86 protein-coding genes, 4 tRNA genes and 1 pseudogene (1 of these 91 running past the window's edge) are annotated in these 115,343 nt (G+C 34.1%); 40 read left to right on the forward strand and 51 right to left on the reverse strand.

Going from position 1 to position 115,343, the window contains the following annotated elements; translation table 11 throughout:
• Positions 1 to 613: 613 nt before the first annotated feature.
• Both RB619_RS17025 and RB619_RS17030 read right to left on the reverse strand, forming a co-directional pair.
• Positions 614 to 1,630 carry an LLM class flavin-dependent oxidoreductase gene (locus RB619_RS17025; protein WP_308099669.1) on the reverse strand — a complete coding sequence of 339 codons (1,017 nt, stop codon included), beginning with the start codon at positions 1,628 to 1,630 and terminating at the stop codon, positions 614 to 616.
• 98 nt (positions 1,631 to 1,728) lie between these two features.
• A complete protein-coding gene (locus RB619_RS17030) occupies positions 1,729 to 2,937 on the reverse strand; it encodes a polysaccharide deacetylase family protein (protein ID WP_308099671.1) in 1,209 nt (402 codons plus the stop codon).
• 167 nt (positions 2,938 to 3,104) lie between these two features.
• Between RB619_RS17030 and RB619_RS17035 the strand changes: the two genes are divergently transcribed.
• From RB619_RS17035 to RB619_RS17080, 10 genes are all read left to right on the forward strand, one after another.
• On the forward strand, positions 3,105 to 4,451 hold the full coding sequence (locus tag RB619_RS17035) for a sigma-54 dependent transcriptional regulator (protein ID WP_308099673.1): 1,347 nt from the start codon (positions 3,105 to 3,107) through the stop codon (positions 4,449 to 4,451).
• A 270-nt stretch (positions 4,452 to 4,721) separates the two neighbouring features.
• A complete protein-coding gene (locus tag RB619_RS17040; RefSeq protein WP_026730398.1) occupies positions 4,722 to 5,003 on the forward strand; it encodes a hypothetical protein in 282 nt (93 codons plus the stop codon).
• A 180-nt stretch (positions 5,004 to 5,183) separates the two neighbouring features.
• Positions 5,184 to 5,261, forward strand: a complete 78-nt coding sequence (gene kdpF, locus RB619_RS17045) for a K(+)-transporting ATPase subunit F (RefSeq protein WP_081909388.1) — start codon at positions 5,184 to 5,186, stop codon at positions 5,259 to 5,261.
• A 106-nt stretch (positions 5,262 to 5,367) separates the two neighbouring features.
• On the forward strand, positions 5,368 to 7,089 hold the full coding sequence (kdpA, locus tag RB619_RS17050; RefSeq protein WP_308099676.1) for a potassium-transporting ATPase subunit KdpA: 1,722 nt from the start codon (positions 5,368 to 5,370) through the stop codon (positions 7,087 to 7,089).
• A gap of 201 nt (positions 7,090 to 7,290) precedes the next feature.
• Positions 7,291 to 9,348 (forward strand): potassium-transporting ATPase subunit KdpB, encoded by a 2,058-nt coding sequence (gene kdpB / locus RB619_RS17055; RefSeq protein ID WP_308099678.1) that lies wholly within the window; start codon positions 7,291 to 7,293, stop codon positions 9,346 to 9,348.
• A 251-nt stretch (positions 9,349 to 9,599) separates the two neighbouring features.
• On the forward strand, positions 9,600 to 10,151 hold the full coding sequence (locus RB619_RS17060) for a K(+)-transporting ATPase subunit C (RefSeq protein ID WP_308099680.1): 552 nt from the start codon (positions 9,600 to 9,602) through the stop codon (positions 10,149 to 10,151).
• Positions 10,152 to 10,514: 363 nt separating this feature from the next.
• Positions 10,515 to 11,591 (forward strand): porin, encoded by a 1,077-nt coding sequence (locus RB619_RS17065; RefSeq protein WP_308099682.1) that lies wholly within the window; start codon positions 10,515 to 10,517, stop codon positions 11,589 to 11,591.
• 215 nt (positions 11,592 to 11,806) lie between these two features.
• Entirely contained in the window at positions 11,807 to 12,931 is a 1,125-nt protein-coding gene (locus RB619_RS17070; RefSeq protein WP_308099684.1) for a sensor protein KdpD, read from the forward strand.
• A 232-nt stretch (positions 12,932 to 13,163) separates the two neighbouring features.
• A complete protein-coding gene (locus RB619_RS17075; protein WP_308099686.1) occupies positions 13,164 to 14,882 on the forward strand; it encodes an ATP-binding protein in 1,719 nt (572 codons plus the stop codon).
• A 363-nt stretch (positions 14,883 to 15,245) separates the two neighbouring features.
• Positions 15,246 to 16,007, forward strand: coding sequence for a phosphatase PAP2 family protein (locus RB619_RS17080; protein WP_308099688.1), 762 nt, complete (start codon positions 15,246 to 15,248; stop codon positions 16,005 to 16,007).
• An 81-nt stretch (positions 16,008 to 16,088) separates the two neighbouring features.
• Here the strand turns inward: RB619_RS17080 and RB619_RS17085 are convergent, their stop codons facing one another.
• Positions 16,089 to 16,862: a LexA family transcriptional regulator gene (locus RB619_RS17085; protein ID WP_071636747.1), complete on the reverse strand. Its 774-nt coding sequence runs from the start codon at positions 16,860 to 16,862 to the stop codon at positions 16,089 to 16,091.
• Positions 16,863 to 16,951: 89 nt separating this feature from the next.
• On the opposite strand from RB619_RS17085, the gene dinB reads away from it, so the two are divergent.
• The 6 genes and pseudogenes from dinB to RB619_RS17115 all read left to right on the forward strand — a co-directional run bounded on the left by dinB (position 16,952) and on the right by RB619_RS17115 (position 24,543).
• Positions 16,952 to 18,133 (forward strand): DNA polymerase IV, encoded by a 1,182-nt coding sequence (gene dinB / locus RB619_RS17090; RefSeq protein ID WP_308099691.1) that lies wholly within the window; start codon positions 16,952 to 16,954, stop codon positions 18,131 to 18,133.
• A pseudogene (locus RB619_RS17095) lies at positions 18,133 to 21,186 on the forward strand (DNA polymerase III subunit alpha). Before dinB ends, RB619_RS17095 begins: the two are co-directional and overlap by 1 nt.
• A 108-nt stretch (positions 21,187 to 21,294) precedes the next feature.
• Complete coding sequence (locus RB619_RS17100) at positions 21,295 to 22,674, forward strand: exonuclease domain-containing protein (RefSeq protein ID WP_308099693.1); 1,380 nt, start codon at positions 21,295 to 21,297, stop codon at positions 22,672 to 22,674.
• Between the two features lie 23 nt (positions 22,675 to 22,697).
• Entirely contained in the window at positions 22,698 to 23,324 is a 627-nt protein-coding gene (locus tag RB619_RS17105; protein WP_308099695.1) for an alpha-ketoglutarate-dependent dioxygenase AlkB, read from the forward strand.
• 161 nt (positions 23,325 to 23,485) lie between these two features.
• Positions 23,486 to 23,947 (forward strand): DUF1810 domain-containing protein, encoded by a 462-nt coding sequence (locus tag RB619_RS17110; protein WP_308099697.1) that lies wholly within the window; start codon positions 23,486 to 23,488, stop codon positions 23,945 to 23,947.
• Positions 23,948 to 24,132: 185 nt separating this feature from the next.
• Positions 24,133 to 24,543 (forward strand): MFS transporter, encoded by a 411-nt coding sequence (locus RB619_RS17115; protein WP_308099699.1) that lies wholly within the window; start codon positions 24,133 to 24,135, stop codon positions 24,541 to 24,543.
• 89 nt (positions 24,544 to 24,632) lie between these two features.
• Here RB619_RS17115 and RB619_RS17120 read toward each other — a convergent pair whose 3' ends face one another.
• Positions 24,633 to 26,051, reverse strand: coding sequence for an amino acid permease (locus RB619_RS17120; protein ID WP_308099700.1), 1,419 nt, complete (start codon positions 26,049 to 26,051; stop codon positions 24,633 to 24,635).
• A 366-nt stretch (positions 26,052 to 26,417) separates the two neighbouring features.
• Between RB619_RS17120 and RB619_RS17125 the strand changes: the two genes are divergently transcribed.
• The 9 genes from RB619_RS17125 (at position 26,418) to RB619_RS17165 (ending at position 33,990) form a co-directional block, all read left to right on the forward strand.
• Positions 26,418 to 27,584 carry a C10 family peptidase gene (locus tag RB619_RS17125; RefSeq protein WP_308099702.1) on the forward strand — a complete coding sequence of 389 codons (1,167 nt, stop codon included), beginning with the start codon at positions 26,418 to 26,420 and terminating at the stop codon, positions 27,582 to 27,584.
• Between the two features lie 679 nt (positions 27,585 to 28,263).
• The gene (locus RB619_RS17130; RefSeq protein ID WP_308099704.1) at positions 28,264 to 28,662 is read left to right on the forward strand and encodes a DUF5958 family protein; all 399 of its coding nucleotides are present in this window, start codon (positions 28,264 to 28,266) and stop codon (positions 28,660 to 28,662) included.
• 100 nt (positions 28,663 to 28,762) lie between these two features.
• Complete coding sequence (locus RB619_RS17135) at positions 28,763 to 29,200, forward strand: hypothetical protein (protein WP_308099706.1); 438 nt, start codon at positions 28,763 to 28,765, stop codon at positions 29,198 to 29,200.
• 29 nt (positions 29,201 to 29,229) lie between these two features.
• On the forward strand, positions 29,230 to 29,649 hold the full coding sequence (locus RB619_RS17140) for a lipocalin family protein (RefSeq protein WP_308099708.1): 420 nt from the start codon (positions 29,230 to 29,232) through the stop codon (positions 29,647 to 29,649).
• Positions 29,650 to 29,816: 167 nt separating this feature from the next.
• A complete protein-coding gene (locus RB619_RS17145; RefSeq protein WP_308099709.1) occupies positions 29,817 to 30,341 on the forward strand; it encodes a hypothetical protein in 525 nt (174 codons plus the stop codon).
• 230 nt (positions 30,342 to 30,571) lie between these two features.
• On the forward strand, positions 30,572 to 30,910 hold the full coding sequence (locus tag RB619_RS17150) for a hypothetical protein (protein ID WP_308099711.1): 339 nt from the start codon (positions 30,572 to 30,574) through the stop codon (positions 30,908 to 30,910).
• 48 nt (positions 30,911 to 30,958) lie between these two features.
• Entirely contained in the window at positions 30,959 to 31,555 is a 597-nt protein-coding gene (locus tag RB619_RS17155; RefSeq protein ID WP_308099715.1) for a DUF4240 domain-containing protein, read from the forward strand.
• Positions 31,556 to 32,183: 628 nt separating this feature from the next.
• Positions 32,184 to 33,608, forward strand: coding sequence for a HAMP domain-containing sensor histidine kinase (locus tag RB619_RS17160; RefSeq protein WP_308099719.1), 1,425 nt, complete (start codon positions 32,184 to 32,186; stop codon positions 33,606 to 33,608).
• Entirely contained in the window at positions 33,598 to 33,990 is a 393-nt protein-coding gene (locus tag RB619_RS17165) for a response regulator (protein WP_308099721.1), read from the forward strand. The genes RB619_RS17160 and RB619_RS17165 overlap by 11 nt, the downstream gene beginning before the upstream one ends.
• A 2-nt stretch (positions 33,991 to 33,992) precedes the next feature.
• On the opposite strand, the gene RB619_RS17170 is transcribed toward RB619_RS17165, so the two are convergent.
• Positions 33,993 to 35,165 (reverse strand): LysM peptidoglycan-binding domain-containing protein, encoded by a 1,173-nt coding sequence (locus RB619_RS17170; protein ID WP_308099723.1) that lies wholly within the window; start codon positions 35,163 to 35,165, stop codon positions 33,993 to 33,995.
• A gap of 243 nt (positions 35,166 to 35,408) precedes the next feature.
• On the opposite strand from RB619_RS17170, the gene RB619_RS17175 reads away from it, so the two are divergent.
• Positions 35,409 to 36,782 carry a carboxypeptidase-like regulatory domain-containing protein gene (locus RB619_RS17175; RefSeq protein WP_308099725.1) on the forward strand — a complete coding sequence of 458 codons (1,374 nt, stop codon included), beginning with the start codon at positions 35,409 to 35,411 and terminating at the stop codon, positions 36,780 to 36,782.
• 75 nt (positions 36,783 to 36,857) lie between these two features.
• Here RB619_RS17175 and RB619_RS17180 read toward each other — a convergent pair whose 3' ends face one another.
• Positions 36,858 to 39,122 (reverse strand): aconitate hydratase, encoded by a 2,265-nt coding sequence (locus tag RB619_RS17180; protein WP_308099727.1) that lies wholly within the window; start codon positions 39,120 to 39,122, stop codon positions 36,858 to 36,860.
• A gap of 127 nt (positions 39,123 to 39,249) precedes the next feature.
• Positions 39,250 to 42,021, reverse strand: a complete 2,772-nt coding sequence (locus tag RB619_RS17185; RefSeq protein ID WP_308099729.1) for a bifunctional aconitate hydratase 2/2-methylisocitrate dehydratase — start codon at positions 42,019 to 42,021, stop codon at positions 39,250 to 39,252.
• Positions 42,022 to 42,446: 425 nt separating this feature from the next.
• Here RB619_RS17185 and RB619_RS17190 point away from each other — a divergent pair, with 425 nt between their 5' ends.
• Positions 42,447 to 44,939, forward strand: coding sequence for an XrtN system VIT domain-containing protein (locus tag RB619_RS17190; RefSeq protein ID WP_308099731.1), 2,493 nt, complete (start codon positions 42,447 to 42,449; stop codon positions 44,937 to 44,939).
• On the forward strand, positions 44,940 to 46,175 hold the full coding sequence (xrtN, locus tag RB619_RS17195; RefSeq protein ID WP_308099733.1) for an exosortase N: 1,236 nt from the start codon (positions 44,940 to 44,942) through the stop codon (positions 46,173 to 46,175). It begins immediately after the preceding gene.
• Between the two features lie 53 nt (positions 46,176 to 46,228).
• Here xrtN and RB619_RS17200 read toward each other — a convergent pair whose 3' ends face one another.
• A complete protein-coding gene (locus RB619_RS17200) occupies positions 46,229 to 47,182 on the reverse strand; it encodes a MoxR family ATPase (RefSeq protein ID WP_308099735.1) in 954 nt (317 codons plus the stop codon).
• A gap of 77 nt (positions 47,183 to 47,259) precedes the next feature.
• A complete protein-coding gene (locus RB619_RS17205) occupies positions 47,260 to 48,690 on the reverse strand; it encodes a peptidylprolyl isomerase (RefSeq protein WP_308099737.1) in 1,431 nt (476 codons plus the stop codon).
• A gap of 521 nt (positions 48,691 to 49,211) precedes the next feature.
• On the opposite strand from RB619_RS17205, the gene RB619_RS17210 reads away from it, so the two are divergent.
• Both RB619_RS17210 and RB619_RS17215 read left to right on the forward strand, forming a co-directional pair.
• Positions 49,212 to 50,654, forward strand: a complete 1,443-nt coding sequence (locus RB619_RS17210) for an alpha-amylase (protein ID WP_308099739.1) — start codon at positions 49,212 to 49,214, stop codon at positions 50,652 to 50,654.
• A gap of 148 nt (positions 50,655 to 50,802) precedes the next feature.
• The gene (locus RB619_RS17215) at positions 50,803 to 52,395 is read left to right on the forward strand and encodes a peptide chain release factor 3 (protein ID WP_308099741.1); all 1,593 of its coding nucleotides are present in this window, start codon (positions 50,803 to 50,805) and stop codon (positions 52,393 to 52,395) included.
• A 242-nt stretch (positions 52,396 to 52,637) separates the two neighbouring features.
• Here the strand turns inward: RB619_RS17215 and RB619_RS17220 are convergent, their stop codons facing one another.
• The 19 genes from RB619_RS17220 to RB619_RS17310 all read right to left on the reverse strand — a co-directional run bounded on the left by RB619_RS17220 (position 52,638) and on the right by RB619_RS17310 (position 70,174).
• Positions 52,638 to 52,949, reverse strand: coding sequence for a DUF3467 domain-containing protein (locus tag RB619_RS17220; RefSeq protein ID WP_008466913.1), 312 nt, complete (start codon positions 52,947 to 52,949; stop codon positions 52,638 to 52,640).
• An 11-nt stretch (positions 52,950 to 52,960) separates the two neighbouring features.
• Complete coding sequence (gene rpoC / locus RB619_RS17225) at positions 52,961 to 57,268, reverse strand: DNA-directed RNA polymerase subunit beta' (protein WP_308099744.1); 4,308 nt, start codon at positions 57,266 to 57,268, stop codon at positions 52,961 to 52,963.
• Between the two features lie 286 nt (positions 57,269 to 57,554).
• Positions 57,555 to 61,367 (reverse strand): DNA-directed RNA polymerase subunit beta, encoded by a 3,813-nt coding sequence (gene rpoB, locus RB619_RS17230; RefSeq protein WP_179001095.1) that lies wholly within the window; start codon positions 61,365 to 61,367, stop codon positions 57,555 to 57,557.
• 265 nt (positions 61,368 to 61,632) lie between these two features.
• On the reverse strand, positions 61,633 to 62,004 hold the full coding sequence (rplL, locus tag RB619_RS17235; protein WP_026730429.1) for a 50S ribosomal protein L7/L12: 372 nt from the start codon (positions 62,002 to 62,004) through the stop codon (positions 61,633 to 61,635).
• Positions 62,005 to 62,097: 93 nt separating this feature from the next.
• Positions 62,098 to 62,601: a 50S ribosomal protein L10 gene (gene rplJ, locus RB619_RS17240; RefSeq protein ID WP_308099748.1), complete on the reverse strand. Its 504-nt coding sequence runs from the start codon at positions 62,599 to 62,601 to the stop codon at positions 62,098 to 62,100.
• Positions 62,602 to 62,623: 22 nt separating this feature from the next.
• Positions 62,624 to 63,313, reverse strand: coding sequence for a 50S ribosomal protein L1 (gene rplA / locus RB619_RS17245; protein WP_012024013.1), 690 nt, complete (start codon positions 63,311 to 63,313; stop codon positions 62,624 to 62,626).
• A 13-nt stretch (positions 63,314 to 63,326) separates the two neighbouring features.
• Positions 63,327 to 63,764, reverse strand: a complete 438-nt coding sequence (rplK, locus tag RB619_RS17250) for a 50S ribosomal protein L11 (protein WP_008466923.1) — start codon at positions 63,762 to 63,764, stop codon at positions 63,327 to 63,329.
• 66 nt (positions 63,765 to 63,830) lie between these two features.
• The gene (gene nusG / locus RB619_RS17255; protein ID WP_089053852.1) at positions 63,831 to 64,382 is read right to left on the reverse strand and encodes a transcription termination/antitermination protein NusG; all 552 of its coding nucleotides are present in this window, start codon (positions 64,380 to 64,382) and stop codon (positions 63,831 to 63,833) included.
• Positions 64,383 to 64,392: 10 nt separating this feature from the next.
• The gene (secE, locus tag RB619_RS17260) at positions 64,393 to 64,590 is read right to left on the reverse strand and encodes a preprotein translocase subunit SecE (RefSeq protein WP_008466927.1); all 198 of its coding nucleotides are present in this window, start codon (positions 64,588 to 64,590) and stop codon (positions 64,393 to 64,395) included.
• An 18-nt stretch (positions 64,591 to 64,608) separates the two neighbouring features.
• Positions 64,609 to 64,679, reverse strand: a tRNA-Trp gene (locus tag RB619_RS17265).
• Between the two features lie 57 nt (positions 64,680 to 64,736).
• Complete coding sequence (tuf, locus tag RB619_RS17270) at positions 64,737 to 65,924, reverse strand: elongation factor Tu (RefSeq protein ID WP_026730432.1); 1,188 nt, start codon at positions 65,922 to 65,924, stop codon at positions 64,737 to 64,739.
• 55 nt (positions 65,925 to 65,979) lie between these two features.
• Positions 65,980 to 66,051: transfer RNA gene (locus tag RB619_RS17275), tRNA-Thr, on the reverse strand.
• Between the two features lie 91 nt (positions 66,052 to 66,142).
• A tRNA-Tyr gene (locus RB619_RS17280) sits at positions 66,143 to 66,223 on the reverse strand.
• Between the two features lie 61 nt (positions 66,224 to 66,284).
• Positions 66,285 to 66,358, reverse strand: a tRNA-Thr gene (locus RB619_RS17285).
• 90 nt (positions 66,359 to 66,448) lie between these two features.
• A complete protein-coding gene (gene hpf, locus RB619_RS17290; RefSeq protein ID WP_035652108.1) occupies positions 66,449 to 66,751 on the reverse strand; it encodes a ribosome hibernation-promoting factor, HPF/YfiA family in 303 nt (100 codons plus the stop codon).
• Positions 66,752 to 66,786: 35 nt separating this feature from the next.
• Complete coding sequence (locus tag RB619_RS17295; protein WP_308099756.1) at positions 66,787 to 67,680, reverse strand: tyrosine-type recombinase/integrase; 894 nt, start codon at positions 67,678 to 67,680, stop codon at positions 66,787 to 66,789.
• 120 nt (positions 67,681 to 67,800) lie between these two features.
• Entirely contained in the window at positions 67,801 to 67,995 is a 195-nt protein-coding gene (gene rpsU, locus RB619_RS17300) for a 30S ribosomal protein S21 (RefSeq protein ID WP_115889621.1), read from the reverse strand.
• Positions 67,996 to 68,128: 133 nt separating this feature from the next.
• A complete protein-coding gene (locus tag RB619_RS17305) occupies positions 68,129 to 69,271 on the reverse strand; it encodes an acyl-CoA dehydrogenase family protein (RefSeq protein WP_308099761.1) in 1,143 nt (380 codons plus the stop codon).
• Between the two features lie 12 nt (positions 69,272 to 69,283).
• Entirely contained in the window at positions 69,284 to 70,174 is an 891-nt protein-coding gene (locus RB619_RS17310) for a helix-hairpin-helix domain-containing protein (protein ID WP_308099763.1), read from the reverse strand.
• Between the two features lie 258 nt (positions 70,175 to 70,432).
• Between RB619_RS17310 and RB619_RS17315 the strand changes: the two genes are divergently transcribed.
• Complete coding sequence (locus tag RB619_RS17315) at positions 70,433 to 71,899, forward strand: amino acid permease (protein WP_308099765.1); 1,467 nt, start codon at positions 70,433 to 70,435, stop codon at positions 71,897 to 71,899.
• Between the two features lie 51 nt (positions 71,900 to 71,950).
• Here RB619_RS17315 and RB619_RS17320 read toward each other — a convergent pair whose 3' ends face one another.
• The 7 genes from RB619_RS17320 to RB619_RS17350 all read right to left on the reverse strand — a co-directional run bounded on the left by RB619_RS17320 (position 71,951) and on the right by RB619_RS17350 (position 82,459).
• Positions 71,951 to 72,178 carry a PspC family transcriptional regulator gene (locus RB619_RS17320; protein WP_007810860.1) on the reverse strand — a complete coding sequence of 76 codons (228 nt, stop codon included), beginning with the start codon at positions 72,176 to 72,178 and terminating at the stop codon, positions 71,951 to 71,953.
• Between the two features lie 110 nt (positions 72,179 to 72,288).
• Positions 72,289 to 73,560 (reverse strand): DUF2851 family protein, encoded by a 1,272-nt coding sequence (locus RB619_RS17325; protein ID WP_308099776.1) that lies wholly within the window; start codon positions 73,558 to 73,560, stop codon positions 72,289 to 72,291.
• Positions 73,561 to 73,635: 75 nt separating this feature from the next.
• Complete coding sequence (locus RB619_RS17330) at positions 73,636 to 74,118, reverse strand: 3'-5' exonuclease (protein WP_308099778.1); 483 nt, start codon at positions 74,116 to 74,118, stop codon at positions 73,636 to 73,638.
• A gap of 84 nt (positions 74,119 to 74,202) precedes the next feature.
• On the reverse strand, positions 74,203 to 75,564 hold the full coding sequence (locus tag RB619_RS17335; RefSeq protein ID WP_308099780.1) for a pyridoxal-phosphate dependent enzyme: 1,362 nt from the start codon (positions 75,562 to 75,564) through the stop codon (positions 74,203 to 74,205).
• A gap of 47 nt (positions 75,565 to 75,611) precedes the next feature.
• Positions 75,612 to 77,579, reverse strand: coding sequence for a putative porin (locus RB619_RS17340; RefSeq protein ID WP_374119728.1), 1,968 nt, complete (start codon positions 77,577 to 77,579; stop codon positions 75,612 to 75,614).
• A gap of 180 nt (positions 77,580 to 77,759) precedes the next feature.
• Positions 77,760 to 79,325, reverse strand: coding sequence for a RagB/SusD family nutrient uptake outer membrane protein (locus tag RB619_RS17345; protein ID WP_308099784.1), 1,566 nt, complete (start codon positions 79,323 to 79,325; stop codon positions 77,760 to 77,762).
• A gap of 11 nt (positions 79,326 to 79,336) precedes the next feature.
• Positions 79,337 to 82,459: a TonB-dependent receptor gene (locus RB619_RS17350; RefSeq protein ID WP_308099786.1), complete on the reverse strand. Its 3,123-nt coding sequence runs from the start codon at positions 82,457 to 82,459 to the stop codon at positions 79,337 to 79,339.
• Between the two features lie 558 nt (positions 82,460 to 83,017).
• Here RB619_RS17350 and RB619_RS17355 point away from each other — a divergent pair.
• Positions 83,018 to 83,677, forward strand: coding sequence for a ribonuclease HII (locus tag RB619_RS17355; RefSeq protein ID WP_308099791.1), 660 nt, complete (start codon positions 83,018 to 83,020; stop codon positions 83,675 to 83,677).
• A 45-nt stretch (positions 83,678 to 83,722) separates the two neighbouring features.
• Here the strand turns inward: RB619_RS17355 and RB619_RS17360 are convergent, their stop codons facing one another.
• The 6 genes from RB619_RS17360 to RB619_RS17385 form a co-directional block, all read right to left on the reverse strand.
• On the reverse strand, positions 83,723 to 86,098 hold the full coding sequence (locus tag RB619_RS17360) for a TonB-dependent receptor (RefSeq protein WP_308099793.1): 2,376 nt from the start codon (positions 86,096 to 86,098) through the stop codon (positions 83,723 to 83,725).
• 66 nt (positions 86,099 to 86,164) lie between these two features.
• On the reverse strand, positions 86,165 to 86,746 hold the full coding sequence (locus tag RB619_RS17365) for a Crp/Fnr family transcriptional regulator (RefSeq protein WP_308099795.1): 582 nt from the start codon (positions 86,744 to 86,746) through the stop codon (positions 86,165 to 86,167).
• A gap of 125 nt (positions 86,747 to 86,871) precedes the next feature.
• Positions 86,872 to 87,723: a nuclear transport factor 2 family protein gene (locus tag RB619_RS17370; RefSeq protein WP_308099797.1), complete on the reverse strand. Its 852-nt coding sequence runs from the start codon at positions 87,721 to 87,723 to the stop codon at positions 86,872 to 86,874.
• Between the two features lie 176 nt (positions 87,724 to 87,899).
• Positions 87,900 to 88,598 carry a lipoyl(octanoyl) transferase LipB gene (lipB, locus tag RB619_RS17375; RefSeq protein ID WP_308099799.1) on the reverse strand — a complete coding sequence of 233 codons (699 nt, stop codon included), beginning with the start codon at positions 88,596 to 88,598 and terminating at the stop codon, positions 87,900 to 87,902.
• A gap of 5 nt (positions 88,599 to 88,603) precedes the next feature.
• Positions 88,604 to 89,359: a hypothetical protein gene (locus RB619_RS17380; RefSeq protein WP_308099801.1), complete on the reverse strand. Its 756-nt coding sequence runs from the start codon at positions 89,357 to 89,359 to the stop codon at positions 88,604 to 88,606.
• Positions 89,360 to 89,434: 75 nt separating this feature from the next.
• On the reverse strand, positions 89,435 to 90,166 hold the full coding sequence (locus RB619_RS17385; RefSeq protein WP_308099803.1) for a hypothetical protein: 732 nt from the start codon (positions 90,164 to 90,166) through the stop codon (positions 89,435 to 89,437).
• A gap of 461 nt (positions 90,167 to 90,627) precedes the next feature.
• On the opposite strand from RB619_RS17385, the gene lysS reads away from it, so the two are divergent.
• On the forward strand, positions 90,628 to 92,331 hold the full coding sequence (lysS, locus tag RB619_RS17390) for a lysine--tRNA ligase (RefSeq protein WP_308099805.1): 1,704 nt from the start codon (positions 90,628 to 90,630) through the stop codon (positions 92,329 to 92,331).
• A gap of 106 nt (positions 92,332 to 92,437) precedes the next feature.
• Here the strand turns inward: lysS and RB619_RS17395 are convergent, their stop codons facing one another.
• Together RB619_RS17395 and RB619_RS17400 are read right to left on the reverse strand one after the other, a co-directional pair.
• The gene (locus tag RB619_RS17395; protein WP_308099807.1) at positions 92,438 to 93,034 is read right to left on the reverse strand and encodes a hypothetical protein; all 597 of its coding nucleotides are present in this window, start codon (positions 93,032 to 93,034) and stop codon (positions 92,438 to 92,440) included.
• Between the two features lie 65 nt (positions 93,035 to 93,099).
• On the reverse strand, positions 93,100 to 94,122 hold the full coding sequence (locus tag RB619_RS17400; protein WP_308099809.1) for a 2-hydroxyacid dehydrogenase: 1,023 nt from the start codon (positions 94,120 to 94,122) through the stop codon (positions 93,100 to 93,102).
• Positions 94,123 to 94,319: 197 nt separating this feature from the next.
• Between RB619_RS17400 and RB619_RS17405 the strand changes: the two genes are divergently transcribed.
• Positions 94,320 to 94,760 (forward strand): hypothetical protein, encoded by a 441-nt coding sequence (locus RB619_RS17405; RefSeq protein WP_308099811.1) that lies wholly within the window; start codon positions 94,320 to 94,322, stop codon positions 94,758 to 94,760.
• Between the two features lie 162 nt (positions 94,761 to 94,922).
• Here RB619_RS17405 and RB619_RS17410 read toward each other — a convergent pair whose 3' ends face one another.
• The 5 genes from RB619_RS17410 to RB619_RS17430 form a co-directional block, all read right to left on the reverse strand.
• On the reverse strand, positions 94,923 to 97,394 hold the full coding sequence (locus RB619_RS17410; RefSeq protein WP_308099813.1) for a zinc-dependent metalloprotease: 2,472 nt from the start codon (positions 97,392 to 97,394) through the stop codon (positions 94,923 to 94,925).
• 168 nt (positions 97,395 to 97,562) lie between these two features.
• A complete protein-coding gene (gene hemL, locus RB619_RS17415) occupies positions 97,563 to 98,849 on the reverse strand; it encodes a glutamate-1-semialdehyde 2,1-aminomutase (protein ID WP_308099815.1) in 1,287 nt (428 codons plus the stop codon).
• Positions 98,850 to 98,969: 120 nt separating this feature from the next.
• Positions 98,970 to 99,875, reverse strand: coding sequence for a glucosaminidase domain-containing protein (locus RB619_RS17420; protein ID WP_308099820.1), 906 nt, complete (start codon positions 99,873 to 99,875; stop codon positions 98,970 to 98,972).
• Positions 99,868 to 100,776: a pyridoxal-phosphate dependent enzyme gene (locus RB619_RS17425; RefSeq protein WP_308099823.1), complete on the reverse strand. Its 909-nt coding sequence runs from the start codon at positions 100,774 to 100,776 to the stop codon at positions 99,868 to 99,870. The genes RB619_RS17420 and RB619_RS17425 overlap by 8 nt, the downstream gene beginning before the upstream one ends.
• Complete coding sequence (locus RB619_RS17430; protein WP_308099825.1) at positions 100,773 to 101,108, reverse strand: hypothetical protein; 336 nt, start codon at positions 101,106 to 101,108, stop codon at positions 100,773 to 100,775. Before RB619_RS17430 ends, RB619_RS17425 begins: the two co-directional genes overlap by 4 nt.
• Before the next feature lie 116 nt (positions 101,109 to 101,224).
• Between RB619_RS17430 and RB619_RS17435 the strand changes: the two genes are divergently transcribed.
• From RB619_RS17435 to ilvA, 4 genes are all read left to right on the forward strand, one after another.
• On the forward strand, positions 101,225 to 101,410 hold the full coding sequence (locus RB619_RS17435) for a DUF5522 domain-containing protein (RefSeq protein ID WP_071636586.1): 186 nt from the start codon (positions 101,225 to 101,227) through the stop codon (positions 101,408 to 101,410).
• 474 nt (positions 101,411 to 101,884) lie between these two features.
• Complete coding sequence (locus tag RB619_RS17440) at positions 101,885 to 103,861, forward strand: urocanate hydratase (RefSeq protein ID WP_308099828.1); 1,977 nt, start codon at positions 101,885 to 101,887, stop codon at positions 103,859 to 103,861.
• 47 nt (positions 103,862 to 103,908) lie between these two features.
• A complete protein-coding gene (locus RB619_RS17445; protein WP_308099830.1) occupies positions 103,909 to 104,454 on the forward strand; it encodes a DUF4136 domain-containing protein in 546 nt (181 codons plus the stop codon).
• Between the two features lie 332 nt (positions 104,455 to 104,786).
• A complete protein-coding gene (ilvA, locus tag RB619_RS17450; RefSeq protein WP_308099832.1) occupies positions 104,787 to 106,031 on the forward strand; it encodes a threonine ammonia-lyase IlvA in 1,245 nt (414 codons plus the stop codon).
• A 78-nt stretch (positions 106,032 to 106,109) separates the two neighbouring features.
• Here the strand turns inward: ilvA and RB619_RS17455 are convergent, their stop codons facing one another.
• Entirely contained in the window at positions 106,110 to 109,493 is a 3,384-nt protein-coding gene (locus RB619_RS17455; RefSeq protein ID WP_308099834.1) for an Ig-like domain-containing protein, read from the reverse strand.
• Between the two features lie 384 nt (positions 109,494 to 109,877).
• Here RB619_RS17455 and RB619_RS17460 point away from each other — a divergent pair, with 384 nt between their 5' ends.
• The gene (locus tag RB619_RS17460; RefSeq protein WP_308099836.1) at positions 109,878 to 110,288 is read left to right on the forward strand and encodes a group III truncated hemoglobin; all 411 of its coding nucleotides are present in this window, start codon (positions 109,878 to 109,880) and stop codon (positions 110,286 to 110,288) included.
• Between the two features lie 136 nt (positions 110,289 to 110,424).
• The gene (locus tag RB619_RS17465) at positions 110,425 to 112,200 is read left to right on the forward strand and encodes an aromatic amino acid hydroxylase (RefSeq protein ID WP_308099838.1); all 1,776 of its coding nucleotides are present in this window, start codon (positions 110,425 to 110,427) and stop codon (positions 112,198 to 112,200) included.
• 212 nt (positions 112,201 to 112,412) lie between these two features.
• Here the strand turns inward: RB619_RS17465 and RB619_RS17470 are convergent, their stop codons facing one another.
• The gene (locus RB619_RS17470) at positions 112,413 to 113,042 is read right to left on the reverse strand and encodes a DUF4230 domain-containing protein (protein ID WP_308099840.1); all 630 of its coding nucleotides are present in this window, start codon (positions 113,040 to 113,042) and stop codon (positions 112,413 to 112,415) included.
• Between the two features lie 162 nt (positions 113,043 to 113,204).
• Positions 113,205 to 115,343, reverse strand: the 3' portion of a protein-coding gene (locus RB619_RS17475; RefSeq protein ID WP_308099842.1) for a BamA/TamA family outer membrane protein. Its footprint extends 156 nt past the window's final position; the window shows 2,139 of its 2,295 coding nt (coding positions 157–2,295); the start codon falls outside the window, past its right edge; it ends in the stop codon at positions 113,205 to 113,207.

A 115,343-nucleotide genomic window follows, 5' to 3' on the forward strand; every position in this document is an offset into this window, starting at 1 on the left:
CGGGTGCAAAAGTAGCACCTTTATCCAGTTATACAAGCTTTTTTATCCTCTTTTTTTAATCTTTTTTCCATCTTTTTCTTAACTCGCTGATAACCGTTTCTTTACAGGCGCGCTTTTTTTCATCGCAAGTAGGATTTTTCCTTTTATAGACGTGTTTTTACCATTTATCAATCTGTTTTGCCCTTAGATTTTGCAGAGTTTCTAGCCTTCAGCCTTCTTTTCTGCCAAGAAATCAAACTTTGAAATCTGCTTTTCGGCCGTTTTTAGTCCCGCAGAGGCGCAGAGGCGCAAAGTTTTTCCTCTTTTATTCTGTTTTTGTTCCCGAATCGATGTTTCTTTCGCTGAATTTCTTTCTGGAAACCTACACCATAGCCCCGATAGGAGCGGAAATCCTTTTGCTTTTTTCTTTAAAAAGCAAAAGATTGTAGCGCATAGCGGGAATAGCTCCATATAAATAAAAATCTAATATCCTAAATTCAGTTTTCTACTCTTATATATATTATAGTATAGTTTTCTGCATATACATTATATTATGTATAAAAAAAACAAACCCGACAGGTTTTGAAAACCTGTCGGGTTGTATGAATAAAATCTACTCTTATATATATGTATACTATATATGTTTAGCTTCGTTCAAACTATCTATTACTTCTTTTGTGATTTGAATGCTTTTCAATTTTGCTTCATGATCAAAAATAGGACTTGTCGCCATCAATTCATCAATGTTAGCGTAGTTGATAAACTTTTTTAAATCTGTAATCAATTGTTCTTTATTTCCTGTAAATGTTCCGGCGGTCATCTGATTGACATGATAACGTTCTGCTTCATTCATAATGTCATCTAATGAAGAGACTGGCGGTTGCAAACCTTTACGATCATTTCTAATTAAGTTTAAAAACATTTGATACAAACTTGTAGATAATAATTCGGCTTCTTCATTTGTGTTTGCTGCAATTATATTGACACAAGCCATTGTTTTGGGTTCATGTAAATATTCTGAAGGCTGAAAATTTTCGCGATAGAATTCAAATGCCTGAATCATCAGTTTTGGCGCAAAATGTCCAGCGAAAGCATAAGGTAAACCATAAGCTGCTGCTAAAGCCGCACTTTCCATACTAGATCCTAAAATCCAGATTGGAATGTTAAGACCTTCGGCTGGAAATGCGCGCACTTTTCCTGTTGCGTTTTCAGAAGAAAAATATTCTTGGAGTTTACTTACGTTTTGCGGAAAACGTTGTGCCTGCTCAAAAAAGTCTTTTCGAATAGCTTCTGCAGTTGGCTGATCTGTTCCTGGAGCTCTTCCCAAACCTAAATCAATTCGGTTTGGATAAAGCGTTTCTAATGTTCCGAATTGTTCTGCCACTACTAAAGGGGAATGATTTGGAAGCATTATTCCTCCCGAACCTATGCGAATATTCTCGGTCTGACTTGCGACATATCCAATTAAAACTACAGTTGCTGTACTTGCAACATGTGCCATATTATGATGTTCTGCAAGCCAGATTCTTTTGTATCCTAATTTATCCGCTAATTGCGCGATGTCTTTTGTTTTTTTAAATGTTTCTGATGCGTTGCTGTCTTGCGTAATGATTGCAAGCTCTAATATTGAAACTGAAATTGGTTTTTTCATATAAAATAATACTAAGGTGCAAAATTAACTCATTTATATTGATGCACTTTGCTTTCTAATGTTAATTGAATTATAATATTTGTAGCTACAAATGTTTATCACTTCAATTTCAGATGAATCAGTTTATGGCTTGTTTTACCATCATCTTTTACAATTAAATCTTTACCAGATTCTATTTCAAATTTTGAAGAAGTGTCAATCGCTAATGAAATTTCACGATATCTAAATGCTTCAGGAATTTCAGGAATTACAATTTTCACTTCTACATCTTTTCCTTTTTGCTTGTAATCAATTTTTACTCGGTCTCTTAACCAAATATATTCGTAAACTTCCTGCCACGGCGCCATCCAGATTGAATCGTTTCCTTTTACACCATATTTATCTGCAAGCGCTGCCATATAATATTTGAAATCAGGAAAACGCATGCTTAAGTTCCACAAATTTGTATTTCCTGTTCCGTGAGTAAATTCGTTAAACCAAATTGGATTTGGTTGTTTTACAATTGAATCTAAAGTTTTCAAATAACGATCCATTGTTTTAAAACTAATGGTATCTTTTGAACTCTGCACAAAAGTTCTGGCCGTAATCATTTTATCGAGATTCATTTTTGAATCAATTTTAAAAATTGGGCCAACACCATAATAAGACGCTACTGAAAAATGTCCGTTATTAAGTGCCTCTTTTTCATATTCCAAATAATACTTGTCATCACCTTCTCCGCCCGGAACTACAAAATGAGACATTGTAAAACCAAGATTTTGTTTTATTGAAGCTGTATTTCCGGTTACTTCTGTCAAATAATTTGTGCCGTGTTTTGTTGCGTGATGAAAACCATGATTTAAAATATCCCAACCGGCGTTATACATTTCTTTAATTTCGGGCCACGAAAGATGCCCACGGTTTGCTGGCAAATCACGAATTGCACCTCCATTAATTGCCAAAGCCAACTTAAAAGGGATATTATTTCCGAATCCGTCTGAATAAAAAAGTCCACTTGAAGTTGTTCCGTCTCCGCCTTGATCAATTTTCCATTCATTTTTATCTGGATTGCTGATTTTTCCACCCTTCAATAATGGAAATGCAGTTAAATAAGCTGATCGATATCCATCATCGAGCGTAAAACTGTAAGCGAAATGTTTGTTATACTTTAAAGGAGCAACTTTAATTTTGACTTTTTCTTCCGACTTTAATTTAATTTTAAATGAAATTGTCTTTGATTTTGAAGAATCTATTTCGGTTATTTCATTTGAAAAGCAAGTAAAATATCCGAACAATAATATAACGATTAGAAGATGGCGTTTTAACATAAATGAGATGGGTTCAATTTTTGCTTAAAAGTACATTTCTTTTTGAAAAAATTATTTTAAAACCAATCACTCTTTTGAAAATAATTTCTGCTGAATTAAAAAAGTAAAGTGATTTAAAACCTAAATTTGTATATCAAAACACCAATTCGGTTTTAGCTTATCTGCAAATGACACACAAAATTTTAATTATAGACGACGAAGAAAAACTTAGAAGTCTGCTGGCGCGAATTATAAAATCGGAAGGATTTGAAGTTTTTGAAGCCAAAGATTTAAAATCAGGTTTTAAGAAACTGGAACAAACAGAAATTGATGTCGTTTTATGTGATGTAAAACTGCCGGACGGAAATGGTGTTGATTTTCTACAGAACATAAAAGGAAGTTTTCCGTTGACGGAAGTGATCCTGCTAACCGCTTTTGGAAATATTCCAGATGGTGTTCAGGCAATGAAAAATGGCGCTTTCGATTATATTGTAAAAGGCGACGATAATGATAAAATTATCCCGCTTCTTTATAAAGCGGTTGAAAAAGTGCATTTGCAAAAGAAAGTACAACAGCTTGAAAAACGTATCAACGATAAATATTCTTTCAGCACTATAATCGGAAAATCAAAAGGAATTGAACAGGTTATTGATCTTGCTCAAAAAGTGGCAAAAACTGATTCGACTGTTTTACTAACTGGTGAAACCGGAACCGGAAAAGAAGTTTTTGCGCAGGCGATTCATGAAAACAGCAACCGTGTGGGGAAATCTTTTGTGGCCTTGAACTGCAGTACTTTCACAAAAGAAATTTTAGAAAGCGAACTTTTCGGTCATAAACAAGGTGCTTTTACAGGAGCTGTAAAAGATAAAAAGGGTTTTATTGAAGAAGCAAACGGCGGCACTTTATTTCTTGATGAAATTGGTGAAATGCCAATTGATCTTCAAGCGAAATTATTGCGTGTTTTAGAAACTTCCGAATATATTCCCGTTGGTGACACCACTCCAAAAAAATCAAATTTCCGATTAATCGCTGCAACAAATCGTGATTTAAAAACTGAAAGTGATGAACATCGCTTCCGTTCTGATTTGTATTTCCGTTTGAATATCTTCGAAATTAAGCTTCCGTCTTTACGAGAAAGAATCAAAGATATTGCAGTTTTGACAAATCATTTCGTAAAACAGTTTTCTGAAAAAACGAATAAGAAAACATTAAACATCTCAGATGATTTTCTGCAGAAGTTAGAAAATTATTCCTGGCCAGGAAATATCCGCGAACTTAAAAATATCATCGAAAGATCGGTTATTTTAAGTAATGGTGATACTTTAACTTCGGATGTTCTGCCATATGAAATGCAGCATCAGGCTGAAAATAATTCTAAACCAATGTCGGCTTTCTCAATGCAGAGTGTTGAGAAACTGCATATTCATAAAGTTTTGAATTACACAAAAGGTAATAAAGCTGAAACGGCACGATTATTAGAAATTGGAATTGCAACTTTGTATAGAAAGCTAGAAGAATATAATATACAGTCGTAATCCTGCAAGGTTTTCAAAACCTTGTAGGTTTAGATTTTACATAATTTTAAACTTTACACTTAAATAGAATACCTACAAGGTTTTGAAAACCTTGCAGGAAACGTAACAACCATATCATTTCAATAAAAGCTTATCATTTTGATAGGCTTTTTTTATGCCTAATTTTTGGCACATAATTACATTCCTTTTATTGACAGCACTTTAGCTATAACTTGATTTTTTCGGAACATATTTTGGCATAAGGAAGGAGAACATTAAAATTCATTCCAAATGAAAAATCAAGTAACCTCAATCTACAAGCAAGCAGAACGCTTTGCCGAAATCACCAAAAAATCTATTATTTCTGGAAACATCGTTCGTGCAAAAAAATGCCTTGCTCTTGCCGAACGTTTGTTTATTACAGGAAGTATCGAAACTAAAAATGCCATTTCTAATGTGTATGTTTTCTCAGTTTCTTCTTTTATGGAAGTGCGCCACTGCAATATTTCTCATCTATTTCCGCAAACACTTAAAGCGGAATATATAAAGCAGGTTAATGCTTCTGGTGTATAAAAAGTTTAATCGGTTAACTGTTTAATTGTTTAATCGAAAAAATCTGAAATCTATCCCGATAGCTATCGGGACTTAAATCTAAAATAATCTCCTATGATCACTTTTCTTTTACTCGGGCTGGCCGTCGTGCTGTTTGCCATTTGTTTTCTCTCTGTTGAATTTTTTGAAAAAATCTAAATCATGACTGCACTATTTATCATTTCAATCGCCGTTTTCGTGTATTTGGTATATGTATTAATCAAACCTGAAAAATTTTAAATCATGTAAAAAGTGAAATGCTTTAAGTGAAATGTAAACGCAAATTTTATTCATCAACTCATTTTACAAATCACCTCTCACCTTTTCACTAAAAAATATAAAAATTATGAACACAGAATTATTAGGCGTCATTGGTATTTTTATCCTAACCATTGTTTTAGCGATTCCTTTAGGGAAATATATTGCTAAAGTTTATTTAGGAGATAAAACTCTTTTTGACCCGATTTTCAATCCAATTGAAAAATTTATCTTTAAAATCAGCGGTATTAATCCTGCTGAAGAAATGAACTGGAAACAACACTTAAAAGCACTTTTAAGTATTAATATGGTTTGGTTCTTTCTTTGCTTTTTTGTCTTATTGTTTCAGGGATCTTTACCATTAAATCCAGATAATAACCCGTCAATGACACCTGATCTGGCATTTAATACGGCTATTTCATTTATCGTAAACTGCAACTTACAGCATTATTCGGGCGAAAGTGGCGTTTCTTATCTTTCACAAATCGTCTTGATGTTCCTTCAATTTGTTTCTGCTGGTATCGGAATGGCGGCTGCTGCCATGATTTTCACGGCAATGAAAGAAAGAACAACAGAAAAATTAGGTAATTTTTATAATTATTTCATCAAAAGCTGTACTCGTATTTTATTACCGCTTTCAGCAATTGTAGCTGTTGCGCTAGTATTTAGCGGAACTCCAATGACTTTTGAAGGCAAAGATGCTATTACAACGCTTCAAGGTGATCATGTAGAAGTTTCTCGCGGACCCGCTGCAGCCTTTATTGCTATTAAACATATTGGTACAAACGGTGGCGGATTTTTCGGAGCCAATTCAGCGCATCCATTAGAAAATCCAACTTATTTTACGAATGGAGTTGAGCTTTGGGCACAAATGATTATTCCGTTTGCGATGATTTTTGCTCTTGGATTTTACCTCAACAAAAGAAAATTATCAAATATCATATTTGGTGTAATGACTGTTGGATTTTTACTTCTGGTTGTTCCAACAGTTATGAGCGAAATCAACGGAAATCCAGCCATCGAAAAAATGGGTATCGCACAGGCAACCGGAGCGATGGAAGGAAAAGAAGTTCGGTTTGGTCCGGCAATGTCAGGATTCTGGAGTATTGCTACAACAGTAATTTCTACAGGTTCTGTAAACAGTATGCACGATAGCTCGATGCCTATTTCTGGCGCTATGCAATTATTATCTATGATGGTAAATGCCTTTTACGGCGGATGTGGTGTTGGTATTTTGAACTATTATATTTTTATTATTCTAGCTGTATTTATCTCCGGATTAATGGTTGGCCGAACTCCCGAATTTTTAGGGAAGAAAATTGAAGCTCGGGAAGTTAAAATTGCAGCTTTTATCGCCATTCTTCATCCATTATTAATCTTGGCCGGAACTGCTTTAGCTTCTTATTTTGCTGCACATGATACCGCAATGGGTTATTGGTTTAGCGGAAATGCAACAGGCTGGTTAAATAATCCTGGAAATCACGGATTCTCAGAAATGTTGTACGAATACACTTCAAGTGCTGCCAATAACGGTTCTGGTTTTGAAGGTTTAGGAGATAATAATCCGTTCTGGAATATTACCACAGGAATTGTATTACTGTTGAGCCGTTTTATTCCAATCATTGGGCCATTGGCAATTGCAGGTTTACTGGCAGGTAAAAAATACATTCCAGAGAGTGCAGGAACTTTAAAAACAGATACCTCAATTTTCGGAATCATGACTTTTGCGGTTATTGCAATTATCGCCGCTTTATCGTTCTTCCCAGCGTTGGCACTTGGACCTTTAGCGGAATTCTTTACTTTAAAATAATAACTCATTTTTCAATGCTGAAAATATTTTAAACACATAGAAACATAGTTTTTTCTTTACCTCAAAAAGAAAAATCAAAAGAAACTAGTTCCTAACACATAGCTATGTGTATTGATGCAAGTGAAACGCCTTTTCCTCAAAGTTAAAAATCTATGTTTCTATGTGTTTTAAAAAAATCAGTTAAACAAAATAACATAAAAAATGACAACTAATAAATCCACATCATTGTTTGAAAGTAAACAGGTAAAAGAAGCATTCTTGCAGTCTTTTGTCAAGCTGAATCCAAAAATGATGATCAAAAATCCGGTAATGTTTACCGTAGAAATTGGAACAGCCATTATGTTTGCTGTCTGCATTTCAATATTAATGGGTGCAAATGATCAAGGAAGTTTTACTTATAACCTAATTGTGTTCTTGATTTTACTGGCAACGCTTTTATTTGCCAATTTCGCTGAAGCCATTGCCGAAGCAAGAGGAAAAGCACAAGCCGACAGTTTAAGAAAAACAAGAGAAGAAACTCCTGCAAGACAGATTCTGCCAAACGGAGAAATCAAAAATATCAGTTCTTCGGCATTGAAAAAAGACGATATTTTCGTTTGTGAAGCTGGTGATTTAATTGCTGCTGACGGAGAAATTATCGAAGGCCTGGCAACAATCGACGAAAGTGCTATTACCGGAGAAAGTGCTCCTGTAATTCGGGAAGCTGGCGGAGATAAATCATCTGTAACTGGAGGAACAAAAGTATTATCTGATAAAATAAAAGTAAAAGTAACTTCTGAACCAGGCGAAAGCTTTTTAGATAAAATGATTGCTTTGGTTGAAGGTGCGAGCCGTCAGAAAACACCAAACGAAATTGCCTTAACCATTTTATTAGCCGCATTTACTTTAATATTCGTGATTGTGTGCGTTACGCTAAAACCGTTTGCCGACTATGCCAACGCTCCCATCACGATCGCGGCTTTCATTGCTTTGTTTGTATGTTTGATTCCAACTACAATTGGTGGACTACTTTCTGCGATTGGTATTGCGGGAATGGACAGAGCATTACGAGCTAACGTAATTACAAAATCAGGTAAAGCGGTTGAAACTGCTGGAGATATTGATGTTTTGCTTTTGGATAAAACTGGAACCATTACCATTGGAAATAGAAAAGCGACCAATTTTTACCCAACAAAAGGAATTTCTTTTGATGATTTCGTGAAATCGGCTGTTTTGAGTTCGCTTGCAGATGATACTCCGGAAGGAAAAAGTATCTTGGAGTTGAGTGAAATGATCGATGTAAAAAATGAAACGAAAGCAAGTTTCTTAAAGACTACTTCTGATATTTCACATACTATCAAATTTACGGCAGAAACCAGAACTTCTGGAGTCGTATTAAAAGACGGAACTAATATTAGAAAAGGGGCGCAAGATGCTGCAAAAAACATTGCACAACAAGCTGGAAATGTATTTCCAGAAGATACTGCACAACAAGTTATTACTATTTCATCTAACGGAGGAACCCCATTAGTAGTAATCAAAAATAATGAAGTTCAAGGTGTTATCGAACTTCAGGATATCATTAAAACCGGAATGAAAGAACGTTTTGAGCGCTTGCGCAGAATGGGAATCAAAACGGTAATGGTTACGGGTGATAATCCGCTTACCGCTAAATTTATTGCCGAAGCTGCTGGTGTTGATGATTTTATTGCCGAGGCTAAACCTGAGGATAAAATGAATTACATCAGAAAAGAACAGGCTGAAGGAAGATTAGTTGCCATGATGGGTGACGGAACAAATGATGCTCCTGCCCTTGCCCAAGCCAATGTCGGCGTTGCAATGAACAGCGGAACTCAAGCGGCAAAAGAAGCAGGAAACATGGTCGATCTTGACAATGATCCAACGAAATTAATCGAGATTGTGGAAATTGGAAAACAGCTTTTAATGACTCGAGGTACTTTAACTACTTTTTCTATTGCAAATGACGTTGCGAAATATTTTGCTATTGTTCCTGCTCTTTTTATTACTGCGATTCCTGCGCTTCAAGGTTTGAATATTATGCATTTGCATAGTCCTGAAAGTGCGATTTTATCGGCTGTAATTTTCAATGCGATTATCATTCCGATATTGATTCCGCTTGCGCTAAAAGGGGTTGATTATCGTCCAATTGGAGCGAGTGCGATCTTAAAAAGAAATCTTTTGATTTATGGTCTTGGTGGATTGATTGTTCCATTTATCGGAATAAAAGTTATCGATTTGTTAGTAGCACTATTTATGTAAAAAAAAGGTGCTAAGGTTCTGAGATGCTAAGGTGCTAAGTTTTTTTTCTTAGTCCCTCAGAACCTTAGTCCCTTAGAACCTCAAAAAAGGTACTGAGATGCTAAGATTCTAAGAGACTAAGGTTTTTCTCTTAGAATCGTAAAATTCAGGAATCTTTAAAAACTAAATTAAAAACATGACTTCGATTTGCTAAGCTTCTTGAAAAAAAACTTAGAACCTTAGCAACTTAGTCCCTTAGAATCTTCAAAAAAATGAAAAATCTATTTTCTATAATAAAACTTACTGTGGCTACTTTAATCTTGTTCGCAGTTATTTATCCTCTTGCGATTTATGGAATCGCACAAATTGCTCCAAATCAAGGAAAAGGAGAAACGATTTCGGTTAACGGAAAAGTGGTTGGTTACCAAAAAATTGGTCAGAAATTCGATAAGTCAAATTATTTCTGGGGAAGACCTTCGGCGGTTGATTATAATGCTTCGGGAAGTGCCGGAAGCAACAAAGGCCCAAGCAATCCTGATTATTTGGCTTTGGTTCAAAAAAGAATTGATACGCTTTTATTGGTTCATCCGTACTTGAAAAAATCTGATATTCCGTCGGATATGGTTACGGCTTCAGGAAGTGGTTTAGATCCGAATATTTCTCCGCAAGGGGCTTTGATTCAGGTAAAACGAATTGCTAAAGAAAGAAAATTAGACGAATCGAAAGTAAAAGCTTTGGTGGAATCTAAAATTAATACTGCTGTTGTTGGTCCTGAAACTGTGAATGTTTTGGAATTGAATGTGGCTTTGGATCAGCTTCGCTAAGATGCTAAAGTTCTAAGATACTGAGATTCTAAGTTTTTCTATGCGCATTCTTGTCATTTCGACGTAAGGAGAAATCACACTCGTAATTCGACAAAGATTGGCGATTAACTGTGCGGAGTTTCTAGTGTGATTTCTCCTTACGTCGAAATGACAAAACGAGATGCTGAATCAAAAACTTTAAAATTAAATACCTACAAGGTTTTGGAAACCTTGCAGGAAACGAAAACGCCTTTTTACCCCAAATGCCCTAGCCCCGATAGTAGTGGAAATCCTTTTTCTGGCTTTTTTAGCCAGGAAAAGATTGAAACGGATAGCGGGATTAGCTCCTAAAAAATCTACTAATAATAATAGAATACCACAAAAATGAAAAAAATAATACTTACTGCTTTAATCGCTTTTGGTTTTAGCAATTTACACGCACAAGAAGAATCTAAAAGTCCATTGACATTTTCGGGATATGTTGACGCTTATTATAGTTATGATTTCGGAAAACCGGAAAATCATACTCGGCCAAACTTTTTTTACAGTTATAATAAAAGCAACGAGGTGAACCTGAATTTGGGAATGGCAAAAGTGAATTATTCGAAAGAAAATATTCGGGGAAATTTTGCTTTGATGGCGGGAACTTATGCCGAGTATAATATGTCTGCCGAACAAGGTTTGTTGAAAAATGTATACGAAGCGAATGTTGGTTTAAAGATTTCGAAAAACCATAATTTATGGGTTGATGCGGGAATCATGCCTTCGCATATTGGTTTTGAAAGCGCCATTGGAAAAGATTGTCAGACTTTAACTCGAAGTATTCTGGCTGAGAATTCTCCTTATTATGAAACGGGAGTTAAAATTGGTTATACTTCTGAATCTGGAGAATGGTATTTGGCGGGTATGTACTTAAATGGCTGGCAGAGAATTGAAAAAGTAGAAGGGAATCAAACGCCTGCTTTTGGAACTCAGGTTACGTATAAACCATCTGATCGGGTTACTTTGAATTGGAGTACTTATGTTGGAAATGAACAGCCAGATATTGATAAAAAATGGCGTTATTTCAACAACTTTTACGGGCAGTTTAAGGTAACGGAAAAGACAAATATTACAGCTGGTTTTGATATTGGATCACAGCAATCGGCTAAAGGAAGTGATAAATATGATACGTGGTTTTCGCCCGTTTTGATTCTGCAATACAAACCAGTTGACAAGATTCAGCTTGCAGTACGAGGAGAATATTACAGTGATGAAAAAGGTGTAATTATCGCAACGGAAACGCCAAATGGTTTTAAAACTTACGGATTTTCAGCTAACTTTGATTACTTAGTTACTGATAATGTTATGTTTAGAATTGAAGCCAGAAATCTTTCAAGTAAAGATGAAATTTTTACCAAAAACAATATGCCAACGGATACGAATACATTCGTAACAACTGCTTTGGCAATTAGTTTCTAGAATAGTTTTGCCACAGATTACACAGATTACAGGGATTATTGAATGGCTTTGTGTTGATTTATTTGCCACGAATTACACAAATTTTCACGAATTATATTAAATAAAAATTTGTGCAAATTTGTGTAATTCGTGGCTAAAAAAAATAATCCTTCTAATCTGTGTAATCTGTGGCTTTAAAAAAAACTTTGTGACTTAGCGCCTTCGTGGCAAAAATTATGGAAAACGAAAATAATAACGCACAGCACTTTCTCGATTTAATTCAGAAATCACGAAAGGGAAAGTTTAAAATCTACATTGGAATGAGCGCCGGTGTGGGAAAGACTTTTCGTATGCTTCAGGAAGCGCATTCGTTATTGAAAAATGGAATCGATGTGAAAATTGGCTACATCGAAACACATATGCGAAAGGAAACGCATGAACTGTTAGCGGGTTTGCCGATAATTCCGAGACGGACCATTTTTTATAAAGGAAAAGAATTGGAAGAATTGGATGTTCAAGCAATTATCAATCTTCGTCCGGAAGTGGTTATTGTTGATGAATTAGCGCACACAAACGTTGAAGGAAGCAAAAATGAAAAACGCTGGCAGGATGTTTTAGAGATTTTGGAAGCGGGAATTAATGTGATTTCGGCTGTCAATATTCAGCATATTGAGAGTTTAAATGAAGATGTAAAACGAATTACAAATATTGATGTTCAGGAACGAATTCCTGACAATGTTTTGCGATTGGCGGATGAAGTTGTGAATATCGACTTAACATCTGAAGATTTGATTGCGCGTTTGAAGGAAGGAAAAATTTATACTCCGGATAAAATTCAGACGGCTTTAACGAACTTTTTTAAATCGGAACAGATTTTACAGCTTCGGGAATTGGCTTTGAAAGAAGTAGCGAGTCAGGTCGTTCGAAAAGTTGAAAATGAAGTTCCGAATCTTCATGCTTTACGACATGAGAAGCTTTTGGCCTGCATTAGTAGTAATGATAAAACGGCTAAAATTGTGATTAGAAAAACAGCAAGACTCTCCAGTTATTATAACGGATTGTGGTATGTTTTGTATGTGGAAACTCCGCAGGAAAGCAGTAATAAAATTGCCTTGGACAAACAAAGACATTTAATTAATAACTTTAAACTCGCCGTGCAATTAGGCGCAGAAGTTATTAAACTGGAAAACAGTAATATTACAGATGCGATTTTGGCAACTGTTGAAGAAAAACAAATTACAACTGTCTGCATTGGAAAACCGCATTTGAATTTATTTAAAGTAATTTTGTCTACAACAATTTTTAGACGTTTGTTGAATAAACTGTCTTTATCAAACGTTGATCTTGTTATCCTGTCGTAAAAGTTTTTAAACCATATAAGTTATATAAGTTCATTTAAATTCGAGGCGTTGATTTTTTTTAACCGCAAAGACGCTAAGGTCTCGCAAAGCACGCAAAGATTAAAAAAACTTTGCGCCATGCTCTAGCGAACTTTGCGTAAAACTTCGCGTCTTTGCGGTTAAAAAAAAAGAAACTCTAATATTTTCTTATATCACTTATATGGTTCAAAAAAAAAATTAAATGTTTTATAAAATGAGAATTAAAACCAAATTGAATCTGGGAGTTGGATTATTATTTTTAATGATCATTATACTTTCTTTAGTGAGCGGTTATTCTGTTTTTTTGATAAAAGCAGACACGGAGAATATTCTGAAAGCAAATTATAATACGCTGGAATATTCGCGAAATATGATTTTGTCTTTGGATGAAATTAAAGCGAGCCCTGATAGCAAGATTCATGTTTTCAAAGAATATCTTGAAAAACAAACACAAAATGTTACCGAACCGGGAGAAAAAGAAGCAACCGAAAACCTTGAAAAAAGTTTTACGCTTTTAGAACAAAACGGAGCAAACGAAACCATAAAAGCAAAAATCAGACAGGATATTTTTGCTATTATGAAACTGAATCTGGATGCGATAAAACAGAAAAGCGATATTGCCAAACATACCGCCGAAAATGCTAATCTATGGATTGCCATTGTGGGAAGTTTATGCTTTTTGATTGCTTTTAATTTGCTGGTTAATCTTCCGAATAATATTGCCAATCCAATCAAGGAATTAACACTGAGTATTAAGGAAATTGCGAATAAAAATTATTCGGAGCGTGTTCATTTTACGAGTCATAGCGAATTTGGAGATTTGGCCAAATCGTTTAATACGATGGCGCAAAAACTTCAAGAATATAATGATAGTAATTTGTACAAACTCTTCTTCGAAAAGAAACGACTGGAAACTTTAATCAATAATATGAATGATCCTATTATTGGTCTTGATAATGAAGGAATTGTTTTGTTTGCCAATGATGAAGCGTTGAAAATTGTTGGTTTGAAACTGGAAGATGTTATTGGAAAATCGGCTTCTACTCTAGCATTGTCAAATGATTTGATTCGTTCTTTAATTTTAAAAGAAGATTCAGATTCTCCTAAAAAACAGCCTCTTAAAATTTACGCGCACGGAAAAGAAAGTTATTTCGAAAAGGAAATTCTGAATATCACCATAATTCCGACAGGAGAAGAAAAAGAAATCAATATTGGTGATGTTATTATTCTGCGAAATATTACGCTTTTTAAAGAACTGGATTTTGCCAAAACCAATTTTATTGCTACCGTTTCACACGAATTAAAAACACCAATTGCATCTATAAAATTAAGCCTGAAATTGCTTGAAAACGAAAAAACGGGCGAAATGAACGAAGACCAGAAACAATTGGTTGAAAGCATAAAAGATGACAGTCAGCGCTTGTTGAAAATTACAGGGGAATTGCTTAATTTATCTCAATTAGAAACGGGGAATATTCAGCTGAATATCGAAAAAAGCAATCCACATGAAATTGTAAATTATGCTGTTGAAGCTGTAAAAGTTCAGGCGGAACAAAAACAAATCAAACTGGTTATTGATGCCGATGAAAATCTTCAAGACGTAAAAGCCGACAGCGAAAAAACAGGCTGGGTTTTGATTAATTATTTGTCGAATGCGATTCGATATTCTTCTGAAAAAAGTACCATTCATATCAAACTTAAAAAAGAATTAAATCAAATTGTATTTCAGGTGATTGACACAGGAAAAGGAATTGATGCAAGATATAAAGACAAAGTTTTTGATAAATATTTTCAGGTTCCAGGAAGTCAGAAATCTGGAACTGGATTGGGTTTAGCAATAAGCAAAGAATTTATTGAAGCGCAAAACGGGAATGTTGGTGTTGAGAGTAATTTGGGATTGGGTAGCACGTTTTGGTTTTCGCTGAAGGTTTAAAAAAATTGTGAATTGTGAATTGTGAATTGTGAATTATTAAAAGAAAAAATATTAAAAGAGCTTCGGAGAAGCAAGATATTTATAGCTAATTTGATTCACATTGATAATAAGCTCCACCGGAGCGATATATTTCACCCCCGCTGGGGCTTAAAAAACGCGTCTAATAAATTTTCTATAAATATATCGTCCCGCTGGGACTTTATTTACTTAAAATCAGCAATCTGAATAAAATAAAATTTAGCCAATCTTAATTCAACTACCTCATTTAAAAACAACAAATTAATATTCACTTAAGGTTCAATTAAGTCCAAAATACGTACGTCAAACATTCGTTACTATTGCAAAATATAACGAAAACAAACGATGTTTTACAAAACGATTTCCCTTGTATTTCTATTCGGATTATTTTCTGCGAATGCACAGCAAAATGATTCGATCACAAAAATTGACAGTACTTCTCATAATTTAAAATTCAATTATAAGCAATTAATTATTCCATCGGTTTTAATTGGTTATGGCGTAATTGGTTTAGAAAGTGATCAGCTTTTGAGTTTTAATCATCAAATTAAAGATGAAGTTACCGAGGATATTGACGAGAAAGTTACCATTGACGATTTCTCGCAATATGCGCCTGCCGTATCTGTTTATGCACTGAATGCTTTTGGAGTAAAAGGCAAAAATAATATGCGCGATCGTTCTGTAATACTTGTTACATCGTATGCGATTATGGCGACAACTGTTTTAGGATTAAAATCGATTTCACATGTAGAAAGACCTGACGGAAGTTCGAACAACTCCTTCCCTTCTGGACACACCGCAACTGCATTTATGGGAGCCGAATTTTTATACCAAGAATATAAAGACAAATCGATTTGGTACGGAATTGCGGGTTATGCCGTTGCTACTGGAACGGGACTTTTTAGAATCTACAATAATCGTCATTGGCTGACAGATGTCGCTGCGGGAGCAGGAATTGGGATTTTGAGTACCAAAATTGCGTATTGGATTAATCCATATATTACTAAAAAGCTATTCAAATCTTCTTCTGAAAATAAATCAACTTCTATGATAATGCCTTTTTATAATGGACAGCAATATGGGTTGAGTTTTGCCAAAGTTTTTTAGTTTTTTTTTGCCACAAAGGCGCTAAGACACAAAGCTATTCAAAAAAACTTTGTGTCTTAGCGCCTTCGTGGCAAACTCTTTTTATGTATTCGAAGTATTATTCTTAATCTCTCGAACTTCACGTTTCAATTCTAAAAGCAAATCTTTCATTGCTCCAGTTTCCGATATTTCTTGTTTTTTATCCGAACGGCCGATGTTGCATTCGTATTCCCAAATCTCCAAAATATCAGAAGCTTTCACTTCATAATTTGGGTAAAAACTATTATCTGATTCTAAAACCAGAGCGTTCTTTTTGTTTTTATTGAGACGTTTATAAACCATTCCTTCATTTTTGGTAATCAGAATATAGGTTTTTCCATCCATCACCTCTCCCAGTTTTTCTACATAACGACCAATAATAATAGAGCCATCTTCGTGCGGAGGCATTGAATCGCCTTCAACGGGAAATCCGCGATGTTTTCCTGGTCCTAAAAAAGGAAGTGTAATCTGCTGTAAACTTTCAATATATTCTGGATCAGCATATCCGTTAAGATAACCTGCTTTTGCTTTTTGGGAAACAATTTCAATAAAATTTTCTCCAAAACTATCCACTTGAATGGGCAAAATAAGTCGGTTTCCTTCTAGTTTGATCAAATTTTGCACATCAATTTTACGTATATCGACAGATAATATCAAGTCGATACTCATATGAAAATATAATGCAATCTTCTTTAAAATGTCATACGGTGCTTCCGAAGTTCCGTCTTCGTATTTCACGTATCTTCCTCTTGTAATACTTAGGTTTTCAGCTAATTTTTCTTGTGATATTTTATGCTTAACCCTTAGTGCTCTGATGTTGTCTGAAAATAAGGACATAATTAATTTGTTATAATTTGGAACAGCAAATATACAAAAAATTGTTATCACCTGTGCTAATTTTGTTCCATACAAAAACAAAAAGGAAAATGGCACGGGCAATTGTACATATGGATTTGGATACCTTTTTTGTATCCTGCGAGAGACGCACCAACTCTGAACTCAATGATATTCCGCTTATTATAGGTGGCGGAGACCGTGGCGTTGTGGCCTCTTGTTCGTATGAAGCCCGAAAATATGGAGTCCGTTCTGCGATGCCAATTCGTATGGCATTAAAACTTTGCCCAGACGCAAAAGTGATGAAAGGCGACATGGAATTATATTCGCAACTTTCTCATGATGTGACTGAAATTCTTCAGGAAAAAGCGCCTGTTTTAGAAAAAGCAAGTATCGATGAATTTTATATGGACATTACTGGAATGGACAAATTTCACGGAAGTTATAAATGGACAAATGAACTGGCTCAAAAGGTGATTAAAGAAACCGGACTTCCAATTAGTTTTTCATTATCCATCAACAAAACCGTTTCTAAAATTGCAACTGGAGAAGGCAAACCTGTTGGGAATCTTCAAATTCCGGAACAAGAAGTACAAGATTTTTTAAATCCGCTTTCGATTCAGAAAATCCCGATGGTTGGCGCTGTGACTTTTCAGCTTTTGTCCCGAATTGGTGTTCGCAAAATCCAGACTTTGGCCGAAATGCCTGCCGAAGTTTTACAACAGATGATTGGCAAAAATGGTTTGGAACTTTGGAAAAAAGCCCACGGAATTGACCATACTCCTGTTGAACCTTATACCGAAAGAAAATCAATTTCGACCGAAACTACTTTTTCTCAAGATACTATCGATCTTGCCAAACTGAGAAGAATATTATTAGGAATGGTCGAAAAACTGGCTTTTCAACTTCGTGCGGAACAATGGCTGACCTCAACCGTTACAGTCAAAATACGTTACGCCAATTTTGATACCGAAACCAAACAATGTCGAGTAGCTTATACCTCTGCCGATCATATTTTGACGAAAAATGTAATAGAACTTTTTGAGAAAGTGTATCAGCGTCGTATGCGTCTGCGTTTAATTGGCGTTCGCTTCAGCGGACTCGTGCGTGGCACTTATCAAATTGATCTTTTTGAAGACACTCAGGAAATGCTTTCACTTTACGAAGCCATGGACAAAATGAAAAGCCGTTATGGTTTTGATGCCGTAATGCGTTGTGCCGGAGCTCATTTTAAACCAAATACCAAAGACAAAATTTTAAAACGAAAAAAATAATGTATCTCAATTGTCATTCTTATCATTCGTTACGTTACGGCACAATTCCGCTTAAGGAATTGATTGCTGAAGCCGTTTTGCATGATATTAAAGCAATGGCATTGACTGACATTAATACCGTTACCGGAATTTACGATTTCATAAAAGCGTGTCAGGAAAAAGAAATCAAACCTTTAGTCGGAATGGAATTTCGATGCAATCATCAATTCCGATATATTGGTTTGGCACAAAATGCCGAAGGTTTGGCAGAAATGAATGTTTTTCTGACGGAACATAATTTCAGCGGAGAAACTTTGCCTTTAATCGCGCCTGAATTCAAATCGGTTTTTGTGATTTATACTTTGAAAAATGCTCCGAAAGTGCTTCGCCAAAATGAATTTATAGGTATTCGTCCTGAAGAAGTTTCGAGGCTTTTTACATCGGAACATAAAAATAAAATCTTAAAGATGGTTGTGTTACAGCCGGTAACTTTTAGAACCAAAACAGAATACAATCTGCATAAAATTCTTCGGGCAATTGATACTAATATTATTTTATCCAAACTCACAGAAGCTGATCATTGCAAGATTTCAGATTTGATGCAACCTGAAGGATCTCTTTGGCCTTTTTATGAAAAATATCCTGAAATCATAAAAAACACTCAGAAAATCATTGATTCCTGCAGTTTTGAATATGAATTTGGTATTCCAAGAAATAAAAAATTCTATACCGAAAGTCGTCAGGAAGATTTAGAAAAACTAACTGATTTAGCTTGGGAAGGTTTTCAAAATCGTTATGACAAAGGTAATTCGGAAGCAAAAAAACGTGTCGAAAAAGAACTAAAAGTAATTGATGAATTAGAATTCAGCGGTTATTTTTTAATTACCTGGGACATTATTCAATACAGCAACAGTCAGGGTTTTATGCACATTGGACGCGGAAGCGGTGCCAACAGTATCATTGCTTATTGTCTCGGAATTACCGATATCTGCCCTATTGAACTCGATTTGTATTTTGAACGTTTTTTAAACCTCAACCGCAAAACTCCGCCCGATTTTGACATTGACTGGAGCTGGCAGGAACGCAACACAATTCTGGAATATATTTTCGGGAAATACGGTAAAGATCACGTTGCCTTTTGCGGTACAAATGTTGAATTTAAATACCGATCTATCTTCAGAGAAGTTGGAAAAGTTTTTGGTCTTCCGAAAGAAGAACTGGATATGCTGGCCAAAAATCCTATGGCTTTGCATTAAACCAATAAGATTGTAAAACTGGTTCAGCAATACGGAATGTTGCTCGAAAAATACCCCAATCAGCGCAGTATGCACGCCTGCGGAATTCTGATTTCTGAAGAACCAATTACAAACTATACACCTCTTGAAATGCCTCCAAAAGGATTTCCAATCGTATTGTTTGACATGCACATCGCCGAAGAAATTGGTTTCGAGAAATTCGATATTCTAAGTCAGCGTGGTATTGGCCATATTGATGACAGCGTAAAACTAATTGAAAAAAATCGCGGTATAAAAGTTAATATTCGCGATACTTCAATTTCTAAAGACGAAGCCGTTTGCAATTCCTATTTAGCAAAAGGACATACTATTGGCTGTTTTTATATCGAAAGCCCCGCTATGCGCGGTTTACTGCGTCGTTTAAATTGTGACAATTACAAAATTCTTGTCGCCGCGTCGTCTATTATTCGTCCCGGCGTTGCTCAATCCGGAATGATGAAAGAGTACATTTTTCGTCATAACAATCCAACTCAGTTTGAGTATTTTCATGAGGTTTTCAAAGAACATCTTGGCGAAACTTACGGCATTATGGTTTATCAGGAAGATGTAATTAAAATTGCCCAGCATTACGGTGGACTTCCAGCTCCTGACGGCGATATTCTTCGTCGTGCTATGTCAGGAAAAGGAAGATCTCTCGAAGCCTTGCAAAAAGTAAAAGATAATTTCTTTGCGAGCTGTGCTCAAAAAGGGCATCCCGAAACTTTGAGTCAGGAAATTTACCGTCAGATCGAATCTTTTGCGGGCTATTCTTTCTGCAAAGCGCACTCGGCTTCTTATGCAGTTGAGAGTTATCAAAGTTTGTACTTGAAAGTCAATTATCCTGTGGAATTTATGACAGCAGTAATCAACAATCAGGGCGGTTTTTACAGAACCGAAGTGTATGTACACGAAGCAAGAATGTCTGGCGGAACAATTCATAATCCGTGTGTGAATAAAAGCGAATATCAAACCACTTTATATGGTACCGATATTTATCTCGGTTTTATGCACATTCAAAGTCTGGAATCAAAAATCGCTCATTTAATTGAAGAAGACCGAAATAAAAAAGGGGATTTTAATTCTTTGGAAGATTTTATAAACCGAATTCCAGTAGGGATTGAAGGTGTTAAAACTCTGATTTTCATTGGCGCTTTTCGTTTTACGGGAAAAACCAAAAATCAGCTTTTGGTTATTGCGAGTTTGCTTTTAAACAATTTTAAACCTGAAAACAGAAACTTAAAACTTATACAAGAACCCGTTAAAGAATATAAACTTCCAACACTCGAGCGTTCAGTTTTTGAAGATGCTTTTGACGAAATCGAATTGTTGAGTTTTCCTGTTTCCTGTACTGTTTTTGACATTTTACAAACCAAACATCGTGGCGATATAATGGCAAAAGATTTGGTTCAATATCATAAAAAACAAGTCCGAATGCTGGCGTATCTAATTTCCAGAAAACACGTTCCTACCAAAAAAGGAACCATGTATTTTGGAACCTGGATCGATCACGAAGGCACTTATTTTGATACCGCTCATTTTCCGGATAGTTTAGAGAAATATCCGTTTCAGGGCGGAGGTTGCTATTTATTGTTAGGAAATGTCGAAGTCGATTATCATTTTCCGACCATCACAATTATCAAAATGGCAAAAATGCCTTTTATTCCCGATCCGCGTTATATGGATTCAAAAGATCAATACAGAACACAAAATCAAATTAAAGAAGATATAAGCCTTACGCACAGAAAACCTTATCCATCGGAACATGAAATTAATCTGCCGCGACATAGGATGAAATTTTAGTATTCAGTGTTCAGAATTTAGTGTTCAGGTAGACACTGTGACTGAACACTAAATTCTGAACACTGAACACTTAAAAAATAACTAAAGAAGAACTTACGTTATATAAAGATGAAAAATACGGAATATGCCATAGTCGATATCGAAACCACAGGTGGTAACGCCAGTGGCAGTCGCATTACAGAAATCGCCATCATTATTCATGACGGTGAAAATGTAATCGATCGCTTCGAAACGCTTGTTAATCCAGAGAAAGAAATTCCACTTTCTATTTTTGGATTAACGGGGATTAATAACGAAATGGTGGCTAATGCGCCTATTTTTGATGACATTTCGGAGAAAGTTCTCGAAATGCTTACTGATCGTATTTTCGTTGCTCATAATGTCAACTTCGATTATTCTTTTGTACGTCATCAACTGGAACAAGCGGGATTTAAATGGACCGCAAGAAAACTGTGTACCGTTCGCGCTGCACGAAAAATCAAACCGGGATTAGCATCATACAGCTTAGGAAAACTTTGCCATTCGCTAAATATACCTTTAGAAAATCAACATCGCGCTGGTGGAGATGCAGATGCAACTGCAATCTTATTTTCTCAATTACTGGAATGCGACGATGAAGGCGAGATTGCAAAAATGGTTAAAATGACTTCACAAGATCAGCGTTTGCCTCCTAACCTTCCTCCCGAAGATTTTAATAATTTACCCGAAAAACCAGGTGTCTATTATTTTTATAATGAGGTAAAAAAAGTGATTTACGTTGGAAAGGCAATCAACTTAAAAAAACGCGTAGCTTCTCATTTTAGCGGTCATAAAATCAATCCGCAAAGGCAACATTTTTTAAGAGATATTCACGGAATTTCCTTTGAAGTCTGTGCTACCGAATTAATGGCGCTTTTGCTAGAATGTACCGAAATAAAACAGCTTTGGCCGACTTACAACAGAGCATTAAAACGTTTTGAAGAAAGATTCGGTATTTATCAATATGAAGCAAGAAACGGATATAAATATTTAGCAGTTGGAAAACTAAGCAAGTTCCAGACTTGTATTCATGAATTTAATAGTTTATACAACGCCATAAATTTACTCAGAGATTTGTCTGAACAATTTAAAATTGACCAAAGATTCTGCAAATATTCGAGACCCGAAGAAAGAGAACTTCCGCAAAATAATGATATCAAAAATCTCCCAGATGTCTTATTTCATAACGAACAAATCGATAATGCAATTGATTTTTTATTAAATAACAGACCCACTTTTGCGATTATAGACAAAGGAAGATCAAAAGACGAACGAAGCTGTATCTGGATTGAAAATGGTCATTTTTATGGAATGGGATATATTCCTTCAGATATTTCGATTCATGATCCGTTAGAAGTAAAAAATTATGTCACACAATACAAAAGCAATCAATATATGGTGCATTTAATTTTTGCTTTCGCAGAAAAATATCCAGGTAAAGTATTCTTTAACAATCCGTTTCAGAATTAAGCTAAAATCTAGAAAATTAAGTTATGACACTATTTAACGACACCGAATTATTTACCGCAGGTTTGGCAGGAAAAAAAGTATTTGACATTCCTGATTCTGAATTGATTTTGATTGATAATTTCTTCACAAAAGAAGAATCTGATCGTTTTTATGAAAGAATTCTTCGCAAAACCAAATGGAGAGAATATGAAATGGAAATTTATGACAAAACCTATACTGTTCCTAGAATGATTTCTTGGTATGAAGACAAAGATAATCCTGGAGCAGACCTGAAAGGACCTGACTGGACTTATGATTTATTGACTATTCGAGGCCGCGTTGAAAAAGAAACGCAGGTTGAATTTAACAGCCTTCTCTTAAATTTATACCGAAATGGAAGTGACGGCGTAGGCTGGCACAGCGACAAAGAACATAATTCGGGACCAAATCCTATTATTGCTTCGGTGACTTTTGGCGAAACGAGAATGTTCAGACTTCGTCATAAATATAGCAAGGAAATTCCGCAGGTTGAGATTCCGCTGCATCACGGTTCCTTTTTATTAATGGCTGGAACGACTAATAGTTTTTGGCAACATCAAGTTCCGAAAACAGCTCGCGATGTTTTGCCAAGGATCAATCTTACCTTTAGAAGAACCAATCGAAAACTTTGATTTTTATAGAATTGAATGATTAAGAAAACTTTTTTTTGACTAAAAAAACAGTAGGATATTCCTTCTTTAAAAAGTTAAAACCCACACTGTATGAACCTTTTATTAGGCAAACCCTATCTTTTTTACTACTTTTGCAACCTTTTTTAAAATACAATACCATAATGGCTTATTCAAACAATGATTTAGCGCGTTTTTTAGATGCGCAAAATAAACTTTATCTTACCGCTCTTTCTGAAATCAGAAAAGGGAAAAAAGAAACGCACTGGATGTGGTTCATTTTTCCGCAAATAAAAGGTTTGGGCAAAAGTGATACAGCAAATCTTTATGCCATTAACGATTTAAAAGAAGCTTCAGTTTATTTAGAGCATCCTATTTTGGGAAAACACTTAATCGAAATTTCAGAACTTTTATTGACTTTCAAAAGAAAATCAGCTGATGGAATTTTTGGCGATTTAGATGCGCGCAAATTGCGTTCGTCTATGACTCTTTTTTCATTGGTAGAAAATACAAACCCAATATTTCAGGAAATCCTAGAAGCTTTCTTCTCAGGAGAATCTGACCCACTTACTTTGTCCATTATTAATTCAACAATAAAATCATCTGCTGAAGCTGTTGAGATATAAAACAGATTCCAGATTATTTATATCAAAGAGACACTGCTTAATTGCAGTGTCTTTTTTTTATCTTATGAAGAACAAAAAAATCAAAATGGAGGTTAAAATGGTAATTCTTATTTAGCGAAATACTAATTTTCAGACAATTAATTCCTAACTTGCATGTACGAAACACTTTCAAAACCAAACAAATCATGTCTGAAAAAATTAAAGTGCTCCAAATTATCCATCTTGCCATTTGTGCGGGAACAATTATAGCTTATTACATTTTAGGCGACCTTTCGATTGAAAAATTACGCATTCCGGTAATCGATTCTTCTTCCGCAGTATATGTTTTAATTCCTGTTCTAGCGTTTGTTTTTAGCAGTTTTCTATTCAAATCTCAATTGAAACAAATCAATCCAAAATTAAAACTTGAGGAAAAATTCCCTATTTATCAAACAGCTTCGATCCTGCGCTGGGCTGTTCTTGAAGGTGCCGCTTTTTTAATCTTAATTTTAAAACCAGATTTTATATTATTCGGAATTCTAATTTTAATTTATCTGATTTTCCTAAGACCAACGGCAGAAAGAATAGACAATGATTTATCGAATACTAACAATTAAAATAAAAAAAGCGTCTTATAATAAAATAAGACGCTTTTTAATTTATAGACAAAGTATAAAACTTGAAACTTTAAACCTTAAACAAAATTTTATTCCTCTTTTGGTTTTGTTAAATAGTAAACCGGAATACCTGCCAACATTATTAATACCCCCCAACCACAAGTTGAAAATTTCGTAAATAATAATGAAATACAAATTGCAGTTGCAACTATGATATACAACATTGGTAAAAACGGATATCCAAATGCTTTGTAAGGTCTTTCAACATCAGGCATTTTTCTTCTTAAAATAAAAATTCCGTAGATCGTCAAGATGTAAAAAATCAAAACAATAATGATTACAAAATCTAGTAAATCTCCATATTTTCCTGTCAAACATAACGCCGAAGCCCAAATACATTGAGCCCACAAAGCCCATGCTGGAACGCTTGATTCATTTAAAATAGCTGCTTTTTTGAAGAACAAACCATCGTTTGCCATTGTATAATAAACTCTTGCACCAGCCATAATTAGCCCGTTGTTGCAGGCAAAAGTCGAAATCATAATCATAATAGCAATAATTAGAGTTCCAATATCTCCAAAAATATATTGCGAAGCCACAACTGCTACTCTATCCGATTTTGCAGTTGCAATTTCTTGAAGAGGCACAACAGCCAAATACATCAAATTGGTCAAAACATAAATTACCGTTACGATAAAAGTTCCTAGAAACAAACTCAAACCAACATTGCGTTTTGGATTTTTAATTTCACCGGCAATAAAAGTAACGCCATTCCAAGCATCGCTTGAAAACAATGAACCTACCATTGCAGCAGAAATTCCGGTAATCAAAGCCGTTCCGCTAATTGGAAGCCATGAAGTGCTTTCGGCATTATACGTTCGTGTTGTCCATGCATCAGCCCAGTTGGCATCCCAAACCGAAGCTTTTGCAGCAAGCGTTAATCCAAAAACGATTAACCCTAATAATGATAAAATTTTAATTATAGTTAAAACAGTTTGCAGAATTTTTCCGTTTTTAACGCCACGACTGTTAATGTAAGTCAGTAAAATAATCGTGAAAATTGATACTAGCTGTGCTGCATTTAATTTAAACGAACCCAATTCGTAAAGAATATTTTCGTCACTAAATGGCTCATAAATATAAGCTGCAAATTTTGAGAAAGCTACTCCAACGGCCGCAATGGTTCCGGTTTGAATTACTGCAAAAAAACTCCAGCCGTATAAAAAGGCAATTAATTTATTATAAGCTTCTTTGAGGTAAACATATTGTCCTCCTGCTTTTGGAAACATCGCACTTAATTCGCCGTAGCTTACGGCTGCGATAATGGTAATTAATCCAGAAATCAGCCAAATCAGCGTTAGCCAGCCGGCAGATCCAACTTGTCGCGCGATATCGGCACTTACGATAAATATTCCAGATCCAATCATAGAACCAACTACAAGCATGGTTCCGTCTAATAATCCGAGTTCTCTTTTAAAATGTTCATTTTCTTGGTCGTGTTCTTGCATTTTTTTTGGTTTTGGGTTGGTTAAAGATATACTTTTTTCTGATTTTTTAATTGGATTGTTCAATGTTAGATTATTTAACTCTTAAAATAAGATTTAAAATTTCCATACTAAATAAAAATGGCTTGTTACGTTTTCCCGTAATGATATAACATTTTAAGTATATACTTTTACCTTAATAAATTAACAATTAATATTTTACATACTAGCGCATTGAAGAAAGAATAAGTTTACATAATGGAAGAAATTAATTTTTTTGCATACAATAAATATTTTGAGAATTATTAAAGCTATTTTAAATCTAAAAAAAAAATTATGAAAAAAAACCAAAAAACTTTGTTAAAGCTTATTTATATAGTTTTTGCAAGTATGTTATTATTTTTAAATTCCTGTCAAAGCGATAACGAAACTCCAATACAAGCAAAAATAGATTCACATCTAATTTCTCAGGAAAATGCCATTATAGTAGCTGAGAATTTAATGGCAGGCGGTAAAATCTCTTCTAAATTTAGCAAGGGATCAAAAATAAAAAAAGCGAATAATGTATTTGTAATGTTTACCACAAAAAAGGATGCAGCGTTCTACATCATAAATTATGAAAATGGAGGATTTGCAATAATATCCGCAGATGACAGAAATACTCCTGTCTTAGCCTATTCTGAAAATTCAACTTTTGATAACAATCAGGCAAAATATCCTGAAGGCTTAAAAATGTGGTTATCTTTACAAACCGCAAATATTGAGCATATTAAAATTAAAAATGAAGATCAAACTGACATTCATAAGACGGAATGGAGCGTTGCTTCTAAAATTATTACTGCCAATTTAACGGGCAAAATACCACCAGATGATCCAACCTCTTGTCCGAATGGTGTGACTGAAACAGTTGGTCCATTATTAACAACAACTTGGGGACAATGGGGGGGATATAATGATTTAATAGATGAATTCTGCAGTAATAACTCAACCGGAAGAGTGCCCACTGGCTGTGTAGCAACTGCTATGGCACAAGTAATGAAATACTATCAAAGACCCTTGACATATAACTGGGCAAACATGCCTAATACTTATGGAACAATTAATACCGCAGGACTTATGCTTGACATCGGCAACGCTGTTGACATGGATTATGGCTGTGATGGATCAAGTGCAAAGTCTGAAGAGAAAATTGTTCCAGCTTTTATAGATAGTTTCCATTACTCAAATGCAGCAGACGCAGATTACGATTACTCAACTGTAATTGCAAATATTAATGCACGAAAACCTGTAATTTTAACCGGAGGAAGAAAAAAAGATGGAGTCTCTATTAATATGTATACAGATGGACACGCATGGGTTTGTGATGGCTACATGAGGCAAAGTGTCTATTCCTATGACCCAACGCGAGGAGGTTGTAATGGCGCTGTAATTTTACAACTTCATATGAACTGGGGATGGTCTAGCTTATATGATGGTTGGTACGCTTTAAATAATTTTAATCCCGGAAATAGTACTTACAATTATCAACCAAGAATGTATTACAACATAACACCGTAATTCAATCCAAATTATTTTTCTCTAGTAAATTATTCTCAAAATAGAAAAACCACAAATGAAATTTTGTGGTTTTTTTTTATTAAAAAAGTAATCATATTATTTTCGAATCTTTACAATCCTAAACACAACCCTTTAATTGTTTTTTCATCTTATAAGCAAATCAAAAACCTATGAAAAAATTTATCGCCATTTTACTAGTTTCTTTTTTTTATTTCCTATAGTCCTGATGATGACAAAGCAAAAAATTCAGACATTGTTGGAAAATGGAATTGGATGGAAAAAGTATAACCATGATAAAATCAACCCATACAGGAGAAATGGAAAAATGCATTTATCCTCTACTTGCTTGCTTTGCGTTGAAGACTGTGCAGACAAATTCACAAAAATCAAATAAACTTACTTCTTCAACTTCATAAAAAAGCTGCAAATTAACTTGCCCTTTTTTTACGTCAAAATTTGCTTTTACGGTTTTCCGCACTTTTTTACTGATTCAATTATTTACATTTGAAAATCAACTTTAAATTAAATTCATTGAATCAGAAACTAATTTTCAAATTCAAAGAGACCTTCAAATGTTATTTTCGAATAATGAACTAACTTCTGATTAAAAGAAGCGCCTTTTATTTACTCAAGATAGCTTGAGAATTGAGTTTGGAAAACTAAACCAAAAGAAAACCCAGTGAAAAAATTAGAAAAAATAATCAACAAAACTGCACAAGGCAAACTCGAATTTAATGTTGGCTTAGCGCTTTTACTAGAAAGTGATTATAATTTCAAAGCATTATTTACAACTTTGCATAATTACATTATCAATTCTATTCCAGACAAAATTGATTTCAATACCGAAGCTTATCAAAACGCATTAAATACAATTCCTTTAAAACCATCTTATACGCCTGTGGCTCTTTTAAAGACTTTCTCTACTAAAATTGCTTTTCAAAAATTAGCTTTGCTTCCAGAAGAGGAAAACAATAAAACTATAACCGCATTGCTTTGGATTTTTAAGATAACAGACACCGAAAGACGGAATACAGAATGCAAAGATGGCTGTGGGCATTATTGGCATGAAACCGAATAAAAGTTTGAATTAAAAATGCGCAACAAATTTATTTTCAAAATAATACCAATTGCCACGCAACCAATTTAAATTTTATTCATCTTATAAAAAAAGAAAAATTATGAGAAAAATAATTACATTTTTTATTCTTGCTATCAGCTTAATTTCTTGCAGTTCAGAAAGCGATTCGAACTCAGGAAAATCTGGTATTTACGGAAAATGGAATTGGGTTCGTACAGATGGAGGCATTGCTTTTCATTTACATAGTACGCCAGCCTCTACAGGAAATTCTATTCAATTAAGTTTAAATAAAGACAAGACTTTTTCGATAACTAAAAACGGAAAAACAACTGCTAGCGGCAACTATGAAATTACGATGCAGAAATCCATTTTTACGGGAGAAATGGAAAAATTCATTAGTTGTAATATTACCGAGAATCTTCAAGAATCTCTTGATATTACAATAAGAGGCATAATAACAAATTCTGAATCAAATAAACTTGAAATTTCGGAAAATAATCCAGACGGAATTGGAAGTGGTTTTGTTAGAATTAAGTAAAAAAGCATTATTAAATAATAAATTTCACTATGAAAAAATTAATCATTTTATTAGTTTTTGCATTTTTGCAAATAGGTTGTAATAATGATAATGACTCCAAACCACTAGACACTAATATTGTAGGTACTTGGCAACTTGTACATGTTTATTCATCAGATGGAGGATCAAATTCAGGTTGGAATCGCGTAAAAAATGGCTACACCTATACTTTTAAAGACGATGGTTCGTTTACTTCGACACGTTTTAAGGAATGCACATCAGGAACTTATAAATTAGAAGCTTCATTGCTGACATTGACTTTTGGATGTCCCAATTTTGGTACTAAAATGACTCCGAATGGAACATTTATAGAAAACTACAATATTGAAGATGGAAAAATGATCTTATCACCAACCTATTTATCATGTATTGAAGGCTGTGGATATAGATTTATGAAAATTAAAAATTAGAATTTTATAATATTGAGAAAATTAAAGCAGCAAATTAACCTTGCAGCTTTTTTTATTTAAAATTTCAACTTTTACGACTTACCGTAATTTTTTATTCTATCAACTATTTATATTTGAGAACTATAAATATGATTTAACTTTTAAACCTTTTAACCAAACCTGCTCAAATGAAACTATACCAATCATTGATCTTAATTTTTTTGTTTGCATTTACATTCAGCTTAAATTCATGTGGCGCTATTGCAAAAGGACATGCAAAAAATCATTTCACCGAAGAATCTGATGCCATCCCACCAGAATTTGGGAAATTTGACAATCAGGTTCTTTTAATTGTTCTAAAAAAACGTTCTAGCTACGACAAATATTTAAAAAGTGCGGCAAAACGATATTTAGGTAAATATGAATTTATTACAGCAGATCAAATAGAATCTGAAAAATACAACCAAAAAACCATATACCGTTATGTTTTTGATTACGACGAAGGTTCTTCGCGAACAGTGCATTATTCAGGCAATTCTCAATTTCATACGCCACCTTCAAGCAGTACAATAATATTTAAACAATTCTTGGTAAGAGACAGACTAACAAATAAAACCTATAAATCAGGCTATGAAAGTGCTTATTTTGGAAAAGCCATGAAAGCTTATATGGAAAATTTAGAGTTGAAGAGATCATCAACTATGAAAATATAAATTAGATTATAAATCGGTGAAATAAAAAAGTGGCAATTTAAAATCTGCCACTTTTTTTATTGAAAAAACTTTCTTATTTACGTCTTCCCGTAAGTATATAAATTTTCAACTATTTATATTTGGAAAACCAAATTAAATTTCGGCCTTCATTATAACTCTGCCAAAGGATATGATAGCCGTAAAAAGTAGTCCTTTTTTTTTAAAATTCATAACCAACCAAAAACTAACTTATGGAAACCACCCAAATTGAACCAGCGGATGTTTCAAATCATCATTACAGTTACGCAGCAAACTTGCTTGTCAACGAAAACAAATCGGCTTACGAAACCCAAATCAAACTTACAGAACAGGGATTAAGTAGCGAAGTTGCCGCCCTAATTGTGGAAAATTTAGAAATCGAAATACAGGAAGCAAAATATGAAAAGGCCAGAAAAGATATGGTTTATGGGGCACTTTGGTTTTGCGGAGGAACCATTTTAACATTTGCTGATATTGGTTTTATCTTTTGGGGCGCTATTTTATTTGGGGGCATTCAATTTTTCAAAGGAGTAATTAATGTAAATTCTTAAAATGCTTTTTCATTAAAAATGTGAAGTAATAACTAATACCAAAAACTCATGGGAATATTTGATATATTTTTTGGTAATGCAGAAAAAAACCGATGTTCTAAAATTATCAAAAACACAGATTATACAGTTTCAGAAGAACTGATGGAAGAGAATTTATTCTGGAAAATCATTCAAAAAACCAAAGACAGCTCTGGAGGCAATTTTGAAGAACAGCAAGAAGAATTAGCAAATGAACTTAGAAAACTTACAGCAGATGAATTAATTTTATTTGGCAACAGCTTTCGGAATTTGAGAGGACTAGCAAATACGTGGGAACTTTGGGGCGCTATCTACATTATTCATGGAGGTTGCAGCGATGACAGTTTTAGCGACTTTCGCGAATGGGTAATCGCACAGGGAAAAGATTTTTATTATAAAATCCTTCAGAATCCAGAATCGCTTGCAGAAATCGAAACACATTTAATAGAAGAATTTGATTGGGAAGGATTTGGTTATTTGCCAGGCGTAATCTTTGAAGAACTAACTGATCAAAAAATGCCATATCCGTTTCAGGAAAATCATATAACAACTGGAAAAGAGTGGAACGAAGACAGCGACGATTTAAAACAAATGTTTCCAAAACTTTATGCCAAGTATTCGAAATAGCATTTTGCATATCCTTGAAGACATAACCTTTTGAAATACTTTAAATTAAAAATATTTTTAATCTTTCTAAATTTATGAAATAACTTTACTTTTAAAAAACTGCAAGCAAAACTTGCAGTTTTTTTGTTTCACAATACACTCAAAAATCAAAATAAAGCTTTATTTTATTCTTACATTTTATATAAAATCATTTCTAAACAATTTTCTTCAAATAAAGATGTTACACTCCTCGAGAGTTTATCTTTTCAAAACTCCAATCGTTAAACAAAACTTTACTTTAAAAATATATTTATTCCTAAAATGATTATTAAAATCAAACTTCCTTTAATTACAAAAAGTTGATTCTAAAACTTTAACAAAAACACAATAATTTGATTTTCAATTAATTAAATAAAACAAATTCAAAATAACTAGAAAATAAAAACTTCAATGTTAAAGCGAAATATTTTTTCCTTAAATTTGAGAAGAAGGTAAAAATCATGAAATTGTTTATTTTTTATTAACATTTGTTTATCAATTATCACACATACAGAATAAGTTCCCCAAAACTTCACGACGTAGAAAAAAACATTAATCACAAGTTAATCAGACGTTTAAAACCAAATTAGTAACCTACAAAATAAGAAAAATGCAGAAGATTCAGCTTTTAAGAAAAATGCGATTTCCAAATGTCTTTGTTCTTTTGTTAATTGTATTCATTACATGTGCTCTTTTAATTTGCATCAATTTCTTTACAATCAAAATTTTATCTGCCAATAGAGCTTATGTTAATGGCGAATCACATTATTCAAAAGGCCAAAAAGACGCTGCCCGACATCTAATCACTTACCTTTATACTGGAGATCAAAACCAGTGGAAATTATATATTGAAGAATTAAGTGTACCACAAGGCGATGGAATAGCCAGAAAAACACTTTTGAAAGCAGGCGACAACCAAATTGCCCGCCAAGGTTTTCTTATTGGACGAAATCACAAAGACGACTTAGACGATCTTGTTTGGCTTTTTGTTCATTTTAAAGAAGTTTCTTTTTTAGCGAAAGCGATTCATGAATGGGAAGAAGGTGACAAATTAATCTTCAAATTATTTGTAATTGGAACTGAAATCGACGCAAAAATCAAACACAATTCACTAACTGCTATAGAACAGCGTAATTTTCTTGAACAAATAAGCGTTATAAGCGACAAACTCACCGTCAACGAACGTAATTTTTCGAATACACTGGGCGCTGGGACCCGCAAAATAAAAGATTTGCTGATTATCACCAACATTCTTTTCATCCTTATTATTGTCTGCAGCATCTGTCTATATTATTCTATAATGGTAAAGCGCTTGCTTGTTTCAAAAAAAGAGACCGAAGTTAAAAACGAAAATTTGATTCTGGTAAATCATGAACTCGATTGCTTTGTTTACAGTGCATCACATGATTTAAGATCTCCTATTACCTCATTGAAAGGCTTGATAAAAATTACTCAACTAGAAGATAATGTTTTGCAGATTAAAGATTACCTCAATTTGATGGAGCAAAGTCTAGCAAAACAAGATCAATTTATAAGCGACATTATTGATTATTCTAAAAACAAACGCGCTCAAATCATTATGGAACCAGTGAGTTTAAGGGAATTATTTGAAGAAGCCATTTCTCAATTGATGCATATTGAAAATGCCAGCAGAATTAAATTCACTAAAGAACTACTAGTTGATCAAATTCACAGTGACAGTTTAAGATTGAAAATTATCATCTCAAATTTACTTTCAAATGCTATAAAATATGCCGATGCCAACAAACAAGAAATGCTTATATCTATTAAAACTTCAGTAAATGATGGATTTAATAAAATTGAAGTAACTGACAACGGAATTGGAATTAAAGAGGAATTTAAAGATAATATTTTTGAAATGTATTTTGGAACAAACAAAAACAAAGGATCTGGTTTAGGACTTTATATTGTAAAAGAAGCAGTTGAAAACATTAAAGGAAACATATCTGTAAGCTCACAAACTGAAATAGGAAGTAAATTTGTCGTAACAATACCAAACTATTATGCCACTTAACCCAACATTTTTATTAATTGAAGATAATTTAATTGACCAGCTAGTCATTAAACAATTATTTAAAAAAGTACTTGATATAGACGAAGTGCATCTTGCCAACAATGGCAAAGAGGGACTTCAATGGCTTTTTTACAATTTAGAAACCTGCACGCCTTTGATTATCCTTCTCGATATTCAAATGCCTATTATGAATGGTTTCGATTTTTTGAAGACATTCGATCAATTTGATGAAAAATACAAAAACGACATTCAAATTTATGTTCTTTCATCAACACTAGATCCAGATGAAATCAATGAGATCAAAAAAAATAAATATATTCGAAAAATGCTTGGGAAGCCTTTTCCTATTGAAGAATTTAAAGAAAACTTTTTCTCTGAATAAAACTATAGCTTTTTACTTTCTTCTTCCAAAATTCGGTTAACCTGCGAAAAGGCTCTTTCGTAATAAGGCTCTTTTGTTGAAGAAATCATAACACCACCGTGAGTTGAAGAATGAACAAATTTAATTTCACCTTCAGTTACTTCTACAACCATTCCCACGTGATTAATATGGCGACGTCCGTTTGTTTTAAAGAAAATCAGATCGCCTTTCTGCGCCGCATCAGAATTGACTTTGCTTCCAATTCGAGATTGTTCAATTGAGCTTCTAGGCAATTTAATATCAAAGTTTCCAAACGTACAAAACATCAAACCAGAACAGTCAAAACCAGCTTTTGTTGTACCTCCTGACCGATAACGAGTTCCAATGTTTTGGGTAGCATTTAAAATTAAGAGATCAATCAATTCTGAGTGATTACTTACTCGAACCATTGCCGAATCGGTTTTCACATTCGTATTATCCGCTATTTGCGTATTTTCTTCCTGAATTGGTTTTACTTCATTTGCAGTTTGAACTGAATTTAATGCCGCGGCATCTGCTTTTTCTTTAGAAGTTTTAATTTTTAAAACATATCCTACTGGAAGTTTACCTTTAATAAAAGGATTTTGTTTTTCTAATTCGGCAACCGTTAATCCATATTTCTTTGCGATTGCATATTTAGTTTCTTTTGGCTGAACCTCAACTACAACCTCAACATCTGTAGAATTTTCAGTAATTTGAGGAGTGTTTTCAGCAATTACAGCTGCATTTGAAGGAATATTTATTCGTTGTCCAATCTTTAATCCTTCGCTTTCAAGCGTTGGATTTGCTTTTTTTAATTCGTCAACTGAAACATTATATTTTTTTGAAATTCCCCAAAGTGTTTCTTTTGGTTGAACCTCATGAGAATCAGTATTAGCAATTCCAATTTTATCAGCAGGTTTTACAACCGAATCTTTGTTATCAGAAGGCTTTACAGTGACTGATTTATTACTGTTTGGAATCAATAAAATCGAATTAAGTTTCAGTATTTTTGGTGCATCCGGATTTGCATCGATAATGTCTTTTGGCTTTACTCCGTATTTTTTCGCAATAACGGTAATATTTTCTCCTTTCGAAATTTTATGTTTGATGTATTTTTCTTGAGAAAAAACACCAACACTAAAAAAAAACATCAGTATTAATAATCTATAGGTCATCCTTTATCATTTTATCTATCGCATTTTTTGAACTTTCGTATCTTTAAAACTCAAAAAAAGCTATTTTGTTATTTGGGGCAAGGCGAATTTAACTTTTTAAAGTAAAAAAAGCACAATTTTTAACAACTAATTTCATCCAAATTAACATCTTCGGCATAAAAATTGAGCCAACTTTTTGAAATGCAGTTTTTTACATAATTCCCATAATTAAAGTTTTAATAGTAACTTAACATTCAAAAACTTGTGAAAAAATTACTCTTCGTTTTTCTTCTAATCCCATTATTATCTTCTGCACAAATTCCAAAGGGAATTGTAAGCACAGTAAATAATGAGCCTCTTGAGGGGGTAAATGTTTTTGCTTTATCAAGCAAAATAGGAACTGTAACCAATAAAAAAGGAGAGTTTTCAACGCTTTCTTTTTCAAATCTCAAAGCCGACGAAATTATAGAATTCTCGCATATTGGCTACACCACAACACGATTTTCATTGCGCTATTTAGCAAAACACAAATTCAAAATCCATCTTGAAGAAAGCATCGAAAATTTATCAGGAGTAACAATTGCCCCTAATGCAAAACCAATTACAAGTCTTTTGTTCAAGAACTTAAGCCCTTTAAAAAATCCTATTTTTTCTTTTGGATCTATTTTGAAAGATGGCAAAATTTACGTTAGTGGTGGCGATGCTTATTCTGAAATTGATTATTTAGAAAGGGGCCGAACATTAAAAGCCGCTTACAACATGGATGACTATCTCGTGGAACCTGCTAAACCTAAAAGGCACTATAAAAAATATCTTTCTATTTACGACATTGGAACTGACACCTGGGAAACTTCCAAATTAAACTTAAAAGCACGAGGCTATCACAACCTCCATTACTACAATAATTTGATCTATGTTTTGGGAGGAAAAAGAATTTTGGTCAATTCAATAAGCAGTTGGGAATATCTGGAAGATCAAATTGAGGTTATAGATCTTGACAAACCAACCATTAAATTAGATAATACCAATCCACATCAGGCTGTAGATTTTGCTTCATTTACTTATAAAGACAATATTATTGTAATGGGCGGTTCTTTAAAAAGATCCGAGAAAGACAAAAAAGAATTTACCAATAAAGTGCATCTGTACAATATTACATCAGGAAATTGGTATGAACTTGAACCTATGCCAACCGCAAAAGAAACTACTGGTATTTTGATTAATGATAAAATCTATCTCATTGGCGGAAATGATGGAAAAGCGATTTCTGAAATTGAAACTTTTGATTTAATAACTGAAAAATGGGAAACTGAAGGTCAATTATTTTCAGAATTAGAAAGACCAGCGATTACTTATCATGAAAACATTATTTATTTTTTTGAAGACCAAAAAATGTATGCCTACAATATAAAAACCAAACAATTAAAAGAATATGATATTGATATTCAATTGAAATATACTGCCATGCATTATTATAATGACAAATTGTATCTTTTAGGAGGACGTTTTGAAAACAGCTACTCCAAAATACCTTCTTCAAAAGTATTTAGTATTGATTTAGAGGAATTTAAAAACACTAGACCAAGCCGAATTAAAATTTTAGGGCAAGAGAAAAATTTAGCCAAATCAAACTATTAATTTTATTTTCGGATCTTAGTAAAAAAAATGCTCTGTGAAAACAGAGCATTTTTTTATATAATTGAACTTTAAAATTTAAGCTTTTCCAGCCGCAATCAAGTTTAATGCAGAACCAGCAACAAACCAGCCAATTTGACCTGCGTTGTAAGTATGGTTTGCCAAGATAATATCTTTTGTCCCATCGGCGTGAACAAACTCTAACGTTAATGGTTTTCCTGGAGCGAACTCAGTCAAATCAGTAAAGTTAATAGTATCATTTTCTTGGATTTTATCATAATCTGCTTCATTGGCAAAAGTCAATCCCAAAAGACCTTGTTTTTTAAGATTTGTTTCGTGGATACGAGCAAAAGATTTTACTAAAACCGCTTTAACTCCCAAGAAACGAGGCTCCATTGCAGCGTGCTCACGAGATGAACCTTCACCATAATTGTGGTCTCCCACAACGATAGACGGAACCCCAGCTGCTTTGTAGGCACGAGCAACAGCAGGAACAGCATCGTATTCTCCTGTTAATTGATTTTTAACCGAGTTTGTTTTTTGATTGTAAGCATTTACAGCACCAATCAACATATTATTAGAAATATTATCTAAATGTCCACGGAAACGAAGCCATGGTCCAGCCATAGAAATATGATCCGTTGTACATTTTCCAAAAGCTTTGATCAATAGTTTTGCACCTGTAATATTTTTTCCGTCCCAAGCATCAAACGGAGCCAATAATTGCAAACGTTCTGATGTAGGATTAACTACAACCTGAACTCCTGAACCATCTGCTGCCGGAGCTTGAAATCCCGGATCTTCAGCATAGAAACCTTTAGCAGGAAGCTCATCTCCTGTTGGAGCATCCAGCATTACTTCTTCTCCATCTTCATTAATTAGCTTATCTGTTAATGGATTGAAACCTAAATCACCAGCAATCGCCATTGCAGTTACCAATTCTGGAGACCCCACAAAAGCAAGTGTATTCGGGTTACCATCCGCACGTTTTGAGAAATTACGGTTGAAAGAGTGCACAATTGTATTTCTTTCTTCTTTTTCTGCTCCTTCTCTGTCCCACATACCAATACATGGTCCGCAGGCGTTGGCAAAAACAGTTGCGCCAATTTTATGAAAAGTATCAATAAATCCGTCTCTTTCAATAGTCGAACGAACTACTTCAGAACCCGGAGTAATGGTAAATTCTGCTTTTGTTTTTAAGTTTTTATCTGCTACTTGTTTAGCTAAAGAAGCTGCACGAGAAATATCTTCATAAGAAGAGTTTGTACAAGAACCTATTAAACCAACCTGAATTTGCAATGGCCAGTTATTTTTGATTGCCTCTTCTTTCATTTTAGAAATTGGCGTAGCTAAATCTGGTGTAAAAGGACCATTTAAATGTGGCTCTAATTGAGATAAATTGATTTCAATTACTTGATCAAAATATTGTTCCGGATTTGCATAAACTTCTGGATCTCCAGTTAAGTATGAAGCTACTTTATCTGCAGCATCGGCAACATCGGCTCTGTTTGTTGAACGCAAGTAACGGCTCATTGAGTCATCATAACCAAAAGTTGAAGTTGTCGCTCCAATTTCGGCACCCATATTACAAATTGTTCCTTTACCAGTACAAGACATTGCGGTTGCACCTTCGCCAAAATATTCAACAATAGCACCAGTCCCTCCTTTTACAGTAAGAATTCCAGCCACTTTAAGAATTACATCTTTTGGAGCTGTCCATCCTGATAATTTACCAGTCAATTTAACTCCAATTAATTTTGGAAATTTAAGCTCCCATGCCATTCCAGACATAACATCAACAGCATCGGCACCACCAACACCAATCGCTACCATTCCTAAGCCTCCAGCATTTACAGTATGAGAATCGGTACCAATCATCATCCCACCTGGGAAAGCGTAGTTTTCAAGTACTACTTGGTGAATAATTCCGGCTCCTGGTTTCCAGAAACCAATTCCGTATTTATTAGAAACTGACGATAAGAAATCGAAAACCTCATTACTTTGCGTTTTTGCTCGGGCCAAATCGGTTGCAGCGTCAACTTTTGCCTGAATCAAGTGATCGCAGTGCACCGTTGTTGGAACAGCCACTTTAGATTTTCCGGCATGCATAAACTGCAATAATGCCATTTGAGCTGTTGCATCCTGACACGCAACACGGTCTGGTGCAAAATCAACATAATCAACTCCTCTTCCAAACGCCTGAGTTGGATTTCCATCCCAAAGGTGATTGTATAAAATTTTCTCTGTTAATGTAAGTGGACGTCCAACAATCTCTCGTGCTTTATCAACACGATTTGGCATGTTTTCGTACACTTTTTTAATCATTTCGATATCAAAAGCCATAAGTCCTATATTATTTTTTGTTTTTTTATTTTATTTTGAACATGACAAGTTACAAAAAATAGGAGAGTTAAAAAAGAAAAAGCCCGAGTTTATCACTCGGGCTTTTGATATATTAATAATCGTAAGATTACATTACTAACGATTTATTAGAAGGTGCAAATTTAGTCAAGTTAATACCTTCAACTGCTGTTGTATATTCAGCTAATGTTGGAGTTCTACCCAAAATTGTAGATAAAACTACAACTGGTGTAGAAGAAAGCAATGACTCTCCTTTTTTACCTTCAGTATCTTCTACAACTCTTCCTTGGAAAAGACGCGTTGAAGTTGCCATAACAGTATCTCCTTTTGCCGCTTTTTCTTGGTTACCCATACAAAGGTTACAACCTGGACGCTCTAAATACAACATGTTTTCGTATTCTGTACGTGCTGCGCCTTTTGGAGCATTATCGTCGAATTCGAAACCTGAATATTTTTGTAAAACTTCCCAGTCACCTTCTGCTTTTAATTCATCTACAATATTGTAAGTTGGAGGAGCAACCACAAGAGGAGCATTAAATTCTACTTTTCCTGTTTGTGCTTCTACGTTTTTCAACATTTGAGCAAGGATTTTCATATCTCCTTTGTGAACCATACAAGATCCAATAAATCCAAGATCTACTTTTTTCTCTCCACCGTAGAAAGATAAAGGTCTAATCGTATCGTGAGTATATCTTTTTGAAACGTCAGCATTATTTACGTCTGGATCAGCGATCATTGGCTCAGAAATCTGATCCAAATCAACTACAACTTCAGCATAATATTTAGCATTTGCATCTGGAGTTAAAGCCGGTTTTTCAGCCGATTTAATTTCAGTAATTCTTTTATCTGCTTTGTTGATCAATCCTTGAAGAACGTGTTTCTCGTTATCCATTCCTTTATCGATCATGATTTGGATTCTGCCTTTAGCAATTTCCAATGATTCGATTAAAGTATCATCTTCAGAAATACAGATAGAAGCTTTTGCTTTCATTTCTGCAGTCCAGTCAGTAAATGTAAAGGCTTGGTCAGCAGTTAATGTTCCAATGTGAACCTCAATGATTCTTCCTTGGAAAACATTTTCTCCTCCAAATTGGTGAAGCATTTGCGCTTGAGTAGCATGAACCACATCACGGAAGTCCATATACCCTTTCATATCTCCTTTGAAAGTTACTTTTACAGATTCTGGAATTGGCATAGAAGCTTCTCCAGTAGCCAATGCAAGAGCAACAGTTCCTGAGTCAGCACCAAAAGCAACACCTTTTGACATTCTTGTATGAGAGTCACCACCAATAATGATAGCCCACTCGTCAATAGTAATATCGTTAAGTACTTTGTGGATTACGTCAGTCATTGAATGATAAACACCTTTTGGATCACGAGCTGTGATCAAACCAAAATCGTTCATGAATTTCATCAATTTAGGAATATTAGCCTGCGCTTTTTTGTCCCAAACCGAAGCAGTGTGACAACCTGATTGGTAAGCACCATCAACGATTGGTGAAATTACCGTTGCAGCCATAGACTCTAATTCCTGAGCAGTCATAAGACCTGTAGTATCTTGAGAACCTACAATGTTAACTTCTACACGAACATCAGATCCCGCGTGCAATACTTTACCTGGAGCGATACCAACTGCATTTTTGTTGAAGATTTTTTCAACTGCAGTAAGACCTTGTCCTTCGTACGAAACCTCTTTTGATGGAGCATATACTAACGGAGCTTCAACATTTAAAATTTTCGCTGCTAATGTTTGAAGTTTTTTACCAAAAACAATAGCGTATGAACCACCAGCCTTAATAAATTCCATTTTCTGAGGTGTAAATGCCTTAGAAATATCAATTAATTCCTGATCGCCGTTATATAATTTTTTCTCTTTAATGTTAATTGTCAAAACAGTTCCTGTAGCAACAGAGTAGGTTTGCTCTAGAATTGGTTCGTCATTTTCGTTACGAATAACATTTCCTTCTGCATCAACTTTCTTAACCCAGTTTTTAAGGTCTAAGCCAATACCACCAGTAACGTCAACAGTTGTAAGGAAAATTGGAGAAATTCCGTTTGTTCCACCAACAATTGGAGCAATGTTAACGAATGGAATGTATGGACTTGATTGTTTTCCTGTCCAAAGTGCCACGTTATTTACACCTGACATTCTTGAAGATCCTACACCCATTGTTCCTTTTTCAGCAATCAACATCACACTTGCGTCAGGATGTTGTGCTTGAAGTGCTCTAATTTCCTGTTGTGCTTGAGGCGTAATCATACATTGTCCGTGAAGTTCACGATCTGAACGCGAGTGCGCTTGATTGCCCGGAGAAAGTAAATCTGTCGAAATATCTCCTTCACCAGCGATAAAAGTAACCACTTTAATTTCGTCAGCTACTTCTGGTAATTTTGTAAAGAATTCTGCTTGCGCATAACTCTCAAGGATTTCTTTAGCAACTTCATTATTATTTTTGAATGCCTCTACTAAACGATCCGTATCTGCTTCGTAAAGGAAAACTTGTGTTTTAAGAACTTTTGCAGCTTCTTTGGCAATTGCACCATCATTACCTAAAGCTAAATCTAGCAAAACCTTAATAGAAGGTCCGCCTTTCATATGAGATAATAATTCAAAAGCAAAAGCTGGAGTAATTTCTTTTACTACAGACTCACCAAGAATAATCTCTTTTAAAAACTTCGCTTTTTCACCAGCTGCGCTTGTAGTACCTGGCAAAGTATTGTAAATAAAAAACTTAAGAGAATCCTCTCTATATTCATTATCTAAATCTTTAATTTGAGCAATGATTTCGCTTAATAATTCAGCTCCATCAATTGGCTTTGGGTGAAGTCCTTGGCCTTTTCTTTCTTCAATTTCGTTAATGTAATCTTTGTAAGTATTCATAATATATTAGAAGTATTTTTTTTTGTACGCAAATTTAGAGATTAAAGGTGAGAATTAAAAAGAATATAATGAAAGTCGCCTTTTCAAAAATTATTATTGCTAAAAAACGATTTTCACTGCTTGTTTTTGCCAAAATATCAATTTTGTATTAAAAAAATGAATTATTGATATTTTAAAATCTTTTCATTAACAAAGTCGAAATTTGTTGTTATAAACTAAGTGAGATTTTACTTCTATTTTCGCAAAGAATAGTTCTAAATAAGAAATTATAACGTTATAGTTGTCTTTTTTTCGTCTTTAAAAAGGCTTTTTCAGAGCTAAAAATTTACACAAAATTTTCGTCAAAAAAATAAAATAAAAAAAATCTGATTTTTCAAATATTCTATTAACTTTGTATCTCAAAGTACTTTTTAAAAAATATAACTATGAAATACAAACTAGAAATTTTAGATTATTATTCGCAAAAATCAGGCTTGCAAATTAGCCTCCTTGTGACACTATTTAGTACAATATTTATGATTTGCGCACTCACTTCAAAAGAATTCTCTTATCGTGAATACGAATCTGTCGGATCGATAAGTTTGATTATTGAATTTATTTACGGAGTTGTGGTATCATTTCTTATTCTAAGAAAAAGAGAAGAATATCTTCACCTAGTTCCGTTTTTGATGCTCAACTGGCTTATTGGCTGTTTTAGTTTAAATGTTTTTATTCCAGTTTTTCAACATTTGCCTGTTTGGGTGTATGTAACCACTTTTGTGTTTTGCATCACTAATTTTTTTCTTTACCAAAACGACATTAAAGGTCCGCGCACTTATCTATTTTATTTTATTAATGGGGCCACATTCTGGATTATATTTTACTTCGCTTTATTTCTCATTCCTGTACTTCCCTATTCTTTTATCGGAATATTGGCTTTGGGAATGGGGTTCTACGGAATGGTTCCTGCCATAATTTTAGTCATTCATTTGCTGACTGTTATTTTGCATTTACCCAAAAACAGGCCTTATTATCTTTCTTTTAGTGCTGGATTTTCGATCGTGCTTGTCGGTTTTTTAATTTTTACCGCTGGCTTAGTTATCGAAAGCAAAAAAATAGCTCAAATTGTAAAAATAAATTCCTTCGAAAACAATACAGATTTACCGGCTTACATTTCGGTTTCTCAGAATATAAAACCTAATTTTTTTAATGAAATTCTACTAAAGAAAGGCCTTGTATACATCAATACAGATAACTTCTTTTCGTTTGACCGTTTTAATTCCTTCAGCAATCAGCAATTCAATGGAAACAAAGTTCATAATCCTTTTATTGGTCTTGCCTATTTAGTTTGCGATGATCTTGGTTTAGATAATGATGACAAAATCAATATTCTGAAATCGAATTTTGATAAACGATTAGAAACAGAAGAACAATTATGGAGCGGTGAAGATTTATTTACGAGAAGCATTAAAGAAGATATAAAACTATATCCTGACTCTCGATTAGCTTATACCGAAATTACTATGAAAATTGCCAGCGAAAAATCATGGCAGAACCGAGAAGCTATTTACTCTTTTCAATTACCCGAAGGTTCTGTTGCCACTTCTCTTTCATTATGGGTTAATGGAGTTGAACGCAAAGGTGTTTTGACAACTAAAGAAAAAGCTAAAAAAGCCTACAAACAAATTGTGGGCGTAGAATACCGAGATCCTTCATTAATGCAATGGAAAGAAGGAAATAAGGTTGTACTTCGCGTTTTTCCAATCAATTATAAAACTCCAAGAACATTTAAATGCGGTTTTACAACTCCGCTAAAAGTCGAAGACAGCCAAATGAAATACCAAAGTCTTTCTATAAAAGGGCCAAATATTTCGAATGCAGAAACTATTTCAAGAATACAAATTACTGGAAATTCTACAGTAGAAACCAGTAAAAATTTCGAGTTTGAAAAAGGATTTTATATGAACCAATCAAAAGGACTGGACGATTGGGAAGCAACACTGCCATTAAGTAAAATCAATCCTAATTCATTTACCTGGAAAGGAAAAGCTTACGAAGTCAAAGCCATTCAAAAAACTGTAATTCCTTTTACTCCTTCTGAAATTATTTTGGATTTAAACAGTAATTGGACAACAAAACAAATAGAATCATTTGTCAATCTTGATCAGCAAAATGTTTACGTTTATGTAAATGGACAAAAAAAGAAAATAGACAAAGAGAATTTTAAAGCCATTCAATTAGATTTTGAAGATTCTCAATACACATTATTGCCTCTTTATAAATTGGCTATAAACAGTTTAGTCATTACAAAATCGGGAACTTTCTCTGCCAATTTTGAAGAGCTTGAAGAATCAGAATATCTAAAGAAAATTAAATCAAGAACTAAACAAAGAAACATCAAAGTCATCAATATCAGTGGGGATATTAATCCGTTTTGGCAGACTGCTAAAGAACAAAAATACGTTGACTTTTTTCAAAGCAGTTTGGATAATTCTTTGGAGATAATCAAAAAACATCAATTTCCTGTATACAAAACAGACCAAAATAGCATAAATATCGAACCTTCTCAAGTCTCAATTAGTGAAAATACTCCAAGCCAAAATTCAAAAAATAATGGCCCAAATCACATTTACAGAATGTACGCTTTTGGAAAAGTTCTCGAAGAGCAGGTGAAAATTCAAAATGATACTTTGGCCAATAATCAATATGTTGAATTAGCTAAAGATGCCAATATTGTAACACCAATTTCGTCACTGATTGTTCTGGAAACTGATGAAGATTACAAAAACAACGGAATCGATAAAAATGTAAACACTTTAGGAAATGCTTCAATAAATAATGACGGAGCAGTTCCTGAGCCTCATGAATGGCTTTTGATTATTATTGGAACTGCAACATTGTATTTCTATTACCGAAAAAATAAAAAACAAGCAGTATAAATGAATCTACTACTGAAATATAAAAAAACTTCTCTCCTGCTGATTGCCTGCTGTCTTTTGCTTTTAAACTACAGCATAATTTCAGCAGGACTTACTACTAATTTGTTTGGGATTTTAGCTTCAATTGGGCTATTTTTTATCGGAAGCCGTAAAACGACTTTCAATATAAGTTATCCGCTTTTTGCATTAATTTTTATGTTAGAATTTATAAGCTATCGTTTGCATACTAAATCATTGCATCTTTTAGCTTTGGCATTATTTATTTGTTTATTGTATTACAGTTTCACACAAAAATTTTCATTTATTGCTTTGATTTGTATTTTGTTGTTCTCATCGGTATTCAGTACTTTTTTCGATTACATGACAACCGAAATAAAACAAGTTCTTTGCTATTATGTTTATATCGTTTTAAAGAATTTCATTTCAATTGACAAGATAGAAGGCGTCAATTTTTATATCGATAATGCAAAAATTACAGTCGACACAGCATGTATGGGCTTGTCTATGTTTAAAACCGGATTGCTTGCGGGCGCTGTTATTTTAACTTTAGAAGAAAAGAAACAGTCAAAATATTTCAATATTGTTCAGATTATTATTTTTTGTGGTATTGTAATTATTCTGAATATTATTTCGAACTACTTCAGAATCATTACGCTGATTTTGTTTCAATGCACGCAGGAAAACACTCTGCATCATACAATTGGAGTTTTATGTTTCGTATTTTATCAAATTGTTCCAATGCTCATTCTAATCCGATTTTTTAAACCGAAAACTGAAGAAACTCAAATAAAAAAACAACAGAATACTATTTTCACTATTGTTTTAGCAACTGCAATTTTATTCGCAACCAGTTTTGAAATAAAAAAAATACTGCCCAACAATTTGCTTGAAAATCTAAGTCCCGAGTATTCCGTTCAAAATGGAACTTGGGTAAATAGTGAAGTTTTTAAAATTTCAATTCCAAATAAACTGATTTATATTAAAACTCCAGCTCATAATCCGTTAGTCTGCTGGACAGGAAATGGCTATAAAATTATCGAGAAGAAAGAAACTTACAAAGGAAACGAAAAGATATGGAAGGTAAAAATGGAGAAAAACAACATTCAATACTACTCATACTGGTGGTACGAATGCGATTCAAATAAATACACTTCTCTTCCTGAAGTTCTTTTAATCAAACTCTTCACCAATAAATCGGTTCGACTGATTAATGAAACAACTAAAATGCATCAATAAAAAAAGCTTGACAAAATTTTAACTTTGTCAGGCTTTCTCATAAAATATAATAGTTACAACAGCTTCTGAATAATAACTTCTTCTGTTATTCCTTCAGCATCTGCTTTGTAGTTTTTAATAATTCTGTGTCTTAAAATTCCAACTGCAACTGCTTTAACATCTTCAATATCCGGAGAAAATTTACTGTTAAAAGCCGCATGTGCTTTTGCTGCTAAAATTAAATTTTGAGAAGCTCTCGGTCCCGCACCCCAATCTAAATAATTTTTCACAAAATCATTTGCCAACTTATTATCTGGACGTGTTTTACTTACTAATGTAACGGCATATTCAATTACATTATCTGCTACCGGAATTCTGCGAATCAAATGTTGAAAATCAATAATTTCCTGAGCTGAAAATAATGCATTAATTGTTGTTTTAACGTCAGATGTTGTACGTTTTACAACCTGAACTTCCTCCTCAAAAGTTGGATATTCTAATTTGATCGCAAACATAAAACGGTCTAACTGTGCTTCTGGCAACGGATACGTTCCTTCCTGCTCAATTGGGTTTTGAGTTGCCAAAACAAAATAAGGCAAATCTAATTTGTAATTCTGTCCGGCAATGGTTACAGAACGTTCCTGCATTGCTTCAAGCAAAGCGGCCTGCGTTTTTGGCGGTGTCCTGTTGATCTCATCGGCCAAAATAATATTAGAGAAAATTGGTCCTTTTATGAATTTGAATTGTCTGTTTTCATCTAAAATTTCACTTCCTAAAATATCCGAAGGCATTAAATCTGGCGTAAACTGAATTCTTTTAAAATCTAAACCTAATGCTTGAGACAAAGTGTTTATCATTAACGTTTTTGCCAAACCTGGAACACCAATTAACAAAGCATGTCCTCCTGAAAATATACACAGCAAAATTTGATCAACTACTGCATCTTGGCCTACAATTATTTTTGCTATTTCTGATTTTAACTCGTTTCGTTTTTGAACTAAATTATGAATTGCTGTTACGTCAGACATTTAAGTATGTTTTTAAATTAAAAAAGAGTTAGCTCTATGGATTCATAAAACTAACTCTTTTATTTATTTAATAAAAATTATTTTTTCAGCCAATTATTAGCAAAATTACATTGTCTGTATTCGCCAATAATTTTAATGTAAGTATCTTTAATCTTAGCATCAAACCATTTTGCGATTGCTTCAATTTGTTTTTCTTTTAATGCTAAATCTTTAATTTTTGTATAATCCATTGCATAATCAGCGGTATGTTCATTAATTCTGTTTGTAACCGTGATTATTTTATACGTTTTTTTACTGCTTTTTTCATCTACATTTAAAAGTGGCTGAGAAACTTCGGCATCTTTCAAATTCGAAACTTGGCTATATAATTGCGGATCCATTTTAGTTAATTCAAAACGTGTATCCTGAGTATTAGGATTTACTAATGTACCTCCATTTGCTCTTGTTTCTTTTTCATCAGATTCTGTTCTTGCAGCATCTGCAAATGTAACCTCTTTACTTATAATCTTATTACGAATGTTCGTGATTCTTTCTTTTGCCTCTTTCAATGCAGCTTCAGAAACAGTTGGCGAAATCAAAATATGACGCAATTCAACTTCCTGACCTTTAATTTTGTCAACCATTATAATATGAAATCCATAAATGGTTTCAAAAGGTTGTGAAATTTCACCTTCTTGCAAACTAAAAGCGACATCTTTAAACTCTTTCAAAAAAGGAGTTTTTCTTGTCATTTTATAATAACCTCCGTTAGAAGATGATCCTGGATCTTGCGAATACAAAACAGCTTTTGTTGCAAAACTCGAACCATTTATAACATCTTGACGAATTGCATTTAATCTATCAATTACCTTTTGCTTGTCTTCTTTTGAAACTTTTGGTTCAACAACAATTTGTGCTACTTCCATTTCAGCTCCAAAAGTTGGCAATTCCTCTTTTGGTATTTTCTTAAAGAAATTACGAACTTCCTCAGGAGTAATTTCAACCTCTTTAATGATTTTGTCTCTCATTTCTGAAGCTAATTTTTGCTCTTTTAAGATGTCTGCAAAATACGTTTTGAATTCTTCAACAGAACTTTTCTTGTAGTATTCAACCACTTTATTAATATCTCCAACCTGTTTTACCATATAGTTCAAACGGTCTTCCATCATCCCTCTAACCTCGGCATCACTAACAATAATACTATCTTGAATCGCTTGGTGAGCGTACAATTTATCTTCTAAAAGTTTACCCAACATTTGGCATCTTGTAATATCTTTTACAGAACCTCCTTGGGCTGTAATTTCTAAAAAGCCTTTATCAATATCTGAATCTAAAACAATATAATCTCCAACGGTAGCAATAATACCGTCAATTTTTTGTCTTCCAACAGGGACTTCAGCTGGTTTTTGCGCTACAGCATCTGGAATAATCTCCTGCGCTGAAACCATTGAGCTGAAAAAAAGTAAAAAACACATTGTCAATACAAGCTTGTAATCAATTGTTTTTAGCTGTAATTTTTTTAATAACATTATTTTAGATTTAATTTAAATGTAAAGATCTTGTTTTTAGAATTATCGTTTTTTAAAAAACTAAACCCCTAATCGTCCTATTTTAAAAGCGAAACTTCCAAAGCAGTAAACAATTAAACTCTAGCTCTTTTGCTTATAACGAACAAAAATAACAATTCAATTACATAATACAACTATCGCCTATACTATTAACAAAAAATTATAGAGATTATCTTTTAATTTAAAAATGAGAAACGGTTTTTCATCGATTAAATTATGGAAACAAGAAATAGATAATTACTTGAAACTATTTTTTCTCTAAAAATGCAAGCCTTTAATTATAAGCGCTATAAAAAAAGTTTTTAACACTATAACGTTTTCGTTGTATAACTATTTTCTTGCAAAAACAAATCGAATCAAAAAAAACCTACATTCGTGCGTAATTAATAATTTTTGAAGTCAAAAAATAAGAATAAAGCCGTTTTAAAGCCCCTAAATTATATAATTACAATTTTACTAACTTTTTTTTAACCAAATCTATTATGAAAAAACCACAAACAAAGTTTTTGTACTTGGGCATGATTACAGCATTTTTATGTTCATGTTCACAAAATGAAACATTAGAAACTGATTCAAAAGCAGAGAGTCAGAAATTTGAAATTATTAATGTCACACATCACGATGGAAAACCCTTTAGTACAGGTATTTCAAAATCGTCGCCAACTGGAAAATATGTCGATAATCCGGGTGGAGGTGTTATGATGCAAGCTTTCTACTGGGACGTTCCAGCCGGAGGAACTTGGTGGGACTCTGTGAGTGGAAAAGTCACTGCATGGGGCAATGCCGGAATTGGCTCAATCTGGCTTCCTCCAGCTTCAAAAGCGCAAAACGGAGCATTTTCAATGGGTTATGACCCGACAGACTATTTTGATTTTGGAGATTATAATCAAAATGGAACTACCGAAACTCGTTTTGGTTCCAAAACCGAACTAGTAAACTTAATTACAAAAGCGCATACTGAAAATATGAAAGTATATGCTGATATTGTAATTAATCATAACAGCGGCGGACAATCTGAAGCAAATCCGTTTACGGGAACAAATACTTGGACAAATTTTAACGGAGTTGCTTCGGGAAAATTCAAGCGTACTTATGCTAATTTCTACAAAAATAGTTTTGGCAATAATGATGAAGGTTCGTTTGGAGGATTTCCAGATTTATGCCATGCAGATCCTTATGTAAAAGACTGGCTGTGGTTACGCGCTGATGGAGTTGGTAAATATTACAAAAATACCATGAAATTTGACGGTTGGAGATTCGACTACGTAAAAGGCTTTGGAGCTTGGGTTGTAAATGCTTGGAATGCTAATGTTGGCGGATTTTCTGTTGGAGAATTATGGGATTCAAATGTAAACGTGTTAAATGACTGGGCAAACAATGCTAATAGCTCTGTCTTTGATTTTGCTTGCTATTACAAAATGAATGATGCTTTTGACGGAAATAATCTTGCTCTTTTAAATGACGATATGATGTGGAAACGTAATCCTTACAAAGCAGTGACTTTTGTAACCAATCATGATACAGATGAAATTTGGAGCAAAATGCTGGCTTACTCTTATATATTAACGCATGAAGGATATCCAACAATTTTCTACAGAGATTATGAAGAATGGCTGGATAAAAACAAATTGAACAATCTGATCTGGATTCACAATAACAAAGCAACCGGAACAACTTCTATATTATATTCTGATAATGATGAATATCTAGCGCGAAGAAATGGATACAACGGGAATCCGGGACTAGTAGTTTACATTAACAATTCTGATGTTTGGCAAGAAAGATGGATTCAGACGAATTGGGCCAACACGCAAATTAAGGATTTTACAGGAAACTCAACTTGGTATCCAACAACTCAAGCAGATAAATGGGTAAAAATTCAATGTCCTCCAAAAGGATATTCAATTTGGTCAATTAATCAGTAATTTAGAATGATATGGTAAGGCTGTTACAAAACAGCCTTATTTTTTTTGACAAAAACATCCTAATAAATAAAGACTTCCCAAATTTAAGAAGTGAATATTTTTATAAAGCCGTATTTAATAGTACTTTTGCAACCTATTTATACGAAATATGAGCTTTTTAAAAGAAATACAACGCAGAAGAACGTTCGGAATTATATCGCATCCCGATGCCGGTAAAACAACTTTAACTGAAAAATTATTGTTATTTGGAGGTGCTATTCAAGAAGCGGGAGCTGTAAAAAACAACAAAATTAAAAAAGGAGCAACGAGTGACTTTATGGAAATCGAACGCCAGAGAGGTATTTCGGTTTCAACTTCTGTGCTTGCTTTTAATTATAAAGATAAAAAAATCAACATCCTTGATACACCTGGACACAAGGATTTTGCTGAAGATACTTTTAGAACTTTAACTGCTGTTGACAGCGTAATTGTTGTAATTGACGTTGCAAAAGGGGTTGAGGAACAAACTGAAAAATTAGTTGCAGTTTGTAGAATGCGTAACATTCCGATGATTGTTTTCATCAACAAATTAGATCGAGAAGGTAAAGATGCTTTCGATTTGATGGATGAAGTAGAACAAAAATTAGGTCTAAAAGTTACTCCATTAAGTTTTCCTATCGGAATGGGGTATGATTTCCAGGGGATTTACAACTTATGGGAAGAAAACATTAATCTTTTCAGTGGAGACAGTCGTAAAAATATTGAAGAAACAATTGCTTTCTCTGATGTTCAAAATAATCCAGAACTAGATAAAATTGTGGGTCAAAAAGCTGCCGAAAAACTTCGTGAAGAATTAGAATTGATTGATGAAGTTTATCCTAAATTTGAGCGTCAGGATTATTTAGATGGAAAAATTCAGCCTGTATTTTTTGGTTCAGCTTTAAATAATTTTGGAGTTCGTGAATTGTTAGATTGTTTTGTTACAATCGCTCCATCTCCAAGACCAAAAGATTCTGAAACTCGTTTGGTTGATCCAGCTGAAGAAAAAATGTCTGGTTTTGTATTTAAAATCCACGCTAATATGGATCCAAAACACCGTGACCGTTTAGCGTTTATTAAAATTGTTTCTGGAACTTTCGAAAGAAACAAACCTTATTACCACGTTCGCCAAAAGAAAAATTTAAAATTCTCTAGTCCGAATGCTTTTTTCGCTGAGAAGAAAGAAATTGTAGATATTTCATATCCTGGAGATATTGTTGGTTTACACGATACTGGAAATTTCAAAATTGGAGATACTTTAACTGAAGGCGAAATAATGAGCTTTAAAGGAATTCCGAGTTTCTCTCCAGAGCACTTTAGATACATCAATAACGCTGACCCAATGAAAGCTAAGCAATTAGAAAAAGGTGTTGATCAGTTGATGGATGAAGGTGTGGCACAGTTATTTACTTTAGAAATGAACAATCGTAAAGTAATTGGAACTGTTGGAGCGCTTCAGTACGAAGTTATCCAATATCGTTTAGAACACGAATATGGTGCGAAGTGTACTTATGAAAACTTCCCTGTACATAAAGCATGTTGGGTAAAACCGGATGATGCTAAAAATGAAGAATTCAAAGAATTTAAGCGAATTAAGCAAAAATTCCTTGCTCATGATAAATACGGACAATTAGTATTCTTGGCCGATTCTGATTTTACAATTCAAATGACACAGAGTAAATATCCAAGTGTGAAATTATTTTTCACTTCTGAGTTTGATTAATTTACTACAATTGACATATAAAAAAAGCGCTATATAACTATAGCGCTTTTTTTTATTTGAATTAACACAACCTTACTAAGTTCATTATTCCCAAATATTTTTTTTCTAATTAGGTTCTACTAAAATACTTCAATCTTAAAGAAGGGAGAAATTTAGTCGATGAAATACCGATTAAATCGGATAAACTGCAATGTCAAAAAAATGCGTGATAAAAAAAAGCCCCATTACTGGGGCTTTTGAATTTATGCTTGTCCCGCAGGACCAAAATTAAGCGGAATTGGTGCTTGTTCCGTCTCTTTGATTTCACCGTGAGCGGCCTCAAATCTATGGATATTTTCACCTATTGCTCTCAATAATCTTTTAGCATGTTGTGGTGTCAAAACAATTCTTGACTTTACCTTGGCTTTAGGAATACCCGGCATAATGCTTACAAAATCTAAAACAAACTCTGATGATGAGTGATTTATAATCGCAAGATTAGAATAAATTCCTTCTGCGACAGTTTCGTCTAACTCAATATTGATTTGCTCTTGTTGTTGTTTCGGATTACTCATAGTTTCCCTAATTAATAAATGTATTCTTCTTTATTAGCCATCATTTCATTGTAATCATCTTTAGATCCTACGATCGTGTTATCGTATTCTCTCATACCAGTTCCCGCAGGAATTCTATGTCCAACAATTACATTTTCTTTTAATCCTTCTAAATCATCTACTTTACCAGCTACTGCAGCTTCGTTAAGTACTTTCGTTGTCTCCTGGAATGAAGCCGCAGAAATGAATGATTTAGTTTGTAACGAAGCTCTTGTAATACCTTGAAGAACTGGCGTTGCAGTTGCAGTAATTACGTCTCTTGCTACAACAAGATTTTTATCATTTCGTTTCAATAATGAATTTTCATCACGCAATTCACGAGGTGTAATGATCTGACCTGGTTTCAATACTGAAGAATCTCCAGCATCTTCAACTACTTTCATACCGTATAATTTATCGTTTTGAACGATGAAATCTTTAGTGTGAATTAATTGGTCTTCTAAGAATAAAGTATCACCTGGATCCTGAACTCTTACTTTACGCATCATTTGACGAATAACTACCTCAAAGTGCTTGTCATTAATTTTTACCCCTTGTAAACGATAAACCTCTTGAATTTCATTTACCAAGTACTGTTGAACAGCAGCTGGACCTTGAATTCTTAAGATATCATCTGGTGTAATTGCACCGTCAGACAATGGAACTCCCGCTCTTACGAAGTCATTTTCTTGTACTAAGATTTGGCTAGAAAGTTTAACTAAATACTTTTTAATCTCACCAAATTTAGATTCGATAACGATCTCACGGTTACCTCTTTTAATTTTTCCGAAAGATACAACACCATCAATTTCAGATACAACTGCTGGGTTTGAAGGGTTACGAGCTTCTAAAAGCTCAGTAATTCTTGGTAAACCTCCCGTGATATCGCCTGCTTTAGAAGAACGACGTGGGATTTTTACTAATACTTTACCTGCTTTAATTTTCTCTCCGTTTTCAACCATTAAGTGTGCACCTACTGGTAAGTTGTAAGAACGAATCAATTCACCTTCTTTACCATAAACTAATAAAGTTGGGATTAATTTTTTGTTTCTAGCCTCAGAAATTACTTTTTCTTGGAAACCAGTCTGCTCATCGATCTCAACCATGAACGATTGTCCTTGCTCTAAATCCTCGTAAGCAATCTTACCAGTAAACTCAGAAACAATTACACCGTTATATGGATCCCATTTACAGATTACAGTTCCTTTAGCAACAGTATCTCCATCGTTAACAAAAATACTAGATCCGTAAGGAATGTTATGTGTATTTAAAACAATTCCAGTTTTCTCATCAACTAATTTTAATTCAGTTGAACGTGAAACTACGATATCAACAGAGTTACCTTCTCCGTCTTCTCCTTTAACTGTTTTTAAATCTTCAATTTCAAGTCTACCTGCGAATCTTGTAACAATACTAGATTCTTCAGAGATACCTCCAGCAACCCCTCCAACGTGGAACGTACGAAGTGTTAACTGTGTACCTGGCTCTCCAATAGACTGAGCTGCAATAACTCCGACAGCTTCACCTCTTTGTGTCATCTTACCAGTAGCTAAGTTTCTACCGTAACATTTAGCACAAATACCTTTTAAAGCTTCACAAGTTAATGGAGATCTAACTTCTACTTTTTCAATTGGAGAAGCTTCGATAGTTCTCATAATTGCTTCAGTAATTTGTTGACCAGATTGAACCATTACTTCATTAGTAAGAGGATTAATAACGTCTTGCAATGCAACACGTCCTAAAATTCTCTCTCCTAAAGATTCAACGATTTCCTCATTTTTCTTCAATGCCGCAACTTCAACACCTCTTAAAGTTCCACAATCTTCGATGTTAACAATAACATCTTGAGAAACGTCATGAAGCCTTCTTGTTAAGTAACCAGCATCGGCCGTTTTAAGAGCCGTATCCGCAAGACCTTTACGAGCACCGTGAGTAGAAATAAAGTACTCAAGGATCGAAAGACCTTCCTTAAAGTTAGAAAGAATCGGGTTTTCAATAATCTCACCACCACCAGCAGTAGATTTTTTAGGCTTAGCCATCAAACCACGCATACCAGTTAACTGACGAATCTGTTCCTTGGAACCCCTCGCCCCAGAGTCAAGCATCATATATACAGAGTTGAAACCTTGCTGGTCTTCTCTAATATTTTTCATTGCTAATTCTGTTAACTGCGCATTTGCTGAAGTCCATACGTCAATAACTTGGTTGTAACGCTCGTTATTTGTGATAAGACCCATGTTATAGTTAGTTGAGATACCTTCAACTTGCTCTCTGGCATCTGCAATTAACTTCGTTTTTTGTTCTGGGATTCTAATATCACCTAAAGAGAATGATAAACCTCCTCTAAATGCGAATTTATACCCCATATCTTTCATATTATCCAAGAAAGCAGCCGTTGTAGGTACATCAGTCACACTTAAAATGTGTCCGATAATATCTCTAAGGTTTTTCTTAGTCAATACGTCATTGATATATCCAGCTGCTTCAGGTACTACTTCGTTAAATAATACACGTCCTGCAGTTGTTTGAATGATTTTGTACACTAATTCTCCAGCGTCATTAAAATCTTTTGCTCTAATTTTCACACGAGCATTTAATTCTAATCTTCCTTCGTTCAAAGCAATGTTTACTTCTTCTGCAGAATAGAAAGTCAAATCTTGACCTAAAATAATGTGATCTTCTGTAGAAATACGCTCTTTGGTCATATAGTATAGACCTAAGACCATGTCCTGAGAAGGTACAGTAATTGGAGCACCATTTGCAGGGTTAAGAATATTATGAGAAGCCAACATTAATAATTGTGCCTCTAAAATAGCCTCTGGTCCTAATGGTAAGTGAACCGCCATCTGGTCACCATCGAAATCGGCGTTGAAAGCCGTACATACTAATGGGTGTAACTGGATTGCTTTTCCTTCAATTAATTTTGGCTGGAAAGCCTGAATACCAAGTCTGTGCAAAGTAGGAGCACGGTTCAGTAAAACTGGGTGTCCTTTAATTACATTTTCTAAAATATCCCAAACTACTGGCTCTTTTTTGTCAATGATTTTCTTAGCAGATTTTACTGTTTTAACAATACCTCTTTCAATCAATTTACGGATAACGAAAGGTTTGTATAATTCAGAAGCCATATCTTTTGGCAATCCGCACTCATATAATTTTAACTCTGGACCAACAACAATTACCGAACGAGCAGAATAATCCACACGTTTTCCAAGTAAGTTTTGACGGAAACGTCCTTGCTTACCTTTTAATGAGTCAGATAATGATTTTAATGGTCTGTTAGATTCTGTTTTAACAGCAGAAGCTTTACGAGTGTTATCAAATAATGAATCTACAGATTCTTGCAACATACGTTTCTCGTTTCTTAAGATAACTTCTGGAGCTTTAATCTCCATTAATCTTTTCAAACGGTTGTTACGGATGATTACACGACGGTATAAGTCGTTCAAATCTGAAGTTGCAAAACGACCTCCATCAAGTGGCACAAGCGGACGTAATTCTGGTGGAATAACTGGAACCACTTTCATAATCATCCATTCTGGACGGTTTTCGCGGTTTTCGTTAGACTCACGGAAAGACTCAACAACTTGTAATCTTTTTAAAGCTTCAGTTTTTCTTTGTTTAGAAGTCTCGTTGTTAGCGCTGTGTCTTAATTCATAAGATAAAGCATCTAAGTCAATACGAGCTAATAAATCCATAATACATTCTGCTCCCATTTTGGCAACAAATTTATTTGGATCTAAATCATCTAAATATTGGTTTTCTTGTGGAAGAGTATCTAAAATATTCAAATATTCTTCTTCAGTTAAGAAATCTAATCTTTGTAAAGATTCTCCATCAGCATTTTTAGCAATACCAGCTTGGATTACTACGTATCTTTCGTAGTAAATGATCATATCTAATTTCTTAGATGGAAGACCAAGGATATAACCAATTTTGTTTGGAAGAGAACGGAAGTACCAGATGTGAGCAATTGGCACAACAAGGTTGATGTGTCCTACTCTATCACGACGTACTTTTTTCTCAGTAACTTCAACACCACAACGGTCACAGATGATACCTTTGTAACGAATTCTTTTATACTTACCACAAGCACATTCGAAATCTTTTACTGGTCCGAAGATTCTTTCGCAGAAAAGTCCGTCACGCTCTGGTTTGTGAGTTCTATAGTTAATAGTTTCTGGCTTTAAAACCTCTCCTCTTGATTCTTTCAAGATAGATTCTGGTGAAGCCAATCCAATAGAAATTTTGTTAAATCTTTTTACTGGATTCTTATCTTTATTGTTTCTGTTATTCATCATAGTTTTTACTATTGATTTATTTGCAATTAAAAAATTGAATTTAGATTTATAATCTACTCTTAAAAAAATAAGAGTTAATCATTCAGCTACTACCTCGGGTTACTTCTCTAAACCTCAAATTCTTATTTGAAGTGCTAGTTATAAAATGCTTTGCATTGTTATAAAAAATCGGAACGGGTTACGGGTATAAATCTTTAAAAACTTTTATAAAAAAGTGTTCAGTATTCAGAATTTAGTGTTCAGTTTATCACTGATTACTAAATACTGAACACTGAATACTAAAACATTATTCTTCCAAACGAAGATCTAATCCTAGACCTTTCAATTCGTGCATTAATACATTGAATGATTCTGGTAAACCTGGTTCTGGCATAGTTTCTCCCTTAACGATAGCTTCGTAAGTTTTAGCTCTACCAATAACGTCATCAGACTTAACAGTTAAGATTTCACGTAGTGTACTAGAAGCTCCATAAGCCTCAAGTGCCCAAACCTCCATCTCTCCAAAACGCTGACCTCCAAATTGAGCCTTACCTCCAAGTGGTTGTTGCGTAATCAATGAGTATGGTCCGATAGAACGTGCGTGCATCTTATCATCAACCATGTGTCCTAATTTAAGCATGTAAATTACACCCACAGTTGCTTTTTGCGCAAAACGCTCTCCAGTTCCACCATCATAAAGATAGGTATGTCCGAAACGTGGTACATTAGCCTCATCAGTCAAAGCATTGATTTCGTCTAGAGAAGCACCGTCAAAGATTGGAGTAGCAAATTTTCTACCCAAGTTCATACCAGCCCATCCAAGAACAGTCTCATAAATCTGACCAATGTTCATACGTGAAGGTACCCCAAGTGGATTCAATACGATATCTACCGGTGTTCCATCTTCTAAGAAAGGCATATCTTCGTGACGAACGATTCTAGCAACAATACCTTTGTTACCGTGACGTCCCGCCATTTTATCACCAACTTTTAACTTACGTTTTTTAGCGATATAGATTTTAGCCAATTTCAAGATTCCAGATGGTAATTCATCTCCAACTGTAATAGTGAATTTCTCTCTTCTTAAAGCTCCTTGTAAGTCGTTCAGCTTAATTTTATAGTTATGAATTAAATCATTAACCATTTTATTTGTAGCATCATCAGCAACCCATTGACCTTTACTTAAGTGAGCAAAATCTTCTACTGCGTAAAGCATTTTTTGAGTATATTTTTTACCTTTTGGTAAAACTTCTTCACCCAAATCATTCATTACACCTTGAGATGTTTTTCCGTTAACGATCAAGAATAATTTCTCAACCAATCTGTCTTTTAATTCAACAAATTTAGTTTCGAATTCCATTTCTAAAGCGCCTAAAGCATCTTTATCCTGAGTACGTTTACGTTTATCTTTTACGGCTCTTGCAAATAATTTTTTGTCAAGAACTACACCATGTAAAGATGGAGAAGCTTTTAATGAAGCATCTTTTACATCACCTGCTTTATCCCCGAAGATTGCACGAAGCAATTTCTCCTCTGGAGTAGGATCTGATTCTCCTTTTGGTGTAATTTTTCCGATCAAAATGTCGCCAGGTTTAACCTCTGCTCCAATTCTAATCATACCGTTTTCATCTAAATCTTTAGTAGCTTCTTCAGAAACGTTAGGAATATCGTTTGTTAACTCTTCATTTCCTAACTTAGTATCTCTAACCTCTAATGAATAATCATCAACGTGGATAGATGTAAAAATATCATCACGAACTACTTTTTCAGAAATTACAATCGCATCCTCGAAGTTGTACCCTTTCCATGGCATGAACGCAACTTTTAAGTTTCTACCTAAAGCTAATTCACCATTTTGAGTAGCATATCCTTCAGACAATACTTGTCCAGGAATAACTCTGTCACCTTTTCTTACGATTGGCTTCAAGTTAATACTTGTACCTTGATTGGTTTTTCTAAATTTAATAAGGTTGTACGTTTTCTCATCAGCATCAAAACTAACCATTCTCTCGTCTTCTGTACGATCGTATTTAATAGTAATGATATTTGCATCAACATACTCAACAGTACCATGCCCTTCAGCATTGATTAATACTCTTGAATCTGAAGCTACCTGACGCTCTAAACCTGTACCTACGATTGGCGCTTCAGGACGGATCAAAGGAACTGCCTGACGCATCATGTTTGATCCCATCAACGCACGGTTCGCATCATCATGCTCCAAGAAAGGAATCAAAGATGCAGAAATCGATGCAATCTGGTTAGGAGCAACGTCTGTATAATGAACTACTGATGGCTCAACAACCGGGAAGTCACCTTCCTCACGAGCAATAACATTGCTAGCTGTAATTTTACCTGAAGCATCCATTTCAATGTTTGCCTGAGCAATCATTTTACCTTCTTCTTCTTCAGCACTTAAGTAAACTGGAGTACTTTCTAAATCAACGACACCATTAGTTACTTTACGGTATGGAGTTTCGATGAATCCCATTCCGTTTACTTTTGCATAAACACCAAGAGACGAAATCAAACCAATGTTTGGTCCCTCAGGAGTTTCAATCGGACATAAACGACCATAGTGAGTATAGTGAACGTCACGAACCTCGAAACCAGCTCTCTCTCTCGAAAGTCCACCTGGTCCAAGTGCAGAAAGTCTTCTTTTGTGTGTAATCTCAGCTAATGGATTCGTTTGATCCATAAATTGAGATAACTGGTTAGTACCAAAGAAAGAGTTGATAACTGATGATAATGTTTTAGCATTGATCAAATCAATTGGTGTAAACACCTCGTTATCTCTAACGTTCATTCTCTCACGAATAGTTCTAGCCATACGTGCTAAACCAACACCGAATTGTTGAGACAATTGTTCACCAACTGTTCTAACACGACGGTTTGATAAGTGATCGATATCATCAATCTCTGCTTTAGAGTTGATCAACTCGATCAAATATTTTACGATTGTAATGATATCCTCTTTAGTAAGCACTTGCTTATCCATAGGGATATCTAAATCTAACTTTTTGTTCATTCTGTAACGACCAACTTCACCTAAGTTATAACGTTGATCAGAGAAGAACAATTTATCTATAATACCACGAGCAGTTTCCTCATCAGGCGGTTCAGCGTTACGCAACTGACGGTAAATGTGCTCTACAGCTTCTTTTTCAGAGTTTGTTGGATCTTTTTGTAACGTGTTGTGGATAATAGCATAATCTGCTTGATTGTTATCCTCTTTGTGCAACAAAATAGATTTTACGTTAGAATCGATGATCTCTTCAACATTATCTTTGTCGATAATTGTATCACGATCAAGGATGATTTCGTTACGTTCGATAGAAACTACCTCTCCAGTATCTTCATCTACGAAATCCTCGTGCCATGTGTTCAATACACGTGCAGCAAGTCTTCTTCCAATATATTTCTTAATACCAGTTTTAGAAACTTTAATTTCTTCAGCTAAGTCGAAAATTTCAAGGATATCCTTATCTCTTTCGAAACCGATAGCACGGAATAAAGTTGTAACAGGTAATTTTTTCTTTCTATCGATATATGCGTACATTACGCTGTTGATATCGGTAGAGAATTCTATCCAAGATCCTTTAAAAGGAATTACTCTTGCAGAATAAAGTTTAGTTCCATTTGCGTGGAATGACTGTCCAAAGAAAACCCCAGGAGAACGGTGTAATTGTGATACTACAACACGCTCGGCACCATTGATTACAAAAGTACCACTTGGAGTCATGTAAGGTATTGTTCCAAGATAAACATCTTGTACAATTGTTTCAAAATCTTCATGTTCTGGATCTGTACAGTATAGTTTTAACCTAGCTTTTAAAGGCACACTATAAGTAAGACCTCTCTCTATACATTCTTGAATTGTATAACGTGGCGGATCAACAAAATAATCTAGGAATTCCAATACAAAGTTGTTTCTTGTATCTGTAATTGGGAAGTTTTCCATGAAGGTATTGTATAACCCTTCGTTGCCTCTTTCGTCAGATTTCGTTTCTAATTGGAAGAAATCTTTAAAAGATTTAACCTGAACATCCAAGAAATCCGGATAGTCAGGAATGTTTTTTGTAGAGGCAAAATTCAATCTTTCAGTCTGATTTGTTATCATCAATGGACAAAATTTTGATTAAAAAAAAGTAATTTTTTTGTGTAAAAACACACTGCGTAGTTTATACTTTCTTTTTAAAATCAATACATCTTTAAAAATAAAACGATTAATTCAGTTCAATTTTTTTTCTTCGTATTGATCAAAAACTCTTTCGTATATTAAACTATTTGATAATAAAATTTAATGTATTTTATTATACGAAAAATGGTTTAGGCCTTTGAGTGTTAACTCAGGACCTAAACCTAGTTCTTAAAACCGAGTTGAATTATTTTAATTCAACTACAGCTCCAGCTTCTTCTAATGCTTTCTTAAGACCTTCAGCCTCTTCTTTAGAAACACCTTCTTTAACGTTGCTTGGAGCACCGTCAACTACATCTTTAGCTTCTTTAAGACCTAAACCTGTAAGTTCTTTTACTAATTTCACAACTGCTAATTTAGAAGCACCAGCTTCTTTTAATACAACTGTAAATTCAGTTTGTGCTTCTTCAGCAGCACCTTCTCCACCACCTGCAGCAACTACTACAGCTGCAGCAGCAGGCTCGATACCATACTCGTCTTTTAATATTGTTGCTAATTCGTTAACTTCTTTAACTGTTAAGTTAACTAATTGTTCTGCGAATTGTTTCAAATCTGCCATTTTTTCTATCGTTTAAAATGATTTGTAAAAAATATAATTTATTTATTGTGCGCTAATTAAGCAGTAAGAAAGTATTCTTTCTTACATTGATAATTACTCTGCTCCTTCTTCTTCGCTTCCTGCGAATTTGTTTTGTAAAGCAGAAATAATTCTTTGAGCTGGAGATTGTAATAATCCAATAAGTTCTCCAAGTAACTCTTCTTTTGATTTAATAGTTGCTAATGCATCTAATTGGTTATCTCCAATATATACTTCAGAGTTGATGTAAGCTCCTTTTAAAAGTGGTTTATCAGATTTCTTACGGAAATCTTTGATAATTTTTCCAGGCGCGTTAGCAACATCAGAAATAAAGATAGCACTGTTACCAGCTAAAACTGTTGGTAAATCACCATAATCATTAGAAGAAGCTTCCATTGCTTTTGCAAGCAAAGTGTTCTTTACAACTTCTAATTTGATACCCGCTTTAAAACAAGCTCTACGTAAGTTTGAAGTTGTCTCTGCGTTTAAACCAGAAATATCAGATATATAAATGATATTTGTACCAGCTAACTGCGCAGTTAAATTTTCAATCGCGATTGATTTTTCTTCTCTAGTCATACTAAAAATTTTTAACTACCAATTATACTGCTTTTGGGTCTAATGCAATAGCAGGACTCATAGTGCTTGTAAGGTGAATACCTTTAATGTATGTACCTTTAGCAGCAGTTGGTTTAAGTTTTATTAATGTTTGAATAATTTCGTGTGCGTTGTCAACAATTTGCTCAGCTCCAAAAGAAACTTTACCAATTCCTGCATGAACGATACCAGTTTTATCAACTTTAAAGTCAATTTTACCAGCTTTAACTTCTTGAACAGCTTTTGCAACATCCATAGTTACAGTACCTGTTTTAGGGTTTGGCATTAAACCTCTAGGTCCTAAAATACGACCTAATGGACCTAATTTACCCATAACAGCTGGCATAGTGATGATAACATCAACATCTGTCCAACCATCTTTAATTTTTTGAAGGTAATCGTCAAGACCAACGTGATCTGCTCCAGCCTCTCTTGCTTCAGCCTCTTTATCTGGAGTAACCAATGCTAATACTTTAACATCTTTTCCTGTTCCGTGAGGTAAAGTTACCACACCTCTTACCATTTGATTCGCTTTTCTTGGATCTACACCCAAACGAACTGCGATATCAACAGACTCATCAAATTTTGCAGAAGCAACAACTTTCAATAATGCCGCAGCATCTTTTAGAGAGTATAATTTGTTCTTTTCAATTTTTGAAGCAGCCTCTTTTTGCTTTTTTGTTAATTTTGCCATGTCTTTTTCTTAATTAAAAAGGAGCATCTCCTGATACAGTTATACCCATAGATCTAGCTGTTCCAGCAACCATACTCATAGCTTTCTCAATTGTGAAAGCGTTTAAGTCAGGCATTTTGTCTTCAGCGATAGTTCTAATTTGTTCCCAAGTAACGCTAGCTACTTTTTTACGATTAGGCTCACCAGAACCAGATTTTAGCTTTGCAGCTTCCATTAACTGAACTGCTGCTGGAGGAGTCTTAACAACAAAATCGAATGATTTGTCTTTGTACACAGTGATTTGCACTGGACAAATTTTGCCAGGTTTATCCTGAGTTCTAGCATTAAATTGCTTACAGAACTCCATGATGTTAACCCCAGCAGCTCCTAAAGCAGGTCCAACCGGTGGCGACGGGTTCGCAGCACCTCCCTTAACTTGTAGTTTAACTACCTTACTAATTTCTTTAGCCATTTTTAAAAAATTTAACACTGTAATCAATGGAAGCGATTACAATGGTTTATTATAGTGTAACAAAAATTATACTTTTTCTACTTGCATAAAACTTAATTCCAATGGAGTTTTTCTTCCGAAAATCTTAACCATAACTTCAAGTTTACGCTTTTCTTCATTAATTTTTTCAACCGTACCGTTAAAACCATTAAAAGGACCGTCGATCACTTTTACAGTTTCACCTAAGTTGAAAGGAATAGCACGAGTATCTGTATTTACAGCTAACTCATCCACTTTTCCTAACATACGATTTACTTCAGATAATCTCAAAGGAACAGGTTCCCCTCCTTTAATTTCACCTAAAAAACCGATTACGCTTGTAATAGACTTAATAATATGAGGTATCTCACCAACCAAGTTAGCTTCGATCATAACATATCCAGGAAAATACACTTTATCCTTAGATGATTTTTTCCCATCTTTTACAGTTACTACTTTTTCAGTAGGAACCAAAACCTGAGAAACATAATCCTCCATACCTAATCTCGCAATCTCAGTCTCGATATAAGCTTTCACTTTATTCTCTTGACCGCTAACCGCTCTAACTACGTACCATTTTTTCACATTATTATCTGCCATCACAAAAAAATTACCCTTTTAACCAGTTAAAAAATCCAGCCAAAGCTTTTGCAAAAAATTCGTCTACTCCCCAAGTTGCCAAAGCAAATAGAATCGAAAATACAGCCACAACAATTGTCAATTTTTGAACCTCAGCCCAAGCTGGCCAAGTAACATTTGACTTTAACTCTTCGAAAGCCTCTGATAAATAATTAGTAACTTTTGTCATTTGATATATTTTTTATTGCACGGGCGGAGGGATTCGAACCCCCATCAACGGTTTTGGAGACCGCTATTCTACCCTTGAACTACGCCCGTAATTAAAGCCAGTGATTTCAATTAAGAAAGTCACTGGCTTTTTATTTATTTATAGAATTACTCTACGATTTCAGTAACCTGACCAGCACCAACTGTTCTACCACCTTCACGGATAGCAAAACGTAAACCTACGTTCATAGCGATTGGGCTTAATAAAGCAACTTCAATAGTTAAGTTATCACCTGGCATTACCATCTCTACACCTGCTGGTAAAGAAATAACTCCTGTTACGTCAGTTGTACGTACGTAGAACTGTGGACGGTAGTTATTGTGGAATGGAGTGTGACGTCCACCTTCTTCTTTTTTCAAGATATAAACCTCTGCTTTGAATTTAGCGTGTGGTTTTACTGAACCTGGCTTAATAATAACCATACCTCTTTTGATATCAGCTTTATCAATACCTCTTAACAATAAACCTACGTTATCTCCAGCTTCACCTCTATCAAGGATTTTACGGAACATCTCAACTCCTGTAATAGTAGAAGTTAATTTTTCAGCTCCCATACCAATGATTTCAACAGGATCTCCAGTGTTAGCAACTCCAGTTTCGATACGACCTGTAGCAACAGTTCCACGACCTGTAATTGTAAATACGTCCTCAACTGGCATCAAGAATGGTTTAGCAACGTCACGTACCGGCTCTTCGATCCAAGCATCAACAGCTTCCATTAATTCGATAATTTTAGGTACCCAGTTTGGATCATTGTTTAATCCTCCTAAAGCAGAACCTTGAACTACAGGACCATTATCTCCATCATATTCGTAGAAAGATAATAAATCTCTAATTTCCATTTCAACAAGCTCTAACAACTCAGCATCATCAACCATATCCACTTTGTTCATGAAAACAACGATTCTTGGAATACCAACCTGACGACCTAAAAGGATGTGCTCACGAGTTTGTGGCATTGGACCATCTGTAGCAGCAACTACTAAGATAGCTCCGTCCATTTGAGCAGCACCAGTAACCATGTTCTTTACGTAATCCGCGTGACCTGGACAGTCAACGTGAGCGTAGTGACGGTTAGCTGTTTCATACTCTACGTGTGATGTATTAATAGTAATACCTCTTTCTTTCTCCTCTGGAGCGTTATCGATTTGATCAAACGATTTTGCTTGACAGTAACCAGCATCTGACAATACTTTTGTAATTGCAGCAGTTAATGTAGTTTTTCCGTGATCTACGTGTCCAATTGTACCTATGTTTAAGTGCGGTTTGGAACGATTAAAATTCTCCTTTGCCATTTTACTTAATTTTTAATCTTAGTTATATATTAATTTTCAATTTCCTACTTACTTGAGCCAATGTCGGGATTTGAACCCGAGACCTCTTCCTTACCAAGGAAGCACTCTACCCCTGAGCTACACCGGCAGAGAGTTCTGATTTTAGATTTTTGAATTTAGATTTCAGATTTAAAAAAAAACCAAAACCTAAAATCTACATCTAAACTTCTTTTTTTTTGTGGGGAGAGCAGGATTCGAACCTGCGAAGTTCACACAGCAGATTTACAGTCTGCCCTCGTTGGCCGCTTGAGTATCTCCCCTAATTTTTAAAATTCCATTATCCTAAAGAACAAATTTCAAATCGCATTTGAAATATTTTTGAGCCGATAGAGGGACTCGAACCCACGACCTGCTGATTACAAATCAGCTGCTCTAGCCAGCTGAGCTACATCGGCGAATGCATTAAAAAAGTCCGCTATTTCTAACGGACTGCAAATGTAGCTATTTTATCTTTGAATCAAAACATTTTTTGAAAAAAATTTCAATTATATATGTGCTCTTATTTTTTCTTTCCTTTTTACCAGTAAACGTTCTAACGATTCAGCCGAAAGCTCAACCGCCTCTTCAAAAGTCTTACACTGCTTTTTTACCAAAAAATCATCTCCCGGAACATTAATCTTTATCTCTACCGCCTTATTCTCCTTATCACTTGTTCTCTCCACTTTTAAAAAAACGTCTGACGACACCACTCGGTCGTAATATTTTTCTAATTTATCCATTCTTTCCTGAATAAAATCCACCAATTTTCTGTCAACAGTAAAGTTAACTGCATGAACATCTACCTTCATAATACTAATTTTAGGGTTAAACATTTCAGAAATCATTATTTATTTCGAGGATGCGCATCATTATATGTCTTTTTGAGCTCCGCCAAACTATTATGAGTATATACTTGTGTAGACGCCAAACTCGAATGCCCTAACAACTCCTTAACTGAATTCAAATCTGCCCCGTTATTTAACAAGTGAGTTGCAAAAGTATGCCGAAGCACATGCGGACTTTTTTTCACCTTTTCAGAGACCCTACTAAAGTAAGAATTTATTAATCGATACACAAAAGATTCACTCAATTTTAATCCTTTTTTTGAAATAAAAAAATAATCTGCATCTGAGATATTTTCAACATCAGCACGCTCCTTCAAATACACCTTCAAACCATCAAGAACAATTGGCAACAGCGGAATAATTCTCTCTTTATTTCTTTTCCCCAAAACCTTCACAACACCCGAAGACAAATCAACATTATAAAGCCGCAAACCTATCAGCTCAGCTCTTCGCATTCCGGTTGTATAAAACAAATCAACTATCAACTTATCCCTCACTTCTTCAAAACCCGTTGGCGAATCAATCCCCTGCATCAAATCCCCTAGTTCTTTTTCCGAAAAAGGAATTTGAACATTTTTTGGCGTCTTCAAAGCTTTATGCTTCAACATAGGATTCACTTCAATTTGTTTTGCTTTTAGAAGAAATTTATAAAACGCTTTCAAAGAAGCCATTTTTCTATTCACCGAAACATTAGAAACACCCTCATCAACCAAAGAAACAATCCAGCTTCGGATTTGACCATAATTCACATCATCTATCACTTCCTGCTCAAAACGCACTTTATTAAAATCCTCAAAAAAAGAGACATCACTCAAATACGCATTAACCGTATGAGCAGAATATTTCTTCTCCAATTCAAGATAATCACGAAAAGCATCTTTATTTGATTTCATCAAAACCAATTATTCATTTTTAAAACACAACTACAGTTGCTTCAAAATTAAGCATAAAAAAAACCGCTAGCAATCAAATTTTCTGATTACTAACGGCAATTATTTTTAAAAAAGCTGATATTAACTTTCTAAACTATCTCTCAAGCCTTGAATGTAAGCCGCTTTTTGAATTTGAGCTCTTTTGATAACAGAAGGCTTAATAAAAGCAGTACGTGCTCTTAATTGACGAACAGTTCCTGTTTTATCAAATTTTCTTTTATAGCGCTTTAATGCTCTATCGATATTTTCTCCGTCTTTAATTGGTATAATTAACATAATATAGACACCTCCTCTCGTTAAGGCTGCAAATGTAAAAATTAATTATCGATTATCAATTATAAATTGTGAATTATTTTTTGAAAAAAAAAGAAAGTAGATCCTAGATTAACGAGAATAGAGCGTTTCATCTTTATTCTTTAAGCAAATTTCTTGAGATAACTAATTTTTGAATTTCCGTTGTTCCTTCTCCTATAGTACACAATTTAGAATCCCTATAAAATTTCTCTACCGGAAAATCTTTAGTATAACCATAGCCTCCATGTATTTGAACTGCTTCATTGGCAATTTTCACACACGCTTCAGATGCATACATTTTTGCCATTGCTCCTAATGTAGTAACTGGTTTGTGTTGTTGCTTTAAATATGCCGCCTTATGAAGCAATAGCTCTGAAGCTTCAATTTCGGTTGCCATATCAGCCAATTTAAACGAAATACTTTGAAAGTTGCTTATTGGTTGGCCAAACTGATGTCTCTCCTTTGAATATTTTAAGGCTGCTTCATAAGCTCCTTTTGCAATTCCTAATGACAATGCTCCAATAGAAATTCGGCCACCATCTAAAATTTTCATTGCTTGAACAAATCCTTGTCCAACTTCACCTAATCTGTTTGCGTCCGGCACTCGGCAATTATCAAAAACCAATTCGGCTGTCTCACTTGCGCGCATCCCTAATTTGTTCTCCTTTTTACCTGAAGAAAAACCAGCCATACCTTTTTCTAAGACAAAAGCCGTCATTCCTTTTGAATCTCCTTTTTCACCTGTTCTCACAATTACAACAGCAACATCACCAGATATAGCATGCGTAATAAAGTTTTTTGCACCATTGATGATCCAAAAATCACCATCTTTTACTGCCGTGGTATTCATTCCGCCAGCATCAGACCCTGTATTATGCTCTGTAAGCCCCCAAGCTCCAATATGTTCAGCCGTTGCCAACTTTGGCAAATACTTTTTCTTTTGCTCTTCATTTCCAAAAGTCAAAATATGATTTGTACATAATGAGTTGTGTGCAGCAACAGACAAACCAATAGATGGATCTACTTTTGAGATTTCTTCAATTACTGTAATGTATTCATGATATCCTAATCCAGATCCACCAAATTCTTCTGGCACTAAAACTCCCATAAAACCCATTTCTCCTAATTTTTTAAAGAGTGAAACTGGAAAAATTTGAGCTTCATCCCACTCCATAATATTAGGTCTTATGTTTTTTTCTGCAAATTCCTTAATAGACTGAGCAATCATTGACTGCGTTTCGTTATAATCAAAATTCATTGTTGGCTTTTTTTAGAACTCCAAATATAAACTAATTATTTTTGCTTTTTCAACAGGAAAATCTTTAATTTTTGTCAAATCCTCAATATTATTAAAATTTCCATTCATACTCCTATATGTTATAATTTGTTTTGCCAATGCATATTTAAAATATGGAAACTGAGATAGCTCTTTTAATGACGCATCGTTTATTGCAATCTTTTTTAAATCTTTAGGAATTACAATTTTAAAATGCGAATTCAATTCGTTGATCACTTCTGGCGACAATCCCCATATATCATTCATTTGTTCCATTGAAACAAAACCTCCTAATATTTCCTTTTGCTTTAAAATCCGCAGTGACAAAGCCTCACCTATCCCATATATTTTAATCAAATCTTCTTGTGAAGCCTGGTTAAGATCTAACATAATGATCTTTTCTTTCTTAAAATCTGTTTTCTGAACGTACTCTTTTTTCTCTACTTTAAAATTTGATTTATTCCGAGTCCAATCAGGGAATTTAAATAAAGGAGAAATCACCTTTAATAAAGAATCAGATATTTTAGTTACTTCTTGAAATTCTTCCGCCGAATTCACATACTTGTTTTCTTTTCTGAAAGCAATTAATCTGTCAATTTCTAAAACTGACATTCCTAACTTATATCCTTTATAATCTGAAATGAAATTTGGGTTAAAAGAATACTGCATTACTTTCCTTTCATTCTTTATTTCTTTGAGAGAATCAATTTTAGATTGATAAGCCATCCATTGTTCTTTTTCAGGAAAAGATTGCTCAGCCAAATTAAAATCTACAGTGAAATACAAAACCTCTAATGCAATTATAATTATAAAAAGTCCAATTATGCCTGTACGTTGCTGTTGCGTAAATTGGAAATACGATTTTAACGGTCTATAATTTCTCATTTGCTATGATTCTTTAATTTTAAAGCGCATCAAAAGTATTAATTAAGTAAGAATTTTACTAAATTATTTTTTAGCATGAAATTGTATTAACCAAAAACAAAAGTGAATTTGACTGAGGAATGTACGGGCTTAAAGACTGTTTTATCTCACATTTGTGAATATTTTAAACATTTTATAACTTAAAACTCTATAATTGTTTTTATTTTTTACAAAAAACAATACATTTGGAACTTAATAACAATAAACCAATATAATTATATGTCAATTTGGAGAGTTAAACCTATATCTGCTTTTGAAGCCGATATGAAAAAAAGTGATTTAAAAAGAGTTCTTGGAAAATGGAGCCTTACTGCCATTGGAGTTGGAGCTATTATCGGAGGAGGAATTTTTGTTCTTACTGGTACTGGAGCTTATTATCATGCAGGTCCTGCCTTAGCTATCTCATTCATTATCGCAGGTATTGCCTGTGTTTTTGCTGCTCTTTGTTATTCTGAGTTTGCATCAATTCTACCAGTAGAAGGTTCAGCTTATGCTTATGCATATGGAACAATTGGAGAAATTTTCGCTTGGATAATTGGCTGGGGATTAGTACTTGAATATGCAATGGGATCAATGACCGTCGCAGTATCCTGGTCCGGATATTTTAACAAATTACTTAAAATGTTTCATATCAAGCTTCCTGAATGGCTTACAACCGATCCTGCGAGTTATACTGGTGAAGGTTTTTCAATGAATCTTCCAGCTTTTTTAATTGTAATATTGGTTATTTCATTACTTATTAAAGGAACAAAAAGTGCTGCTAAAGCTAATAATGCAATTGTTATTCTTAAAGTTTCGGCAGTAATCTTTGTAATCATCGCTGGTCTTTTCTTCATTAATACTGCAAACTGGCATCCATTTATTCCAGAAGCGACTCAAATCATTGAAAAAGAAACAACTCACAATGCTTATGGAATTGGAGGAATTGTTTCTGGAGCTGCTGCAATTTTCTTTGCATATGTAGGTTTTGATGCAGTTTCTACTCAAGCTGGAGAAGCTATTAACCCTAAAAAAGATGTACCTTTTGCAATTATTGCTTCTTTATTAATATGTACTACTTTATACATTCTTGTTTCTCTTGTATTAACAGGAATGATGAACTATCAAGATTTCAATCCGCTAGGAAAATATCCTGAAGCTATAAAAGCTCCTGTTGCATATGCATTTGATATCGCAGGACAAGGATGGGCTGGTTTTATAATCACTGTTGCTGCTACTGTAGGTTTAATTTCAGTATTGATGGTAATGATTATGGGGCAATCAAGAATTTTCTTGGGAATGTCTAAAGATGGATTAATTCCTTCTGTTTTTTCAAAAGTTAATCCAATTTCTGGAACTCCAAAAACCAATTTAATTATTTTAGGAGGTATTATAGCAACTGTTGCCGCTTTTACACCAATCAACAAATTAGCCGACATGACAAGTTTTGGAACTTTATTTGCCTTTACTATGGTTTGTATCGCTGTATGGATTTTAAGAGTAAAACAACCGCAATTGACTAGAACTTTTAAAGTTCCTGCACTTCCTATTATTGCTGTTTGCGGAATTGCAATTAATACTTATTTAATGATTAATTTGAGTTTAGATGCTCAATTACTTTCATTAGGCTGGTTGGCAATTGGTATCTTAGTTTATTTTGGATACAGCAAAAAAAGATCAAGACTTAACAATACAGAAACTGAATAATTATCAATTTCATCATATAAAAAAAGCTCCAAATAGTATTTGGAGCTTTTTTTATAAATCAAAAACAGAAGTTCGTTTTGCCCTGATTAAATCTTTTAATCTGATCCAGAATGCCAAAGTCAGATAAACTCCAAAGCCTAGACCAGCTGTAACAAACGATATATAAATAAAAAACAATCGCACGCTAGTTACACGCATTCCTAATTTGTCTGCAAGACGAGAGGAAACATGAAATCCATATTTTTCAAAGAAAAACTTAAGTTTTAAAATCGCTGACATTTTTTATTTTAGATTTAAGTCCCGAAGTCTCGGGATAGATTTTAGATTTCTTCGACTTTGCTCAAGGTGACAAAAATACAAATTATCTCATTATCACATTTTCTAATTATCTAATTATTTTTAAGCAACTCCATTCCTATTGCGCATTTCAAGCAAGCTTTTCGATCACAATATTCATTTTTGAGTTCTAACAAAGTCTGGCTTTCAAATGCATTTTTTGATTTTACTCCAAAAGAAACAAACTTCTCAATAATGGAATTTTTCTCTGAAGAAACTCCAATCATAAAATCAATTAAATTTTCAGCAATTGCATCTCCCATTACGTTTGAATAGGCAAACTGAAGCGGAATTATCGTATTTATAATCAATAAATCCAAAAACGCATTTGAAAGTTTTTTATGCTTTTTAGGGCTTTCTTTATCAAACTGATAATGATTCTGCCAATACAAACTTGACGAAACAGAAAGTAAACTATAAACGCTTTCTGCTGATTTCAATTCAACAACTTTTGAAAATAAGTTTTGGTATTTATGATACAAACTTGCTAATTGAGACAGTCTTATCGTAGGGAAATTATCTGGCCTATGCTTAAAAAACTGAACCGGATCGACATAAGTTCTTTCTAAATTGTGTTTATGAAGCAGGAAAAAATATCGGAATTTCAGATCTTTAAAATACACATCTTCTTTCTCTGAATCCAACAAGCCACAAGTTCCAAAAAAGAGCGCTTCAAGATTCTCTACTTCAAAACTTTCTTTTCTAAAAACAGAAAAAGGTATCGACTTTGCCATTTGCAGAAAAGAATTTCCGTTCGTATTTAGTCCAAAATTTTTGGCCAGCATGCAAAACAAAACCGCCTCCCAATCTTGGTTTGTTTCATCAAGTAATTTGTAAATGAATTGTGATTTTCGCTCCAATTTTTCAAAAAACAATCTTTCCTGCCAATTCTTCAAAACAAAATCATCAATTTCTTTTAAGTTTTTTTCGCACGAAATCCATGTTTTTACAGCAAGCAGCTCGTTGTAACTTGCTATTATTTCTTTAGAAACATAATCTTTTAAAATCAAAACTGGAATTTCAGAATTATTTTCTCTGAATATTTCAGTATCATGTTCCCAAACGACATGGAGAATTACATTTTCGTAAGCCACGTCTTTTTCGTGATGATGCAAATACCAATCTGAAGATTTTAAATGGATTTCGACATTACCTGCCCATTTTTGTTCTCCAATCCTAATATGAGCATTAAAAAAATCTGGGCCTGAAAGTTCTAAATAATCACCAGTTTTATAAATGACAACTGGTTCTTTTTGAGCAGTTTCTAAATTCAAGGTATCAAACTTCTTGAATTTCCAGAGATAATGAAGAAAATCTTCTTTCATTTTTACGTTTTATAACAAATTACAAAACCTAAAAATACTAAAAAAATAAAAAACTTTTCCTACAAAAAAATACTTTTAACGCAACATGTACAATTTAGCACAAGCACGCGCATCTGACAATGCCTCATGGTGATTCAGTTTGATATTCATTTCGCGACAGCAGTCACTCAATTTTGTAGGCTTAATACCTTTTGCTTTGTAAATTTTTACTGTACATTCCCATTTTGAAGCAATGTTTAAATCCTCATAATTTAAGCCATTTGCCAACATCGATTTAACCAAAACATTTCGGTCGAAACTTTCATTATGCGCAACAACAACCCTGTTTTTCAATCTCCTTTCTATTTCGGGATAAACTTGCACGAACGATTTTGCATTAACAGTGTCACGTGGATAAATACCATGTACTTGAATTGTAAACGGATTATAAATATTGTTTGGCGGTTTTATTAAAGTCACAAATTCATCGACTATAATGCCATTTTGTACAGTAACAATTCCAACTGAGCATGGATGATGTCCCGTTGCAGTTTCAAAATCTATCGCGGTAAAATTCATTTTTATAAATTTTAAAAAAGAAAATCCATAAACCTAATTATTAAGCAATAATCAGATTTATGGATAAATTTTATTTTATGTATCTTATTTTATTGAGCCAATAATATCATACTTCGTGATTATATGATGTGCTCCGTTGCCTAATTCAACTAAAACTGCATCATTTTCTTTTGTAAAAAGTTTTGACACTTCTTCAATCGGAGTTCCTAATTTAACAATCGGAAATGGTTTACCCATTACTTCTTTAATTGGCTTTTCGGCAACATTTTTGTCGGCAACATAACTTCTGAATAAATCAGTTTCATCAACAGAACCAACAAATCCATTGATATCTACCACTGGAATTTGAGATATTTTGTACTTACGCATACGCTCAATTGCGTGCGAAACCAATTCTTCTGTACGAACAACAATCAATTCTTTATCAATATGATCTTTGATAACATCTTCGGCTTTCGTTACATTTTCTTCTAAAAATCCACGTTCACGCATCCAATCATCATTGAACATTTTTCCAACATATCGGCTTCCAGAATCGTGAAATAAAACCACTACAACATCATCTGGTTTAAAATGTTCTTTTAACTGAAGCAAACCTTTAATACAAGCTCCTGCAGAATTCCCAACAAAAATTCCTTCTTCAAGTGCAATTTTTCTTGTATAAACAGCAGCGTCTTTATCTGTAACTTTTGTAAAGCCATCAATTAAAGAAAAGTCAACATTTTTTGGCAAAATATCTTCTCCAATACCTTCTGTGATATAAGAATAGATTTCGTTTTCATCAAAAATACCAGTTTCATGATATTTTTTAAAAACAGATCCATAAGTATCAATTCCCCAGATTTTAATATTTGGATTTTTTTCTTTTAAGTATTTTCCAACTCCCGAAATAGTTCCACCAGTTCCAACTCCAACTACAAAATGCGTAATTTTTCCATCTGTCTGTTTCCAGATTTCCGGTCCTGTCTGTTCATAATGCGCCAAAGAATTTGACATATTATCGTACTGATTTACATACCAAGAATTTGGAGTTTCTTCGGCCAAACGCTTTGAAACTGAATAATACGAGCGTGGATCTGTAGGTTCAACATCTGTAGGACAAACTACAACTTTTGCTCCAACAGCACGTAGTATATCCATTTTTTCTTTAGACTGTTTGTCTGAAATTACACAAATCAGTTTGTAACCTTTTACAATAGCAACAAGTGCTAGTCCCATTCCGGTATTTCCTGAAGTTCCTTCAATAATAGTCCCACCAGGTTTCAATCTGCCATCAGCCTCAGCATCTTCAATCATTTTCACAGCCATTCTGTCTTTAACGGAATTTCCTGGATTAAAAGTTTCGACTTTTGCCAATACTAACGCATCAATTTCAGCAACAATTTTGTTGAGTTTTACCAATGGTGTATTACCAATTGTTTCTAAAATATTATTTGAAAAGTCCATTTTGTATTAATTTAATATTTGGTTTTAAAATAAATCAAGGCCCTGTTTTATTGGAAGAAATTCCAAACTAAACCAAATCGGAGTACAAAATCACGATATGGATTATTAGGCGCTGAATAGTAATCGTTGCTCGAAAAAGAAGAGTTAAAATGCTCCAACTTTAAATAAAATCGAGTTTGGCGAATTCTTGCATTTACAAAAAAATCTAAAGTTGCATAATTACCAATTTCCTTAGTATTCTGAACAAAAAATTCTCCCACAACCGGATTGTAATCGTTTCCGTAATATTTCGTGAAATAATTAAAAACAAGTCCAGTTTGCATAAACAAAGCTTTTTTGAAGAAATAGCTAGAATAATACAGCGTATTTCTGGTTACAAAATCTGGCACATTTAAAATTAATTCAGACTGATCTACTTTTTGATATAAAAGCGTATTATCAAAACCGAATCTACCAAACTTAAATTCTTTATTTGCTTTTATAGAGAAATAATTGATCGCATTTCCGTATTGTTCAGGCTTTATAATTTGAGTATGAACCGCAATCTCATCCTTATTCGAAACATCCGCAAAATATAAATGATCTTTCAAAACAGAATATTGAACTTCTGCGTTTAACCATGGCGTAAAAATATTGGCGCCAAGCTGATTGATCTTTTCATTTTTAAAATCATTTGACCAATTGTACTCTACATAACTGCTTTGGTACAAATTATAATTATTGTTTGGAAGCTTATTAATGTTTCGGTATCTAAAATCAAATTGAATATCTTTATTTAAATTGTATCTTAATTTTGCATCTAAATCAGAAAGCGACTGGTTTGTGATTGATCTTGTATATAAGAAACGCCCATTCCATTTATTCTTCTGATATTCATATTGTCCACCAACATTATTAATTTGAAGAAATAAATTATTAGGAATAATATGTCCATCTTTTTTTACAATAATTCTGTTGTACTCATAATTCGATCTGTAATCATCAATAAAAAAATAGAACTTCCCTAAAAGCGAATTCTCATAAGCTAGTCCGGCCTTATTGTATAATTTTTCAAAACGTGTTTTGTCATTAATATTGCTAGTAACATACGATTCTCCAAAACGCTCAACAGGAGTTGTTCCTACATATGAAAGCACTGTTGGCTGTTTGTATTCAAAGAACTTATATTCGTAATTAAACTGATGCGTTACAAATAAGTTATTATCACCGTTTTTTGGGTTAATTCTAAAGGCATGATCAAAAAAGAAACGATGACCTTTTAACAAAGATTCTGCATCTGTTAAATATACCTGCAAACGCTGGCGATTTTTAAAATCGGGATCGTCGCTTTCAAAATCAGAAGGAGTGGTGATTCCTCCATTTTCTTCATTTGTAACATCTTGATAAGTTACATGAGCATTTAAAATATACCTTTTGTTAGTTGTAGCATAACTTGTTGTAAATCTAAAATTACCAACACTCACCAATTGATTAATATAATCTCCCTCTGAGCGAAGTCCTCTATAGGCAACTGAAAAATTAAGGTTTTTAGAAGTATTCAGTGTAATGAAAGAATCTACGTTTTGACCTTTATTTATAGTTGTGTTAAAAAACAATTCAGTAAATGGTGTAGCGGCCGAGTAATATTTAATATCCGAAGCCTGCATATAATCGAAATGTTTTCCCGAAAACCCAATTTCAGGATATGGTGAAAAACTAGTCAAACCATAGTTCAAAGTATTATAAGTCTGCCCGATATTAGAAAATTCTAACAGTCCAAAATTATCCTTGCGAAGGTAATTTTGTCTGTAAGCACTTTTTAATGTTAAAGACGTATCAGCATAAGTTGTATCGTGTTCTAAAGTGATAATCTGATATTGCTCGATTTTTGCAATTTTAGCTTTTTTCTTTTTTAGAGTATCTGTAATACTTGAATATTGTGTGTTCATATCCAAATTACTTTTAGAAGTGTTTTTTTCTTGAGAAAACAATAAGGCGGGCATTATCATTAGATATAGAAAAAAGAGTATTCTCATTTGATAGCTTTATATTGAAATTATATTCGACAAAATTAGTCAAGCAAAGGTAAAAGATAAAAACGTATAAAAAAACAAATCAGTATGATTGAGAAGTTTTTATCACAATAAAATCAAAATAGAAAAACCCCCAATCAAAAAATGATTGAGGGTTTTAAAAAAATCAAAATATTTATTTTCTTACCAGCCAGTATTTTGTTGGATACCTAGGTTAGTATTCATTTCTAATTGTGGTATTGGCCACAAGAATTTGTAATCAGTTCCTGGAACAGCAGCTACAGGACGTGTAATTGTATAAGCAGCAGTTAAATCAAATGCAGCTACAGCAGGTACAGCATTAGCAACTTTTGAAGGAATACCGTCGATTGCAACAGATGCAATTGGATCACCTTGTAATCTGTGGATATCTGACCATCTACGTCCTTCTTGTAAGAACTCAATTCTTCTTTCTTTAAGAATTAAGCTTACCAAATCCGCTTGAGTAGTATATGATGCAGCAGTATACGCCTGAGTTGCAGGAGTATTTAATGATCTATTTCTAACAGAGTTCAATAAAGTTAAAGCAGTTGGCAAGTTTGCAGCAGATAAACGTGCTTGTGCTTCAGCAACGTTTAAAACAACCTCAGCATATCTAATAACTGGAGCTGGATCTGTCATGTTAGTAACATCATAATACTTGTTAGTATATTTAATTCCAGAAGCAGTGTAAATGAATTTTCCGTCCTGTCTACGTTTGTCATCAGACAACCATTGAGCATCTCTCCAAAGAATTGGACTAATACAAACTAAAGCTCTGTTTTTCAAGACACTTGCTAAAGCAGCATTAACCTGAGGGTTCATTGTAGAAGTATGTAAAATAGAGAAAATAGATTCTGTATTACCAACATTAGCAGCAAAAGGAGTATATGGATCTGCAGTCAATGTATAACGTCCAGTCAATTTAGCACCTTCAGCAATTACATTTGCCCAGTCTCTTTTTTGAAGATAAACTCTAGTTTTGAAAGCAATTGCTGCACCTTTTGTTGCTCTTCCGATAGACGCAGCATTCGCACCAGCACCTGTAGCAGTAATTAATTTTTCAGCATCATCTAAATCTGCTAAAACTTTAGCATAACATTCAGCAACAGTGTTTCTTGGTTTATCATCTTCTGCGATAACTTCAGCAGCAGTATTAACACCTACTTCTCTATAGATAACTCCAGGGTGAGTAGCACCAGCAGTAAAGTTATAAGGTCTAGCAAAATATGTAAGCAACTCAAAGTGAGTAATTGCTCTTAAAAATTTAGCTTGTCCGATATAATCATTAGCAACAGCTTGTGTAATAACACCTTTTGCTACAGCATCAGTTGTTCCCTCGATCATAAGGTTACATCTGTTGATCAATTTGTATCCATCAACCCAGTAAAATACGTTATTAGCAGTTGTTGCATCGTAAGTTGCAGTATACGTCAATTGGTAAAAAGTAGCCATATTAACGACATCTTCTCCTCTTGCCTCACCTTGTTCAACAAATGCAGCACCCCAAACATAACCTCTACCACCTGTTGCACTTGTAGAGTTATATTGACCAATAGCAGCGGCATTATAAACACCAGACATATAAGATTGAATCAAAGAAGGTGTTGAAAATGCATCTTTATCAGAAATATTGTTGATAGGCTGCAAATCCAATAGTTTTTCTTCTGTACATGAGCTCATCCCGAGTACAACTACAGAAAGCAGAATTGTTTTAAATATATTTTTCATATGTATTTTTATTATAAACTTACATTTATACCCATTGAGATAACTTTAGAACGAGGAGTTCCATTAATATCAACTCCAGACGTTTCCATTTCAGGATTAATACCTTTATAATCTGAAATTAACCAGATGTTTTGTCCTTGAACAAAAACTCTAAAGTTATCAACTCCAATTTTCTCCATTAGAGATTTAGGTAATGTATAACCTAAACTGATGTTATCAAGTGAGATAAAATCACCTTTTTCAACGAAACGAGTTGAAGCACTTCCAGAAAGGTTAGTAAATGTATTTGAACTTGCGTATAATCTTGGTGTCCATCCGTCTCCAGGATTATCAACACTTTGCCATCTTCCTAAAATCTCAGTTCCGTTGTTGTTGAAGTTTTGGTTCATTAACTCTCTTCTTGTTGAGTTAAAGATTTTATTTCCTCCACTGAATCTGAACATGAAACCAAAATCAAGATTTTTATATTTCATAGTAGATGAAACAGATCCGAAATATGTTGGCAATGTATTACCTAAAACTTTTTTATCAGCAGTAGTTAAACTTGACAAACTAGCTGCGTTCATAGCAGCACCAGGATTAGCTGGATCAAATGTATAATAATTTGAATTATTAAGATTACCTTGTACTAATGTACCATTTGCTTTGTAATAAACTGGGTTACCATTTGCTTTGTTAACACCCCAGTACTCAAATCCGTATAAAGAGTTGATTGACTCACCTTGTCTGATAATAATATTTGGAGCGATGTTAGTATCTGTAGAAGAACCTCCTACAATATCTTGTCCATTATCTAAACCAGTAACCTCATTTTTAGATAATGTTACGTTAGCAGAAACATCCCATGTAAAGTTTGCTGTATTGATAGCTTTGAAACTTGCAGCGAATTCATATCCTTGGTTGAACATTTTACCAATGTTAGTATTGATAACACCACCATTAGCACCAGGAATACCAAGAGAAGTATCAACTGGACGCGCTAAAACGATTCCATCGATATCATTTTTATAGTAATCAAACTGTAAAGTCAAACGATTATCTAAGAAACCAAAATCAGCACCAAAGTCAACTTTGTTACTAGTTTCCCATTGTAATATGTTGTTACCATACTGAGTAAAGCCAATACCATTTGCACCACCATAAGGAGCACCAGAAGTAAGACCTTTAGAAGGATAAGCAGCACCACCTAGTACATCAACGTTACCAACTTCAGAGTAAGATCCTCTTAATTTCAAATCAGAAACCACTTTGCTGATTCCTTCCATAAAGCTTTCTTTAGACACTGTCCAACCTGCAGAAACTCCAGGGAAGTTATGCCATCTAACATCTTTCTCATATTGAGAAATTCCGTCACGTCTGATCGATCCTTGAATAAAGTATTTTTCTTTATAGTTATAAGTAACACGACCTAAGTAAGAAATAATTCCTTTTTCAGTAACACCTCCACCAGCATCTTTAGTGTTGAAAGTATTAGATACTAAATTTTTATCAAAATAATCACTTAATAAATCACTTCCTTGACCCCATAAAACTTGGCTTCTAGATTTTTGGTATTCAGCAACACCTGTTACACCTAAGTTATGATCTTCAGCAAAAGTATGCTTGTAGTTCAAGATATTTTGCCAGTTCCATCTCATTAAGTCAGTATTATCTTGATATAAAGTTCCGTTTACACCACGACCATCACCATGAACTGGATTCCAGTAGTACATACCATCTGTTGAAGCATTATCAGCACCAACTTGCAATTTAAAACTTAAGTCAGAAGTAATTTTTGCATTAGCGTAAGTGTTGAATAAGATTCTCGTTGTATTTGACGAGTATTTGTTATGATCAAGAACATAAAGAATATTCGTGATGTTATCTCCTACAGGAGCTAAGTTATCCCATTGACCAACAGTTGCATTATTTGATGAAAGGTTATATCCAGTTGGATCTAACGCATCATAAATTGGCGTGTTAGGCAATTGTCTGATTGTATTAAAGATGTTTCCAGACAATCCACTTGCATTACTATTCAAACCATCAATTTCAGTTCTGTTTACATTGATGTTTGTACCCATACTCAACCATTTGTTGATTTCCTGATCAATATTAGCTCTAACAGAATATTTCGTCATACTGTTAGACAAGTTGATACCTTCTAATTCTGAATATCCTAAAGATAAATAGTATTTAGTTTTGTCTGAACCTCCGCTGAAGTTTAGATTGTGCGTCATTTGTGGCGCATTTCTCAAAACAGCTGATTGCCAATCTGTATTAAATGTATTTCCAACTGCCCATGGAGTTTGTCCTGCATTAGTTCTTTTCTCGTTAGAGATAACTAAGAAATCAGGAGTTTCTAAAACATTGTATGTTTTAGCTGCACTAGCAACACCTAATACACTTGAATAATTTACTTTTAAAGTACCTTTTTTTCCTGTTTTAGTTGTAATCAAAATTACACCATTAGCAGCTCTAGAACCATAAATAGCTGTTGCAGCACCATCTTTTAATACGTCGAAAGATTCGATATCTTCTGGATTAATATCTGCAAGACCATTTGTAGATGTAGCTCCTCCAATATCACCAGAGTAAATTGGCACACCATCAACAACAATTAATGGATCATTTACACCAGAAATAGTAGAGATACCTCTAATTCTAATTTTTGGAGCAGCTCCAATAAGACCTGTGTTAGTTAAAACTTGAACTCCAGTTGCTCTACCTGCTAAAACACCTTCGAAAGATGGAGTTACTAAGTTAGCGATGTCTTTTCCAGAAATTTTAGAAATAGAACCTGTAACTTCTTTTCTTTTCTGAACACCGTAACCTACTACTACTACTTCATTCATTAATTGTGCCTCAGACTCCAACTCCACATTAACTGTGTTTGAAGTTCCAACAGTTACAGTTTTGTTATTCATACCTACATATGAAAAAACTAAAACGTCTCCTGTTTTCGCTTTTACAGAATAACTTCCGTCAAAATCTGTCTGAGTACTAACTTTTGTTCCCTTAACAAGAACATTTACTCCTGGAATAACACCTGTTTTATCAGATACCTTTCCAGTTACAGTTCTCTCTTGAGCGAAAGAAAACTGCATAGATAACGCTACAAGGAGCGTAAAAATCCATTTAAATTTTAATTTCATTTTAATTTATTTTGAATTAGTATGCGACAAACATCTTAATTATTTCTTAAAATAACAAACTATTTCAACTTAAATTTCCTTAACATTATTAACAAAAGCGTAATGCATTCCCATAAAATATAACTATTCCTAACTTTAAATACTATTTTTCTTTCAAAAAAAGGGAAAAATGCAGTATTTTAAATAGTAAAACGTTAATAAATTTTAACATTTAAGGAATTCAATTCGTTAAACTCATAAAAAACTGCAATATCTTTTATTAAGTTCTTTAAATTGATAGTTTTTTTTGAACTTTTGATAAAAACAAGAGCCAAATACCTAAAAACATCAATTTTTTTCAATCTTTTTGAATAATTGTTATTCAAAAATTCAAAAAAAAAGTCCAATTGAGTAAAATTATTAAGAGAAAGTGTAAAAAATTCCAAACTCAACGGCCTTTAAACTATGGCTAAAGCGTTAAAAACAAATGCTTTTTGACCTAAGACCAGCGAATATTCGTCGTCACTTTATCAATTTTCTGAAATTTTTACAATCTTTGCCATGCAAAAAGCTCAAAAAATGCTCGAAAAGAATTTCTCAGGATTTATTTTAGAAACCGGAACCGATGAAGCTGGACGAGGATGTCTTGCCGGACCGGTAACTGCAGCAGCGATAATTCTGCCTCAAGATTTTGAAAATCAAATTTTAAATGATAGTAAGCAGTTGTCCGAAAAAACTAGAGCGCTTTTAAAACCTATTATCGAACAGCAGGCAGTATGCTTTGCAGTCACGCATTTATTTCCTGATGAAATTGACGAAATAAATATCCTAAATGCATCTATGAAAGGAATGCAAGAATGCATTTTAAAATTAAAACATGTTCCAGAATATATTATTGTAGATGGCAACCGTTCTCTAAATGCAAAACTTGGACTGAAAAATACTTTTGGGAAACAATTTTCTTCGACTGAAATTGAATTACTAAAATCAATTCCGAATCAAAGCATTATTAAAGGTGATGCAAAATACCTAAGTATTGCAGCAGCTTCGGTTTTAGCAAAAACGTATCGCGATGAATACATGGATCAAATTCATGAAGAATTCCCAATGTACAATTGGAAACAAAATAAAGGCTACCCTACCAAAGAGCATCGAGAAGCAATCAAAAAATACGGAACCACAAAATATCACCGTATGAGTTTTAGGCTTTTGCCAGAACAACTCACTCTAGAATTCTAATAAAAAAAGCGACCTATATATTAAGTTCGCTTTTTTTTATAAAATCTAAAATTGAAACTTATATCCAAAATCTGGAGAAAACCCAATTTGGTCTTTTTGATTTATACTATTTGTTAAACGATTATACTCTAACGTAAAAACATTTGTATGATTGGTTACATTTTGAAAATCGATATAAAACTGATGGAATCGTTTTTTTGTTTTACTATTGAATTTAACGCCAAACTTTATGTCTAATCTCAAATACGGATCGTATTGTTTGCTAAATGCATTTGCATCGTCTCTTATTTCATAACCGGCATTGTTTGATGCTTCTAAATCAACTGGTGTATAATAACGACCGCCGGCAGTAGTAAATTTAGTATCAATCGAAAATACATTTTTTCTGGCTTTTCCAATTTTAAATTCTTTTCCGCCCAAAAGATTAACTACATAACCATTATTAAAAGGAGAATTTCTTTCAACATTGTCGCTTCCTTTATATTTGCTTTCAAAAAGCGAAGTTGTAAACAATGCATAATATCCTTCGCTAAAGAATTTTTCAACCGTAAATTCAATTCCTTTATTGTTCCCTGTTCCTTTACTTACTAATGAAGTCTTATCTATAGAATAACCAAAATCTGCACCCTCAGTCAAAGTAGAATAACTGCTCGGAAACGATTCTACTCCAGCTTTGCTTATATCTTGATAATAAACCTCTACTTTTCCTCGCCATTTTTGAGCTAAACGAACATCATATCCTAAAACATAATGTTGACTTTGAACTAAATCTAAATTTTTATTAGTCTGAACTTGGCTTCCGCCAAGAGATTCATTTAAGAACAAAATCGGAACAGGAACACTTTGATGGTGCATTCCGTAACCAAAACTAATTGTGTTTTTTGAATTTACTGCATACGACAGTGCCGTTCTGGGCTCAACAACAAATTCTTTATTAATTGAAAAATACTGCCCGTGAATACCTGCGTTGAAAGTTAATTTTTCCGTCAAGCGGAATTGCCCTTGCGCAAAAGGCTGTACAATATTATAACTTCCATTATTATCAATCAATTGAACAAAATCGGGATAACCGTCTCCGTCAGAATCTTGCTGACGTTCTCTCGAAGTCATTTTCGCATCTAGATTATAATGTTCAAAAAGTAAACCTGCCCTGAAAGTTATTTTTTTGCTGATTTTAGAATTAAATAAAGTTGAAAACGTAATTCGGTTTTCAGCATTATTAATATCCGTAAAAGGCAATCTATTTTCACTTGGCGTATTGTAATCAAAATAACGGTAATTCTCATAGGAGTTTTTTGAATTCGCTGCGCCAATGATGGTCTTCAAATATGATTTTGTACCAATTTCTAAATTATGCTTCAACCCAATAGAAGCAAATCCCGATGTAACATAACCATCTTCATCCTGTGCCGCAAAAGGATCTTCTTTATCAATTTTATCGCCCAAAAAATCAATATCCGAAGTTCCGTAAATTCCAAAAACAGAAAAGTTTCCTAATTTACTTTTTCCCAAATCAACATTAAAACTGATATCACTATAATTAGGTTGTGCATCTGTTCCAGCTAAGCCCAAAATCCCAACAAAGCCATAACGAGCGGAAGCTACAAATGAACCTCCTTTTTTGCCTAAAGGACCTTCAGCCATAAATTCCAAACCCGGATACGCACCAGCACTAATCATAAATTCATAATTGTCTGGATTTCCTTTTCTAAAACTTAAATCAAAAACACCGCTAATTGCATTTCCATATTCTGCTGGAAAAGCCGAAGTTAAAAAATCAGAATTGGCTAAAAGATTGGGGTTTAATGCCGAAACGGGTCCGCCTGTAGTTCCTAAAGTTGAAAAGTGATTTGGACTAGGAACTGGCATTCCTTCAATTCGCCACAACATTCCCGAAGGTGAATTCCCACGAACTACAATATCATTTCGGCTGTCATCTCCGGTCGAAACTCCAGCAAAATTAGAAACTAAACGTGCTACATCGCTTCGGCCTCCGGCAAATCTAGTTACTTCTTCGGTTGTGAATTGCTTTGTTGAAACGAGTGCCATTTTATTAATGGGCTTCGCTTTACTTGAACCCGAAGTCACAACAATTTCATCTAATGTATTAAACTTTTCAATTAGTGCGATTGTTACTAAATTATCTTTTCCTGTTGTAACATCAAGATCAGCTATAGAGGTATCTTCATAACCTGAAAAACGGATGTTCAGCGTTTGCCTTCCTAGCGGAATATTTGTTAATTTAAAAACGCCTTCAACATCAGAAACGGCTTGAATATTATCATTTCCAGCCAAAGAAACAATTGCGCCCGAAATAGGTTTTTCAGATTGTTTATCAACTATTTTACCTTTGACAGTTCCTGTCTGAGCGTAAAAAATCAAGCCGAAAAAATTAAAAAAAATCAGAAATATACTTTTCATTTTACTTTGCTTTATAGTTATAAAAGCAAAAGTAAAACCCCGAAATTTCTTAAAAATTGACTTGTGTTAAGATTTACTGTTCAATGTTATTCTTGTCCTGATTCGGCTTAAACTTTCTGGCTGAATTCCTAAATAACTTGCGATATGTTTAAGAGAAACACGCTCTACAACTTTTGGGCAATATTTTAAAAAACGCAAATAACGTTCTTCGTGAGACAGCAGTGACATTGCCATATTTCGTCCAGTTAAACCTTTAATAGTTCGCTCCATCATAATGCGCAAAAAGGCATTAAAAACAGGATATTCTGCAACCAGTTTTTCGAAATCATGTTTATAAGCCAAATACACAACACAATCTTCAAGAGCTTCAATATTTAATAATGAAGGTTTTCCATATAAAAAGCTTTCAAAATCAGAATACCAATCGTTTTCAAAGAAGAAATTTCCAGTCGATTCGACTCCATCAACTAAATAATAATAACGAATGCAGCCTTCTGCCACAAAAATCCCGAAATTACAGACATCGCCTTCAACCAAAAGGTGCTCGTTTCTTTTAACTTTTTTTAACCTAAGTATGTTTTTAAATGCCATACTTTCGACTTCGTTAAACTCAATCATTCGGGATAAATCTGTAATTACGCTCTGCATGATTTTTAGGTTTTTGAAAACTTAACTGGTATTTAAAAACATATAACTGAAACTATTAAAAAAAATTGCCCCAGAAACACGTATCTAACAGAAATATAACAAATTACAGAAAAATTTACAGTTTATTATTTCTTGCTTTTCAAGAATTCAGCAAACTGTTTTGTATCATAATAAAATGGTCGAATTGCAGTAATTTTTCCGTTTTTCAAATCAAAATGTTCCGAAATTGGCATAGAAAGTGTCTTGCCAGATTTCTTTGATTTGCAATTTATTGTAAAATAAATAATCACTTCATTTTTTGAAGCATCACTAAAATAAACGGGTTCTTTCTCGATCTGTAATTCAAAAAATTCAGTTGATTTTGCAAACATTTTTGTCCATTCAGAAAAACCTACAAAAGTTCCTCCGTATGGCAATCCTGTAGCTTGCGTGTAAACGGCTCCATCTTCAATTAATGTTGCCATGGTATCAAAATCTCTTGTTTTAAAAAGGCATTCGTAATATTTTGCAACTACTTTAAAATTTTCAGCCTCAAGATTTTTCAGAACATCTTCTTCCGATAAAGTGGCCGAATTATCCCAAAAACCAATGATTTTACTAACCTGCCCTTTTCCGTTTAATCTGGCAAAATCACGGCCTGCCATTACTAGTTTATTTTTAGAATCAAGGATTTTCCATTCCCAGGTTACATAGTTGTCTTTCACGATTTTTGGTCCAGAACTTAAAACCGCATCGGGAACTTTTTTATAAAATTCATTGATTACATTGTTCAATGCCACAGCGCCTTTAATAGATGCCGAAGGATCTTCAAAAGTACTATCTTCGAGCCAAATTGATTTAATTAATTTTAGTCGCGCATCACTGTTTTTTTCTTGCCAGGCTTTTTCATAAATCGTAACAGGATATAATTTATCTTTCTTTTGAGCAAAAAGACCATTAAGCATGAAAAGGAAGCAAAGGAAGTAAAGTTTTCTCATAAATTATTTGGGTTAGATTATATTGAATCGTAAAAAAGTATAAACCCAAATTTAGCATAAATCCTCCAGAAATTTACATTTTAGCACGAGATAAAAAGTTAAATGCTGAAGAAAACAACCATTTTTACGTTGTTTTCTTCAGCATTATTCAATCTTACTTTATTTGAGAAGCTTTTTTACACAAATTCGGCTTCAAACAATTGCATTAAATGTTTCAGAATTTTAGCTTTTACTTCTTCTTCATCGACCTTTTCTACTCCAAGTTCGACTTGCAAAGAAGTAACGCCTTTTCCGCGAATTCCACACGGAATTATATTATCAAAATAACCTAAATCGACATTTACATTTAAGGCGAATCCATGCATGGTTACCCAACGAGAAGCACGAACGCCCATCGCACAAATTTTTCGTGCAAACGGAGTTCCAACTCCAAGCCAAACACCTGTTTCACCTTCGCTCCTACCCGATTCTAATCCGTATTCTGCTAATGTCAAAATGATAGCTTCTTCCAGAAAACGCAAATATTTATGAATATCTGTGAAGAAATTTTCTAAATCCAAAATAGGATAACCTACAATTTGTCCTGGTCCGTGATATGTAATATCACCACCTCGGTTGATTTTATAAAAAGTAGCCCCTTTAGCTTCGAGCTGTTTTTCGTTTAATAACAAGTTTTCTAGATCACCGCTTTTTCCTAAGGTGTAAACATGTGGATGCTCAACAAAAATTAAATAATTTGGAGTTGGCAAGTCTAGTTCTTCTCTTCTGTTTTTGATTTTTAAATCGACAATATCCTTGAAAAGCTCTTCCTGATATTCCCATGTCGATTTATAGTCTCTGTTTCCCAGATCCTGAAGTTGAATTTTTTTATTCATTTTAATTATTTTTCAAACTCAACATCAAAGTTTAGTTTGTCCGGATTCTCCATATAATCCGTGAAAGAATATTGAATTGTAATTGATTTTCTGTCGTCGCTGAATAAAGCGCTCGGGTTAGAAACTTTTTTGATTTTTTTCGGAAAATGATATTTGACGATATAATTTGACGATGCAAAAATCATTTTAGACATATCAGCAGATGAATCATTAAGTTTCTGCGTCAATTTTTGCTGATCTATAATTGCTTTTCTTGTAAATTTCTTTCCATCATAAGTATAACTTAACTTACTGTTATTGTCTCCAAAACCACTTCCAAGAGGATTTGCCGATGCGCCTCCTTCTAACTTTTGAAGCGTACTTGCGGTCTGTAAAATATCCTGAAGTTCATTTACACTTTTAAAATCAGTTGCCAGAGTCATTAAAAATTGTTTTTTCTCGGAACTCATTTTTGTCGTCACTACAAAATTTTCCAATTTTTTAAGTTCTTTCTGGGTTTCTGGCGATAATTTTGCGATACTGTCTTTTTTCTCAGCAAGTAATTGTTTGAAGGTAAAAGTCGAATCAATGTCTTTTTTGGCATCACCTCCTACTTGGTTCCCGATTTGATCACCAGCCATCTGCATTAAGGAAGAACCGTCCATGTCAACAGAAAATTTCCCAGATCCGTTATCGTTAATTGTAATGTTTTCTGTGAAAGTACAGCTTGTTAATGCAACTAACAGAAAAGAAAAACTCAGCAGTTTATATAATTTTATCATAGTCTAATTTTTTATCAAAGATACGAAGTCTTTTTTTAGATTCTAAGATACTAAGGTTCTAAGATGCTAAGAAACTTATTGAAAGTCTTTTTGCTCTAAAACTACTTCTAAATCTGTACTTTCGAAATTTTGATAACAATCTGAAATTTGAAACTCTAGGGTTAATGATTTTTTGTCTTCACTTAAAATGGCTTTTTCGTTTGAAACCGATTTTATTTTCCTGGGAAAAATATAGTGTAAGGTATAGGATTGTATCACTTTATATTTAGCATACCATTTTTTTCTTTGGTCTACCATTTTTTTGTCCTCCTCAAATTTTTCCTGATCGACAATTACAACTTTTCTTTGAAAAGTAGTTCCGTCAAATCTGTAATTTATTTTGTAAGCTCTTCTTGCTATCGGAAAATTTTCTTTTAAAGAATTGGCAAGTCTAAGACTTTCATAAAGATTGGGTACTTCTTCTATTTTTTTGAAATCTGACGAAACGATATTAAAATGTTCCACTTGAATGGGGTCAACTTTTATCTGCATTTTAACATTAGCATGTTCCTGAAATATTGCCTGATCAACTTTAAGAAACTTCACAAAAGTTTCCTGGTATTTTTTTATATAATCCCGAAAAACAAATGTTGTATCTACAAACCTTTCGGCACTAAAATTTCGTCTCCCTATCTGCACCATACTATTTTCATCTTGAAGATTATAGACTTCAATATTTCCGCTTCCGTCCGGATTTATATTTATTGTTTCGGTTACTTGACAACTTGTTAGGAGAATTATAAAAATAAAGGCTTGTAGTTTTTTCATTTATTCTGAAGAGGTTCTGAGGTTCTAAGTAGCTAAGATACTAAGTTTTTAAGATGTTTTCTTACAGAAATATTTTTATTCCCCACAATATTGTCATTCCGAACAAGGACACGAGCGTTAGCGAACTGGCGAAGCAATCTCCGCAAGTAGCTCGTCAAAGATGGGTGAAGTTCTATGTGGAGTTTCTTGCGAAGATTCCTCGTTCCTCGGAATGACAAGAATACTTGACTACTGATATGCACCGCAACTCAAACGTCTTCTGAAAACAAAAACATCTCGTCTAGCCCCGATAGAAGCGGTATCCTTTTTCTGGCTTCTTTAGACAGGAAAAGATACAAGCGGATAGCGGGACAAAACGTCCTTGAAACCCAATAAATTGCTGCTACAAAAAATCTAAAATCTGCATTCTAAAATCTGCATTCTTTTCTTTATCTTTGCACACTTAAAAAACAGAGCACAAAATGGCATTATCAGAACAAGAAATCATTAGAAGAGAAAAACTTCAAAACTTACGCAACTTAGGAATCAATCCTTATCCGGCTAATCTTTTTCCTGTAAATCATACTTCGAAGCAGATAAAGGAAACTTTTGAGGAAGGTAAGAAGGTTATTGTTGCTGGACGTTTAATGAGTGTTCGTGATCAAGGTAAAGCTTGTTTTGCTGAATTACAAGACAGCGAAGGACGTATTCAACTATATGTGAATCGTGATGTTTTGTGTGAAGGTGACGATAAAACTTTGTACAACCAAGTATTTAAAAAATTAACCGATTTAGGTGATTTTATTGGTGTTGAAGGTGAATTGTTTACTACGCAAGTTGGTGCAAAATGTATTCGTGTAAGCGGTTTTACTTTTTTAAGTAAAACATTGCGTCCGCTTCCGTTGCCAAAAGTTGACGAAGAAGGAAATGTACACGATGCTTTTAATGATGCTGAATTGCGTTACAGAATGCGTTATGTAGATTTAACTGTAAATCCACAAGTTAAAGAAACTTTCATTAAACGTACTAAATTATTTACTGCGATGCGTGGTTATTTTAACGACGCTGGATATCTTGAAGTTGATACTCCGGTTTTACAGTCAATTCCTGGTGGTGCTTCGGCAAGACCATTTATTACGCACCATAACTCGCTTGATATTCCGCTTTACATGCGTATTGCGAATGAATTATACTTAAAAAGATTAATTGTTGGTGGATTTGAAGGTGTTTATGAGTTTTCTAGAAACTTCCGTAACGAAGGTATGGACAGAACGCATAATCCCGAATTTACTGCAATGGAAATATATGTAGCCTACAAAGACTACAACTGGATGATGGAATTTGCTGAAGGTTTGCTAGAGCATTGTGCGATTGCTGTAAATGGTACAAGCGAAGTTACTTTTGGCGAACACACAATCAACTTTAAAGCGCCTTACGCTCGTGTTACAATGACCGATTCAATCAAACACTTTACTGGTTTTGATATTTCTGGAAAAACAGAACAAGAATTGTTTGAAGCAGCAAGAGGAATGGGAATCGAGGTTGACGAAACAATGGGTAAAGGAAAATTAATTGATGAGATTTTTGGCGCGAAATGCGAAGGAAATTACATTCAGCCAACTTTCATTACTGATTATCCTAAAGAAATGTCGCCACTTTGTAAAGAGCACCGCGATAATCCAGACTTGACGGAGCGTTTTGAATTAATGGTTTGTGGTAAAGAAATCGCAAATGCTTATTCTGAATTAAATGATCCAATTGATCAAAGAGAGCGTTTTGAAGACCAAATGCGTTTGGCTGCAAAAGGTGATGATGAAGCAAACGGAATTATCGACGAAGATTTCTTAAGAGCGCTTGAATACGGTATGCCTCCAACTTCTGGAATGGGAATTGGAATGGATCGTTTGATTATGTATTTGACAAATAATGCTTCTATTCAGGAAGTTCTATTGTTCCCGCAAATGCGTCCGGAGAAAAAACTTGCTCAGATCGAATTGACTGAAGAAGAAAAAGTTATCATTACTTTATTGAAAGGAAACGAAAATAAAATGGAATTGGCGCAACTAAAAGTTACTGCTGCTTTAAGTGGTAAAAAATGGGATGCGTCTATGAAAAATTTATCTAAACACGGTTTGACTAAAGTTGCTGTTGATGGCGAGTTTAAATTTGTTGAATTGGTGGGGTAAAATTTTTAAAAATTCCAATTTTGGAAATTATAGATTCCAAAATTAATTAATATTCAAACCCGACAGGTTTTAAAAATCTGTCGGGTTTTCTTTTCGAATAATTTGATTAAAACGAATACTTCTCCATTTTTTTATCTGTAATATCCAGAACCTTGGCGCTTTCTTTTGGCGTTACACCTTTCCAAATTTCCTGAACTGAAGGATTTGACGGATATTTTCCGTTTTTCATTTTTATAAGATGAAATTCATTTCCGCTTTGTATGATTAAATCAGAGAAATTTTCTGTTGATGAAGTGGCGATAAGAATTGGAAATTCAGTCACCGAAAAACGGTTTATTAAACTTCCATCATTATTTAAAATATAACCCGAACAGCCCCCACTTCCGCAGAAATACGAATTTGAAAAACCAACAAAATATTCATTTTTACTATCGTTGTTTAAATCAAAAGCTTGGTAATAAAAAAATCGATCTGCTTTTGTCATTGCAGGTAAATCTTTTTCTAATAAAATATTTAACCGAGTTCTAATCAGTTCAACTGTTTTATCATCTCTTGGTGGCGCATCACTTAAATTTGCGGTTCCGCCAACTGTTTTTGACAAGGTATCTTGAACAATAGTTTTAACAATATTGCTTGATTCTTTTTTGTTTTGGCAAGAATAAAATGCCAGAATCCCGATTAAAATTAAAATTTTACTTTTCATAATCTGATATTTTTAAATCTACATCTTCATTTACAAGTATTAAATTACGAAAAATATTCGACAATTTAAACCAGGAGTGCTGCTTTGTTTTCAATATCATTTTGCGTCAATAATGACTTTATATTATTAAAAGTCACTAATGCAATCTGCGTTAAAGCTTCGTTGGTAAAAAACGCCTGATGCGCTGTTACCAAAACATTCGGAAAACTCATTAAACGCTGAATTGCGTCATCCTGAATAATATCTGCAGATAAATCCCTGAAAAACAATTTTTCTTCCTGCTCGTAAACATCAATTCCCAAATAACCTATTTTCCCTTCTTTCAAACCTTCAATAACCGCCGAAGTTTCAATTAATCCACCACGGCTGGTATTGATGATCATAACACTATCTTTCATCAACGCAATCGAATCATCATTTATTACATGCTTTGTCTGGTCATTTAGCGGGCAATGAAGTGAAATAATATCACTCGATTTAAATATCTCTTCTAAACTCACAAAAGAAACGCCATCCTTGATCATTTCATCATTTTCGACAATATCATAAGCCAATACCTTACAGCCAAAACCTAAAGCAATTTTAGCAAATGCTTTCCCAATATTTCCCGTTCCAATAATTCCGATTGTTTTTCCGAATAAATCAAAACCTAATAATCCGTTTAAGGAGAAATTCTGCTCACGGACTCTGTTATAAGCTTTATGTGTTTTTCGGTTTAGGGTTAAAATCATTGCCATGGCATGTTCTGCAACTGCCTGTGGTGAATAAGCTGGAACTCGGCAAACTTTTATATTGTTTTTTTTTGCTGCTTCTAAATCGACATTATTAAAACCAGCACATCTTAAAGCTATAATTTTTACATTTTTTTCGGCCAATTGTTTAATAACCGCCTCGTTTACAATATCATTTACAAAAACACATACAATACTGGCATTTTCGATTAAAACAACAGTTTGAAGATTCAGTTGCGTTTCATAATAATCCAATTCAAAACCATAATCACTGTTGTATTTATTGAAAAAAGATTTGTCATACGGCTGTGTTGAGAAAAAAGCTATTTTATTATTTAGTAATGTACTTGAGCTCATAATTAATTTTGTTCTAGGTTCTTAAAACGTCTTGATCCTTTAAAAATAAGCAATTATTTCTATACTATTGCTGTTCCTGTTAACGTTTTAATGAATTACGAATCAATATGTTAAATAAAACACAAATCTTTTATTTACTATTAAACCTAATGAATTTGTCAAAGTCTTATTGGTATAACAATTAAAAAAACTTAATCATGAAAAAACTATTTATCGCAGCTTTGTTATTTGTTGGAGTAGCATCTTTTGCACAAGACATGGATCAAAAACCAGCGCGTGAGCAAAGAGAAAGATTGACGCCTGAACAGCGTAATGAAAAACAGCTGAAAAAATTAACTTCTGAATTAAATTTAGATGCTAATCAGCAAACTCAGGTAAAACAGCTTTTGGCCGACCGAAGTGCTAAAGCAGAGAAATTGAGAGAAGCCCGTCAAGCAAGCAAGGAAAGCGGAACTAAACCAACTGCTGCCGAAAGAGAAGCTTTTAAAAAAGATATGTTAGCTGAAAGAGACGCAAACGATGCTAAAATGAAATCAATCCTGAATGCTGACCAATATACTAAATGGAAAAAACTTCAAGAAGAAAACAAAGACAAGGCTAGAGAAAAAATGAGAGAATACAAAAATGAAAGCAACTAATACCGATTGGACAAAATATATAGTCCAAAAAAAATTGAACTATTATTTTGTTCCATCGGCATTATACCAGAATTTATTGGACTAAACAACATTTACAATTGGTATAATTTGTTTTCATAAAAAAAGAGGCTTTTAAAGCCTCTTTTTTGTTTTATAAATCTCTTATTTAATTGGATTTAAAATCAAATCAATTCGCTTGATACAATCCTCATAATGGTATTTTGTTTCTGTATTTACGGCTGTTGCTTTTGCCGCTGTTAATGATTTTTTCAAAGTACTTAATTCACCACGAACCAAAGCTCTTAAATCTGATTGTGCCACATTGTAGTAAGTCCCAAATCGATCATTAGGTTTAAGTTCTTCGGTCATTAAAGCACCCATTCGATCGATATACGCTCTTTGCAGATTTCTGCGGTAAATGGTAACATTTGATGCTGCGGTAGCTTCTTTCCAAATTCCTTTTCGAAGATCTTTAAAGAAATCCAATGCTTTGTATGTATCTGCGCCAAGAATTTCATTATCCATCAATCTACCAATACGGCTTACACTCAATAAATTATTCAAATGTCTAACCTGAATATTTCTAAACGTTTCAGTATAACCAGCGTACTCTGTATTTTTTAATGTGTTGATATTGACAATCCATGTTGGCGATGCAAAAGCATTTGCCTGAAGCCAGTTCATTGCTTCAATTTGTTTTGCTTTTGGAACAACTTCGTAAACATTTCCTGGCTGATTTGGATTTTTTGTGTTTTCATAAACACCTCCAACATTCGTTACAACGTGCCCAACATATCTGCCCCAAACATCTAACATTTCTTTGTATAACTCACCTAAATCATCATAATCGTTAGTGACTTTGCTAGTCCATTCGCTTAAATGATTGGCCACATATTCTAGATTTTTCATTCCGTATGTACTGGCTTTCATCGAATTATTTCCAATATCTTCTGTTTGAGAAGATGGATCAAAAGTACTGCTCTGTTTTCCGAATTTATAAATAGGGTTTCCAGCTTTGTCTAAAATCCATTTGTCCAAAGTTGCTTTTTCATCCTGTGGTGATTTTGAATTCGGGATTACTCTATATCCCCAATTCAATGCATAATGATCATAAGCGCCCATTTTACGAATAAAACGAATATTTTGATCTCCAGGCTGTGCAATATAATTATAACGTGCATAATCCATTATACTTGGAGAAATACCATTTTCCTGTGTAAAAGCTCCATTTCTGTAGCTTTCACAATCATATGATGAACTTGCTCCCATATTGTGCGGGAAACCTAAAGCGTGACCCACTTCGTGCGCAATTACCATTCGCATCATTTCGCCCATTTCTTCGTCGCTTGTCTGTAATGTTCTTGCTGACGGATTTGCCGCTCCTGTTTCTAACAAATATCTGTTTCTGTACGAACGCAAATGATTGTGGTACCAAATAACATCACTTTCAATAATTTCTCCTGTTCTAGGGTCAGAAACACTTGGTCCAACTGCATTTCGTGTTGTACTTGCCACATAACGAATTACAGAATAACGAACATCCTCCGGACTAAAATCTGGATCTTGCTCTTTCGTTGGTGCATCTTTTGCAATAATTGCATTTTTAAATCCGGCAGTTTCAAAAGGTTTTTGCCATTCTTCAATTCCCTGTTTGATGTATTTTTTCAATTTTTCAGGAGTTGCAGGATCTAAATAATATACAATTGGTTTTATTGGCTCAACCAATTCTCCTCTAGCGTATGCTTCTGGATCTTTTGGCTCTAATCTCCAACGACGGATATATGTTTTTAAATCTGATTTCAATTCATTGCTTCCATAATCGTATTGGCTTACGGTAAACCAACCCACACGCGGATCTGCCAATCTAGGTTTCATAGGAACTTCTGGCAATAAAATCATCGACTGATTCATTTGAATACTGATTGATTCAGACTCTTCTAACATAGAAGGTTTTGAAGCATTATAAGTCATATCCTGAATAACTTCAATATTCATTGGGAAACTTTTGATTTTATTAATAAAACTTCTCGAATCATCAAGACCTTTTACTTTATACGTTTCGCGCATTTCTGCAGAAATTCCGCTGATTGCCTTAACATCTGTACTGTAAAATTTAGTTACGTCGATTACAGTATTAGCCGAATCTTTACTAAAAGCTACAATATCAAAAGCGAATAATGTCGGCTCATAATTGTTTGATTTAACCGAAATACTGATTGGCAAAGTATCATTGGCAACCGAATTAAACGATTTTGATTTAATCAAAATTTTATCTTGAAAACGCTGCCATACGATCAATTGCTCATTCGTTTCAGAACCTGCATTTACATATCCGCCTCCTAAGTTTGAAGGCAATTTTGCAAGCCTACTTACCAAGAGCATATCTTTATCTAAATATTTGTTCGGAATTTCAAAGTAGTATTTTTTATCTACTTTGTGAACGGTAAAAAGTCCTTCGTCAGAAACAGCATCTTTCGTAATGACTTTGCTGTACTCTTTAATTGTTGATTCCAGCTTCTTTTCTGCTGGAGGAGCAGTTTGAGTTTCGTCTTTTTTCTTTTTGGACTGGGCAAATTGGTTGGTTGGAAATAGCGCAAAAGCCGCTATTGTAGACAAAATGAAAAATTTCTTCATTTATTGCAGGTTTAATGGTTATTTGATAAACAAAAATAATTTTTGATTACAATAACACAAGCTAATACGTCTTCATTAACTTTTTATTAACTACAAAATAAGGTTTATAATAATAAAAAAAAGGTTCAGCTTATAAAACTGAACCTTTGAGAACTATTTTTATTTGATTTAAAATGTTTTCGAAACTTTATCGATCGTATTAATTGTAAAATCTAAATCTTCATAAGTCAAAGCATCGGTAATAAACCAAGTTTCATATGCTGATGGCGCAATGTAAACGCCTTCCTGCAATAATCCGTGGAAGAATTTTTTAAACGTTTCGTTATCTCCTTTTGCAGCAGTTTGAAAATCTACAACTGGATTTGCATCAAAGTGAACAGAAATCATTGACCCCACTCTATTGATGGTAAAAACAACATTGTTTGCTTTTAAAACTCTATCAATTCCTGCTTCTAAATATGCTGTTTTTTCTTCAAGACGTGTAAAAATTTCGCGGTCATTGTTCAGTGATTGCAACATTGCATATCCTGCCGCCATTGCTAACGGATTTCCTGATAATGTCCCTGCTTGATAAACTGGTCCAAGTGGCGCTAAATAATTCATGATTTCCTCTCGTGCCGCAAAAGCACCAACTGGCAAACCACCACCAATTACTTTTCCGAAAGTTACGATATCAGCATTGATGTTATACAATTCCTGAACGCCGCCACGAGCTAAACGGAAACCGGTCATAACCTCATCAAAAATCAATAAGATTCCGTTTGCGGTACACAATTCTCTTAAACCTTCCAAGAAACCTTTTGCAGGTGGAATACAGCCCATATTTCCTGCAACTGCTTCAATAATAATTGCGGCAATTTCGCCTTTATTCGCTTCGATTAACGTCTTTACGTTCTCTAAATCATTGTATTTTGCTAACAAAGTATCTTTTGCTGTTCCTTCTGTAACACCTGGACTATTTGGAGATCCAAAAGTTACAGCGCCACTTCCTGCCTGAATCAAAAATGAATCAGAATGCCCATGGTAACAGCCAGCAAATTTGATGATTTTATCTCTTTTTGTAAATCCTCTCGCCAAACGAATCGCGCTCATACAAGCTTCTGTTCCCGAATTTACAAATCTAATTTTATCAATATTCGGAACCATAGAAACGGCCAAAGCAGCGATTTCTGTTTCTAATTCTGTTGGCATTCCAAATGAAGTTCCCAGTTTTGCTTTTTCGATTACGGCATCAACAACTGGCTGATAAGCGTGACCCAAAACCATTGGTCCCCAAGAGTTGATATAATCAATTAATTTGTTTCCGTCTTCATCATACAAATAAGCACCTTTGGCACTTTTTACAAAAATCGGAGTTCCTCCAACTGCTTTAAACGCTCTAACTGGTGAATTTACTCCTCCCGGAATTACTTTTTCTGCTTCAGCAAAAAGCTGACTACTTCTTTTATATAACATTTTTTATTTTAGATTTTAGAGTTCAGATTTTAGATTAAAAACTGAAAACTTAATTTTTGATTTTTTAGATTATTTCAAACTGAAAACTGTGACTGAGACTGAACACTAAAAACTGAACACTTACTTAACTCTCAACTTCTGCCCTATTGAAATGGCGTTATCCGTTAAACTATTTTTTTGCTTTAAATCATCAACCAAAACGTTGAATTTCTTTGAAATCGAATACAAAGTATCGCCTTTTTGAACTTCGTATAAATTCGGATCGTTTGAATTCATATTAATCTTTAGATCAGAATTCACATCGTAAGATGATTTTCTTGGTTGGGCTGTTTTATTAATCGCAACATAATTTTTCCCTGTAACCTGACAATCATATTGATGCAAATTATAACGCTCAATATAACTGATTAATTTATCCGGATAATTAGGATCTGTTGCGTAACCCGCCGCTCTCAAGCCTTTTGCCCAAGCTTTATAATCGTCTTTTTCGTAAGTGAATAAAGTGGCATATCTATTTTTTCCAACCAAAAACAAAGCATGATCTCTATAGGATTCTGAAGCTTCAGGATATTTTCTAAAACATTCCTGTTCAGCATCATCGTCATGACGAACACTTTCGCCAAGCCAGTCTTTATGGCATTTTATTCCGAAATGATTATTCGCTTCAACTGCCAAATCTCCTTTTCCTGCACCAGATTCTAAAATTCCTTGAGCCAAAATAATACTGGCAGGAATTCCGTATTTCTGCATATTTCCCATTGCAATATCTTTAAATTGCAAGATGTAAGAATTAACTAAATCGCTGGTAACAACTGTTTTTGAAGTAGATTGAATAACCTCAGTTGTATTATTTGTAGAAGGGTAATTTTTACCAATTGGCTTAACTGGAGTTTGTTTTTTTGTCGCCACCGTTCGAGGCCTCTGAACCGCCGCCGCTTGCTTTTTGGTCGTTGCAATAGCAGGTTTACTTGACGAACAGCTTGCCAAAACTATAACTGTAAAGAGCAATACTATTTTTTTAATCATGTTTTTTGAGTATTGGTAATTTTTTCTGCTTCAGTTTAATATTCATTCCATCAATTCCCTGTAATCCGCCGGTGTGAATGAGTAAAATTTTTGAATTGGCAGGAAAATAATTTTTGCTTATTAAATCTATAACGCCAAAAACCATCTTTCCTGTATAAATTGGATCTAAGGGCACATTGTTCGCTTCAAAAAACGCATTTATAAATTCGATTAATTCCAAATTTACTTTGCCATAACCTCCAAAATGATAGTCAGAAATTAAATTCCAGTTATCTTTTTTTGCAAAAATACGAATTTCATCGTTTAAAAAGTCACCTTTTAGTGCTGGAAACCCTAAAATTTTCTGATTTGGCAATGCGCTATTAATTAATCCTGAAATGGTTCCGCCAGTTCCAACAGCGCAACAAACGTAATTAAAACTTGAATCTTCATTGGTTAAAATCTCTTCGCAGCCTTTTACTGCGAGTTCATTTGTGCCTCCTTCTGGAACTAAATAAAAATCGCCAAACTTGTTTCTTAACTTTTCCAAAAATGAAGTTTCACTTTTTAATCGATAATCTTCTCTCGAAACAAATTCAAATTTCATTCCGTTTTCCTGAGCGAATTTCAATGTTGGGTTTTCTTCAATTTTATCAAAAAGTTCGTTGCCGCGAATTATTCCGATAGTTTTAAAACCTTGCTCTTTTCCCGCAAACGCAACTGCTGCAATATGATTGGAAAATGCACCACCAAAAGTCAAAAGCGTATTTTTCTTTTCGGCTTTCGCCTGAAGTAAATTGTATTTTAATTTTCTGAATTTATTTCCAGAAACAAACGGATGAATTAGATCTTCACGCTTTATTGTCAAAGAAATATCATTAGGAAAATCAATAGAAATATGTTGATTGAAAACTGGATTCATTTTAATTTGATGTAATTTAAAAACTGAAAAAATGATCTGTTTTTCAAATAATTCATTTCGGTTTCTTTTGCGTAAGCTTCTCTTTCAAAACTAATATTTCGATAGGCTAAAGCACCGTTTTTGTATTGAATTAGACGAATGAGATATTCTAAAAAATACCAAATAAAAAACGGAATTACTAGTAGCTCTAATTGTTGTCTTAAATGTATTTTTTCATGATTTACGAAAATTCCATTTGTTTTATCAAAATCATATTTTACAATTACGAACGGAAATACAGCCATACCGCGATATCCTTTCGGAATTAAATATTTGGCAACAATCAGAAACATTGGCTGTAAAATTTATAAATTTGTAGCTATAAAATTATTCGATTTCATTAAAATCATAATCAAATATTTTTATTTTTGATTTTAAAATTATCGAAACACGAACGCGAAGCAGATTTATGAAAGAGCAAAGTAATGAAAATAAATTAATCGAAGGCGAAGATTTTTACTATACGCCCGAAGGTTATAAATGCTTCACTGAAAAACATCATTTAAAAAGAGGCTATTGTTGCAAAAGCGGTTGCCGTCACTGCCCGTACGGGTTTGATAAACGAACAGGCGAAATAAGAAAGAAAACGAATTAGATAATTTGAAAATGTGTCAATTAGATAATTCAGCAATCTAAAATCTAAAATCAACAATCTAAAATATTAATATGGATATCCATTCACGAAAATTCAGGATTAAGATCCACAAATCCTATCATAGGTCGGATATCCGTTATCCTTAGTTTTTTTTTAATTAGAAAATGTGTCAATGTGCTAATGCGTTAATTTGAAAATGAGATAATTATTTCAGATAAAATTCACATTGACAGGTATTTCGCTCCTATGGAGCTTTTACCGACTGGACATATTATTTTCTACAAATATTACGCCTTTCCAAGGCTAAAAAAATAAATCCGTTAGAATTGTACTATTTATAGAAATAAAATTTATCGGTCAGAATTTAAGTCCCAGCGGGACGAAATAATCTAAAAAACAAAAAATTAATCTGTTGTTAATCTAACCGCAATATCTTAGCATCTTAGATCCTCAGCACCTTAGAATCTTAAAAAAATGACTTTCAAAGAACAAATACAGCAAGGAATTCCAAATATATTACCTCAAAAGGCAACTTACGACCCAACTATTAATCACGCTCCAAAGAGAAAAGAAATTCTTTCGGCAGAAGAAAAAAAACTGGCTCTTAAAAATGCTTTGCGTTATTTTGATCCAAAACATCACGCCGAATTAATTCCTGAATTTTCAGAAGAATTGGAAACTTACGGGCGTATTTATATGTATCGTCTTCGCCCGGATTACAGAATGTATGCAAGACCAATTGACGAATATCCAGGGAAATCATTGCAGGCAAAAGCGATTATGCACATGATTCAAAACAATCTGGATTATGCTGTGGCGCAACATCCGCATGAATTGATTACGTATGGTGGAAACGGAGCCGTTTTTCAAAACTGGGCACAATATTTATTAACCATGCAGTATTTGTCTGAAATGACAGATGAGCAGACTTTAACCATGTATTCAGGCCATCCAATGGGATTATTTCCTTCGCATGCAGAAGCTCCGAGAGTTGTAGTTACAAACGGAATGGTGATCCCAAATTATTCGAAACCGGACGATTGGGAAAAAATGAATGCTTTAGGAGTTTCACAATACGGCCAAATGACAGCGGGAAGTTATATGTATATTGGTCCACAAGGAATTGTACACGGAACTACGATTACCGTTTTGAATGGTTTCAGAAAAATAAAACAAAATCCAGAAGGAAGTTTATTCGTAACTTCTGGACTTGGAGGAATGTCGGGCGCACAGCCAAAAGCCGGAAATATTGCCGGATGTATTACGGTTTGTGCCGAAGTAAATCCGAAAATTACTAAAATTCGTCACGAACAAGGATGGATTAATGAAGTCGTAACTTCTACAGATGAATTGGTCGCGAGAGTAGCTTTGGCGAAAGCCAACAAAGAAACCGTTTCGATTGCCTATTTAGGAAATGTAGTTGATGTTTGGGAACGTTTTGATCAAGAAAACATCAAAATTGATTTGGGTTCAGATCAAACTTCGCTTCATAATCCGTGGGCTGGAGGTTATTATCCAGTTGGAATTTCTTTTGAAGAAGCAAATGATTTAATGGCTAATAATCCAGAATTATTCAAAGAAAAAGTTCAAGAAACACTACGTCGTCACGCCAATGCAATTAACAAACACACTGCAAAAGGAACGTACTTTTTTGATTACGGAAATGCATTTTTACTAGAAGCTTCTCGCGCTGGTGCTGATGTAATGGCCGAAAATAATATCGATTTTAAATATCCGAGCTATGTTCAGGATATTATGGGACCAATGTGTTTTGATTACGGATTTGGCCCTTTCCGTTGGGTTTGCACTTCAGGAAAACCGGAAGATTTACAAAAAACAGATGCAATTGCAAGTCAGGTTTTAGAAGAATTAGCAAAAACTTCTCCTAATGAAATTCAGCAACAAATGCAGGATAACATTAAATGGATAAAAGGCGCGCAGGAAAACAAACTGGTTGTAGGTTCTCAAGCTAGAATTCTTTATGCTGATGCCGAAGGAAGAATTAAAATTGCAGAAGCTTTCAATCAAGCAATTGCAAAAGGTGAAATTGGCGCGGTTGTTTTAGGACGCGATCACCATGACGTTTCAGGAACCGATTCTCCATACAGAGAAACTTCAAACATTTACGACGGATCTCGTTTTACTGCTGATATGGCGATTCATAACGTAATTGGCGACAGCTTTAGAGGTGCAACTTGGGTATCTATTCACAACGGCGGTGGTGTTGGCTGGGGAGAGGTTATAAACGGCGGTTTTGGTATGGTTCTTGATGGCTCTAAAGAGGCTTCAAAACGTTTAGCATCAATGCTTTTTTGGGATGTTAACAACGGGATTTCAAGAAGAAGCTGGGCTCGAAATGACGAGGCTATTTTTGCCATAAAAAGAGCGATGCAAGTTGAGCCTTTACTAAAAGTAACTTTGCCTAATATTGTTGACGAAAGTCTGCTTTAAACGAAAAAGTTGCTCATAAAATAGAGAACATTAAATTTCTAATAATTATGAAAACATTCAAATTAGTTCCGATTTTTCTGCTTTTGATACTTGCTGCGTCATGCGATACAGTTAGTGCTTACTCTGACTACGACAAAACCGTAGATTTTGCGCCTTATAAAACTTATGCCTATTTTAAGCCTGGAATTGATAAGGTCGAAATTTCTGATTTGGATAAAAAACGAATTCTGAAAGCGATAGACGATCAAATGTTAGCCAAAGGTTTTACTAAAAGCGAAAATCCTGATGTGCTCATAAACATTTTTACCAAAGCCAAAGAACAAGTTGATGTAAATCAATTTTACGCTGGATACGGTTATGGATGGGGCTACGGCTGGGGTTGGGGTTACAGCCCTTATATGTACGGAGGAACAACAGTTTCTAGATATACTGAGGGAACTTTGTTCATTGATTTAATTGACGCTAAAAAGAAAGAATTGATCTGGCAAGGTCAAGGAATTGGGACTTTATACAAAAACATAGATAAAAAAGACGCCAGAATTACTGAATTTGTAACCAAAATTTTAGCACAGTATCCGCCAGTTAAAAAATAGTTTGCAGTTTTCAGCCTTTTATAAAACGGTAAATAGTTGTGAACTTTCCAGAAATAATTAATACATTTGCTATTCAATCAGCTAAAAAAATGACAAACTTTAATAACATTATTATCGCTATTATCAGCATTATTGCAATTCAGCATTAATGGCGAGGTGTTATATAAATAATTAAAAATATAATTTATAAAAACCTCCCAAAACGGGAGGTTTTTTATTTTAAAAAAGTTTTAAATAGAGATACATTTTGCCACAGATTAAAAGGATTTTCGCAGATTAAAAATCATTCCAATCATTTTAATCTGTGGCAAAAAAAATAAAAAAGACAAATCATGAGTTTATTCAACGAAGTACTTAATGCAAAAAAGCAACTTGAAAATGTAGTTGCAGCAACGCCTTTGACCCAAAATTTAAATCTTTCAGACGAATTTAAATCTACTATTTTATTAAAAAGAGAAGATTTACAGATTGTTCGTTCGTATAAAATTAGAGGCGCTTACAACAAGATTTCGTCGTTGAGCGAAAAAGAAAAAGCAAACGGAATTGTCTGTGCAAGTGCAGGAAATCACGCGCAAGGTGTTGCATATTCCTGTAATCTTCTTAAAATAAATGGCAAAATTTATATGCCAAAAACAACTCCAAAACAAAAAGTAAAACAAGTACAATTGTTCGGAAAATCGTTTGTCGAAATTGTTTTAACTGGAGATACTTTTGATGATGCATACGCTTCTGCAACTGCTGATGCCATTAAAAATCATAAAACCTTTATTCATCCTTTTGATGATCAAAAAGTAATTGCCGGACAAGGAACAGTTGGACTGGAAATTCTGGAAAGTTTTAAAGAACCAATTGATTATGTTTTTGTTCCAATTGGCGGCGGCGGACTCGCTTCTGGTTTATCTGAAGTTTTTAAACATTTAAGTCCGAATACTAAAATCATTGGTGTTGAACCAAAAGGTGCTCCTTCAATGAAAACTTCAATAAAAGAAAATAAAAATACAGCTTTAAAAACCATTGACAAATTTGTTGACGGTGCTGCTGTAAAACAGGTTGGCGACATGACTTTTGAAATCTGCCGCTATAATTTGGAAGATATTATTTTGGTTCCTGAAGGAAAGGTCTGCACGACTATTTTACGATTGTATAATGAAGAAGCGATGGTTGTTGAGCCTGCAGGCGCTTTGACCATTGCAGCTTTGGATTTTTATAAAGATAAAATTAAAGGCAAAAATGTGGTTTGCATTGTAAGCGGTAGCAATAATGACATTGAAAGAACTGCCGAAATAAAAGAACGTTCTCTTCTTTACGAAGGCTTAATGCATTATTTTATGATTCAGTTTCCACAGCGTCCTGGAGCTTTAAAAGAATTTGTGAATAATATTTTAGGTCCAGATGACGACATCACTTATTTTCAGTTTCATAAAAAAAACAATCGCGAAGTAGGTTCGGTTGTAGTTGGACTGGAATTAAAAAACAAAAAAGACATTATGAATATTAAACTGAATATGACAAAAAAGGGCTTTGAATTTCAATATTTAAACGACAATCAAGATTTGTTCACACAATTAATTGGATAAACAAAAGGCTGTCTATTAACCGTAGACAGCCTTTTAAAATCAAATATAAAATTACTAATTGAATTCTAGATTTGTAATTTATTGTTTCAGTACTTTTTTAGTGTAAGTTCCCGTATTGTCATTTATTCTTACTACATAAATCCCTTTTGGCAATCTTGAAATTTCAATTTCAGACTGGCTTCCTTCAAAATTCATGTTTTTCTTCAGTACACTTTGGCCTTCGAGAGAGAAAATTTCTACAGTAGCGTTTCCTTTATGATTGCTATCAATTTTTAAATAATCATTTGAAGCATTAATAAAAATTACCATATCATTTTGATTCTCTTCTTCTGCCGGAATTGTTTGTACCAATGCCTTCTTTGCTGTTGATTCCACTTGAACAAACTGCCATTGCTGATTTAGTCCACCTGTGTATGTCCAAACTTGAATATTGGCACCATTTGAAGTAGAAACATTTTCAACGTCAAGTGATTTTCCACTATTTAAATTGATGATTTTATAATAGCCCGTGCCAAGATCTGTAACGGTCCATTTAAACTCATTTGAAGCCGACAATGTTCTTTGTTGCACTTTTAGTCCGTCGCCAATTCCATTATTTTCGACAGCTAAATACATTCCAGTTGATTTTACTATAATGTAATAATTCCCGCTTCCATCTGAAACAAACTTCCAGCGTTGATTGCTTCCGCCTCCGCTTGTTATATCATATTGCTGAATACGTCCTCCGCTCGAAGTTGAATTATCTGCAACATCTAAACCTTTGTTGCTGTTTCTTGAAATAATATTATAATATCCCGGAAAACCAGTTGAAGAAGCTGTAACCGTAATTGCGCTTGTTGCCGTTTTTGCGCCATCTACCGTTGTAACAGTAATAGTTGCAGAACCCGCAGCAACTCCAGAAACCAATCCAGATGCATTTACAGTCGCAACAGCAGTATTGCTTGAACTCCAAGTCACATTTTTGTTCGTAGCATTTGTTGGCGAAACTGTCGCTGTTAATTGTGTTGTATTTCCAACTAAAATAGAAGCCGTTGTTGGACTTACAGCAACAGAAGTTACTGGAACAACTGCTACACTTTTTACTTCAATTTTATCGATGTTAAAATCGCCACCAATAATTTCAAAGCGTAAAACTTTATTATTTCCTCCTGCAAAAGTAATATTAGGAACGGAAACCGTTTGAAAAGTATCCCAAGAACCTGTATTTGGAATTGAAACTGTTGTTAAAACAGTTCCGTCTAATAAAATACGAAGCTGTTTTCCAGAATTAATGGTCGAAACAGTCGCGTCGATTGTATAAGTTCCCGCAGTAACATTTGCAGTATATTCCAGCCATTCTCCATTCGCAGTCCATCCAACGGCATATCCCGAAGTTCCAGAAATTCCAGTTACATCAACACCTTCAGAAGTACGATATGCACCTCCTTGATTTGCAGTTTCATTATCATAATAAGCTACATTTTGGCCACCTAAATCATAATTTTCTGCTTGAATGATTCCCGGAATCGAAGCTGGAGTTCCTCCGTAAGGCTGTTGTCCTTGAATGGTAAATGCACTTGTTGCGGTTTTGCTTCCGCTGACAGTTGTAGCTGTAATTGTTGCCGTTCCTTGCGCAACGCCTGTAACCAATCCGCTAGAATTTACGGTTGCGACAGCTGTATTACTCGAGCTCCAAGTAACGTTTGTATTTGAAGCATTGCTTGGCGAAACTGTTGCTGTTAATTGCTGTGTTTGTCCTGCAAAAATAGATGCTGAAGTTGGTGAAACCGAAACTCCTGTTACCGCAACAATTGTCACATTAATTGCCGATGTTGCCGTTTTATTTCCGTCTTGAGTCGTAACTGTTATAGTTGCTGTTCCTGCTGCAACACCCGTTACAAGTCCGCTTGAATTAACCGTCGCAACCGCTGTATTGCTTGAACTCCATGTCACATTTTGATTCGTTGCATTGCTTGGAGCTACAGTAGCAGTTAACTGTTGTGTACTATTCACGCCAACACTTGCCGTTGTCGGACTCACACTTACTCCCGTTACTGCAACTGGAGCCCCTGCTGACCAATTGAATGTCACTGCTGATGATGCAGGAACCGCATAATCAAATGCTGAAGATCCAGAAACAACTTTTATAGTATTAGAAGAAGATCCTGAATTATAAACCAAAAGCGCAATAGATCCGTCAGGATTTTTAAATCCAACAGAAGTAATACTGCCACTTGTACTTAAAGACGCAATTCGTAAAGCGCCTGGTTTTACAAATTTTGATATTTGGCCAATAATGTAATACGCAACATTTTTAGTATAAGTTGTACTGCTTGTTACCGTTACTGCTCCTAAACAACTTGTACAGCCTCCTGGCGTATGTGGCCCCATACTTGAGTTGTTTGCCGCATTCCATTCTAAAACTGTTTTCGCCCAATTAGTCGTACTGCCAATAACAACGTTTTGCATGTGCCAGCCAAAATCACCGCTAAAATTTCCACCAGAACCTGTGTATTGTTCTGTAAAATAAACGTTTTTATTGGTTTGTGTTTTTACCGTTGACATCGCAGAAATATTTCCTAAATACAAGTGAAATGCCGCGCCATCTACATAACTACTATTGTTCAAAACATCTATTGGATATGCTGTATTATCGCAATTATGATCAAAAGCAATAATCTTTATATTTCCATAACCCGCAGCTGCCATTTGTGGTCCAAGCTGTTGATTGATGAAATTCTTTTGTTCAGTTGAATTCATCAGCATACTTGGTTCATTATTTGGGTTTTCTGGCTCATTTTGAGGCGTAATTCCCCAAATAGAAATTCCTTGCGCAGCCATTGCATCAAAATACTTTACAAAATATTTGGCATAGGCCGCATAATATTGTGTTTGCAAATTTCCCCCAACCCAAGAATTATTCGTTTTCATCCAACGAGGTGGTGACCAAGGAGTTGCTAATATTTTTATGTTCGGATTAATAAGCAGAATCTTTTTAATAATCGGAATCAAATACGTTAAATCTGGTCCATTTAAACTAAAATTATTCATATTTGTATCTCCAGCAGTTTCGTTATAACTATAAGAAGAACTGCTTAAATCTGAAGCTCCTATACTAATACGAACAACATTAGCGTTTAAACCTGTTGTTGGATTGTATAAGTCATTCAAAAGCTGATTTTGCTGTGTCGCCGCCATACCGCTGATCACTTCACAGCTACCTTCGGTAAGTGTATAACCAAAACCATCCATGGTCTGGTACGTAGTTCCTGCATTGACTGTAACTGTAGAAGGATTAGATCCTGAATTGGTTCCGAAACTTACAGTACTCTGTTGTTGTATTAGTTTCGTTTGATCTCCCGTGGTCATCCAAGGAGTAACCGTCTGGGCATTTGTTTTAGTAGTAATAAGCAAAAGCATTGTAATGATTGGCATCATCATAGCAATTACTCGTTTTGTAGGTTTTTGAGTAGTTTTGTGCATTTTTTTTGGTTTTTTGTTAATTAAATTTTTCTTATTTATTAAGCGTAATTTTATTAATTCACATCAATATTATGTTAATTTTAAATAAATTCATATTTATTTAACTTTACAAATACACATCAACATAAAATTCCACCTTAACAAAAACCTATCACTGTTTTTCATAACGTACTGATTTATAATTATTTATAATTTTCGAAACAAGCAAAATCTTACTTTTTAAAAAATCCTACAAATAACAACTTAAAAATCAATTATTTAAACAAACCAAAAAGGACAAATCAAAAGCAATTTCGACCAAATAAATAGACCAAAAATGACAAATATCATAGAAATAAGAAGAAGTTAAATCGTATTTTTGCAATTCATATTTAGACAGAAAAAATGGCAACGCTTAAAGATATTTCGACTATAGAAGACATCAAGCAAATGGTGAACAGCTTTTATGATAATGTTAGAAAAGATGATCTTATTGGTCCAATTTTTAATGATAAACTTCAAGATCGCTGGGAACCACATTTACAGAAAATGTATGGCTTTTGGCAGACTATTTTATTTGATGTTCGTGCTTATTCTGGAACGCCTTTTCCTCCGCACAAACAATTACCGGTTGACAAAACGCATTTTGATCGATGGATTGAAATTTTCAACACTACTATTGATCAACAATTTGCAGGCCCATTAACTGAGGAAGCTAAAATGCGCGCCACCAATATGGCTTTTATGTTCAATCATAAAATTCAATACTTTAGAAATGCCGAGAATGAATTAAGAAATTCAATAAAGAAGTCGTAAAAAAATAAATTACGCAAAACTTAAAAATCTACAAAAACGCAACAAAACACACTTTCGAATAAAAATTTTGTGATAAATAGCAAAAATTAGCGGTCTAAATTCGTAATTTTACATTCTAATCTACAACGTTTTCGAAATGAATGCATCTATAGAAACAAATCCATTATTAGAGCGATTGCCTAAACATTTAAAGCAATTTATTAAACCTCAAGATTATAGCGATTACACTCCTATCAATCAAGCGGTTTGGCGTTATGTAATGCGTAAAAATGTAGATTATCTTTCTAAAGTTGCACATCACTCCTATTTAGATGGATTGAAGAAAACCGGAATCGAAATAGATTCTATTCCGAGTATGTACGGAATGAACCGAATTCTTACCGAAATTGGTTGGGCTGCAGTTGCCGTTGACGGATTTATTCCGCCAAATGCTTTTATGGAATTCCAAGCTTATAATGTTTTAGTTATTGCTTCGGATATTCGCCAGCTTGAACATATCGAATACACACCAGCTCCAGATATTATCCACGAAGGTGCCGGCCACGCTCCTATTATCGCTAATCCTGAATATGCCGAATATTTAAGACGTTTTGGTGAAATTGGATGCAAAGCGATTTCGTCTCATAAAGATTATCAAATGTATGAAGCTATTCGTCTGCTTTCGATTTTAAAAGAAGCTGAAGATACTCCACAGGAAAAAATCGACGAAGCTGAAAAAGCCGTTGCCGATTTACAAAACAATATGGGCGAATTGTCTGAAATGGCTCAAATTCGAAATTTACATTGGTGGACAGTTGAATACGGTTTAATTGGAACTGTTGAAAACCCCAAAATATATGGCGCTGGATTGCTTTCTTCAATTGGCGAAAGCGCTCACTGTATGACAGATAATGTGAAGAAAATCCCTTATGATATCTCAGCAGCGAATCAAAATTTTGATATTACGCAATTACAACCTCAACTTTATGTAACGCCAAATTTCTCTTATTTGAGTTTGATTTTAGAAGAGTTTGCACATAAAATGGCTTTACGCACCGGAGGACTTTCTGGAATTCAGAAATTGATTCAGTCGAATGCTTTAGGAACTATTGAATTAAGTACAGGTTTACAAATTTCTGGCGTTTTCACGAATGTAATTGAAGAAGAAGGAAAACCTGTTTACATTAAAACAACTGGAAAAACGGCTTTAGCTTACCGCGAAAAAGAATTAGTTGGGCACGGAACTTTAACACATCCGCACGGATTTGGAAGTCCGATTGGGAAATTAAAAGGCTTCAATTTAGCAATTGAAGATATGAGTCCGAAAGATTTGCAAGCTTACAGCATTGTTGAAAACGAAACCGTAAAACTGGAATTCGAAGGCAATATTATTGTTGAAGGTGAAATTATTACAGGTTCACGAAACCTTCACGGTGAAATTATTTTAATCAGTTTTAGAAATTGTACGGTAACGCATGGCGAAACAATTTTGTTTCAGCCAGATTGGGGAAATTACGATATGGCAATTGGTAAAAAAGTGGTTTCGGCTTTTTCCGGTCCAGCCGATGTGAATAGTTTTGACTTGATTAACATCGTTCCAACAACTAAAACAATAAAAGCAAAACATACTGATGAGCGCGATGAATTAGAGATTTTATACGCGACAGTTCGAAACATCAGAAATAATAAAGATCCTAAAACCGAATTAAAATCTGTTTTTGAGAAAGTTAAAAACAATCATTCCAACGATTGGCTTTTAACTGTTGAAATTGCAGAGCTTTTAAAGGATTCTGATGATAAGCAATTACTTCAGGAAGTATTGATTTATTTGGATCAACTAAAAGAAAAACGTCCTGAAGTGGCGCATTTAATCGCTGGTGGATTGGATTTGATTTTTGATAGTTCATTGCCAAATTTGCCACAAAGGCACTAAGACACAAAGTTTTTTTTGAATTGCCTCCTGCTTTAGCTGGAGGAAAAAATAAGTCAATACAAAAGGCTTTAGCCAAAAAATGTGTTTTGGCTAAAGCCTTTTTCCATTTCATTTTAAATACCTCCAGCTAAAGCAGGAGGCAATTCAACAAATCATTCTAATCTTTTAATCCTTGGCAAAAAAACTTTGTGTCTTAGTGCCTTTGTGGCAAATCACAACTTCAAATCCTGATTCAACTCAGTTTCTGACTCAATAGTTTTTCCGTTGTATTGCAACTTCCAGCCCATTGAATTTGTCATAATCAAAATCTTAGACAACTCGCTTATTAATCGGTTTTCGGCATTTATTTTTAATGAAGATGTTTCGATTTTTTTTGCCAGATTTGCTTTTACCGATTTGTTGATTTTATTGTAATCCTCTCCGGTGAACTGATTCATCTGACTTTGTTCAATGTCATAAAACTTAATATCCGGGTTTATAGTGATTTCTTCTTTTGGAATATTTAAGATCGTAATCGTTTTGTTTTTTTCATCAATATCATATTTCATTTTATGCAAATCGTAGGCAACGGTCACATTCGCATTTACGACAACAAGCGCTTTCTTCTCGAAAGAAATCATGTCCATTAAGTATTTCTGCTGATTTTTATAGGTAATGACTTCTGAAAAATGTCCTTCGGTGACAACCAATTTTCCAACATTAAGAATCTGTTGCTGAATTAAATTGGTATTATACTCAATATCTTTATCATCATCTTTTTTGAATTGGCAGAATTTGAAAGCCAGAATTATTAAAAAAACGACTGAAGCTAAAACTAAAATTCTTTTGAGTGTATTTTGCATTACCTATATTTTATTAGACCAATTTACTTCTTTTTTTGAAAAAGTATAGAGATTTTCTACCACAAATTACGCAAATTTCCGCAAATTGCTTTTTTAGAAGACAAGGTAACCTCAAATATAATTTGTGGAAATTTGCGTAATTTGTGGTAAATAAAAAACCATCTAAAATGGATATCCAATAGCAATATTCAAAATCAGGTTTTCTTTACGCCAAGGTCCGCTTCCAAAATCGATGTCTTTAATTACCCATCTTTCGCCATCAGGCAAATAAGGTTTTCGGAGCGGAAAAGCCAAATCAGTTCTTAAAATAAAAAATGATACATCAAATCGTAAACCCACGCCCGCACCTACTGCGATTTCTTTCATAAAATCTTTTGAAATTTCTGCTCCCGGTTTATTGGGGTCAGCATTCATAAGCCAAATATTTCCTGCATCAATAAAAGCTGCGCCTTTTACAATGCTAAAAAGTTTCGCTCGATATTCGGTACTGAATTCCAGTTTTAAATCACCCGATTGATCTGGCAGATAATCATTTGTAGTTGGTGCATTATAATAACTACCCGGTCCAAGTGATCTTGCCCTAAAAGCTCGAATACTATTTGTCCCTCCAACTACAAACTGTTTGGATGTTGGCAAAACACTCGAATTTCCATACGGAATTCCGGCTCCAACAATGATTCGGCTCGCCAATTCACTTTCTTTTCCTAATTTCAAATAGTGCCTGAAATCGCCTCTTATTTTTGCATATTGACTGAACGGAACATCTAAAATACTTTTCTGATTACCATCTTTAACATTTGCGCCGGTAACCAAACCTGTAATATTTCCAGCCAAATCTAATTCGCCACTAAAATAAAACGTATTCTTTTTACGCTTCTGCATTGTATTCGTGTACGTGTAAGTATAAGTTGGCCCGAAAATCAATTGTTTCTCTATTACTTTTGCCAAAGATGAATCAGCTTGAATGTCATCGCGATATTCCTGTGTTACATGATTCGGACTTACATACGTAATATCCATAACATTTAATTGGTGCTCTTTTCGCGCATTTTCTTTCCACAAATAACCAAAAGAGGTTTTAAACGAATTCAAAGCATACAATTGGGTTCTGTTTTGATATTCATAACGAAGCGTTGCTTTTGTCCTTGGAACATATTCGCTTGATCCATCAATATGAAATGGCGTTATAAATCTTGGCCAGGTTAAACTGGTTTCAGTCCCCACTTTATAAATATTTTTGCCTTTATTAACTCCTCCCAACTGAAAATCGGCACCACCAAAAACAGAAACGGTTAACAATTCTGCACCTTTAAATAAATTTCGATTGTTCCAATTTACATTTAATTCTGTCCCGGTATAACTGGCCGAATTTGTTTTTCCTAAAACCTCAACGCGAATGAATTTCTTTAGCAAAAGCGTTAAATAATAATAAGAATCCAAAGCATTTTTTATGCTGTCTGAAGTTCTGAATTCATTTTTCACAAAACTGAAAGTGCCTAAATTTACAAATCGGTTTAAAGTCAAATTATGATCTTTTCTGTTGTATAAATCTCCTTTCTTGAAATAAATTGTTCGGTCAAAAACTCTCGGTTTAAAAGTATCTGCGGTATCAATAATCGTAAAATCCTTATACTGAACAACATCTTCAGGTTTGTATTTTACACTGTCTTTTGAAATGGAGAAATTTGGATAAACAATAATTTTATCAATTTTATAAGCTGTCAAAGCCTTTGGCGGAGCGTCGTCTTTTATGACCAATCTTATTTTTACTTCGTGATCACCTTTACTGCTATCCACTTTAGCCAAAATATAATCGGGGTTAAAATAATAATAACCGCGTTCTTTTAGTCGCGCATCGATTCGTTCTCTTTCCGCTTTTATCACATCCAAATCGTATGGTTTACCCACTTTCAATAAACTTCTTCGGCTCGATCTTCCAATAATTCTTGACATTGCTAATGAATCATCAGGAAAAGTCACACTTTTAATGATGTATTGTTTTTTTGGCACCACAATATATTCAGCGGTAACTCTTTTATTTCGAACGGTCGAATCGGCACTTACACGTGTTTTGAAATACCCTTTGTTTTCGGTAAAATTCCTTAAAACGGAAGCATTATAATCTAAATCGACTTTACTGAAAAGTACTGGCTCTTCGCCCACTTTTGTTCGAAGCCAATATCGAAATCCTTTCTCTTTTTTGGGCTGACCCGCAATATTATAAATCCATAATTTCGGACGAAGACCGAAAATTTGTTTGTTAGGTCTTGGGCGAAGCAAATCTTCAAGCTGGTTTTCTAA

Origin of the sequence: Flavobacterium sp. LHD-80 (genome assembly GCF_030929605.1) — a bacterium.
In the GTDB taxonomy this organism is placed as follows: domain Bacteria; phylum Bacteroidota; class Bacteroidia; order Flavobacteriales; family Flavobacteriaceae; genus Flavobacterium.

Excerpts from the sequence above, each read along its gene's own strand:
- RB619_RS17025 (WP_308099669.1), bottom strand. The coding sequence starts at position 1,630 with ATGAAAAAACCAATTTCAGTTTCAATATTAGAGCTTGCAATCATTACG.
- RB619_RS17030 (WP_308099671.1), bottom strand. The coding sequence starts at position 2,937 with ATGTTAAAACGCCATCTTCTAATCGTTATATTATTGTTCGGATATTTT.
- RB619_RS17035 (WP_308099673.1), top strand. The coding sequence starts at position 3,105 with ATGACACACAAAATTTTAATTATAGACGACGAAGAAAAACTTAGAAGT.
- RB619_RS17040 (WP_026730398.1), top strand. The coding sequence starts at position 4,722 with ATGAAAAATCAAGTAACCTCAATCTACAAGCAAGCAGAACGCTTTGCC.
- kdpF (WP_081909388.1), top strand. The coding sequence starts at position 5,184 with ATGACTGCACTATTTATCATTTCAATCGCCGTTTTCGTGTATTTGGTA.
- kdpA (WP_308099676.1), top strand. The coding sequence starts at position 5,368 with ATGAACACAGAATTATTAGGCGTCATTGGTATTTTTATCCTAACCATT.
- kdpB (WP_308099678.1), top strand. The coding sequence starts at position 7,291 with ATGACAACTAATAAATCCACATCATTGTTTGAAAGTAAACAGGTAAAA.
- RB619_RS17060 (WP_308099680.1), top strand. The coding sequence starts at position 9,600 with ATGAAAAATCTATTTTCTATAATAAAACTTACTGTGGCTACTTTAATC.
- RB619_RS17065 (WP_308099682.1), top strand. The coding sequence starts at position 10,515 with ATGAAAAAAATAATACTTACTGCTTTAATCGCTTTTGGTTTTAGCAAT.
- RB619_RS17070 (WP_308099684.1), top strand. The coding sequence starts at position 11,807 with ATGGAAAACGAAAATAATAACGCACAGCACTTTCTCGATTTAATTCAG.
- RB619_RS17075 (WP_308099686.1), top strand. The coding sequence starts at position 13,164 with ATGAGAATTAAAACCAAATTGAATCTGGGAGTTGGATTATTATTTTTA.
- RB619_RS17080 (WP_308099688.1), top strand. The coding sequence starts at position 15,246 with ATGTTTTACAAAACGATTTCCCTTGTATTTCTATTCGGATTATTTTCT.
- RB619_RS17085 (WP_071636747.1), bottom strand. The coding sequence starts at position 16,862 with ATGTCCTTATTTTCAGACAACATCAGAGCACTAAGGGTTAAGCATAAA.
- dinB (WP_308099691.1), top strand. The coding sequence starts at position 16,952 with ATGGCACGGGCAATTGTACATATGGATTTGGATACCTTTTTTGTATCC.
- RB619_RS17100 (WP_308099693.1), top strand. The coding sequence starts at position 21,295 with ATGAAAAATACGGAATATGCCATAGTCGATATCGAAACCACAGGTGGT.
- RB619_RS17105 (WP_308099695.1), top strand. The coding sequence starts at position 22,698 with ATGACACTATTTAACGACACCGAATTATTTACCGCAGGTTTGGCAGGA.
- RB619_RS17110 (WP_308099697.1), top strand. The coding sequence starts at position 23,486 with ATGGCTTATTCAAACAATGATTTAGCGCGTTTTTTAGATGCGCAAAAT.
- RB619_RS17115 (WP_308099699.1), top strand. The coding sequence starts at position 24,133 with ATGTCTGAAAAAATTAAAGTGCTCCAAATTATCCATCTTGCCATTTGT.
- RB619_RS17120 (WP_308099700.1), bottom strand. The coding sequence starts at position 26,051 with ATGCAAGAACACGACCAAGAAAATGAACATTTTAAAAGAGAACTCGGA.
- RB619_RS17125 (WP_308099702.1), top strand. The coding sequence starts at position 26,418 with ATGTTATTATTTTTAAATTCCTGTCAAAGCGATAACGAAACTCCAATA.
- RB619_RS17135 (WP_308099706.1), top strand. The coding sequence starts at position 28,763 with ATGAGAAAAATAATTACATTTTTTATTCTTGCTATCAGCTTAATTTCT.
- RB619_RS17140 (WP_308099708.1), top strand. The coding sequence starts at position 29,230 with ATGAAAAAATTAATCATTTTATTAGTTTTTGCATTTTTGCAAATAGGT.
- RB619_RS17145 (WP_308099709.1), top strand. The coding sequence starts at position 29,817 with ATGAAACTATACCAATCATTGATCTTAATTTTTTTGTTTGCATTTACA.
- RB619_RS17150 (WP_308099711.1), top strand. The coding sequence starts at position 30,572 with ATGGAAACCACCCAAATTGAACCAGCGGATGTTTCAAATCATCATTAC.
- RB619_RS17155 (WP_308099715.1), top strand. The coding sequence starts at position 30,959 with ATGGGAATATTTGATATATTTTTTGGTAATGCAGAAAAAAACCGATGT.
- RB619_RS17160 (WP_308099719.1), top strand. The coding sequence starts at position 32,184 with ATGCAGAAGATTCAGCTTTTAAGAAAAATGCGATTTCCAAATGTCTTT.
- RB619_RS17165 (WP_308099721.1), top strand. The coding sequence starts at position 33,598 with ATGCCACTTAACCCAACATTTTTATTAATTGAAGATAATTTAATTGAC.
- RB619_RS17170 (WP_308099723.1), bottom strand. The coding sequence starts at position 35,165 with ATGACCTATAGATTATTAATACTGATGTTTTTTTTTAGTGTTGGTGTT.
- RB619_RS17180 (WP_308099727.1), bottom strand. The coding sequence starts at position 39,122 with ATGGCTTTTGATATCGAAATGATTAAAAAAGTGTACGAAAACATGCCA.
- RB619_RS17185 (WP_308099729.1), bottom strand. The coding sequence starts at position 42,021 with ATGAATACTTACAAAGATTACATTAACGAAATTGAAGAAAGAAAAGGC.
- RB619_RS17190 (WP_308099731.1), top strand. The coding sequence starts at position 42,447 with ATGAAATACAAACTAGAAATTTTAGATTATTATTCGCAAAAATCAGGC.
- xrtN (WP_308099733.1), top strand. The coding sequence starts at position 44,940 with ATGAATCTACTACTGAAATATAAAAAAACTTCTCTCCTGCTGATTGCC.
- RB619_RS17200 (WP_308099735.1), bottom strand. The coding sequence starts at position 47,182 with ATGTCTGACGTAACAGCAATTCATAATTTAGTTCAAAAACGAAACGAG.
- RB619_RS17205 (WP_308099737.1), bottom strand. The coding sequence starts at position 48,690 with ATGTTATTAAAAAAATTACAGCTAAAAACAATTGATTACAAGCTTGTA.
- RB619_RS17210 (WP_308099739.1), top strand. The coding sequence starts at position 49,212 with ATGAAAAAACCACAAACAAAGTTTTTGTACTTGGGCATGATTACAGCA.
- RB619_RS17215 (WP_308099741.1), top strand. The coding sequence starts at position 50,803 with ATGAGCTTTTTAAAAGAAATACAACGCAGAAGAACGTTCGGAATTATA.
- RB619_RS17220 (WP_008466913.1), bottom strand. The coding sequence starts at position 52,949 with ATGAGTAATCCGAAACAACAACAAGAGCAAATCAATATTGAGTTAGAC.
- rpoC (WP_308099744.1), bottom strand. The coding sequence starts at position 57,268 with ATGATGAATAACAGAAACAATAAAGATAAGAATCCAGTAAAAAGATTT.
- rpoB (WP_179001095.1), bottom strand. The coding sequence starts at position 61,367 with ATGATAACAAATCAGACTGAAAGATTGAATTTTGCCTCTACAAAAAAC.
- rplL (WP_026730429.1), bottom strand. The coding sequence starts at position 62,004 with ATGGCAGATTTGAAACAATTCGCAGAACAATTAGTTAACTTAACAGTT.
- rplJ (WP_308099748.1), bottom strand. The coding sequence starts at position 62,601 with ATGACTAGAGAAGAAAAATCAATCGCGATTGAAAATTTAACTGCGCAG.
- rplA (WP_012024013.1), bottom strand. The coding sequence starts at position 63,313 with ATGGCAAAATTAACAAAAAAGCAAAAAGAGGCTGCTTCAAAAATTGAA.
- rplK (WP_008466923.1), bottom strand. The coding sequence starts at position 63,764 with ATGGCTAAAGAAATTAGTAAGGTAGTTAAACTACAAGTTAAGGGAGGT.
- nusG (WP_089053852.1), bottom strand. The coding sequence starts at position 64,382 with ATGGCAGATAATAATGTGAAAAAATGGTACGTAGTTAGAGCGGTTAGC.
- secE (WP_008466927.1), bottom strand. The coding sequence starts at position 64,590 with ATGACAAAAGTTACTAATTATTTATCAGAGGCTTTCGAAGAGTTAAAG.
- tuf (WP_026730432.1), bottom strand. The coding sequence starts at position 65,924 with ATGGCAAAGGAGAATTTTAATCGTTCCAAACCGCACTTAAACATAGGT.
- hpf (WP_035652108.1), bottom strand. The coding sequence starts at position 66,751 with ATGAAGGTAGATGTTCATGCAGTTAACTTTACTGTTGACAGAAAATTG.
- RB619_RS17295 (WP_308099756.1), bottom strand. The coding sequence starts at position 67,680 with ATGAAATCAAATAAAGATGCTTTTCGTGATTATCTTGAATTGGAGAAG.
- rpsU (WP_115889621.1), bottom strand. The coding sequence starts at position 67,995 with ATGTTAATTATACCAATTAAAGACGGAGAAAATATCGATAGAGCATTA.
- RB619_RS17305 (WP_308099761.1), bottom strand. The coding sequence starts at position 69,271 with ATGAATTTTGATTATAACGAAACGCAGTCAATGATTGCTCAGTCTATT.
- RB619_RS17310 (WP_308099763.1), bottom strand. The coding sequence starts at position 70,174 with ATGAGAAATTATAGACCGTTAAAATCGTATTTCCAATTTACGCAACAG.
- RB619_RS17315 (WP_308099765.1), top strand. The coding sequence starts at position 70,433 with ATGTCAATTTGGAGAGTTAAACCTATATCTGCTTTTGAAGCCGATATG.
- RB619_RS17320 (WP_007810860.1), bottom strand. The coding sequence starts at position 72,178 with ATGTCAGCGATTTTAAAACTTAAGTTTTTCTTTGAAAAATATGGATTT.
- RB619_RS17325 (WP_308099776.1), bottom strand. The coding sequence starts at position 73,560 with ATGAAAGAAGATTTTCTTCATTATCTCTGGAAATTCAAGAAGTTTGAT.
- RB619_RS17330 (WP_308099778.1), bottom strand. The coding sequence starts at position 74,118 with ATGAATTTTACCGCGATAGATTTTGAAACTGCAACGGGACATCATCCA.
- RB619_RS17335 (WP_308099780.1), bottom strand. The coding sequence starts at position 75,564 with ATGGACTTTTCAAATAATATTTTAGAAACAATTGGTAATACACCATTG.
- RB619_RS17340 (WP_374119728.1), bottom strand. The coding sequence starts at position 77,579 with ATGAGAATACTCTTTTTTCTATATCTAATGATAATGCCCGCCTTATTG.
- RB619_RS17345 (WP_308099784.1), bottom strand. The coding sequence starts at position 79,325 with ATGAAAAATATATTTAAAACAATTCTGCTTTCTGTAGTTGTACTCGGG.
- RB619_RS17350 (WP_308099786.1), bottom strand. The coding sequence starts at position 82,459 with ATGAAATTAAAATTTAAATGGATTTTTACGCTCCTTGTAGCGTTATCT.
- RB619_RS17355 (WP_308099791.1), top strand. The coding sequence starts at position 83,018 with ATGCTCGAAAAGAATTTCTCAGGATTTATTTTAGAAACCGGAACCGAT.
- RB619_RS17360 (WP_308099793.1), bottom strand. The coding sequence starts at position 86,098 with ATGAAAAGTATATTTCTGATTTTTTTTAATTTTTTCGGCTTGATTTTT.
- RB619_RS17365 (WP_308099795.1), bottom strand. The coding sequence starts at position 86,746 with ATGCAGAGCGTAATTACAGATTTATCCCGAATGATTGAGTTTAACGAA.
- RB619_RS17370 (WP_308099797.1), bottom strand. The coding sequence starts at position 87,723 with ATGAGAAAACTTTACTTCCTTTGCTTCCTTTTCATGCTTAATGGTCTT.
- lipB (WP_308099799.1), bottom strand. The coding sequence starts at position 88,598 with ATGAATAAAAAAATTCAACTTCAGGATCTGGGAAACAGAGACTATAAA.
- RB619_RS17380 (WP_308099801.1), bottom strand. The coding sequence starts at position 89,359 with ATGATAAAATTATATAAACTGCTGAGTTTTTCTTTTCTGTTAGTTGCA.
- RB619_RS17385 (WP_308099803.1), bottom strand. The coding sequence starts at position 90,166 with ATGAAAAAACTACAAGCCTTTATTTTTATAATTCTCCTAACAAGTTGT.
- lysS (WP_308099805.1), top strand. The coding sequence starts at position 90,628 with ATGGCATTATCAGAACAAGAAATCATTAGAAGAGAAAAACTTCAAAAC.
- RB619_RS17395 (WP_308099807.1), bottom strand. The coding sequence starts at position 93,034 with ATGAAAAGTAAAATTTTAATTTTAATCGGGATTCTGGCATTTTATTCT.
- RB619_RS17400 (WP_308099809.1), bottom strand. The coding sequence starts at position 94,122 with ATGAGCTCAAGTACATTACTAAATAATAAAATAGCTTTTTTCTCAACA.
- RB619_RS17405 (WP_308099811.1), top strand. The coding sequence starts at position 94,320 with ATGAAAAAACTATTTATCGCAGCTTTGTTATTTGTTGGAGTAGCATCT.
- RB619_RS17410 (WP_308099813.1), bottom strand. The coding sequence starts at position 97,394 with ATGAAGAAATTTTTCATTTTGTCTACAATAGCGGCTTTTGCGCTATTT.
- hemL (WP_308099815.1), bottom strand. The coding sequence starts at position 98,849 with ATGTTATATAAAAGAAGTAGTCAGCTTTTTGCTGAAGCAGAAAAAGTA.
- RB619_RS17420 (WP_308099820.1), bottom strand. The coding sequence starts at position 99,875 with ATGATTAAAAAAATAGTATTGCTCTTTACAGTTATAGTTTTGGCAAGC.
- RB619_RS17425 (WP_308099823.1), bottom strand. The coding sequence starts at position 100,776 with ATGAATCCAGTTTTCAATCAACATATTTCTATTGATTTTCCTAATGAT.
- RB619_RS17430 (WP_308099825.1), bottom strand. The coding sequence starts at position 101,108 with ATGTTTCTGATTGTTGCCAAATATTTAATTCCGAAAGGATATCGCGGT.
- RB619_RS17435 (WP_071636586.1), top strand. The coding sequence starts at position 101,225 with ATGAAAGAGCAAAGTAATGAAAATAAATTAATCGAAGGCGAAGATTTT.
- RB619_RS17440 (WP_308099828.1), top strand. The coding sequence starts at position 101,885 with ATGACTTTCAAAGAACAAATACAGCAAGGAATTCCAAATATATTACCT.
- RB619_RS17445 (WP_308099830.1), top strand. The coding sequence starts at position 103,909 with ATGAAAACATTCAAATTAGTTCCGATTTTTCTGCTTTTGATACTTGCT.
- ilvA (WP_308099832.1), top strand. The coding sequence starts at position 104,787 with ATGAGTTTATTCAACGAAGTACTTAATGCAAAAAAGCAACTTGAAAAT.
- RB619_RS17455 (WP_308099834.1), bottom strand. The coding sequence starts at position 109,493 with ATGCACAAAACTACTCAAAAACCTACAAAACGAGTAATTGCTATGATG.
- RB619_RS17460 (WP_308099836.1), top strand. The coding sequence starts at position 109,878 with ATGGCAACGCTTAAAGATATTTCGACTATAGAAGACATCAAGCAAATG.
- RB619_RS17465 (WP_308099838.1), top strand. The coding sequence starts at position 110,425 with ATGAATGCATCTATAGAAACAAATCCATTATTAGAGCGATTGCCTAAA.
- RB619_RS17470 (WP_308099840.1), bottom strand. The coding sequence starts at position 113,042 with ATGCAAAATACACTCAAAAGAATTTTAGTTTTAGCTTCAGTCGTTTTT.